The organism is Enterobacter cloacae subsp. cloacae ATCC 13047 (assembly GCF_000025565.1).
GTDB classification, from domain to species: Bacteria; Pseudomonadota; Gammaproteobacteria; order Enterobacterales; family Enterobacteriaceae; genus Enterobacter; species Enterobacter cloacae.
Genome location: NC_014121.1, coordinates 4,136,056 through 4,249,803 on the forward strand (window position 1 = coordinate 4,136,056; position 113,748 = coordinate 4,249,803).

Below are 113,748 nucleotides of genomic sequence, written 5' to 3' on the forward strand. Positions count from 1 at the left end.
CAGAGAAACCTTACCTTCTGCTACCGTCGCCAGTACGATAACCGTCGAACCAAGCTGGTTCTTGAGATCGTCGACCATGGTACGCAGCATCTTAGGCTCTACACCTGCCAGATCGCTGACAAGCAGTTTGACGCCCTTAATGTCTACAGCCTTGCTGGAGAGGTTTGCACTCTCCTGCGCCGCAGCCTGCTCTTTCAGCTGCTGCAGCTCTTTTTCCAGCTGGCGAGTACGATCCAGCGCAACACGCACTTTCTCGCCCAGATTCTGGGTATCGCCTTTCAACAGCTGCGCGATATCGTGCAACTGGTCGCTCTGCGCATGCAGGCTGGCAATCGCGCCTTCACCAGTCACCGCTTCAATACGACGCACACCTGCCGCCGTACCGGATTCAGAAACGATGCGGAACAGACCGATATCACCGGTACGCGATGCGTGTGTGCCACCGCACAGCTCGGTAGAGAAGTCGCCCATGCTCAATACGCGAACACGGTCGTCATATTTCTCACCAAACAGGGCCATCGCACCTTTTTTCTTCGCCGCGTCGAGATCCATAATGTGGGTTTCGATTGGCAGGTTACGACGGATTTGCGCATTCACCAGATCTTCCACCGCACGGATCTCAGACGGTTTCATCGCTTCAAAATGCGAGAAGTCGAAACGCAGCACTTTGTCGTTAACCAGAGAACCTTTCTGTGCAACATGCGTTCCCAGAACCTCACGCAGTGCAGCGTGCATCAGGTGCGTTGCCGAGTGGTTCAGACGGATGCGTGCGCGGCGCGCTTCGTCGACATTAGCCTGAACGCCCTCTCCCACTTTCAGGGAGCCTGAAACCAGTTTACCCAGATGACCAATCGCCTGGCCGTATTTCTGAGTGTCGTTCACACTGAAGCTGAAACCGTTGCCTTGCAGTTCGCCTTTATCGCCAACCTGACCACCGGATTCCGCATAGAACGGGGTTTTATCCAGAATGACAACTGCATCCTGACCTGCGCTGATGCTGTCTACGGCTTTGCCGTCAACAAACAGGGCGGTCACTTTGCCAGTCAGTTCCAGCGCTTCATAACCTTTGAATTCAGACGCGCTGTCCACGCGGATCATCGCGTTGTAGTCTGCGCCAAAACCGCTGGACTCACGCGCACGACGACGCTGCTCTTCCATCGCCGCTTCGAAGCCCGCTTCGTCCACTTTGATGTTGCGCTCACGGCAAACGTCCGCCGTCAGGTCAACCGGGAAGCCGTAAGTGTCGTACAGGCGGAAGGCGGTTTCGCCATCCAGCGTGTCGCCCTTAAGCTTAGCGAGTTCTTCATCCAGCAGCGCCAGACCACGCTCCAGCGTACGTGCAAACTGCTCTTCTTCAGTTTTCAGTACTTGCTCAACCTGCGCCTGCTGGCGTTTCAGCTCGTCACCTGCAGAACCCATTACGCCAATCAGTGGCCCAACGAGCTTATAGAAGAAGGTGTCCTTCGCGCCCAGCATGTTGCCGTGACGGATCGCACGACGAATGATACGACGCAGCACATAGCCACGGTTTTCATTCGACGGAATAACACCATCAGCAATCAGGAACGCACAGGAACGGATATGGTCTGCGATTACGCGCAGTGATTTGTTGTTCAGATCGGTCGCGCCAGTCACTTCTGCAACGGCTTTGATCAGGGTGCTGAACAGATCAATTTCGTAGTTGGAGTTAACGTGCTGCAGAACAGCCGCAATACGCTCCAGGCCCATACCGGTATCAACGGACGGTTTTGGCAGCGGCTCCATGGTGCCGTCGGCCTGACGGTTGAACTGCATGAAGACGATGTTCCAGATCTCAATGTAGCGATCGCCGTCTTCTTCCGGGCTGCCTGGAGGGCCGCCCCAGATGTGGTCGCCGTGATCGTAGAAGATCTCGGTGCACGGACCGCAAGGGCCGGTGTCACCCATCTGCCAGAAGTTGTCAGACGCGTACGGTGCGCCTTTGTTGTCACCGATGCGAATAATACGTTCGCGCGGGATACCGACTTCTTTTTCCCAGATTTCGTAGGCTTCGTCATCGGTTTCATAGACGGTAACCCACAGACGCTCTTTCGGCAGGTTGAACCAGTTTTCACCGGTCAGCAGTTCCCACGCGTATTGAATAGCATCATGTTTGAAATAGTCGCCGAAGCTGAAGTTACCCAGCATTTCGAAGAAGGTATGGTGGCGCGCGGTGTAACCGACGTTTTCCAGGTCGTTGTGTTTACCGCCCGCACGCACGCAACGCTGTGAGGTTGTGGCGCGGGAATAATTACGCTTGTCGAGACCAAGGAACACATCCTTGAACTGGTTCATCCCGGCGTTGGTAAACAGCAGAGTTGGGTCGTTGTTCGGCACCAGGGAGCTGCTGGCAACAACCTGGTGTCCCTTACTATGGAAAAAATCGAGAAACGCCTGACGGATCTCAGCGGTGCTCTTGCTCATAATTATCCTGAAATCAAGCTAACGAAATGTCGTAGCAAGCCGGTATCGGTAAACCCCTGGACAGACCTGCTACTGGAAAAAGTGGGAATAAGATAAGTTTTCTTTAGTGGGAAGTAAAATCCCGCATGCGTTCAATCGGCAAAATTACGCCAGATATCCTGAATATCTTCCATCAGAAAGCCGCGGTAGAGCAAAAAGCGCTGGATTTTGACTTTTTCTGAAAATTCACGCGGCAGCGGTTCACCGTATTTACGAATCGCCTGCTCTTTTGCCAGCGCACACCAGTCGGTGTCACAGTCGCGCATCGCTTTTTCGATGGACTCACGGGCAACGCCCTTCTGGTTCAGCTCCTGACGGATACGCGCCGGACCGTATCCCTTGCGGCCACGGCTGGCCAGGAACCGGGAAGCAAAACGGTCGTCATCCAGGTAGTGATGCTCATAGCACCAGGCAATCACCCGGTCATAATCTTCCGCGGTGGCATCAATCTCTTCCGGCCCATTTTTACTCATCACCGGGGCCGACAGTTTACGCCGCAGCTCTTGTTCACTGTGGTCACGCACGGCAAGGATCCGCACCGCGCGGTCCAGTAATCGCGCATAAGCGGGTCGACGCGTTGTGGATTCGCTCATAAAAAACCTGCTGGTTCAGAAATGCAAAAAGGGCCGCATCAGCAGCCCTTCATTTTTAAACGAAAGCCTTAAAAGTCTTCGTTAGTTTCTTCAGCATCCGCACCATCAACCACGAAATCAGGTTTAGAGTCCTGGTTGTTCAGCAGAAGCTCACGCACTTTCTTCTCGATCTCTTTCGCTGCAGCCGGGTTCTCTTTCAGCCAGGAGATCGCATTCGCTTTACCCTGACCAATTTTATCGCCGTTGTAGCTGTACCATGCGCCCGCTTTTTCGATCAGCTTCTCTTTCACGCCCAGGTCAACCAGTTCGCCGAAGAAGTTGATACCTTCACCGTAGAGGATCTGGAATTCAGCCTGTTTGAACGGCGCGGCGATCTTGTTCTTCACGACCTTCACGCGGGTTTCACTCCCCACTACGTTCTCACCCTCTTTCACCGCGCCGATACGGCGGATATCCAGACGGACAGAAGCATAGAATTTCAGCGCGTTACCACCGGTGGTGGTTTCCGGGTTACCGAACATTACGCCAATTTTCATACGGATCTGGTTGATGAAGATCAGCAGCGTATTGGACTGCTTCAGGTTACCGGCCAGCTTACGCATTGCCTGGCTCATCATACGTGCCGCGAGGCCCATGTGAGAGTCGCCGATTTCGCCTTCGATTTCCGCTTTTGGCGTCAGCGCAGCAACGGAGTCGACCACGATAACGTCAACCGCACCGGAACGCGCCAGCGCGTCACAAATCTCCAGCGCCTGTTCACCCGTGTCTGGCTGAGAACACAGCAGGTTATCGATATCCACGCCCAGCTTACGAGCATAAACAGGGTCCAGCGCGTGCTCGGCATCGATAAAGGCACAGGTTTTACCTTCGCGCTGCGCCGCGGCAATCACCTGCAGCGTCAGGGTGGTTTTACCGGAGGATTCTGGCCCGTAGATCTCTACGATACGGCCCATTGGCAGGCCGCCCGCGCCCAGCGCGATATCCAGAGAAAGCGAACCGGTGGAGATCGTTTCCACATCCATGGTACGGTCTTCACCCAGGCGCATGATGGAGCCTTTACCGAATTGCTTTTCGATCTGGCCCAGTGCTGCCGCCAACGCTTTCTGTTTGTTTTCGTCGATAGCCATTATTACTCCTGTCATGCCGGGAGAAGCGACTGTGCTTCACCGTGGATTTCTGTTCTGTTGGTGCAATTATACTGTATGGTCATACAGTATCAAGTGTTTTGTAGAAATTGTTGCCAGAGCGTTTTTAACGCATAAACGGTGGCCTGACGACGCACGCTTTCACGATCGCCGCTAAAGCACTCGCGACGCGTGATCCCTTCACCTTTAGAGGTGGCAAAACCAAACCAGACGGTGCCGACAGGCTTCACGTCACTGCCGCCGTCCGGGCCGGCGATACCGCTAATAGAGATGGCATAATCTGCACGCGCCGCTTTTAGCGCACCAATTGCCATCTCAATCACCACCGGTTCGCTGACCGCGCCATGCTGTTCAAGCGTGGATTCGTGCACGCCAATCATTTGCGCTTTAGCTTCGTTACTGTAGGTCACAAAGCCGCGTTCAAACCAGGCGGAACTGCCTGCAATATCGGTAATGGCTTTAGCAACCCAGCCGCCGGTACAGGATTCGGCAGTCGTAATAGTCGCGCCACGTTGCTTAAGCGCCAGTCCTACGACTTCGCTAAGCTGCATCAATTCATGGTCAGTCATTCTCGCTCCGGGCATCAGAAAAACGTGCAGCACAAGATAGCACTTTCTCGTCAGATATGGAGATGAGGATCATGTTTTACGAGGGGGCTTCAGAAAAAAGCCGATGCGAAGGCACCGGCTGAGAAAAAGGTTACTTCATGCTCCTGGCGAGGGTATTCACGTTATGGCGAAACGCCTTAACGTAGGTATCCGCCACGCCGCCTTTGGCCGACAGCGCCTCCGGGTAAAGTTCGCCCCCCGGCTGCGCACCGGTGGCCGTGGCAATTTGTTTAACCAGGCGCGGGTCGAGCTGGTTTTCCATAAACCAGGTTTTCACCCCGTCCGCTTTAATCTGATTGATAATCTCAGCCACCTGCGCTGCGCTGGCTTCGCTCTCTGACGACAAGCCCTGCGGCGCAATAAAGGTTACGCCATAGGCGCGGCTGAAGTAGCCGAAGGCGTCATGGCTGGTGAGGACTTTACGTTTTACCTGCGGGATCTGGCTGAACTGCGTTTTGGCCCAGCTGTCCAGTTGCATAAGCTGCGCGATATAGGGTTGACCGGTGGCCTCCAGCGCCGCCTTATCTTCAGGATCGGCTTTTACCAGACCGGCAAGGATATTTTGCGCATACAGTGCCCCGTTCGCAGCGCTGTTCCAGGCATGCGGATCGGTCACGGTTTTCCCGTCCTCTTCAAGCGTGTGGGTTTTCACCCCGGTCGAAGCCACCACCAGCTGGCCCTTAAATCCGGAGGCCTTCACCAGACGGTCGAGCCAGCCCTCCAGCCCCAGACCGTTCACCACCACTACATCGGCCTTGCTGAGCGCCGCACTGTCTTTCGGCGACGGTTCAAAGGTATGCGGATCGCCGTCCGGCCCCACCAGCGTGGTCACATTGACCCGGTCGCCCCCTACCTCACGCGTAATGTCTCCCAGAATGGAAAAACTGGTGACCACATTAAGCGTTTTCGCCATCACGCCCTGTGACAACATCCCGAGCGCGAGCGCCATTATTAATCCTGTACGTTTCATCATTTCCCCTTGCGTTAAAAAAGCGCACGCAGGCTGCCAGCCAGGTGGCTTCGTGTGCCAAATAAAACAGAAATAAAGAACAGCGCGCTGGCGGTCAGCACGATGGACGGCCCGGCGGGTAAACTCACCGCCCAGGAGAGGCTTAACCCCAGCCATGCGCAAAAAACGCCGCTGATGCCCGCCAGGCAGAGCAACCCTGGCAGGGTGCGCACCCAGCAGCGTGCCGCCACCGCCGGCAACATCATCAGCCCGACGGCCATCAGCGTGCCGAGAACCTGAAATCCGGCCACCAGGTTAAGCACCAGTAACGCCAGAAACAGCCCGTGCAACAGGCCTGGCAGCCAGCGGGCGTTAACCTGTAGCCAGGCGGTATCGAACGCCTCGGTCACCAGTCCACGATAGAAAACTGCCAGCGTCACCAGCGTGAAGATGCATACGCCAGCCACAAACAGCGCGGCGTCGTTATCCACCGCCAGAATGGAGCCAAACAGCAGGTGCAGCAGATCGACATTCGAACCACGTAGCGACACCAGCGTCACGCCCAGCGCCAGCGAGCCGAGATAGAACCCGGCAAAACTGGCGTCCTCTTTGAGCGGCGTACGTCGACTGACCAGCCCGGCCACCAGTGCCACGGCGATCCCGGCGATAAACCCGCCGATGCTCATCGCCAGCAGTGACATACCGCTCAGCAGATAGCCCACCGCAACGCCGGGTAAAATGGCGTGTGAAAGGGCATCGCCCATCAGGCTCATCCGGCGCAGTTGAAGGAATACGCCCAGTGCCGTGGTGCTGACGGACAGCGCCAGGCACACCACCAGCGCGCGACGCATAAAGCCGTATTCGATAAAAGGCTGAAAGAAGAGATGCCAGATCATGCCACCCTCACCCGCTCGGTTTTCCAGTGCGGAATAGCCGTATCCAGCCGTAGCGTTTGCGGAAAATGACGCGATACGCGCTCGCTGTCATGCAATACCGCAAGCAGGGTCTGGCCCTGCATGTACATCTCGAGCATCAGGTCCATCAGCACGTTACAGGTAGCTTCATCGACGCCGGTAAAGGGTTCATCCAGCATCACCAACGGCGCCTGTTGCACCAGGATCCGCGCAAACAGCATGCGCTGAAACTGGCCGCCGGAGAGTGCATCGATGGTAGATAACGCCATGGCGTCCAGCCCGACACGCTCCAGCGCGCTGGCAATGCGCGAGCGTGTTTCCCGACGAAAGCCGGAAAAGAGCGAAACACGCGGCCAGCAGCCCATACTCACCACATCCTGCACCGTCAGCGGAAACTGCGCCTCCAGCGCGTGACGCTGTGCCAGCCAGCCAATCACCGGGCGTTTCTCCTGCCAGCGAAAACGGCCGCTCACCGGCGGAATAAACCCGGCGAGCGTTTTGAGCAGCGTGGATTTTCCACATCCGTTGGCCCCGATAATCGCGGTCATACTTCCGCGTTCAATTACGCCCGACAAGGCACGCGTAACGGGCATGCGGTCGTAACCCGCAACCAGTTCATCCATGACAATCATGGCAATGCCACCGCCCAGCGCACGGCCAGCCCGATAAACACGATAATCACCAGCGCCAGCAGAAACCTAACTGCCGCAGACAAAGAGAAAAGGGACGTTGACATGTTGCCACCACATTAAATGTTATAACGTAACAATAATGAAAGGCGTTTGAGATGTAAATGGCGCGTTTGCAAAGGGAGTGTGGCGAAATGTTTCTGCAAAATTCCCCTCTCCCGTGGGAGAGGGAGGAATAAAGCGACTTACTGACTAAACGGCGATGCCGCAGGGATGCGCGCCTGCGATACCGCCAGGCCCAGCTGCCACACGGCCATCGCATAGTGCGTGCTGTGGTTATAGCGGGTGATGGTGTAGAAGTTTGGCATACCGTACCAGTACTGATACCCGGTTCCTACATCCAGACGCAACAGGCTCACCTGATCGACATTACCCAGCGGCTGCGTTGGCGTTAAACCTGCCGCCGTCAGCTGCGCAACGCTGTATTTGGTTTTGAAGCCGTTTTCCAGACCAAACGCTTCGCCGTTAGCCTGCACGGCAACCTGCCCACCCGGCGTCCAGCCGTGTGCCTTGAAGTAGTTCGCCACGCTGCCGATGGCGTCCACCGGATCCCACAGGTTGATGTGACCATCTCCGTTAAAGTCGACGGCATACTGTTTGTAGGAAGAGGGCATAAACTGGCCGTAGCCCATCGCTCCGGCAAACGACCCTTTCAGATCGAGCGGGTCATCCTGTTCGTTACGCGCCATCAGCAGGAAGGTTTCCAGCTCGGAAGAGAAGTACTCGGCACGACGAGGATAGTTAAACGAGAGCGTGGCCAGCGCATCAAGAATGCGTGTTTTGCCCATCACGCGGCCCCAGCGCGTTTCCACGCCAATAATGCCGACGATGATTTCAGGCGGCACGCCGTAGACCTGCCACGCGCGATTGAGGGCATCTTCATACTGATTCCAGAACACCACGCCATTTTGCACGTTGTCCGGGGTAATAAACTGTTTGCGATAGCGCAACCACGCACCGTTTGGCCCGGTTGGCACCTGCGCTGACGGTGCCTGCCTGTCCATCAGGCGCAGCACGTAGTCCAGACGTTTCGCCTGCGACAAGATTTCATGCAGTTGCTGTCTGTCAAAGCCGTGTTTGCTCACCATTTTATCGATGAACTGTTCGGCCGCCGGGTTATTCGCGAAGTCGCCCCCCATCTGCATCATATTGTGCTGCGGCTCCAGCAGGAATCCTCCTGAAGGCGCGCCAGCCGTCTGCACAGCGGCTTCAGTCTTGGGTTTACTACTACATGCGGATAGCAGAATAAGCGCAGGTAACAACGCTGCATAACGACGCTTGAACATGGGACATCCATTTAACGGGTTCGATAAGAACCTAGTATGGTAAAGCATCCGGAACACCTCAAGGAAGCGGTACGCGCCTTACCCACCAAATCTTTACGCTCCTCAACGCAAATCTGCGCTTTTTTCAACCAAAATGCGTCTCCCCCGCCCATTAACTTTCAAAATAATCCATTTTTCTTTCATTGTGAGATCTGATTAACACTTTAAAACCTTTCAAAGTGATTATTATTAGTCCCGGTAATACAAAACAAGAAAAGCCTCACAGGAGAGAAGAATGATAGAAACCATCACCCACGGCGCCGAGTGGTTCATCGGGCTGTTTCAGAAAGGCGGAGAAGTCTTCACCGGCATGGTGACCGGGATCCTGCCCCTGCTGATCAGCCTGCTGGTGATCATGAACGCGCTGATTAATTTTATCGGCCAGCAACGCATTGAACGCTTCGCCCAACGCTGTGCCGGGAACCCGTTATCCCGTTACCTGCTGTTGCCCTGCATTGGAACCTTCGTTTTCTGCAACCCCATGACCTTAAGCCTCGGCCGCTTTATGCCAGAAAAATACAAGCCGAGTTATTACGCCGCCGCCTCATATAGCTGTCACTCCATGAACGGCCTGTTCCCGCATATCAACCCGGGGGAACTGTTTGTTTATCTCGGCATTGCCAGCGGCCTGACCACGCTTGGCCTGCCGCTCGGCCCACTGGCGGTGAGCTATCTGCTGGTCGGCCTGGTCACCAACTTCTTCCGTGGCTGGGTGACCGATCTCACCACCACCATTTTTGAGAAAAAAATGGGCATCCAGCTTGAGCAACGCGTTCATTTGTCAGGAGCCACAGCATGAGCCGGATCCGTATTGAGAAAGGCACGGGTGGCTGGGGCGGCCCGCTGGAGTTCGACGCCACCGAAGGCAAAAAAATCGTCTATATCACCGCAGGCACACGCCCGGCGATTGTCGACAAACTACGCGAGCTGACCGGCTGGGAAGCGGTCGACGGTTTCAAAGAAGGCGAACCACCGGAGGCGGAAATCGGCGTGGCAGTTATCGACTGCGGTGGCACCCTGCGCTGCGGCCTCTATCCGAAGCGTCGCATTCCGACGGTGAATATTCACTCCACCGGAAAATCAGGCCCGCTGGCGCAGTACATCCTCGAAGACATTTATGTCTCAGGCGTGAAGGAGGACAACATCACGCTGGTGAATGGTACGCCCGCGCCGCAAAAAGCCGCACCGCGTGATTACGACACCAGTAAGAAGATCACCGAGCAGAGCGACGGCCTGCTGGCGAAGGTCGGCATGGGAATGGGATCCGCCGTGGCGGTACTGTTCCAGTCCGGGCGCGACACCATCGACACGGTGCTAAAAACCATTCTGCCGTTTATGGCCTTCGTCTCCGCGTTAATCGGCATCATCATGGCCTCCGGTCTGGGAGACTGGATCGCCCACGGCCTCGCCCCGCTTGCCAGCCACCCGCTCGGTCTGGTGACGCTGGCGCTGATCTGCTCCTTCCCGCTGCTGTCGCCGTTCCTCGGCCCGGGGGCGGTGATTGCTCAGGTCATCGGCGTCCTGATTGGCGTGCAGATTGGTCTGGGCAACATTCCTCCGCACCTGGCTCTGCCTGCGCTGTTTGCCATTAACGCTCAGGCGGCCTGCGACTTCATTCCCGTTGGCCTGTCGCTGGCCGAAGCGCGCCAGGACACCGTACGCGTGGGCGTGCCGTCTGTGCTGGTCAGTCGTTTCCTGACGGGCGCACCGACGGTGCTGATTGCCTGGTTCGTTTCCGGCTTTATTTATCAATAAGAGGTTCCTGCGATGACCGTGATTTATCAGACCACCATCACCCGCATCGGCCAGAGCGCGGCCGATGCGCTCAGCGACCAGATGCTGATCACTTTCCGTGAAGGTGCACCGGCAGATATCGAAGAGTTTTGTTTTATCCACTGCCACGGCGAGCTGCACGGAGCGTTAAAGGCAGGAAGCCAGCTGGAGCTGGGTGACACCCGCTATGCCGTCACCGCCGTGGGCGACGTGGCCGAGCAAAACCTGCGCGAGCTGGGCCACATCACCCTGCGGTTCGATGGCCAGCCGCAGGCAGAGTATCCCGGCACGGTTCACGTGGAGGGGCCGGTTCCGCAGGCTGTTACCCCAGGCTGCACATTAAAATTTGTTGCGTAATTAAGGAGAGCGTTATGAGTCAGGTTGCCGTTGTCATTGGTGGAGGACAAACCTTAGGAGAGTTTCTCTGCCGTGGGCTTGCCGCAGAAGGTTACCGCGTGGCGGTAGTGGATATTCAGAGTGAGAAAGCCGCCCGCGTGGCGGATACCATCAACACCGAGTTTGGTGAGGGGATGGCGTACGGGTTTGGTGCCGATGCCACCAGCGAGCAGAGCGTCATGGCGCTGGCTCGCGGGGTAGACGAGATTTTTGGCCGTACCGACCTGCTGGTCTACAGCGCAGGGATCGCGAAAGCGGCGTTTATCAGCGATTTCGAACTGGGGGACTTTGACCGCTCGCTGCAGGTGAATCTGGTGGGTTACTTCCTCTGCGCCCGCGAGTTTTCCCGCCTGATGATCCGCGACGGCATTCAGGGGCGCATCATTCAGATCAACTCCAAATCGGGCAAAGTGGGCAGCAAGCATAACTCCGGCTACAGCGCGGCGAAATTTGGCGGCGTAGGGCTGACCCAGTCTCTGGCGCTGGATCTGGCCGAATACGGGATTACCGTTCACTCGCTGATGCTGGGCAACCTGCTGAAGTCGCCAATGTTCCAGTCGCTGCTACCTCAATATGCCACCAAGCTTGGCATCAAAGAAGACGAAGTGGAGCAGTACTACATCGACAAAGTGCCGCTGAAGCGCGGGTGCGACTATCAGGACGTGCTGAACATGCTGCTGTTTTACGCAAGCCCGAAAGCCTCGTACTGCACCGGCCAGTCGATTAACGTCACCGGTGGGCAGGTGATGTTCTGATCGAGCAGGCTGATGCCCTCACCCTCACCCTCTCCCACCGGGAGAGGGAATATAACAAGGAGCCGATATGGTAACCGCACTCATCACCGTCGCCGCCCTCGCCTGGATCTGCCAGATGGCATTTGGCGGCTGGCAGATCCATCAGTTTAACCGCGCGTTTGACGCCCTGTGCCAGAAGGGCCGCGTGGGCGTCGGGCGCTCCGGGGGGCGCTTTAAACCGCGCGTCGTGGTTGCAATTGCGCTGGATGAACAGAATCGGGTATGCGACTCCCTCATCATGCGCGGAATGACGGTGTTTGCCCGCCCGGTGAAAATTCAGGCAATTAACGGCATATCGTTGCAGGAATTACAGCCTGATGTGATCTTCCCCCACGATCCACTCTGTCAGAATGCACTATCATTAGCGCTTAAATTGAAACATGGATAATTTCGTTGTGAACGCGATAAGCTTGCGAAATTATCATTTCGCAACGTAAGGAACGAAGCGCCTATGAAACCTCGTCAGCGGCAGGCGGCCATTCTTGAGCATCTGCAAAAGCAGGGAAAATGCTCGGTAGAAGAGCTGGCCCACTACTTTGACACCACCGGCACAACGATACGCAAGGACCTGGTATTGCTCGAAAACGCAGGCGCGGTCATTCGAACCTACGGTGGGGTGATGCTCAACAAAGATGAAGCCGACCCACCTATCGATCACAAAACGCTGATCAACACCCACCAGAAAGCGCTGATTGCCGAAGCCGCCGTGAAATTTATCCATGATGGTGACTCCATTATTCTTGATGCGGGCAGCACCGTCCTGCAGATGATCCCGCTGCTCAACCGCTTTAACAACATCACGGTGATGACCAACAGTCTGCACATCGTCAACGCCCTGGCAGAGTTCGACAGCGAACAAACCATTCTGATGCCCGGCGGTACCTTCCGTAAAAAATCGGCGTCCTTTCACGGCCAGCTGGCGGAAAACGCCTTCGAGCACTTCAGCTTTGACAAACTGTTTATGGGCACCGACGGCATCGACCTGAACGCCGGTGTCACCACGTTCAACGAGGTGTTCAGCGTCAGTAAAGCCATGTGCAACGCCGCCCGGGAGGTGATTTTGATGGCGGATTCCTCGAAGTTTGGCCGTAAAAGCCCCAACATTGTCTGCAGCCTTGAAAGCGTCGATACGCTGATTACCGACGCAGGGATCGATCCGGCGTTCAAAAAAGCGCTGGAAGAGAAAGGCATCGATGTGATCGTAACGGGAGAAAAAGATGAGTGATTTTCTGTTAAACGCAGGCCGTCAGACCCTGATGCTGGAGCTACAGGAGGCCAGCCGCCTGCCGGAACGGCTGGGCGACGATTTTGTCCGCGCCGCCAACACCATCATCCAGTGTGAAGGCAAAGTGATTGTCTCCGGGATCGGCAAGTCCGGCCACATCGGCAAAAAAATTGCCGCAACGCTGGCGAGCACCGGGACACCGGCGTTCTTCGTGCACCCGGCTGAAGCCCTGCACGGCGATCTGGGGATGATTGAAAGCCGTGACGTGATGCTGTTTATCTCCTACTCCGGCTCGGCCAAAGAGCTGGACCTCATCATCCCGCGCCTGCAGGAAAAATCGATCGCCCTGCTGGCCATGACCGGTAAATCCCGTTCGCCGCTGGCGCTGGCGGCCAAAGCGGTGCTGGATATTGCCGTGGAGCGCGAAGCCTGCCCGATGCACCTCGCCCCCACCTCCAGCACCGTCAACACCCTGATGATGGGCGACGCGCTGGCAATGGCGGTGATGCAGGCGCGCGGTTTCAATGAAGAAGATTTCGCCCGTTCACACCCTGCCGGGGCGCTCGGCGCACGGCTGCTGAATAATGTTCACCACCTGATGCGCTCTGGCGATGCCATCCCGCAGGTCAAACTCGATACCAGCGTGATGGACGCGATGCTGGAGCTGAGCCGCACCGGGCTGGGGCTGGTCGCCGTCTGCGACGATACGCGCCAGGTTAAAGGCGTCTTTACCGACGGCGACCTGCGCCGCTGGCTGGTGGGCGGCGGTAAGCTGGAGGCACGCGTTTCAGAAGCGATGACCTCTGGCGGGTTAACGCTGAATGCCAACAGCCGCGCCATTGAAGCCAAAGAGGTGCTGATGAAACGTAAAATCACCGCCGCGCCGGTGGTGGATGACGCTGGCCGCCTGTGCGGCGCCATCAACCTGCAGGATTTCTACCAGGCAGGCATTATTTAACCCTTCAGTCCCAGACGCTTCGCCAGCCGGTGCAGGTTGGCGACGTCCATTTCCAGCGCCCGCGCGCACGCCGCCCAACTCCGGTTGTTCTGTTCCAGCGCGCGGGTAATCATCTGACGCTGAAATTCTTCCGTCGCTTCACGCAGATTCTCGTTCACGCTTTCAGGCGCAGCGGGCTTCACGGACGGTATATTTTCATCATGCAGGGCAAAATGGCGCGCATGAATCACGATTTTATCCCCCGAGCGCGTCGCCCGCGCCAGCACCACCGCGCGATGGATGGCGTGCTCCAGCTCGCGTACGTTACCCGGCCAGCCGTAGGTCAGCAGATGGCCTCGCGCCCCCGGGCTTAATACCACGCGCGACAAGCCCATTTTGAGCCGACACTGTTCGCAGAAAAAACCCGCCAGCAGCACCACATCGTCCCCACGCTCGCGCAGCGGCGGCACGGTAAGCGGAAAAACACTCAGACGATGGAACAGATCGGCGCGGAAATTGCCGTTCAGCACCGCTTCGCGCAGGTCGCGGTTGGTTGCCGCCAGCACGCGCACGTTGACCCGTAAGCTGCGGTCGTCTCCCACGCGCTGAATATCACCGTACTGTAATACGCGCAGCAGCTTGGCCTGCAGCGACAGCGAAAGCTCGCCTATTTCATCGAGGAACAGCGTGCCGTTATCGGCCATTTCAAACTTGCCGCTGCGGTTGCTGATGGCCCCGGTAAATGCCCCTTTGACGTGACCAAACAGCTCGCTTTCCGCCACGCTTTCCGGCAGTGCGGCGCAGTTAAGGTAGACCAGCGGGTTGGCCGCACGCGGTGAAGCTTCGTGAATGGATTTCGCCACCAGCTCTTTACCGGTGCCGGTCTCACCGAAGATCAGCACGTTCAAATCGGATGCCGCGACGATCTCAATCTCTTTTTTGAGTTGTACCATGCCTGGCGAGAGGCCAATCATCTCCGTATGCGCGACCTGTTCAAACGCCGCCGGGCTGCCGGGAAGAATATTCTGGCTCTCCAGCTGTTCAATCAGCAGAGCATTGTTCAGCGCCCCGGCCGCCAGGGCCGCAATCAGGCGCAGCTCCTCGTCGCTGAAGGTATCGAACTGGTCCGGCGACATGCCGTCGAGGGTCAGCGCCCCAATCAGGTTTTGTCCGGCAAACAGCGGCAGGCCGATACAGGCGTGCACCTTCAGGCTCTCCTGCCCGGGTATAAGGCCGTCGTACGGGTCGGGCAGATCGCTGTCTGCCGGAAAACGCACCACGTCACCCGCCCGGGCGATGGTCTCCAGCCGCGGGTGGCCTTCCAGCGTAAAGCGTCGCCCGAGCACGTCCTGCGCCAGCCCGTCGATGGCCAGCGGAATAAACTGCCGTCCCTCGTAGCGCAGCAGCGCCGAAGCATCACAGTCCAGCACGTGGCGCAGCGTGGAGATCAGCCGCTGAAAACGATCCTGATGCCCGATGCCGGTTTGCAGTTCAATGGCGATTTTCGCCAGCACGTCTACGGAAAAGCTCATGTCTGCCTCGCTGTCATTTTGACAATACATAGTGTCATATTGACATCTTTAACGATAGTCATAATGACTACCCACTCCAGGGCATAACAAATTTAATCCATAAAAATCAATAAAATAAAAGTTGGCACGCAAGTTGATATAGACAAAACAACTTATTCAACACGCCGTATTATTTGAGGTTGCTATGTCTATTCTGGTTAAAAATAACATTCATTGGGTTGGTCAACGTGACTGGGAAGTGCGTGATTTTCACGGAACGGAATATAAAACGCTGCGCGGCAGCAGCTATAACAGCTATCTCATTCGTGAAGGTAAAAACGTACTGATCGATACCGTCGATCATAAATTCAGCCGCGAGTTCGTGCAGAACCTGCGCAGTGAAATCGATCTGAACGACATCGACTACATCATCATCAACCACGCGGAAGAGGATCACGCCGGGGCGTTGACCGAGTTGATGTCCCACATTCCGGATACCCCGATCTACTGCACCACCAACGCCATCGACTCCATCAACGGTCACCATCACCATCCGGAGTGGAACTTCCACACCGTGAAAACCGGCGACACGCTGGATATTGGTAACGGCAAACAGCTGATCTTCGTGGAAACCCCGATGCTGCACTGGCCGGACAGCATGATGACCTACCTGACCGGCGACGCGGTGCTGTTCAGCAACGACGCCTTTGGTCAGCACTACTGCGACGAGCGCCTGTTTAACGATGAAGTGGATCAGACCGAGCTGTTTGAACAGTGCCAGCGCTACTACGCCAACATCCTGACTCCGTTCAGCCGTCTGGTGACGCCCAAAATCACCGAGATCCTCGGCTTCAACCTGCCGGTGGATATGATTGCCACCTCCCACGGCGTGGTATGGCGTGAAAACCCAACCCAGATCGTTGAGCTGTACCTGAAATGGGCGGCGGATTATCAGGAAGACCGCATCACGATTTTCTACGACACCATGTCCAACAACACCCGCATGATGGCAGACGCCATCGCCCAGGGTATCAACGAGGTGGACCCGAACGTGGCGGTGAAAATCTTCAACGTGGCGCGCAGCGATAAAAACGAGATCCTCACCAACGTCTTCCGCTCTAAGGGCGTGCTGGTGGGCACCTCCACCATGAACAACGTGATGATGCCGAAAATTGCTGGCCTGGTGGAAGAGATGACCGGCCTGCGCTTCCGTAACAAACGTGCCAGCGCCTTTGGCTCCCACGGCTGGAGCGGCGGCGCGGTAGATCGTCTCTCCACCCGCCTGCAGGATGCCGGTTTTGAGATGTCCATGAGCCTGAAGGCCAAATGGCGCCCGGATCTTGACGCGCTGGAAGTCTGTCGTCAGCACGGCCGCGATATTGCTCGTCAGTGGGCGCTTGCACCGCTTCCTGAGGCCGCAGCACTCCCCGCCGAACAGCCGCAAACCTGTGCCGGGGCAGCCAGCGCCGATCTCGGTCCACGCATGCAGTGCAGCGTCTGCCAGTGGATCTACGACCCGGAACTGGGCGAGCCGTTGCAGGACGTGGCTCCAGGTACGCCGTGGAGTGAGGTGCCGGACAACTTCCTCTGCCCGGAATGTTCCCTCGGAAAAGACGTCTTTGACGAACTGGCAACGGAGGCAAAATGAGCAACGGTATCGTCATCATCGGCTCGGGCTTTGCCGCCCGCCAGCTGGTGAAAAATATCCGCAAACAGGACGCTAACGTGCCGCTGACGATGATCGCGGCCGACAGCATGGACGAGTACAACAAGCCCGATTTAAGCCATGTGATTAGCCTGAACCAGCGCGCCGACGATCTCACCCGCCAGACGGCGGGGGAGTTCGCGGAGCAGTTCAACCTGCGTCTGTTTCCGTACACCTGGGTCACCGATATTGACGCCGATGCCCACGTGGTAAAAGCGAAAGATAAAACCTGGCAGTACGACAAGCTGGTGCTGGCGACGGGGGCCTCTGCGTTCGTGCCGCCGGTTACCGGCCGCGAGCTGATGATGACGCTTAACAGCCAGCAGGAGTATCGGGCCAGCGAAACGCAGCTTCGTGATGCAAAACGGGTAATGATTGTTGGCGGCGGTTTGATTGGCACCGAGCTGGCAATGGATTTTTGTCGGGCGGGTAAAGCCGTCACCCTGGTCGACCACGCGGCAAGCATTCTGTCGGCCTTGATGCCTGCAGAAGTAAGCAGTCGCTTACAGCACCGTCTGACCGACATGGGCGTGCATCTGCTGTTGAAATCGCAACTGCAACATCTGAGCGAAACCGAAGGCGGCATTCGCGCGACGCTTGACCGCCATCGCAGCCTGGAAGTCGATGTGGTGGTTGCCGCGACGGGGTTGCGCCCGGAAACGGCGCTGGCGCACCGCGCAGGCGCTGAAACAGGCCGTGGCGTGAAGGTGAATAGCTACCTGCAAACCACGCAACCCGACATTTACGCCCTGGGGGACTGCGCGGAAATCAACGGCCAGGTACTGCCTTTCCTGCAGCCGATCCAACTTAGCGCCATGTATCTGGCAAAAAACCTGCTCGGCAACAGCGCGCCGCTGAAATTACCGGCCATGCTGGTGAAGGTGAAAACGCCAGCGTTGCCGCTGCATCTGGCAGGTGAAACCCAGCGCCAGGACCTGAACTGGCAGATCGCTGTGGAAGCTCAGGGAATGGTCGCGCGCGGCTCTGACGCCGATGGCCAGCTCCGCGCCTTCGTGGTTAGCGAAGATCGGATGAAGGAGGCTTTCGCGCTACTGAAATCGCTGCCCGCTTAACCCTTAACCTTTTACCACGCTTACTTAACCCTGGGATTTTATTATCCGCAGCCCCGATGTCCCGGGGCTTTTTTTTACGTAATCTATTAGCAAGATAAATACAAAAGAGGTAAATCATCGCCATCTGTCCTTAACTTATTATTTTACTGAATATAAAAGAGTTAAAACCTTCATAAACAGCAAGATATGCATTCCATTTTTCCAGCAAAACGGCACCCTGCTTCGCTTTACCGGAACGACATCATGGCGATTTTACCCCTCAAACACAATGGTTTTAGCGCAGCGCTCAGGAATGTATGACCAGCGCGTCGTAGCCGCGCCAGCGATAGTTGATCATGGAGATCAGCCAGCAGGCGACAAACAGCCCAACCACCACAAAACCGGCGTTGCCGAGGTTATCGTTGACGGCACCAATGCGATCCCAGATGCCGCCGCTGAGGGCAAATTTATCCATCAGCAGCCCCAGCGCTTCCAGCCCGCCGATAAACACCGCCACCACCACAGAGGTACCGGTAATGGTCATGTTGTAGTAGAGCTTGCGCTGCGGCTTGTTAAATGCCCAACCGTAAGCCCCCACCATCAACAGGTTGTCGAGGGTATCCACCAGCGCCATGCCGCTGGCGAAAAGCGCCGGGAAGATCATGATTGACCACACCGACATACCGTTTGAGGCGCTGGCGGCAGAGATCCCGAGCACGCCGATTTCAGTGGCGGTATCAAAACCAAGCCCGAACAGAAAACCGACCAGATACATCTGCCAGCTTTTGTTGACCAGGCGGAAAGTCGCGCCAAACAGCCAGTTCATTACTCCGCCCTGCGCCGGGAGCGAGATGTCTCCCTGCACCGCCTGCCCGTTTTTCAGCGCCTGAAAATTGCGCCAGACACCGCGTAAAATCACCATATTGACTAACGCCATCGCCAGCAGGAACGTCGCGGAGACGGCCGTGCCAATCAGGCTGCCGGTTTCATGAAACCAGGCCATATTTTTCTGAAAAGCGGTCGCCGTCGCGGCAATGGCGATGGAGGCCAGCACCACAATGGTGGAGTGCCCCAGTGAGAACCACGCCCCGACACCAGAGGGGCGCTTGCCCTGCTGCATCATCTTGCGTGTCACGGTATCAATGGCCGCGATGTGGTCAGCATCCACCGCGTGACGCAACCCATAGCACCAGGCAAGCAGGCTTGCGGCCATTAACGCAGAACTGCTGCTAAAGGCGTTCCACGCCCAGCCCCACGCCAGAAGATTAGCCATTACCAGCGCCAGCAGCAGGAGCGCGGCGCGAGGTTCATTGCGTAAGCGTCGTAACATTTTACATCCTTTTTGAACATGACCGGGCTGCGGCAACCACCGCCTGCCCGAAGGAGATAGCCCCGTCACCCGCAGGCAGATGATGGGGAAAAAGAAGCGTGAAATCAGAGAGGTGTACCCGCAGACGCGCCCGCAGCAGGCGGTTATGCAACACGCCGCCGCTGAAACAGACGGTAGAGAGCGACAGGCGTCGGGCATGGTGTCGGGCTAACGCCGCCAGCCCTTTTGCCAGCGCGTCGTGAAAGGCCCACGCGCGCTCACAGGGTTGCGCCTGCCAGGCCAGCCACTGCCGCCAGAAGAACGCAAGGTTTTCAACCTGAAGCGTCACCGGGTGCTCAACACCCGGGCACTGCGCGGCCAGCGCCTCCAGCCTGCAGGCGGCTTCGCCTTCATAGCGTTGTGTTTCAATACCCAGAGCACAGGCCACCGCATCAAACAACCGCCCGCAGGACGACGCCAGCGGCGCGTTAAGGCCGCGCTGAACGGCGGTCGCTAAAAGCGGCCAGTTTTGCGAACGTACGGCACGGGTTTCCGGGTAGCGTTGCCAGTCAGGAACAAACGCCAGGCAGTGTGCCAGCAGATTTCGCCAGGGCTGCATGGCCGCGAGATCGCCGCCCGGCATCGCCACGGCGGGCAGGCCGCCCAGATGCTCGCACTCAAGGTAGTTCACCCGCAGACACTCCCCGCCCCACAGCGCGCCGTGCTCGCCCATGCCGATCCCGTCCAGCGTCAGGGCGATGGCGTCGCCACCGTCGAGCGGCCAGCCGTTTTCGGCAAGGCAGGCCGCGGCATGCGCGTGATGATGCAGTACGGTATCGACCGGCAGCGCCTGCTCCTGTGCCCAGTGCCGGGCGTGATAGCCAGGATGGGCATCGCACACCAGCCGCTCTGGCTGAAAGGCGTAGATCTGCTGCATCAACGACAGTGCTGAACGCCACTGGGCCTCGACACCGTCGTCACTGAGATCGCCAAAATGCTGGCTCAGCACCGCCTGGTTACCGCGCACCAGACAGAAGGTATTCTTCATGTCGGCACCGGTCGCCAGAATAGAGGGAACAGGGCTAAAACCGGCGGGTAACGTGATGGCATCCGGCACGAAACCGCGCGCCCGACGCAGCATGGCCCCGTCCTGATCCAGTACGGAATCGTCCATCCGCTGCAGGATGTCGCGGTTATGGAGCAGAAAACCGTCAGCAATCTCTGCGAGCTGTTCCAGTGCCTGTGGATTACTGATGGCAGGCGGTCTGCCGCTGAGGTTGCCGGAGGTCATCACCAGCGGGCGTTGCGTCTCCTGCATCAGCAAATGCTGCAGCGGATTGGCCGGGAGCATCACACCGAGGCTATCCAGGCCCGGCGCGATGTCGTCCGGAAAGGTCGGCAGCCAGGCTTTAGGGATCAGCACGATGGGCGCGGCAGGCGAGCGCAGCCGTGTTTGCACCGGCTGCGGAAGGCCGTCGGCGCTGGGGATCATCACCGCCAGCGGTTTCCCCGGACGCTGTTTACGTGCCCGCAGCGTTGCCACCGCCTGCGGGTTAAGCGCGTCGCAGGCCAGATGAAATCCGCCCAGCCCTTTGATAGCCACAATGCCACCGTTTTTCAGCATCTGCACCGCCGCGTTCAGCGCCAGCTCGCGGGTGACAACCCGATCGGCCGCACGCCACTCAAGCTCAGGGCCGCAGTCCGGGCAAGCCACGGGCTGGGCGTGAAAACGTCGGTCCGCAGGGTTGCGGTATTCCGTTTCGCACGGCGAGCAGAGCGGGAATGGCGCCATGGCCGTGGCCGGGCGGTCATACGGCATGGCGCGGATAATGGTAAAACGCGGGCCGCAGTGGGTGCAGTTAATAAACGGGTAACGATAGCGGCGCTCGTGCGGATCGTTCATCTCCGCAAGGCACGCGACAGGTGGCGGCATCCGGTACAATCTGGGTGTCCATTGCCCCGCCCGCGCTGTGGCGAATGGTGAATGTCTCCGGCAGCGTTGACCAGTGGAACGGCTGCGTGTCGATACTCTCGATGCGCGCCAGCGGCGGGCAGTCCTGGCGCAGCCTCGCGGTGAAATGCCCCCCATTACCCGCGAGGCGCACCAGCACGCCCTCTCCGTCGTTGCAGACATCGCCGGTCAACTGCAGCGCCTGAGCCAGTTGCCAGACGAAGGGCCGAAAGCCCACGCCCTGCACCTTGCCACGCACCCGCAACTGTACGCCGTTACCGCCCATGACGGATCAGAACAGCAGAGATGAGGTGGTATCGAACGCTGCGCGACGGCGCTTTTCGGCGCTCATCTGCTCGAGCTTATCGCGATCCACGCAAACCAGTGCGTGTGTCGGGCAGGCCTCCATACAGGCCGGACCGGCGTCACGGTGATAGCAAAGATCGCATTTGTTGGCTTCGGCTTTTTCCGCCCGCACATTCAGCCCCATGCCGCTGTTGCGGACCACCGGACGAACCACCACCTCCATCGCGCCATACGGGCAGGCGACCACGCAGGTTTTACAGCCGATACAGCGCGCCTGCATCACATGCACAAAGCCTTTTTCACGTTTGATTGCACCGTTAGGGCAGACGTTGGCGCACGGCGCGTCTTCGCACTGACGGCAGATAGCGGCGGTGGAAATATTCACGCCTTTGATGACGTGGATCCGCGGCAAAAAGGTCTCTGGCGTAAGCGAAGCGCAATCCTGCTCCGCCTGATGAGACACCACGCACGCCACTTCACAGGTACGGCAGCCAATGCATTTACTGGCATCAGCCATAATAAAACGGTTCATCTGCTTCTCCAGCATTACAGTCATGCGCGGAGATATTCATAAACCGTGCCAGTTTTTAACTCGTTGATTTATAGTGATTTAGAAAATGTCGCGGGGGCTGTCATCGTCACTTCTGACGATGACAGCTGTCGACATCAGCGGTGCGGGCCGTCGATGACAGAGTCGCGCAGGATAAGCTCACCCGAGAAGGTTTGCTGATATTTAAACTCGCCGCCGTCGAGCATAAAAATCAGGCGGCTGATGGTCTCTTTAATCATCTCCGTAACCGGAATACGCACGCTGGAGAGCGAGGGCACGATGTAGGGCGCAATCGCCACATCGTCGAAGCCTACCACCGACACCGCATCAGGCGTGGCGACGCCGCTGTCGTGAAGCTGTTTCATGGCGCCAATCGCCATATCGTCGTTACTCGCCACCAGCGCGGTAAAGGTTTCGCCGCGCGAGAGCAGCTCAGACACGGCCGCCGCGCCGCTGGCCGGGTTCCATTTGCCGTGGGCGATCAGCGTCGGACGCAGCGGGATCTGGTGTTGCGCCAGGGCGTCTTTGTAGCCAGAAAGACGCTCCACGCCCGTGGGCGAATCCAGCGAGCCGGTGATAAACGCAATGTCACGGTGCCCTTTCTCAATCAGCTGTGACACCGCTTCCTGACAGGAGGCTTTATGATCTGACCAGACGCTGTGGCTGCTGTTTTTACGCAGGCGACGGTTCAGTACCATGATCGGCTGCTCGTATTTCTCGACGATCTCGTCCATCTCTTCCACGCTCAGGAAACGCGGATAGATAATGACCGCGTCACAGCGCATATCAAGCAGGTACTGGATGGCTTCGCGCTCTTCATCGGCGCTGTGCTTGCCGTCCGCCAGGATCAGCTGCCGCCCTTTCTCTTCCGTCATGCGGGCGGCGTGAAACAGCAACTCACTAAAATAGACGCCGTGATACAGGGTGTTGGTCACCACCAGTCCCAGCGTCTGGGTGCGTTTGGTCGCCAGGTTGCGCGCCAGCAAATTGGGGCGATAGCCGCTCTCTTCGATGGCCTGAAACACCCGGTCTTTGGTCTCCTGGCTGACATAGCCATTCCCCGACAGCACCCGGGAAACCGTCGCTTTCGAAACGCCTGCCCGCTTCGCCACTTCAAGCATCGTGGTCATGTTGTTATTCCCTTTCATACTGATGGCACGCAGTGTACTGCACTGCAAAACAATTGTCGCAACGACGCGCTCACGCTTTTTGAACCGTCTGGTGATCGCCATCACGAAATGAAAAAATGGTCAAAATGCGATCTTGTTTCATTCAAAGAAACTCATGATGATTATGTGGAACCGGTTTCCTACATACTCTCACAACGACAACAGGATCACATCCGATGGCCAAAAATTATGCCGCGCTGGCGCAAGACGTTGTCAGCGCGCTTGGCGGCAAAGACAACATCGTCGCCGTCACCCATTGCATGACGCGACTGCGTTTCGTCCTGAAAGACGAAACCGCTACCGATACCGCACGCCTGAAAAATATCAGCGGCGTACTGGGCGTGGTACGTAACGACAACCAGTGCCAGGTGATTATCGGCAATACCGTTTCTCAGGCTTACCGTGAGGTGGTGAGCCTGCTGCCAACCGACCTGCAGCCTGCCGTACCGGAAGGCCCACAGAAATTGACCCTGCGCCGCATCGGTGCCGGGATCCTCGACGCGCTGATTGGCACCATGTCGCCGCTGATCCCGGCGATCATCGGCGGCTCGATGGTCAAGCTGCTGGCGATGATCCTTGAGATGACCGGCGTGCTGGAGAAAGGCGCGCCGACGCTCACCATTTTGACCGTCATCGGCGACGGGGCGTTCTTCTTCCTGCCGCTGATGGTGGCAGCATCTGCCGCCGTGAAATTCAAAACCAACATGTCGCTGGCGATCGCCATTGCAGGCGTGCTGGTGCACCCGAGCTTTATCGAGTTGATGGCGAAAGCCGCGCAGGGTGAGCACGTCGAATTCGCGTTTATCCCGGTGACGGCGGTGAAATACACCTACACCGTGATCCCGGCGCTGGTGATGACCTGGTGCCTGTCGTATATCGAACGCTGGGTGGATCGCATTACGCCTGCGGTGACGAAAAACTTCCTCAAGCCGATGCTGATCGTGCTGATTGCCGCCCCGCTCGCCATCGTGCTGATTGGGCCGCTGGGGATCTGGATCGGCAGCGCCATCTCCGCGCTGGTTTACACCATTCACGGCTATCTGGGCTGGCTCTCCGTGGCGATCATGGGCGCGCTCTGGCCGCTGCTGGTCATGACCGGGATGCACCGCGTCTTTACCCCGACTATCATTCAGACCATTGCCGAAACGGGTAAAGAGGGAATGGTGATGCCGTCGGAAATCGGTGCCAACCTGTCGCTCGGCGGTTCATCCCTGGCGGTGGCATGGAAAACGAAAAACCCGGAGCTGCGCCAGACGGCGCTGGCCGCGGCGGCTTCCGCCATCATGGCGGGCATCTCTGAACCGGCGCTGTATGGCGTGGCGGTTCGCCTGAAACGCCCGCTGATTGCCAGCCTGATTAGCGGCTTTATCTGTGGCGCGGTGGCCGGTATTGCGGGGCTTGCCAGCCACTCAATGGCGGCGCCGGGGCTGTTTACCAGCGTGCAGTTCTTCGATCCGGCCAACCCGATGACCATTGTCTGGGTATTCGGCGTCATGGCGCTGGCGGTCGTGCTCTCCTTCGTGCTGACCCTGATATTAGGCTTTGAAGATATCCCGGTCGAAGACGAGGCTGAAAAAGCCCGCGCCCTGCAGAGCGCGCCGGTGCAGGCCAAAACCGCACAAGTTTAACCGTATAACGAGGTAGAAATGTCTGTTTTTCCACAAGGATTTTTATGGGGCGGCGCGCTTGCCGCCAACCAGAGCGAAGGCGCTTACCGTGAAGGCGGCAAAGGGCTGACCACGGTCGACATGATCCCTCACGGCGCAAACCGCCTGGCGGTGAAGCTTGGTAAGGAAAAGCGTTTTTCGCTGCGTGACGACGAGTTTTACCCAAGCCACGAGGCGATCGATTTTTACCATCGCTACAAAGAGGACATCGCCCTGATGGCGGAGATGGGCTTTACGGTGTTCCGCACCTCGATTGCCTGGGGCCGCCTCTATCCGAACGGCGACGAACCGCTGCCGAATAAAGAGGGCATTGCCTTCTATCGCGCGGTGTTTGAAGAGTGCAAAAAGTACAACATTGAGCCGCTGGTCACCCTGTGCCACTTCGACGTGCCGATGCATCTGGTGACGGAGTATGGCTCCTGGCGCAACCGCAAGATGGTCGATTTCTTTGCCCGCTACGCCCGCACCTGTTTCGAAGAATTTAACGGTCTGGTGAAATACTGGCTCACCTTCAACGAGATCAACATCATGCTGCACAGCCCGTTCTCCGGCGCGGGGCTGGTGTTCGAAGAAGGTGAAAACGAAGATCAGGTGAAATACCAGGCCGCGCACCACGAGCTGGTCGCAAGCGCGCTGGCGACCAAAATCGCCCACGAGGTAAACCCGGAAAACCAGGTTGGCTGCATGCTGGCGGGCGGGAATTTCTACCCTTACTCCTGCAAGCCGGAAGACGTATGGATGGCGCTGGACAAGGACCGCGAGAACCTGTTCTTTATCGACGTGCAGGCGCGCGGCAGCTATCCGGCCTACTCCGCCCGCGTGTTCCGCGAAAAAGGGGTGGTGATTGTGAAAGATCCGGGCGACGACGAAATGCTGAAAAACACCGTCGATTTTGTATCGTTCAGCTATTACGCCTCACGCTGCGCGTCGGCCGATATGAACGCGAACAATACCAATGCGGCGAACATCGTCAAATCCCTGCGCAACCCGCATATTCAGGTGAGCGAATGGGGCTGGGGCATCGATCCGCTCGGCCTGCGCATCACCATGAACATGATGTACGACCGTTATCAGAAACCGCTGTTCCTGGTGGAAAACGGCCTCGGCGCAAAAGATGTCATTGATGAAAACGGCGAAATTAACGATGACTACCGCATCAGCTATCTGCGCGAGCATATCCGCGCGATGGGCGATGCCATTGAGGACGGTGTGCCGCTGATGGGCTATACCACCTGGGGCTGCATTGACCTGGTGGCGGCCTCAACGGGCGAAATGAGCAAGCGCTACGGGTTTGTCTACGTTGACCGCGACGATGCCGGAAACGGCACGCTGGAGCGCAAACGCAAGAAATCGTTCTGGTGGTATAAGAAGGTGATTGCGAGTAACGGGGGGGATCTGGCGTAGCCTGTTGCTTCCCCCTCACCCCGGCCCTCTCCCCACAGGGGAGAGGGTGTATTTTGTCCCCTATCCCCTATGGGGAGAGGGTTAGGGTGAGGGGCTGGAACCCACCCTTTCCAACCCACCCCGCAAGCCGTGAATAGACCACTTCCACCGCGGCTTTCACCGGGGGTGTCATCGGGTAATAAAATCCGACGATGTCCGGCTGAATGCCCAGAAACAGCACCTCGCCCACGTCCTCTTTGATCTGATCCACCAGATAGTTAAGCGGCATATTATGCGTGGTCATCATGAACATGTCGGCAATGTCGTCCGGGTCGATCAGGCGGATGTCCCCCGGGTTCAGCCCCATATCCGTAGCATCGACAATCAACAGCCGATCAGGGTGCAGCTCGCGGATGGCCACCACGTCGTTTTCCGGCGCGCTGCCGCCGTCAATCACCACCCAGTTGCCCTGCGGGTTCGCGGCACACATCTCTGCCAGCAGCGGGCCTGCGCCGTCGTCGCCCATCATGCTGTTGCCGACACACAGTAAAACGTCAGTCACGTAATCTCCTCACCATCAGGTAGATGGCACTTTCCTGATGAATATCATGCAGCATGCTGAGCAGCGTTTTGCTCCACACCTGCTGTTCGGGGGTTTGCCGTTTCAGCGCCGCGTCAAACGCGTTCGCCAGCATCGCAATATGGTTGGCGTCGATAACGATCTCACCGTACTTCGGTACCCCTTCCATTTTGCGCCGCGCCGTACTGCCCTCTTCCAGCGTGGCGATCCACGCCAGATAGTCGGACCACGGGCAGCTCAGCGCCGCCTCCAGGCAGTCGATCACCCCGAGGTGATGCCCAATCGCCAGGCTGTAATAGACCACCTGCTGCGCCGCGTCCGGCGTGGCATCGTTCTCATCAATAAATTTACGGCTCAGCTGACTGAACACCACCGTCTCACTCATCGTATACGCGCCTCATCCACAATGCTGTTCAGGTTCGCCACAATCTCATTAAGACGCGGGTCGTTTTCCGCCTCCAGCCAGCGCGCCACCTGGTGCTCGCCCTGGCTCAGCAGGCGCAGGTAATCGTCGGCAATCTGACGGCCATAGCGATAGCCCGCCAGCCTGCGCGCCGTGCGGTCGACCTTCACCCGCAGCGGCTGCACCATGTCCGGGTGCAGGATCATCGCAGGCTGATTGTCGGGTTCACCCGGTTCACGGGCATGGATTTTCTGCTCCAGCAGGCCGAGCGCCATGGCAAAGCCATACAGCGTGGCGGCAGGCGTCGGCGGACAGCCCGGAATGTAGACGTCCACCGGCACGATTTTGTCGGTGCCGCCCCACACGCAGTAGAGGTCGTGGAAGATGCCGCCGCTGTTACCGCACGCCCCATAGGAGATACAGATTTTCGGATCGGGCGTAGACTGCCAGGCGCGCAGCGCGGGCGAGCGCATGGCGCGGGTGACGGCCCCGGTGAACAGCAGAATGTCGGCATGACGCGGAGACGGCACCACTTTGATGCCGAAGCGTTCGGCGTCAAACAGCGGTGACAGCGTGGCGAAGATCTCAATCTCGCAGCCGTTGCAGCCGCCGCAGTCCACGCGGTAAACGTAGGCCGAGCGTTTGATTTTTTTCAACAGCGACGCCTTCATGCTGGCGATGGACTCCTCCACCGTCATTGGCACCGGAATGCCCCGCTCGTCGCGCGGACCGAGTAAGTTTTCCATCAGCTGGCCTCTCTCATATGACGGGTGATATCGATGCGGTCGGACGGCAGCAGGCATTTCTGCCGTTTGCATTCCGGGCAGGTTTCAAAGCTTTCGCGATGATGCTCCGCGCGGGCATCGCCGTTGTGCTTAAGCAGCGCGATGGCATAGTCGATCTCTTTTTGCACGGCGAACGGACGTTTGCAGACGCGGCAGTTACACAGGGCAAAACGCGACTGCTGCAAAAAGTCCTCTTTCTTCCACACCGCCAGCTCGTACTCCTGAGACAGACGAATGGCGACCGTCGGGCAAACCTCTTCGCAGCGGCCGCAGAAGATGCAGCGACCGAGGTTAAACTGCCAGGCCAGTTCGCCGGTTTTCAGATCCGTTTCCACCGTCAGGGCATTCGACGGACAGGCGTTGACGCAGGCCGCACAGCCGATGCACTGCTGCGGGTTGTGCTCCGGCTTGCCGCGGAAGTTTTTATCCACCGGCATCGGCTCCAGCGGGTAGCGGCTGGTGGGCGTGCCGGTTTTGATCACTTTTTTGATAAAGGTAAACATGACGAGTCCTTATTTCAGCGGCGAGTTCTTACGCTCGATGCTGTAGCGCTCAAGCTCTTTGTACGGCACCACCTGGCTTTTCTTCTTGCGCACGTCCACCACGGTCATGCGGTCGGTGCAGGAGTAGCACGGGTCGAGGCTGCCGATGATCAGCGGCGCGTCGGAGACCGTGTTGCCGCGCAGCATATAGCGCAGGGTTGGCCAGTTGGCGTAGGTGGCCGCACGGCAGCGCCAGCGATAAAGCTTCTGGTTATCGCCGGTCATGCTCCAGTGGATGTCGTCCCCGCGCGGCGCTTCGGCAAAGCCGAGGGCAAAGCGGTTCGGGATGTAGGTGAAGCCCTCCACCATCAGCGGGCCGCCCGGCAGGTTATCGAGCCCAAAGTCGATCATATTCAGCGCGGTGAAGACCTCGTTGATACGGACCTTCAGGCGGGAGATGACGTCGCAGCCCTGTTCGCTGTGTACGGTCATTGGCAGCAGGCCGTAACCAACAAACGGGTGATCGGCGCGGGTGTCGCGGGCGTGGCCGCTGGCGCGCACCATCGGGCCAACGTTGCTGAAGTCGCGGGCGATTTCCGGATCAAGACGGCCGATCCCCACGGTACGCTGCTCGATGTTGGGCGTGCTGAGCAGCATATCCACCAGCTCCTGCACGTCGCGACGCATCTGCTGTGCCAGCTGTCGGGTCTGGATCATGTCGTTTTTAAGCAGGTCACGGCGGATCCCACCGATCAGGTTCAGACCGTAGGTTTTACGCGCCCCGGTGAGGATCTCCGCCATCTTCATCGACGCCTCGCGCACGCGGAAGAACTGCATAAATCCGGAGTCGAAACCGACAAAGTGACAGGCCAGACCGAGATTCAGCAGGTGCGAGTGCAGACGTTCCACTTCCAGCAAAATGGCGCGGATCATCTGCGCGCGCTCCGGCACCACGATCCCCATGCCGTTCTCCACCGAGGTGGTATAGGCGGTGCTGTGGGCGAAGCCGCAGATGCCGCACACGCGGTCCGAGAGGAATGTCACCTCGTTATAGCCCATCCGGGTTTCCGCCAGCTTCTCCATTCCGCGATGGACGTAGAACAGGCGGTAGTCGGCGTCGATAATGTTTTCGCCATCAACAAACAGGCGGAAGTGGCCAGGTTCATCAGAGGTGACGTGCAGCGGGCCAATCGGCACCACATTGTTCTTTTTGTTGCCGAGTTCGTTAATGAACTCGTAGGTTTCGCTGTCAGTGGTCGGGGCCGGACGCTGGCGGTAATCCATGCTGTCCTTGCGCAGCGGATACAGTTCGTCCGGCCAGTCGTCCGGCAGCACCAGGCGGCGTTCATCCGGCAGCCCCACCGGCACCAGGCCATACATGTCACGCACTTCGCGCTCGCCCCAGACGGCGGCAGGCACGCGGGGCGTGACGGACGGGTACTCCGGCTTGTTCGGGTCGACTTCCACGCGTACGGTAAGCCAGCACTTCTCGCCCTTCTCCATCGACATCACGTAGTACACCGCGTAATTGCCGCACAGCTGACGCTCGTCATTGCCGAACAGCACCGACAGCCAGCCACCCTGCTGGTAGTAAAGAAATTCCACCACTTCCGGCAGATAGTTCACCTTAATGGTGACGGTTACCTGGTCTTTGGTCTGCCATCCTTCATCCAGCACAACACCCGGAAAAGCCTGATGCAACGCGGCGAGATACTGCTGACCTTTCTTTTCTTCAGACATAAATACTCTCTTTAATCACGCCACCAGCAAGGAGACGAACGCTAAAAATGCAAAACCAAAACCGGCCCAGGTGATGCGCGAGGTCGCGACAAAGCGCAGACGTGCCATGCTGTTTTCAAACAGGGCAATCACCAGCACGCCGACCAGCAACTTGAGCGCGGCAACCACCACGGCCAATACCAGCCCCCCAGCGGAGAAGTGCGTCATCTGCCCCCACGGGAAGAAGACGCCAACAAACATCTGCAGGACCACCAGCTGCTTAAGGCTGATGCCCCACTTAAGCACCGCAAAGCCGTAGCCGCTGTATTCGGTGAGCGGCCCTTCCTGCAGCTCCTGCTCGGCTTCTGCGAGGTCAAACGGCAATTTGCCCATCTCAATAAAGGTGGCGAACGCGCAGGCGCAAAGGGCCAGCACCAGCGGGAGGGTACGTGACACCGGCCAGTGGTAAACGGTGTGGGTGATAAAGCTGATATGGGTGGAACCCGCGACCTGCGCGGCCACCCACAGCCCCAGCAGCAGGATCGGTTCGACCAGCACGCCCAGCATCGCCTCGCGGCTGGCGCCGATACCGGTAAACGGGCTGCCGGTATCCAGGCCCGCAATAGCAAAGAAGAAGCGGGCAATGGCGAAGAGGTAAATCAGCGTAATCAGATCCCCAAGTGCAGGCAGCGGCGAGCCCACCGTCACCACCGGCAGCGCGGTGGCGATGGTCAGCATCACGCCGACCATCACGAACGGCGTCAGGCGGAAGACCCAGCCTGCGGCATCCGGCGCCACGCTCTGGCGGGAGAGCAGCTTGAAGAGATCGCGGTACTCCTGGAGCACGCCAGGCCCGCGACGGTTGTGCATCCGGGCGCGCGCCACGCGCGTGATGCCCGACAGCAGTGGCGCAACGGCGAACAGCACCAGCGCCTGAAGTATTGCCAGTAACAGACTCATGTCAGGCTCCTCGTGAAATCACAATGACCACCAGCACCGCCAGTTCGATCAGCGCCAGACGGCGGAACAGCGCAGGTACGGCGGCGCTCTGCCAGCCCGGCATCCAGCCCACCGGGTTCAGCCAGTGGCGCAGCTTCAGCACGGCAGCGAAGTTCTCTTTCACCGGCATGGCAAAACCGTGGGCGGTGATGACCATCGATTGTTCGTGTTCGTAGCCGCAGGCCCAGGCCGCCCCGCGCGAGCGGGAGGGGAGTCGGTCGCGCCTGAAGAACAGCATCAGCACAAACGGCAGCAGCGGTGCAGCAATCAGCAACAGCGCCATCATCGGCTGGGAGACGGTGGTATGCGCAAGGGTCAGCGGCAGTGGAATGACGTTACCCAGCAGCGGCAGCAGCCATGGGGCGGCGACCCCGCCCGCGATGCAGCACAGCGCCAGCGCGACCACGCTGGCACACATCAGTATCGGGGCGCAGCAGGCGTTTTCCGCTTCCCGCGTGCGCGGTGCGCCGAGGAAGGTGACGCCGTAGACTTTTGCCATACACATCACCGCCAGCGCCCCGGTTATCGCCAGCCCAACCGCCAGCAGCGGGCCGAGCAGCCGGGCGATAAAGGCGTCGCTCTGACCGAGCGCGAAGAAGGACTGGTAGATCACCCACTCGCCCGCAAAGCCGTTCAGCGGCGGCAACGCGGCCATCGCCATCAGCCCGACCAGCATGGCGAGAGAAATCACCGGCATCTTTTTACCAATGCCGCCGAGTTTTTCGATATCCCGATGACCGGTACGGAACCAGACGCTGCCCGCGCCCAGGAACAGGGTGCTTTTAAACAGGCTGTGGTTAACGAGGTGATACAGCCCCCCGATAAACCCGGCGGCAATCAGCGCCGGTTGATTAAGTGCCAGGCCGGTCACGCCTGCGCCGATGCCGAGCAGGATAATGCCGATATTTTCCAGGGTGTGGTACGCCAGCAGACGCTGAATGTTGTGCTCCATCAGCGCATACAGCCCGCCGACAAAGGCGGTAACCATACCTGCGATAAGCAGCGCGACACCCCACCACAGCGGCGGCTGGCCGCCGGTCAGGGTGATCGTCAGAATGCCGAACAGACCGACTTTCATCACCACGGTGGAAAACAGCGCGGCGGCGGGTGCAGATGCATTCGCGTGCGCCTGCGGCACCCAGCCGTGCAGAGGGATGATCCCGGCCAGCAGGCCAAAGCCCACCACGCCCAGCAGCCAGACGTCATTTCCCAGCGGCTGACCGTTAAGCGCTGCGAAGTCGAGCGTGCCGAAACGTTGCCACACCAGCCAGCAGGCCAGCGCCAGCAGCAGCGTGCCGAGGCGACCGAGCGCAAACCACAGCTTGCCGGAGGCGCTACATCCCGTCAGGAATACGCCGCAGAGCGCCATGATCTCCGCCATCACCACCAGCGCGCCGAGGTTGCTGGCAATGACGGTGCAGACCGCCGACGCCAGCAGCAGGTTAACCAGCAGACCATTCGCGCGGGTGTGCTGATGGCGGTGCCAGTCAATATTGAACAGGCTGATAAACACCCCGCACAGGCCAAAAGTCACCAGCCAGATGGCGTTCAGCGGCGTGAGCTGAACGGTATGACGGACGATCGGAATCATTGCTTCGGCGGTCTGGCCGCTGAGTAACACTGCCGTACCTGCTGCCAGCGTCATCAGGCTGCCCACCGCCCCGCCGATACCGGCGATCCAGCCGCTCAGGGTTTTATGGAATGACAGGAGCCACGCCAGCACAGCAGCGGCGGCAAAGTACGCCACGGCGCTGTTAATCATGAATATCGCGTTCATTTCGCCCCCTCGTTAAGCGCCTGAAGCAGAGAAAGATCGCCGACGTCGGTATTAATGGTCAGCTCGCGCTTGCGTTTGCTGGTGCGGGCAATATCGCGAATGTTGACCAGAATCAGCGCTTTGGTCGGGCAGGTGCGCACGCAGGCCGGGCCCTGCTCATCGAAGCTGCACAGGTCGCACTTCACCGCCACCGCACGCACGCCGGGCACCCAGTCAAGCAGCGTACTGACACGTGCCGGAGCCGGGGGAGCAGGTGGCGCTTTTGGAGTATTGGCATTCGCCGGAATATGCAGCGGACGGCTGCCGGAAAATTCAATCGCACCGAACGGGCAGGCTATGCCGCACAGCTTGCAGCTCACGCACAGGCTTTCGTTCAGCTGTACCGCGCCGTCAACGCGGGTGATGGCATTCACCGGGCAGACACCTGCGCACGGCGCATCTTCACAGTGGTGGCAGAGCTGCGGGGCAGACTCTTTTTCATTACGCATGACGCGCAGGCGCGGCATGGACTGGAGCCCGTGCAGGCGGTGCGTTTCCGAACAGGCCGCCTCACAGGTTCGACAGCCAATACAGACCGTCGAGTCAGCAATTACAAAACGGTTCACCGGGTCATCCTCTGGTGATAGTCATTTTTGACGAAAAACTGTCATGTCGACACTTCTCGACACGTGATGATCAGGCCACGTCCGCTGAGGCGTGTTCATCCATCAGCTGCTTCAGGTTGACCGGGAGATCGTGTTCAACGGCTGTGTACAGACCGTTATAAACCGGCGCGATTTTTTCCAGATAGTGCTCCAGCACCTGCTGGCGATCGCGGTTGCTGACGTGACCGTCAACCATGCCGTCGGCCATCAGTTGCGCCTTCGCAATACACTGTTTTTCACCCTCTTTTGTCTCGACGTAGTACTCAATGGTGTGGCTGTTGAAGGTGTCGGCCAGGGTGACGTAAATCGTGAAATGGCCGAACAAAACAAAGCGCATATCCCCCTGCGCCGCACAGCTCATGGCGTGGTGAAGACGGGCTTTGGAGAGGGTGATCCCCTGGACCAGTGAGTTGCAGTAAAGGTGCCACTGGTCCTGTAACTGCTGGTGACGCTGCGCGATGTAATCCGCTTTTTCGCTAATTTCCCAAATAGTCATAGAAGGTATCCGGTTAATGGAGATAGCGGCTGTTAAGCAGATTCCATGCCAGTTTTTAATGCTTTGATATTTAATGGATTTAATTCAAAACAGGCTGTCAACGTGAGGGTGTCGACGTGTCATTTCGACAGCGTTGACATCGTCACCCCCTAACCAAAACCAGGCTGGCATTGTTATTGCATTAACGGGGCAATTCATTAAGGAGGCGTTATGCACGAAATCACCCTCTGCCAGCGAGCACTGGAACTCATCGAACAGCAGGCGGCGCAAAACCACGCGACGCGCGTGACCGGCGTGTGGCTGAAGATCGGGGCCTTTTCCTGCGTCGAAACCAGCGCCCTCACCTTCTGTTTTGAGCTGGTGTGCCGCGGCACGCTGGCGGAAGGCTGCGAACTTCATATTGAAGAGCAACAGGCGGAGTGCTGGTGCGAGCAGTGTCAGCAGTACGTCACCCTGCTGTCGTCGAAGGTCCAGCGCTGCCCACAGTGTCAGCACACCGGTCTTCGCATCGTGGCGGATGACGGGATGCAGATCCAACGCCTTGAAATCGAGAAGGAGTAAAGTATGTGTAGTACCTGCGGTTGCGCCGAAGGCAACCTGTATATCGAAGGGGATGAACACCGTCCTCACTCCGCGTTTCGCTCCGCCCCTTTTACCCCCGCACCGCGTCCGGCAGCGGCACTCACCGGGATTCGCTTTGCGCCTCAACGCTCCGATATGGGCGATCTTCATTACGGCCACGGCGAGGCGGGTACCCATGCGCCGGGCATGAGCCAGCGCCAGATGCTGAACGTGGAAATCAACGTACTCGATAAAAACAACCAGATCGCCGCCCGCAACCGCGCCCGGTTTGCCGCACGTCAACAGCTGGTGCTCAACCTCGTCTCCAGCCCCGGCTCCGGCAAAACCACGCTGCTGACAGAAACGCTCAAACGCCTGAACGAACGCGTCTCCTGCGCGGTGATCGAAGGCGATCAGCAAACGGTCAACGATGCCGCCCGTATTCGTGAAACCGGCACCCCGGCGATTCAGGTCAATACCGGTAAAGGCTGCCATCTGGATGCGCAGATGATTGCCGATGCCGCGCCGCGTCTGCCACTGGAGGATAACGGCATTCTGTTTATCGAAAACGTCGGCAATCTGGTCTGCCCGGCCAGCTTCGATCTCGGGGAGCGGCATAAAGTGGCGGTCCTCTCGGTGACCGAAGGAGAAGACAAGCCGCTCAAATATCCGCATATGTTTGCCGCCGCGTCGCTGATGCTGCTGAACAAAGTGGACCTGCTGCCGTACCTGAATTTCGACGTGGATAAATGTCTGGCTTATGCCCGTGAAGTTAACCCGGACATTGCGATCCTGCTGGTCTCAGCCACGCGCGGCGACGGCATGGCGCACTGGCTAAACTGGCTGGAGAGTGAACGATGTGCATAGGCGTCCCCGGACAAATCCATTCCATTGACGGAAACCAGGCCAAAGTGGAGGTCTGCGGCATATTGCGTGACGTCGATTTAACGCTGGTGGGCAGCACCGATGAGACGGGCGTCTCGCGCCTTGGTCAGTGGGTGCTGGTACACGTGGGGTTTGCCATGAGCGTGATTAATGAAGCGGAAGCGCGCGACACGCTGGATGCCCTGCAAAACATGTTTGATGTGGAGCCGGACGTCGGCGTGCTGCTGTACGGCGAGGAACGGTAATTATGCGTTACGTTGATGAATACCGCGCACCTGAGCAGGTGATGCAGCTTATCGGTCATCTGAAAACGCGGGCCGCCCTGCTGAAACACACGGCGGAAAAGCCGCTGCGGATCATGGAAGTCTGCGGCGGGCACACCCATGCCATTTTCAAATTTGGCCTCGATCAGCTGCTGCCGGACAACATTGAGTTTATCCACGGCCCGGGCTGCCCGGTTTGCGTGCTGCCCATGGGGCGCATTGACAGCTGTATCGAGATTGCCAGCCAGCCTGACGTCATTTTCTGTACCTTTGGCGACGCGATGCGCGTGCCGGGGAAAAAGGGCTCGCTGCTGCAGGCCAAAGCGTGCGGCGCGGATGTGCGCATCGTGTACTCGCCGATGGATGCCCTGAAGCTTGCAACCGATAACCCTGGCCGAAAGGTGGTATTTTTCGGGCTGGGTTTTGAGACCACCATGCCCGCTACGGCGATCACGCTGCAGCAGGCAAAACGCAGCAACGTCACCAATTTTTTCTTTTTTTGTCAGCACATTACGCTTATCCCGACGCTGCGCAGCCTGCTGGACGCCCCGGACAACGGCATTGACGCGTTCCTTGCACCGGGCCATGTCAGCATGGTGATCGGTACCGGGGCCTACGGCTTTATCGCTGACGATTACCATCGCCCGTTAGTCGTCGCTGGTTTCGAACCTCTTGATCTACTGCAAGGCGTCACCATGCTGGTTGAGCAGAAAATAGCAGCCCTGAGCGCGGTGGAAAATCAGTACCGCCGCGTGGTGCCGGATGCCGGAAATGAACGGGCGCAGCAGGCGATAGCTGACGTGTTTAGCGTTGAGGGCGACAGCGAGTGGCGCGGGCTGGGGTTGATTGCTGAATCCGGCGTGCGCCTGACCCCAGCCTACCGGTCGTTTGATGCAGAAACGCATTTCCGCCCACAGCCACAACAGGTTTGCGACGATCCCCAGGCCCGCTGCGGCGAGGTCCTTACCGGAAGATGTAAACCCCACCACTGCCCGTTATTTGGCAACACCTGTAACCCGCAAACGGCATTTGGCGCGCTGATGGTCTCTTCCGAAGGGGCATGTGCCGCATGGTATCAGTACCGCAACCAGGAGAGTGAAGCATGAACACGGTTGAAATGGCGCACGGCAGCGGCGGTCTGGCGATGCAGCAGCTGATAAACCGGCTGTTTATGGAGGCCTTTGATAACCCCTGGCTCGCCGAGCAGGAAGACCAGGCCCGCATTGACCTCGCTTCCCTCACCGCCCAGGGCGACAGGCTGGCCTTCTCCACTGACAGCTATGTGATTGACCCGCTATTCTTCCCCGGCGGCGATATCGGCAAGCTGGCCGTCTGCGGTACCGCGAACGATGTCGCCATCAGTGGTGCCATTCCGCGCTACCTCTCCTGCGGATTTATCCTTGAAGAAGGTTTGCCGATGGAGACGCTCGCGGCGGTGGTCAGCAGCATGGCGCACACCGCGCGCGAGGCAGGGATTGCTATCGTCACCGGCGATACCAAGGTGGTGCAGCGCGGCGCGGCGGATAAGCTCTTTATCAACACCGCCGGGATGGGGGCGATCCCTGCCGATATTCACTGGGGCGCGCAGCAACTGGCCGTGGGCGACGTGCTGCTGGTCAGCGGCACGCTGGGCTGTCACGGGGCGACCATCCTTAACCTGCGCGAAGGGCTGGGGCTGGACGGGGAACTGCGCAGCGACTGCGCGGTGCTCACCCCGCTTATCCAGACGCTGCGGGCGATCCCCGGCGTGAAAGCCCTGCGGGATGCCACCCGTGGCGGCGTCAATGCCGTGGTGCATGAGTTCGCGGCCTGCTGCGGCTGCGGTATTGAACTTATTGAGCGCAGCCTGCCCGTGAAGCCTGCGGTTCGCGGGCTGTGCGAGCTGCTGGGACTGGATCCGCTCAATTTTGCTAATGAAGGCAAGCTGGTGATAGGCGTTGAGCGCGCCGCGGCCGAAGCCGTACTTGAACAGTTGCGGGCGCATCCGTCAGGAAAAGAGGCCGCGATAATTGGTGAGGTGGTTGAGCGCAAAGGGGTGCGCCTGGCCGGACTGTATGGCGTGAAGCGCACGCTGGATCTGCCGCACGCGGAACCGTTACCCCGCATTTGCTAGAACCGCGTGAAAAGCGGTCGGCACGGAATTTTTTTTGCCCGTTTCTACTGGAAAGCACTATGCCGTATACACCGATGAGCGATCTCGGACAGCAGGGTCTGTTCGACATTACGCGAACACTTTTACAGCAGCCCGACCTGGGTGCGCTGAGCGATGCCCTGACGCTCCTGGTCAGGCAATCTGCACTGGCAGACAGCGCCGCCATTGTGCTCTGGCATAGCGGGAGCCATCGTGCGAGCTACTTCTCCACACGAGAAAACGGAAAAGCGTTTGAATACGAAGACGAAACGTATCTCGCTCACGGGCCGATACGCCGTATTCTTTCCCGGCCGGAAGCGCTGCACTGCAATTTTGAGGAGTTCCGTCAGGCGTGGCCGATGCTGGCCCGGAGCGCCTTATATCAGCCGTTTGGTCATTACAGCCTGCTGCCGCTGGCGGTGGAAGGCCACATTTTTGGTGGCTGCGAGTTTATCCGTAATACCGACCAGCCATGGAGCGAGGCGGAATATGAGCGTCTGCACACCTTCACCCAGATAGTGGCCGTCGTCGCCGAGCAGATCCAAAGCCGCGTCAGCAATAATGTGGATTACGACCTGCTGAGCCGTGAGCGTGACAACTTCCGCATTCTGGTGGCAATCACCAATGCCGTGCTCTCCCGTCTCGACATGGATGAGCTGGTCAGCGAAGTGTCGAAGGAGATCCATCACTACTTCAAAATTGACGCCATCAGCATTGCCTTGCGCGGCCATCGCAAGGGCAAGCTCAACATCTACTCCACGCACTATCTCGACGAAGCGAACCCGGCCCATGAGCAGAGCGAGGTGGATGAAGCGGGAACCCTTTCTGAACGGGTGTTTAAAAGTAAGGAGATCCTGCTGCTCAATCTCAGCGAGCAGGATGTGATGGCGCCTTACGAGCGAATGCTGTTTAACATCTGGGGCAACAAAATCCAGACCCTGTGCCTGCTGCCGTTGATGTCCGGTAACACCATGCTGGGCGTTCTCAAGCTGGCGCAGTGTGAGGAAGGGGTGTTCACCACCGCCAACCTGAAGCTGCTGCGTCAGATTGCCGAGCGTATCTCCATCGCGCTGGATAACGCGCTGGCGTATCAGGAGATCCACCGTCTGAAAGAACGGCTGGTGGATGAAAACCTGGCGCTGACGGAACAGCTTAACAATGTCGACAGCGAGTTTGGCGAAATCATTGGACGCAGCGATGCCATGTACAGCGTGCTCAAACAGGTGGAGATGGTCGCGCAAAGCGACAGTACAGTGCTGATCCTGGGCGAAACCGGTACGGGTAAGGAGCTGATTGCCCGCGCGATCCACAATCTCAGCAACCGCAACAGCCGCCGGATGGTGAAAATGAACTGTGCCGCCATGCCTGCGGGTCTGCTGGAAAGCGATCTCTTTGGCCATGAGCGCGGTGCGTTTACCGGTGCCAGCAGCCAGCGACTGGGCCGTTTTGAACTGGCGGATAAAAGCTCGCTGTTCCTCGACGAAGTGGGCGATATGCCGCTGGAGCTACAGCCTAAACTGCTGCGTGTGCTGCAGGAACAGGAGTTCGAACGTCTTGGCAGCAATAAGCTGATTCAGACCGACGTGCGGCTGATTGCCGCCACCAACCGCGATCTGAAAAAAATGGTCGCCGACCGCGAGTTTCGCAGCGACCTCTACTATCGCCTGAACGTGTTCCCGATTTGCCTGCCGCCCCTGCGCGAGCGCCCGGAAGATATCCCGCTGCTGGTCAAAGCGTTTACCGCCAAAATTGCCCGCCGGATGGGACGCAACATCGACAGCATTCCCGCCGAGACGTTACGCACCCTTTCCTCGATGGAGTGGCCCGGCAACGTGCGCGAGCTGGAAAACGTCATTGAGCGTGCGGTGCTGCTGACGCGCGGTAATGTGCTGCAACTCTCCCTGCCGGAGGTTTCTCTGCCGGACTCTCCCGCGGCCGCGACCGACGTGGCCCAGGACGGGGAAGATGAATATCAATTGATCGTCCGCGTACTGAAAGAGACCAACGGTGTGGTGGCCGGGCCGAAAGGGGCAGCCCAGCGTCTGGGGTTAAAACGCACCACCCTGCTGTCGCGCATGAAGCGCCTTGGAATAGATAAAGAGAGCCTGATTTAAGACGCATTCCGGCGGTGCTTTCTGGCACCGCCTTTTGTCACCCTGCGTTATTGTCCCTCATTGACACACAATATTTTCCTCTGTATAAAATTCCGCCTTAATAATGAGTTTCATTTGCATCAAAAATAACTTTAATGAAGGGTAGCGTTTAATGAAGAAGGTCATCTGCGCGTTAGGCCTGGCGGTTGCGTCGGTCAGTTCTGCTCTGGCAACCACGTATCCTCTGACCATTGAAAACTGCGGTTATAAAGAGACCTTCACCAAAGCGCCGGAACGCGTCGTGGCCCTTGGTCAAAATACCGTTGAGATTTTGCTTCTGCTGGGTCTGGAAGATAAGGTGAAGGCCAGCGCCTTCTGGCCGACCAAAGTGCTGCCGCAGCTGGCGGAACAGAATGCCAAAATTAAAACGCTCACCGTCGAAATTCCTACGCTGGAATCTATCCTTGCGCAAAACCCCGATTTTGTTCCTGCACAATTGCCGCTGCTGCTCGGGCCAGAAAGTAAGGTCGCAAAACGTGAGGATCTGGCTACCGTCGGCGTGAACAGTTATTTATCACCGGGCATGTGCGCCACTAAAAAAGCCTCGGGCGATATGTACGGCAGCCGCCAGAAGCTGTGGGACATGACATACCTTTATAAAGAGATTGAAGATTTCGCCAAAATTTTCAACGTTGAAGACCGTGGCCAGGCCGTTATCGCCAGCTTCAAAAAACGTGAGGCAGACCTGCGCAAAGAATTTGGCAAAAGCAAAAAAGACCTCTCCTTTGTGTTCTGGTTCTCAAGCGCCTCTCCTTCTGCTGATGCCTACGTGGGCGGTAAAAACAGCGCCTCAGGCTTTATCGCTGACGTACTGGGTGGCCATAACGCCATCACCGCCGAGGCCGAATGGCCAACCGTGGGCTGGGAAAGCATCATTGCCGCTAACCCGGACGTGATTGTGGTCTCAAGCCTTGACCGTAACCGCTGGGCGCTGGATAACGCGGAAGAGAAAATCAAATTCCTGAAAAGCGATCCGGCCGTCAGCCAGCTTGATGCCGTCAAAAAAGGCCATATCGTGGTGATGGACGGCCAGGCAATGAACCCGACGATCCGTACCATTTATGGCGCTGAACAGGTGGGCGAACAGCTCAGAAAACTGGGGCTGAACTGATGACGGCAGCCGTACTTCAGGCCCGACAGGGCCTGTTCCTGACCACTTCCGCCCTGCTGGCTATTGTCCTGCTGTTTCTGGTGATAGCCCTAGGCGTAAGCGTCGGAGAGTTGTCGATTCCGCTGTCCAATGTCTTTTATGCTATCGGTAATAAGCTGGGGCTGACCGCGGTTCCGCTCAACCGCATCTATGAGAGCGTGATCTGGGACTTTCGCCTGAGCCGCGCGCTGGTGGCGGCCTGCTGCGGCGCGGGGCTGGCTATCTGCGGCGCGGTTTTGCAGAGCCTGCTGAAAAACGCGCTGGCTGAACCTTACGTGCTCGGCGTCTCTGCGGGGGCGTCCACCGGCGCGGTTTCCGTCGTGGTGCTGGGGATGGGGACCGGCGCGGTGTCGCTCTCTGCGGGCGCGTTTGCTGGCGCATTCGCCGCCTTTGCGTTTGTCGCCTTTCTGACCAACGGCGCGCGCGGCGGCAACGAGCGCACCATTCTGGCGGGCGTAGCCGCCTCTCAGCTCTTCAACGCCATCACCGCCTATACCATCAGCACCTCTGCCAGCGCGCAGCAGGCGCGTGATGTGATGTTCTGGCTGCTGGGCAGCTTTAGCGGTGTACGCTGGCCTGAATTCCAGCTGGCACTGGTTGTGGTGCTGATTGGGTTAGCCATTTGCCTCTACTATTCCCGGGCGCTGGATGCCTTTACCTTTGGTGACGACGCCGCGGCCTCGCTGGGGATTGCCGTCCCCTGGGTGCGCCTGGCGCTCTTTACCACCACCGCATTGATCACCGCAACCATCGTCAGCATGGCGGGCTCAATCGGCTTTGTCGGGCTGGTGGTTCCGCACGTCATGCGTTTCTTGTTCGGTCCTCTGCATCGAACCCTGCTGATTGCCAGCGCACTGGCGGGGGCGATCCTGATGGTGCTGGCAGATATCGCCTCGCGCATGCTGATTGCCCCGCAAAGTCTGCCCGTCGGGGTGGTAACCGCCCTGGTTGGCGTGCCGTTCTTTGCCGTGATCATCTACCGCTCAAGGAATAAGTGATGAGTATCTGCGCTGAAAATATTACCTGGAAGGTAGGCAAAAAGGTCATCGTCAATAACGTGTCGCTCAAGGTGGCGCGCGGTGAAACGGTAGGTCTGCTTGGCCCTAATGGTTGCGGTAAATCATCGCTTTTGCGCATTCTGGCTGGCCTGCGCCGCCCGGATGCGGGCTGTGTGACGCTGGACGGTCAGGACATTTCCCGCATCGCCAAAAAGCAGCTTGCGCGCCGGGTGGCCTTCGTTGAACAGCACGGTATGACCGATGCCAATATGCGCGTTCGCGATGTCGTCAAACTCGGTCGTATCCCGCATCACTCCCCGTTCTCGAACTGGAGCAAGCAGGATGACGAGACCGTTACCGCCGCCCTGCAGCGGGTGGATATGCTGGAAAAAAGCGATCAGGGCTGGCTGAGCCTCTCCGGCGGGGAGCGCCAGCGCGTGCATATCGCCAGGGCGCTGGCGCAGACGCCTACAGAAATTTTGCTGGATGAACCGACCAACCACCTGGACATTCACCATCAGATGCAGCTGATGCACCTGATAAGCGACCTGCCGGTGACCAGCATTGTGGCTATTCACGATCTCAACCATGCATCGATGTTCTGCGATTCGCTGATTGTGATGCAGCAGGGGCAAATCGTGGCCACCGGAACGCCGCAGGAGATCCTCTCTGAGGCGTTGCTCTGGGACGTTTTTCGGGTCAAAACCAAAATCGAGATCTCGCCGTTCCATGGCAAAAAGCACATTCACTTTATCGTTTAAGCGCCCGTAACATGATGCCCCTGCGCCCTGCCACAACGCTCTGGCCGCCCGTCTTACTGGGCAGCCAGTTTGTGTTTAACATCGGTTTTTACGCGGTCGTCCCCTTCCTGGCGATCTTTTTGCGCGATGACATGCTGCTTTCCGGCGGCCTTATCGGGCTGATTCTGGGGCTGCGTACCTTTTCGCAGCAGGGGATGTTCATCGTCGGCGGTGCGCTCTCAGACCGCTTTGGTGCCAAAATCATTATCCTCTGCGGCTGCGTCATTCGCGTTGCGGGGTATCTGCTGCTGGCATTTGGACACGCGCTCTGGCCCATCATCCTTGGCGCCTGTCTGACCGGCATTGGCGGCGCGTTGTTCTCTCCCTCCATCGAAGCGCTGCTGGCCAGGGCGGGTACGCATAGCGAGACTAAAGGTCAACGCAGCCGTGCAGAGTGGTTTGCGCTGTTTGCCGTCTGCGGTGAACTCGGCGCGGTGCTGGGCCCGGTTGTCGGGGCGTTGCTCACGGGGCTGGGGTTTCGCCAGGTGGCGCTGGCGGGGGCGGGGGTCTTCGTCGTCGCGCTGATTGTGCTCTACTTCTGCCTTCCGGCTGCGCAACACAGCAAGCAGGCACTCAATATTGTTCCCTGGTGGTCAACCTTCCGTCAGCCGCGCTTTGTCGCCTTTATCATCGCCTACAGCTCGTGGCTGTTGAGCTACAACCAGCTCTATCTGGCGCTGCCCGTAGAGATCCAGCGTGCCGGTGGTAACGAGAAAGATCTCGGCCCCCTGTTTATGCTGGCCTCTGTGCTGATCATCACCTTGCAGCTTCCGCTGGCCCGCTTTGCACGACGCGTGGGCGCGGTGAGAATTTTGCCGGTGGGCTTTTTACTGCTCTCGGCATCTTTTGCGAGCGTGGCGGTGTTCGCCCCGACGGTGCCGCCGGAAGGCTGGCTGCGCTTGCTGCCGTCGGTATGTTTTGTTGCGCTATTAACGCTTGGGCAAATGCTGCTGGTGCCCTCGGCGAAAGATCTGGTTCCACGCTTTGCGGAGGAATCGACGCTTGGCGCGCACTACGGCGCACTCGCCACCGCAGGCGGTGTTGCGGTGCTGCTGGGGAATTTGCTGTTTGGCAGTCTGCTGGATCGTGCGCTTGTCCCTTCGCCGCAGGCGATGTCCCCCTGGCTGCTGCTGGCCCTGTTCCCGCTATGCAGCGCGATCGCCATGAAGATCATTTGTCGCCCTTTCACACGCTGAGACGGTTACTTTTTCGGGCGATACTTTTCCGGTAATTCCGGTACCGGACGACGATCGTCCAGCAGATGGCGTACCGTCAGGATGGGGTGACGCCACAGCATGCGGGGCCCCGCCCAGCGCATAATCTGCTTCATCTCTTCACGCCTGGCGGGCTGGTAGCAGTGTACCGGACACTGTTTACAGGCCGGTTTTTCTTCACCAAAGACGCACTTATCCAGACGCTTATCCGCATAGGCATTCAGCACCTGATAATGTCCCTCTTCCTGAGAAGCCTGCGGGCACTGTTTTTCATACAGAGCGATCATTCTGGCGATCGTCTTTTTTTCCCGTGAAATACGTTTACCAGACATAGCGGCTCACCGACTAAAAACATGCATTAATAATACTCCTTTATCTGCCACTTTTCAGTCGTTGCATTTCGTTTTCTGAAGCCGCCTTCCACTATTAAGCCCACCCCCACCCTTTTTTACTGGTATTTTATACAGGCATTAACAACACGCGTCGCTCATCGTTACGGAGGCTATATGCAAGAGATCGCCACGACCAAACACTATCGCCACTTAAAAGTCGGTTATTTCAGAAAGCGTCACGAAGACCGGAAGACCAAAATCCCGCGACGTTACAGCGTACATGCGGCGTTGAGCTTAAAAGGCGACTGGCTGGAGCAGGCAGGGTTTACTACCCACTCTCAGGTCAGGGTGGGGGTTGAACAGGGGAAAATTGTCATCGAACTACTGAAAGAAGATCTCAGCGAGAGCAGAAGAAAATAGGACGCTTACCGACGGTAAATAGAAACCCTCTGGGCCCTTGTTTAAGAATGGTATAGTTCAATTTATGGTTCGGATAAATAAAGAAATCAGGCAACACGTCGCCGAGCACATTATCCGGCAGGGAGTCTTCATTAACCTCATGGATCTTCACGGAGGTAAACTGGAAAGAGTCTTTGTTTTCGGTCCAGATATAAGACACATCCCGGCGGATAGAGGCTATCGCCTTGTCGTTTTTAAAATATGTCCCGCTTAGCGCGATGACCCCGGTCTGCTTTTGCATGGTGTACATAAAATCCAGCGTCAGGTTTGCGCGGGCATCTTCATGGTAAACAACAACAGAAACTGAACAGGCTTCCGTATTTTGTTTTTTTTCTAAGTGATAATGATAAAGCCAGGACGTCAGCGCCCCAACGGCAAACAGGACGAGACACAGGATGGCAGTAGACTTTTTAGTCACTGATTGTACCCCCTAAAATAAAGCGTAACGCATCCTGCATCTTCTTCTTGCTCATACGGTTTTCTGCAAATGAGTACAGAAAGTGCCGGAGCCGTGCTGGATGAAGAGAAGTAGGCCCAGGGGTATTTTTTACAATCGAGCCCTGTTCGCATGATAATTTGCTTATAACGCGTGAAGTTACCCCTGCTTTTAATATCATCGTTTCGTGAGAAAAAATGGCAGCCATTTTCCGTACTGCTTATGGTGTAGTCTTTAAAAAAGTCTTTTCTGGAATAGTCATGGACGGCCAGATGAAGAATAAAATAGCCCAGCCCAAAAGAGAGGGCCATAAAAAGCAGTGGAAGATAGCGACGATAGTGATGACGCGGGGTCTTATCTTTCACCTGAACGGCAGCAGTTTCCGCAATCACCTCTTTCGAGCCGGTGACAGGCTGGGCTTCTGCTATCGCGCTTTCTGATTCTGTTACGTCGTTTTCAATTCGGCTGACCTTAACTTCTTTTTTAATCTGGAACCCTTTTCTGGGTACCGTGGCAACCAGCGTGTCGTCAGTCTCTCCCGTCGTGCGCAGCCCACGCCGGATAATGGAGATATTCTGATAAAGGGTATTGGCCGGAACTAACATTCCGTCTTCACCCCAAACTTTAGTGAAGAAATCCCTTTGATTAACCACTTCCGGGGCGGACTCAAGCAGAAGTACCAGACAGCGACTGGCTGGCGTCGTCAGAATGACGCTCAACTCCGGTCGGGTCATAGAGACAAGTAAGTTTTTCTCTGGACAAAATTTAATATTATCGTTAATTATCCAGAACATATGAGACTCACTATGCAATAAACAGAATCAGAAAACTGTTGCCAGAGTTAGCAAGTATACTCTGCGAATATTCCTTGTCAAAGCAGTAAGTTATGGTGTTTGTTCAGCAGTAACACCGAAATAAAATAATGTGAGCATAATAGAATATTATCCCCACATCGAAGACAAATACGTTTCTGAAACAGAAAAAAGGATGACGTTATATTCTGACGCCTTTATTCCCGTTTACGTTTAATACGCAAGGAATATCGCGCGGTGTTCCTTTAGCGTTACCGGACCAGCGTGCCTGTCGCAATTGCGGCAAGACAGGCCCACGTCTCAGCATCGCTGGAATCAGGTACGCATTTTAGTCGAAAGAGCCCGCACGTCTGTTTTCCTGTCCAGCAGAGTCCGTTATCATGGTCCGTGAACGATTCATGATAAGAAACGCAGGCTGTCATGCGTTCCAATGAGAGAGTAAGAAACCTGACAATAAAAAAGACAACTCATTGAAATTGAAAAAAATGGACACGGTAACCTAATGAGTACACTTGAAAATTTTGACGCCCATACCCCAATGATGCAGCAGTACCTGAAGCTGAAAGCGCAGCATCCGGAAATTCTGCTGTTTTACCGCATGGGCGATTTTTACGAGCTGTTTTATGACGATGCTAAACGGGCATCGCAGCTGCTCGACATCTCTCTGACCAAACGTGGCGCATCGGCAGGTGAACCCATCCCGATGGCAGGCATTCCGCATCATGCGGTAGAAAACTACCTGGCCAAGCTGGTGAATCAGGGCGAGTCGGTTGCCATCTGTGAGCAGATCGGCGATCCGGCCACCTCAAAAGGCCCGGTTGAACGCAAGGTCGTGCGTATCGTCACGCCAGGCACCATTAGCGACGAAGCCCTGCTCCAGGAGCGTCAGGATAACCTGCTGGCGGCCCTGTGGCAGGACGGCAAAGGGTTTGGTTACGCCACGCTGGATATCAGCTCCGGGCGTTTTCGTCTGAGCGAGCCGGCTGACCGGGAAACCATGGCAGCCGAGCTGCAGCGCACCAACCCGGCGGAACTGCTGTATGCCGAAGATTTTGCCGAAATGGCGTTGATCGAAGGTCGTCGCGGCCTGCGCCGCCGTCCGCTGTGGGAATTTGAAATTGATACCGCTCGCCAGCAGCTCAACCTGCAGTTTGGCACCCGCGATCTGATTGGCTTTGGGGTGGAAAACGCCCCGCGCGGATTGTGCGCCGCGGGCTGCCTTTTGCAGTATGTGAAAGATACCCAGCGCACCGCCCTGCCGCATATCCGCTCTATCACCATGGAGCGCCAGCAGGACAGCATCATTATGGATGCGGCCACGCGTCGGAATCTGGAGATCACCCAGAACCTGGCGGGTGGCGTTGAGAACACGCTGGCATCCGTCCTCGATAACACCGTGACGCCGATGGGCAGCCGCATGCTGAAGCGCTGGCTGCATATGCCCGTCCGCGATACGGATACGCTCGTTTGTCGTCAGCAGACCATTGCCGCGCTGCAGGATCGCTACACCGAACTGCAGCCTGTGCTGCGTCAGGTGGGCGATCTGGAGCGTATTCTGGCTCGCCTGGCACTGCGCACGGCGCGGCCTCGCGACCTTGCACGAATGCGTCATGCCTTCCAGCAGTTGCCGGAACTGCGTGCTCAACTGAGCGACGTTGACAGCGCACCGGTTCAGAAACTGCGCGAAACCATGGGCGAGTTTGCTGAACTCCGCGAGCTGCTGGAGCGCGCTATCATAGATGCGCCGCCGGTTCTGGTGCGCGACGGTGGCGTAATTGCCCCTGGCTACAACGAAGAGCTGGATGAATGGCGCGCGCTGGCTGACGGCGCAACGGATTACCTCGACAAGCTGGAGATCCGCGAGCGCGAACGTCTCGGGCTCGATACCCTGAAAGTCGGCTATAACGCAGTCCACGGTTACTATATTCAGATCAGCCGCGGGCAGAGCCATCTGGCGCCGATTCACTATGTGCGTCGCCAGACGTTGAAAAACGCTGAGCGCTACATCATTCCTGAGCTGAAAGAGTATGAGGACAAAGTTCTCACCTCGAAAGGCAAAGCGCTGGCCCTGGAAAAGCAGCTTTACGACGAGCTGTTCGACATGCTGATGCCACACCTCGCGGACCTGCAGTTAAGCGCTGGCGCGCTGGCGGAGCTGGATGTGCTGGTGAATCTGGCTGAGCGCGCTGAAACGCTGAACTATACCTGCCCGACCTTTACCGACAAGCCCGGCATTCGCATTACCGAAGGCCGCCACCCGGTGGTGGAGCAGGTACTGAACGAGCCGTTCATCGCTAACCCGCTGAGCCTGTCGCCGCAGCGAAGAATGCTGATCATTACCGGTCCGAACATGGGCGGTAAAAGTACCTATATGCGCCAGACGGCGCTTATCGCCCTGCTCGCCTACATCGGCAGCTACGTTCCGGCGCAGAAAGTGGAGATTGGCCCCATCGATCGTATCTTCACCCGCGTGGGTGCGGCGGACGATCTGGCCAGCGGCCGTTCCACCTTTATGGTCGAAATGACGGAAACCGCCAATATCCTGCACAACGCGACAGAACACAGCCTGGTGCTGATGGACGAAGTCGGACGCGGCACCTCAACCTACGACGGACTGTCGCTGGCATGGGCGTGTGCGGAAAATCTAGCGAATAAAATCAAGGCCATGACGCTGTTCGCGACGCACTACTTTGAACTGACGCAGTTGCCGGAGAAAATGGAGGGCGTGGCAAACGTCCACCTGGATGCGCTTGAGCATGGCGATACCATCGCCTTTATGCACACGGTGCAGGAGGGGGCTGCGAGCAAGAGCTATGGCCTGGCCGTCGCGGCACTGGCGGGTGTGCCTAAAGAGGTAATTAAACGCGCGCGTCAGAAACTGCGCGAGCTGGAAAGCCTGTCACCGAATGCGGCGGCCACCCAGATTGACGGTACACAGATGTCGCTGCTGGCACCTGCGGAAGAGACGTCACCCGCCGTTGAAGCGCTGGAGAATCTCGACCCGGATTCACTGACGCCACGTCAGGCGCTGGAGTGGATTTATCGGCTGAAAAGTCTGGTTTAGTTTTCTGCGGTCTGTTTTGTCGGGTGGCGGCTTCGCCTTACCCGACCTACAAAACCCGTAGGCCCGGTAAGCGTAGCGCCACCGGGCTTTTTTTTACAGCAATGGCGGAATGGTCGGTACCTGCGGCGCCTCATCAATATCCTTCTGCGTCATGCGGAACGCTTCAGGGTAATGTTCGCGGCTGGTACGACGCAGCGGCTCAGTATCGCGCCAGGTATACAGGCAATGCTGGCACTGATAAACCGTCCAGATCCCTTTCACCGGTGATGTGGCCATCACCTCAATTTGCTCATCGGCACAACGTGGACAAATCATCTTTTCCTCCTTATTGGCGTGCTGCCAGCATCGCAGTCAGCTTTTCAGCCCAGGCTTTGGTTTCAGGTAAATCCTGCACCGGCTGGCTGTAGTGACCGCGGTTATCCGGCGCAACAGGCGTGGTGGCATCAATAATCAGCTTGTCGGTGATGCCTGCCGGGCTGGACCCAGGATCAAGCTCAAGAACCGACATGTTCGGCAGCTGCACCAGATCCCCTGCCGGGTTCACTTTTGATGACAGCGCCCACATCACCTGCGGCAGGTTGAACGGATCGACATCTTCATCCACCATAATCACCATCTTCACATAGCCCAGGCCATGCGGCGTGGTCATGGCGCGTAAACCGACCGCGCGGGCAAAACCACCGTAGCGTTTTTTGGTGGAGATGATCGCCAGCAGACCGTGGGTATACATCGCGTTCACCGCCTGCACTTCAGGGAACTCCGCTTTCAGTTGCTGGTAAAGCGGCACACAGGTGGCTGGCCCCATCAGGTAGTCGATCTCGGTCCAGGGCATCCCGAGATAGAGGGATTCGAAAATCGGTTTGGTGCGGTACGAGACTTTATCAATACGGACCACCGTCATATTGCGTCCGCCCGAATAGTGCCCGGTAAACTCACCGAACGGCCCTTCAATTTCACGTTTACGGCCTTCAATCACCCCTTCCAGGATCACTTCAGACCCCCACGGCACATCGAAGCCGGTCAACGGCGCGGTCGCAATCGGGTACGGGCTTTCACGCAGCGCCCCGGCCATTTCATACTCGGACTGATCGTATTTCAGCGGCGTTGCGCCCATCAGGGTGATGATCGGATCGTTGCCCAACGTAATCGCAATCGGCAGGTCTTCACCACGCTCTTCGGCTTTATGCAGATGCAGGGCGATATCATGCATCGGCACCGGCTGCAGGCCGAGCTTACGTTTGCCCTTCACTTCCATGCGGTAAATACCGACGTTCTGCTTGCCGAAATGGTCCGGGTCGAGCGGATCGCGCGAGACAACGCACGCTTTGTCGAGATAAAAACCGCCGTCCCCGTCGTTCAGGCGAAACAGCGGCAGGATGTCGAACAGGTTAATCTCCTCACCGTCCACCGTATTCTGCGCCCATGCGGGGTTGGCCCGGCGCTCCGGTGCGACCGGGAATTTATCCCAGCGGCGAATAAACTCATCGATCTGCTTTTTGACCGGGGTATTCGCCGGCAGCCCCATCGAAATGGCGTGGTTCTGCCAGGAGCCGATGGTGTTCATCACCACCCTGGCATCGGTAAACCCGCGAATGTTATCGAACCACAGCGCAGGCGCACCATCACCGATACGTCCCGTCGCGTTAGCGGCCGCCGCCAGATCCGGCTCCGCATTGACCTCTTCTTCAATTTTCAGCAGTTGCCCTTGCTCATCTAGCGCCTGCAGGAAGCTTCTCAAATCATCAAATGCCATCGTTATTCTCCTGTGAAAAATGTTTCGCCGCCTGCAGGCCGTTCCAGCGACGCGCCTTTTTGTGCTCCAGACCAAACTGGTCGAGTACGCGGGTCACGATATGCTGGGTGATATCATCGGCGGTTTGCGGGTGGTTGTAATACGCAGGCATGGGCGGCACCATCGCCACCCCCATGCGGGAAAGCGCGAGCATGTTCTCCAGATGAATGGTGCTGAGCGGCGTTTCACGCGGGACCAGCACCAGCTTGCGCCCCTCTTTCAGCACCACGTCTGCCGCACGGCCCACCAGCCCTTCGGCATAGCCCGCGCGGATACCCGCCAGCGTTTTCATGCTGCAGGGAATGACGATCATGCCGTCGGTACGAAACGAGCCGGAGGAGATGGTGGCAGCCTGATCGGCAGGACTGTGAACGACATCTGCCAGGGCGGCGACATCCTGCGCGGTATAAGGCGTTTCCAGCTCAATGGTGGTTTTCGCCCATTTCGACATCACCAGATGGGTTTCAACCTCTGGCATGTCACGTAACGCCTGCAGTAAAGCCACACCCAGCGGAGCACCTGTTGCTCCCGTCATTCCCACGATCAATCTCATTCAGCACCTCAATTAATTCGTTCGCATACGAACATAATAACTACGTTACTCCCCGTGAGCTGACCTGACAATATTGTTCGTACACGATCACACGTAATGCTAAAAACTGCTGCGTTAAAATCGCAGGCAATAGCGGCTATCATAGGGGGAGATTTTTTTCGTCGGAGTGTTCATGGAGCTGAGACAAGAAGCGTTCCACCTGCTACGGCAGCTTTTTCAACAGCATACTGCCCACTGGCAACATGCTTTACCGGCGCTGACCAAGCCGCAATATGCGGTGATGCGATCTGTTTCTGAAAATCCGGGGATCGAGCAGGTCGCCCTGACGGAAGTTGCCGTGAGCACAAAAGCGACGCTGGCCGAAATGCTGAGCCGCATGGAATCGCGCGGGCTGGTGAAACGCGAACACGATCCTGCGGATAAGCGCCGCCGGTTTGTCTTCCTCACGCCTGAAGGGGAAGCCCTGCTTGCAAGCTGTAAACCGGTCGGCAATGAGGTGGATGAGGCGTTTTTAGGACGTCTCAGCCAGGACGAGCGGGAACAATTTACGGCGCTGATCAAAAAGATGATGCGCGACTAGTTCACCCGGGCACGCATAAAATCAATAAATGTCCGAACCTTAGCGGGCACATGCTGGGCATCTGGATAAACGGCATAGATGCCCTGCTGAGCAAACGTGTATCCCGGTAAAAGCGATACCAGCCCCCCCGAATTCAGTGCGTTTCGCACCAGCCACTCCGGCAGCAGCGCCACACCACATCCCGCATGCGCGAAAGCCATCAGCGCCTGGGCGCTATCTGCGTACAGGCGCGGGGCTTTTTTAATCTCAAAGGCAACCAGATTGCCATCTGCATCTTTCACCTGCCAGTGCAGCGGCGAAGGTAAACGCTCGTGAACGATCCATCCGGCCTGCGCCAGGTGTTCGAGAGATTCAACGGGATGGTTAGCCAGCCATCCGGGGGCGGCAACCGGCAGGATAGTAAAGTTTGAAATCAAGGCGGCGTGGTAGCGCGAATCAGCGAGTGTTCCCAGCCGGATGGCGACATCAAAGCGCTCCGAGATGAGATCGGCATGCTGAGACGACGAAACATGACGAACGCGAAGCTCCGGATGCTGCTGGCTAAATTCGGCCAGCAAAGGCACAACCACCTGCGAACCGTATTCGGGCGTGGTGGTGATCCGCAATTCGCCGGTCAGGCCGGCATGGTTAGCGCGAACGTCATCCTGCAGGCGTTCAGCCTCCTGTAAAAGCCTGACGCTTCGCTGATAAAAAAGCGCGCCCGCCTCGGTTAACGTCAGGCGACGGGTGGATCGCAACAGCAGAGTGACTCCCAGCTCATCTTCCAGCTGGCGAATATTGAAGCTGACCACGGCCTTTGTCAGCCCCATCGACTCTGCGGCGGCAGTAAAACTGCCCGCATCCGCTACCGCCACAAACATCGCCGTTCGCTGGAGATTCAGCATCCTTAACCTTAATAATTGTCAAAATAGTTTTGACAGTATATCGCGAATTGTTGCGTTTATCGGCACCGGACAAGCCGATACGATACGCCCCCTCACCGGAGGATCCACCATGACGTATCGCAGCAAAGTCGCCGTAGTCTATCTGCTGGGCTTTTTTCTTGATTTGATCAACATGTTTATCGCCAGCGTCGCCTTTCCGGCAATGGCGCAGACCTATCACGCCACGCCCTCTGCACTCGCCTGGGTCAGTAACGGGTATATTGCCGGCCTGACGCTGGTGATCCCGTTCAGCAGTGCCCTGACGCGCCGCATCGGGGCAAAGCACGTCATTCTTCTCTCGCTGGTTCTCTTTAGCGTAGCCTCCACCGCGGCAGGCTTGTCTGCCACACTTGAAAGTCTGATTGCCTGGCGGGTGCTGCAGGGCGTGGGCGGTGGCTTATTGATCCCCGTAGGGCAGGCGCTGACCTGGCAACAGTTTAAAGCGCATGAACGCGCCAGGCTCTCTTCCACCGTCATGCTGGTTGCACTGCTTGCCCCCGCATGCTCACCTGCGTTAGGGGGCGTACTGGTTCAGGCGTTAAGCTGGCGGTGGGTATTTTTTGCTACCCTCCCGGTTGCTCTCCTGACCTTTGCGTTGGCCTGTCTGTGGCTTAAGCATGAAATGCCCGCGATGAAAGCAAACCGACTGCTGAACCTGAGTTTGATCGCCGATCCGCTTCTGCGCGTTTCCATGATGGTTTATGTATGTGTCCCCGGCATGTTTATCGGAATAAACGTCACCGGCATGTTTTATTTGCAGAGCGTGGCCAACATGACGCCAGCCGCGACGGGCATGCTGATGCTGCCGTGGTCTCTGGCATCGTTTATGGCCATCACCGCAACGGGCCGTTACTTTAACCGTGTCGGCCCCCGACCTCTGTTGATCGCGGGTTGCCTGCTTCAGGCGTCAGGTATTCTGCTTTTGCTCAGCGTCAGTGCGACCACGGGCACGCTGCCAGCGATCGTTGCGTTTGCATTAATGGGCGCAGGAGGCAGTCTTTGCAGCAGTACGGCGCAGAGCAGCGCATTTCTGACAACGCGTCGGGAAGAGATGGCTGATGCCAGCGCGCTGTGGAATCTTAATCGTCAGCTGAGTTTTTTTGCGGGTGCCTTTCTGCTGGCACAGGTGCTGGATCTGGCCCAGAGGTATTTGCCCCCCGTCGCCGCGTGGCACGGGATGTTTCTGGTTGCTTCGGCCATCACCCTGATGCCCGTCATCTCTGTATTTCGTCTTAACAACCCGCAGGTGCTTGCACAACTGCAACAGGAGAAACCATGACGCCTTTCGAACACGACATCATTGATATTCATATCGCACTGGAAAAGTGGCTGGGTGCCGGTGAAGGTAATATTGATGCCCTGCTCGCCCGTTTCCAGCCAAACTTTCTGATGGTTCCCCCGAGTGGAGCGCATTTAAACCATGACGCCCTTGTCCGTTTTCTGCACGCCCAGCGTGGAAGCCGACCCGGCCTTAAAATCATCATTGATGAGCTAGCCACGATTCAGTCATGGGATAACGGTGCGGTGCTTCATTACCGGGAGACGCAGACCCGCCCGGACCAGCCCGTCAACGTACGCTGGTCAACCGCGGTGCTCAATCGGGATGGCGAGAAGATCAGCTGGCGTCTGCTGCACGAAACGGCGCAGCCGTAAGAGATAAAAAAGGCCCGTCTCACGACGGGCCTTTTTTTGACGAAAGGTTGCTTATTCGCGGAACAGCGCTTCGATATTCAGACCTTGCCCCTGCAGAATTTCACGCAGGCGGCGCAGACCTTCAACCTGAATCTGACGAACACGTTCACGGGTCAGGCCAATTTCACGGCCGACGTCTTCCAGTGTCGCAGCTTCATACCCCAGTAAACCGAAACGACGTGCCAGCACTTCACGCTGTTTGGCGTTCAGTTCGAACAGCCATTTGACGATGCTCTGTTTCATGTCATCGTCCTGCGTGGTGTCTTCCGGGCCGTTGTCTTTTTCATCGGCCAGGATATCCAGCAGCGCTTTTTCGGAGTCGCCACCCAGCGGGGTGTCAACCGAGGTAATGCGCTCGTTGAGACGCAGCATGCGGCTTACGTCATCAACCGGTTTGTCGAGTTGCTCAGCAATCTCTTCTGCGCTTGGCTCGTGGTCCAGTTTATGGGACAACTCGCGCGCGGTACGCAGATAGACGTTCAACTCTTTGACGATGTGAATCGGCAGGCGAATCGTACGGGTTTGGTTCATAATGGCCCGTTCGATGGTCTGACGAATCCACCAGGTCGCGTAGGTGGAGAAGCGGAACCCACGTTCAGGGTCAAACTTCTCTACTGCGCGGATGAGACCTAAGTTGCCCTCTTCAATCAGATCCAGCAGAGCCAGACCACGATTGCCGTAACGACGGGCAATTTTCACGACCAGACGCAAGTTACTTTCAATCATGCGACGGCGCGAGGCAACATCACCACGCAAAGCACGACGTGCGAAATAGACTTCTTCTTCGGCCGTTAACAGTGGGGAGTAACCAATCTCCCCAAGGTAAAGCTGAGTCGCGTCCAGTACACGCTGTGTGGCACCCTGCGATAACAGCTCTTCTTCAGCCAAATCGTTATCACTGGGTTCCTCTTCTACTAAGGCTTTTTCGTCAAAAGCCTCTGCTCCGTTCTCATCAAATTCCGCATCTTCATTTAAATCATGAACTTTCAGCGTATTCTGACTCATAAGGTGGCTCCTACCCGTGATCCCTGAACGAGACACCCTGGCTGGCATGCCCCGTCAATTTATCGCTGCGGCAAATACTGCAGCGGGTTTACGGATTTCCCCTTGTAACGAATTTCAAAATGCAAGCGTGTAGAACTGGTTCCGGTGCTACCCATGGTAGCGATTTTTTGCCCCGCCTTAACTTCTTGTTGTTCCCGGACCAGCATTGTGTCGTTATGGGCGTAGGCACTCAGGTAATCATCGTTGTGTTTGATGATAATAAGATTACCGTAACCGCGCAGAGCGTTACCGGCATACACAACGCGTCCGTCTGCGGTCGCGATGATAGCCTGTCCCTTACTTCCTGCGATATCGATCCCTTTGTTCCCTCCTTCGGAGGAAGAGAAGTTCTCGATAACCTTACCGTCAGTTGGCCAGCGCCAGGTTGAGATTGGCGAACTGGAACTCATACTGCTGGCAGTCGGTTCAGTAGAGCTAACCACAGGTGCCGTAGCCGGTGCTGTGACAACAGTCGCAGTCCCTTTATTATTCGGCAACATTTTGTTAGCAGTCTGATCACCTGAATCTTCAGAATACGTAATTACAGGTTGTGAAGCAACCACCGTGGTGGATTTTTGTGCAGGCTTAACGCTGTTATTTTGCGCGGTCACGTCGGCTGCAGAAACGGTATTGCCAGGCGTAAGCGGCGTACCCGTCGCGTTGCCCACCTGGAGCGTCTGCCCGACTTCCAGCGCATACGGTGCCTGGACGTTGTTGCGCTGCGCGAGGTCACGGAAATCGTTCCCGGTGATCCACGCGATATAGAACAGCGTATCGCCACGTTTCACGGTATAGGTGCTGCCGCCGGTATAGCTGCCTTTCGGAATGTTCCCATACTGACGGTTATACACAATGCGGCCATTTTGGGTCTGAACAGGTTGTTCGACTGGCTGAATCTGTGTTGGCTGTGTAACAGGATGTTGCACAGGCTGAATTTGTGGTGTTTGCTGCGGCGCAGCAGTGCCCATTTTAGGTGGCGGCGTGATCAACATTCCGCTGGACGTGTTACCGGAGCCGCTGTTTCCGCCAACAGAACTGACAGGCGCAGGTGCATTGTTAGAACTCGAACAGCCTGCCAGCCAGAGCGAAACCAGTGATAATGCCGCAACACGGCTGATGGTGAATTTAGGGCTTCCCGCGCTCATTTATCCCCCAGGAATGTGTTAACTACCAGTGACTTAAAATTAACCGTGATGGCACGACTCTTTCGCGCCACACCATACGCTGAATTTGCCTTAATAACCCTGGATAATTCCGAGTCTTAGGCCAGTTCCCCCTTTACCAGAGGCACAAAGCGCACGGCTTCTACGGTATCGATAATAAACTCGTCGCCACGTCGACGAACGCGCTTTAACAGCTGCTGCTCATCGCCAACAGGCAATACAAGAATGCCCCCCTCATCCAGCTGCGACAACAGGGCCGCAGGGATCTCCGGTGGAGCCGCCGTCACGATGATAGCGTCAAACGGGGCGCGAGCCTGCCAACCCTGCCATCCATCACCGTGTCGTGTCGAAACATTGTGTAAATCAAGTTGTTTCAGGCGACGACGCGCCTGCCACTGTAAACCTTTGATCCGCTCAACCGAGCACACATGATGCACCAGATGCGCCAGAATCGCAGTCTGATACCCGGACCCGGTGCCAATCTCCAGCACGCGGGAGTCGGGGGTGAGCTCCAGCAGCTCCGTCATGCGCGCCACCATGTAGGGCTGCGAAATCGTCTGGCCCTGCCCGATGGGCAAGGCCACGTTTTCCCACGCTTTGTGTTCAAACGCCTCATCTACAAATTTCTCACGCGGAACCTGGGCGAGCGCGTCAAGCACATGCTCGTCGCGGATCCCCTGTGCGCGAAGTTGTTCCAGAAGAGTTTGTACACGTTTGCTTACCATTGCGCGATCACTCCTGCGCGATCAAGCCAGCCCGACACCACATCATGCGCGCTATACGCGGTTAAATCTACGTGCAGCGGCGTTACCGAGACATAGCCTTCATCCACAGCGGCAAAGTCAGTATCCGGCCCCGCATCGCACTTATCGCCAGGAGGGCCAATCCAGTAGAGCGTGTTGCCGCGCGGATCCTGCTGCGGGATGACCTGATCGGCCGGATGACGGCTTCCGCAACGCGTGACGCGAATGCCCTTGATTTCATTCAGCGGGAGATCCGGCACGTTGATGTTGAGGATGCGTCCGGTACGCAGCGGTTCACGGCTAAGTGCCCGCAGGATAGAACAGGTTACCGCTGCCGCCGTGTCGTAATGAGTGTGACCATTTAACGATACCGCCAGCGCCGGAAAGCCAAGATGACGGCCTTCCATTGCGGCCGCCACGGTACCAGAGTAGATAACGTCATCACCCAGATTCGGCCCGGCGTTAATCCCGGAAACGACGATATCCGGGCGCGGGCGCATCAGCGCATTCACCCCCAGAAAAACGCAGTCCGTTGGCGTGCCCATCTGCACGGCAATATCGCCATTTTCAAAAGCAAAGGTGCGAAGCGACGACTCCAGCGTCAATGAGTTAGACGCTCCACTGCGGTTACGATCGGGAGCCACGACCTGCACATCCGCAAATTCGCGAAGGTGTTTCGCCAGCGTCTGAATGCCTGGCGCATGGATCCCGTCATCGTTACTCAGCAATATTCGCATAATCACCCGACGTGTTGATAAGTTCCCTGACAACACTGGTGGCAAAGCTACCTGCCGGCAGCCAGAAACGTAACTCAACGGTTACGTCATCCCACCAGTTCCAGCTTAGCTGCTGCGGGTAGAGCAACATCGCCCGGCGTGCTGCTTCGACTTTTTCCCGCACCAGCAATGATTGTAATTCTTGCGCTTCGGCCACGGCTGCCTGCTCCGCGGCCAGCGCGTCACCCTGCGTTCCCCAGTCGCCCGTGCCGGGCAAGGCTGCGGTGATCATCAGCGTTTTAGCGTCCACGCGCGACTGTACATCGGCCATTTCTTCGGCCGTTGCCACAAACCAGCTACCGCGTCCCGCTAATTGTAGCGCATCGCCGACAACAACTTGATTCGCGTCCGGTTTTTTCAGCCGTTCGCTTACGATCTGATTAAACAACGCACTGCGGGCCGCCGACAACCAAAAACTGCGTTTATTCCTGTCACGCACCGGCGCATCGCTCTGCGCCCAGCGCAGTGCGCCCTGCAGGTTACTGCCGCCGATGCCAAAACGCTGTGCGCCAAAATAGTTAGGCACACCGCGTTCATTGATGGCCTGCAAGCGCTTTTCCACGTCGTCACGGTCGGTCACTTCACGCAGTACGAGGGTAAAGTGGTTACCTTTCAACGCCCCCAGACGCAGTTTGCGCTTGTGACGGGCGTACTCCAGCACCTTACAGCCCTCAAGCTCAAATTTGCTTAAATCAGGCATCGCATTGCCGGGAACGCGCGCGCAAAGCCACTGTTCGGTGACCGCGTGTTTGTCTTTCTGCCCGGCGAAGCTCACTTCGCGGGCATGGATTTTCAGAAATTTAGCCAGCGCATCGGCCACAAAGCGGGTATTGCAGCCATTTTTGAGGATGCGCACCAGGATATGCTCGCCTTCGCCGTCCGGCTCAAAGCCCAAATCTTCCACGACCACGAAATCTTCGGGGCTGGCTTTCAGCAGACCACTCCCCAGCGGTTTACCGTGCAGGTAGGTCAGGTTGTCAAAATCGGTCATTTGCTCGCCTTCACCAGCAGCGCCACGGCTTCGCAGGCGATGCCTTCGCCGCGACCGGTAAAGCCCAGTTTCTCCGTGGTGGTCGCTTTGACGTTGACGTCATCCATATGGCAGCCCAGATCTTCAGCGATAAATACGCGCATCTGAGGAATATGCGGCAGCATTTTAGGGGCCTGAGCGATGATCGTCACATCGACGTTACCCAGGGTGTAGCCCTTCGCCTGAATACGGCGCCAGGCTTCACGCAACAGCGCACGGCTGTCTGCGCCTTTAAACGCCGGATCGGTGTCCGGGAACAGCTTGCCGATATCGCCCAGCGCCGCCGCGCCCAGTAAGGCGTCGGTTAAGGCGTGTAGTGCCACGTCGCCATCAGAATGCGCCAGCAGCCCTTTTTCATAAGGAATGCGCACGCCGCCAATGATAATTGGGCCAACGCCTCCAAAGGCGTGTACATCAAAACCGTGTCCAATTCGCATTATGCCTTCTCCTGATGGGTCGAACGGGTAAGATAAAATTCCGCGAGCTGTAAATCTTCCGGACGCGTCACTTTTATATTATCAGCGCGCCCTTCAACAAGCGTTGGGTGGAAACCGCAATACTCCAGCGCAGAGGCTTCGTCGGTGATGGTCGCACCTTCTTTAAGCGCGCGCGTTAAGCAGTCGTGGAGTAATTCGCGGGGGAAAAATTGTGGCGTCAGCGCGTGCCAGAGATCGACGCGCTCAACGGTATGCGCGATAGCCTGTTTGCCAGGCTCGGCACGCTTCATGGTATCGCGTACCGGCGCGGCCAGAATGCCACCGACTTTACTGGTTTCACTCAGCGCCAGCAGGCGCGCAAGATCGTCCTGATGCAGGCACGGGCGCGCAGCGTCGTGGACCAGTACCCACTGGGCATCGCCAGCGGCCTGGATGCCCGCCAGCACGGAATCGGCGCGCTCGGCACCGCCATCAACGACGGTGATCTGCGGATGAGCGGCCAGCGGTAACTGTGCGAACCGGGCATCGCCCGGACTGATGGCGATGATGACACGCGTCACTCGGGGGTGCGCCAGCAGCGCCGCCACGGCATGTTCGAGGATCGTTTTATCGCCAATAGAGAGGTATTGCTTGGGACATTCTGTCTGCATGCGCCGGCCAAAACCCGCGGCCGGCACCACGGCGCATACGTCCGAAAAAGTCACTGCCATGTCGTAATCCTGGGCCTGATTATCGATTGTTTTGTGCTGAGCCCTGATTGCGTTTAGACGCATCCGGAACCAGACGATAAAAGGTTTCGCCCGGTTTAGTCATACTGAGTTCATTGCGTGCGCGTTCCTCAATCGCCTCCTGCCCGCCATTGAGGTCATCAATTTCAGCAAAGAGTTGATCGTTTCGCGCCTTAAGTTTGGCGTTAGTTGCCTGCTGAGCCGCGACGTCATCGCTTACCCGGCTATAGTCGTGCAGTCCGTTTTTACCGAACCACAGCGAATATTGCAGCCAGACCAGCAGAGCCAGCAACAGCAGCGTTAGTTTACCCATCCTGCCCCCTGAAAAACGGCATCTTCATCCCACAACGCCCCCGGCGCTCTATGCCGGAGTAACAGAGATGCCGCAACATCGCGGGCAAATGTACCACATTTTTTCCGCAGAATCGCCCTGCTCAATATCGTCACACAGTTGGTTACGGTTTGAATTATGGCTGAAGTTAGCCCATGAGCCACAAAAATAACAGACCAAACATCAGGACCACCGTCACAATCGTGACAACGGTACTGTACAGGAGTTTGCCGTTAAGCAGTGAATGCAGGGCGATGCCGACGACAACCGCCACGGGCATCAGCGCCAGGAAGAAGGGCCAGGTGTAGAGAAAGAAGAACAGCGTGTTACCGCCGTAGATGAGAAACGGGATGCCCAGCGCCAGCAACCACGAGACGAAGCCGACGAAGGCCCCGGGAAAGGACCAGGTCGTCTCGTCGTCGGTCGCTATCGGATCCGACCCGGTGGTAATCATGTAGTTTTCACTGTTGCGCATAGCTAATCCTGTGACCGTGACTCATCGTTCGGGAAGACAGCTCCCGAACGATACCGTCTCAGGATCTGATAATATCGTCCCGTCTGAGCAGGTCTAATAATTGGCTTACTAAATTTGTTACCAATTGTTGACCTTCCAGGTGAATCTCAGGGGATTCAGGCGCTTCGTAGACCGAATCGATGCCGGTGAAGTTTCGCAGCTCGCCTGCGCGGGCTTTTTTGTACAGCCCTTTCGGATCGCGCGCTTCGCAGATTTCCAGCGGCGTATCGACAAACACCTCGATAAATCGATCCTGACCGACGCGCTCGCGTACCATCTGCCGCTCGGCGCGATGAGGCGAGATAAACGCGGTCAGCACCACCAGCCCGGCATCCGCCATCAGGCTGGCCACTTCCCCAACCCGACGGATATTCTCCTTGCGGTCTTCATCGCTAAACCCTAAATCACTGCACAGGCCGTGACGCACGTTGTCGCCATCCAGCAGGTAGGTGCTCACCCCCTGCTGATGCAGCGCCTCTTCCAGCGCGCCCGCGACCGTCGATTTACCGGAGCCGGACAGCCCGGTAAACCACAGCACAACCCCACGGTGGCCGTGGAGTTGTTCCCGCTGAGCGACGGTGACCGGATGAGGATGCCAGACGACGTTCTCATCATGGGCGGCCATTACTTGCCTCCCAGCAGATCGCGTGCGCCCCAGTGCGGGAAGTGCTTACGCACCAGCGCATTCAGCTCAAGCTCAAAGGCGCTGAATTCAGACACCGCTGCCGCCTGTTGATTAGGCTCGCGGACCATACCTGCACCAACCGTAACGTTGGTCAGGCGATCGATAAAGATAAGTCCACCCGTTACCGGATTTTGCTGATATTTGTCCAGCACCAGCGGCTCGTCAAAGGTGAGATCTACCAGGCCAATACCGTTCAGCGGCAGTTCGCTCACTTCACGCTGGGTCAGATTGTTGATGTCCACCTGGAAGTGGATACCGTCCACGCGGGCGCGGGTTTTCTTACCGGCAATTTTGATGTCGTAGCTTTGGCCTGCGGTCAGCGGCTGTTCAGCCATCCACACCACATCCACGGCAGCACCCTGCACCGCCGCCAGCGTTTCCTGCGCATCCACCAGCAGATCGCCGCGGCTGATATCAATCTCATCTTTCAGCACCAGCGTCACCGCTTCACCGGCACCCGCTTCCTGCAGATCGCCATCAAAGGTGACGATACGGGCAATGGACGACTCCACACCCGACGGCAGCACTTTGACGCGCTGCCCCACCGTGACGGTGCCCGAGGCGAGGGTGCCGGAGAAGCCGCGAAAATCGAGGTTCGGGCGGTTCACGTACTGCACCGGGAAGCGCATTGGCTGGGTATCTACCACGCGCTGAATTTCAACCGTCTCCAGCACTTCCAGCAGCATCGGGCCGCTGTACCACGGCATGTTGGCGCTCTGGGAGGCAACGTTATCCCCTTCCAGCGCCGAGAGCGGCACAAAGCGAATATCAAGGTTACCCGGCAACTGTTCAGCAAAGGTCAGGTAGCTCTGGCGGATCTCCTCGAAGGTCTCTTCGCTGAAGTTCACCAGATCCATTTTATTCACCGCCACCACCAGGTGTTTGATCCCCAGCAGCGTGGAGATGAAGCTGTGACGACGGGTTTGATCCAGCACGCCTTTACGGGCGTCGATCAGCAGGATCGCCAGCTCACAGGTTGATGCACCGGTGGCCATGTTGCGGGTGTACTGCTCATGCCCCGGCGTGTCGGCAATAATAAATTTGCGTTTTTCGGTGGAGAAATAGCGGTACGCAACATCAATGGTGATGCCCTGCTCGCGCTCCGCCTGCAGGCCGTCCACCAAAAGCGCCAGGTCGAGCTTTTCGCCCTGAGTACCATGACGTTTGCTGTCGTTATGCAGGGAAGAGAGCTGGTCTTCATAGATCTGACGCGTGTCGTGCAGCAGGCGACCAATCAGCGTGCTTTTACCGTCATCAACGCTACCGCAGGTCAGAAAGCGCAGCAGGCTCTTGTGTTGTTGCGCGTGCAGGTATGCTTCTACGCCGCCTTCGTTGGCAATTTGTTGGGCAATCGTGGTGTTCATGGCGGCTCCTTAGAAATAACCCTGACGTTTCTTCAGCTCCATCGAGCCTGCCTGGTCGCGGTCAATGACGCGCCCCTGTCGCTCGCTGGTGGTCGATACCAGCATCTCTTCGATGATCTCTGGCAGCGTTTGCGCGTTGGACTCCACCGCGCCGGTCAGCGGCCAGCAACCAAGAGTACGGAAACGCACCATCTGTTTTTTGATCACTTCGCCCGGCTGTAAATCAATGCGATCGTCGTCGATCATCATCAGCATGCCGTCACGCTCCAGCACCGGGCGCTCAGCCGCCAGGTAAAGCGGAACGATCTCGATATTTTCCAGATAGATGTACTGCCAGATATCCAGCTCGGTCCAGTTGGAGAGCGGGAAGACGCGAATGCTTTCGCCTTTGTTGATCTGGCCGTTGTAGTTGTGCCACAGCTCAGGACGCTGGTTTTTCGGATCCCAGCGGTGGAAGCGGTCGCGGAAGGAGTAAATACGCTCTTTGGCGCGGGATTTCTCCTCGTCACGGCGCGCACCGCCGAAAGCGGCGTCAAAACCGTACTTGTTCAGCGCCTGCTTCAGCCCTTCGGTTTTCATGATGTCGGTGTGTTTGGCGCTGCCGTGAACAAACGGGTTAATGCCCATCGCCACCCCTTCCGGGTTTTTATGCACCAGCAGCTCACAGCCATAGGCTTTGGCAGTACGGTCGCGGAACTCATACATCTCACGGAATTTCCAGCCGGTATCCACGTGCAGCAGCGGGAACGGCAGCGTACCCGGATAAAACGCTTTACGCGCCAGATGCAGCATCACGCTGGAATCTTTACCGATGGAGTACATCATCACCGGGTTAGAGAACTCGGCGGCCACTTCGCGGATAATATGGATACTTTCCGCTTCAAGCTGTCGCAGGTGAGTAAGTCGTTTTTGGTCCATAACCGTTCCTTAAGCCAGATTCACCACAGAGGAGCCAAACCCCTCTGAGTCTGTTGTATGTTGAAACCAGGCGAGCGTGCTGTGCAGCTGTACCACTTCGCCCACCACGATAAGCGCGGGCATTGGGGCGTCTTTCGCCAGGACTGCAAGGTCTTGTAGCGTACCGGTCACCACACGCTGATCGACGCGGGTACCGCGAGAAATCACGGCCACCGGCGTTGTCGCCTCGCGACCGTGCTGAATAAGTTGTTCACTGATGTCCGCCGCCTTCATGGTGCCCATATAGATGGCCAGCGTCTGTCGGCTCTGGGCGAGATGCGACCAGTCAAACGGCGTACTGTCGGCCTTATAATGACCAGTCACAAAGGTCACGCTCTGGGCGTAATCGCGGTGCGTAAGCGGAATACCTGCGTAGGCCGTTACCGCGGAGGCCGCCGTAATCCCCGGCACCACCTGGAACGGCACGCCCGCTTCGGCTGCCGCCTGCAGTTCTTCGCCACCGCGACCAAAGATGAACGGATCGCCCCCTTTAAGGCGCACCACGGTTTTGCCTGCTTTCGCTGCGGCAACCAGCATCTGATTGGTGTCGTGCTGCGGTACCGAGTGCTCGCCTGCGCGTTTACCCACGCAGATTTGCTCGGCATCGCGACGAATTAGCTCGCGCACACCGTCGGTGACCAGATGGTCATAGAACACCACGTCCGCGTCCTGCAGCACCTGCAGTCCGCGTAAGGTCAGTAACCCGGCATCACCCGGACCAGCACCTACCAGAATGATCTCGCCGCCCGTGCTGCCGGGGTTATCCAGCTCGTCTTCGAGGATTTTTTGCGCTGCCGTCTCATTACCGGCGTGCATCAGGCTGGCAAAGCGGCCACGGAATACCCGCTCCCAGAAGCGACGGCGTTCCGTTACGCTGGTCAGGCGGGTTTTCAGATGGTTGCGCCAGTAGCTCGCTTTCTCTGCCATACGTCCGAGACTGGTTGGTAACAGCGCTTCAATCTTTTCCCGCAGCACGCGCGCCAGCACCGGTGCGGTACCGCCGGAGGAGATCGCCACCAGCAGCGGCGAGCGGTCGACAATCGACGGGAAGATAAACGAGCACAAAGGCTGGTCGTCGACCACGTTCACCAGGCGGTAACGCGCCTGAGCGGCCTCGGAAACGCGTCGGTTGAGTTCGCGATCCTCCGTCGCTGCAATCACCAGCACCACGCTGTCGATTTGTGACTCGTCGAACTCCGTTTCTGCGACAACCCGCACCTGCGCGCCCGCGCGCTGCAGAAACGCGATTTTGCGATCGGCAATTTCACCCGTACCCACAACCAGTACCGGTTTTTCTTTAATCGCAGCAAAAAGGGGCAGATAGTCCACAAGCAACAACTCACTAACAACGAGGAATAGAGGGACTATAGGGGGCGGCTTAGACCGAATGAAATTACGAATTGGAATGAGTAGTTACTCAATGGAATAACGCGATGAAAAAGCAAATATCAAAAAGTGCTTAACACGCGAAATTTCGGGCATTTAAGAGCAATTCAAATTGTGTATGGCCGATCACAGTTTCATACTAAGCGGGTTATAATTTTGCTCTGTTTTTAAGGACTCACTATGTTTTCCGCAATGCGCCACCGATACGTTGCCCTGGCGCTCGGCGTTTGCTTTATCCTTCCGGCTCAGGCAAAAAATCAACCGTATGGTGAAATCGCCAATATGCAGGCGCGGCATATTGCCACCGTTTTTCCCGGACGCATGACCGGCTCCCCTGCGGAAATGCTTTCCGCTGACTATCTTCGCCAGCAGTTTGCCGATATGGGCTACCAGAGCGATATCCGGTCGTTTCACAGCCGCTATATCTACACCTCACGAAATAAAACAAAAAACTGGCATAACGTGACCGGCAGTACCGTTATTGCGGCACATGAAGGTAGCGCGGCTGAGCAGATCATTATTATGGCGCACCTGGACACTTACGCGCCCATGAGCGACGCCGATACCGATAACAATCTGGGCGGGCTGACGCTGCAGGGGCTGGACGATAACGCGGCGGGTCTGGGCGTGATGCTTGAACTGGCCGAGCGAATGAAAAACATTCCGACAAAATACGGTATTCGCTTTGTGGCAACCAGCGGCGAAGAGGAAGGCAAACTCGGCGCGGAGAATTTCCTTAAGCGCATGAGCGCTGAGGAGAAGAAAAATACGCTGCTGGTGATTAACCTCGATAATTTAATCGTTGGCGATAAGCTCTATTTTAATAGCGGACAGAGTACGCCGGGTACCGTGCGTAAACTGACCCGTGACCGGGCGCTGGCGATTGCGCGCAGCCATGGCGTGTATGCCACGACCAATCCTGGCGGCAATCCGGCTTATCCGCGCGGAACGGGCTGCTGTAACGACGGTGAAGTGTTCGATAAAGCGGGCATCCCGGTGCTGTACGTCGAAGCCACCAACTGGGCGTTAGGCAAGAAAGATGGCTATCAGCAGCGGGCTAAAACGAAAGCCTTTCCGGACGGGACGAGCTGGCATAACGTGATGCTGGATAATCAGCAGCATATTGATAGCGCACTGCCGCAGCGCATTGAGCACCGCAGCCGCGATGTGGTGAAAGTGATGCTGCCGCTGGTGAAGGAGCTGGCGAAAGCGGGGAAAGCCTGAGGTCGTGCGGCCTGATGCCCTCACCCCAACCCTCTCCCACCGGGAGAGGGAGGAAAAATCATTACCCTTCGTGTAACCCGCACTCGCGCTTCAGCCCAAAGAATCGCGTCTCTTCTTCCGCCATTCCCGGTTCCCATTTGCGCGTGGTGTGGGTATCCCCCACGGACAGGTAGCCCTGATCCCACAGCGGATGGTATTTCAGCCCGTGCTTTTGCAGATACTGGTACACCGTACGGTTATCCCAGTCGATGATCGGCAGCACTTTAAACACGCCGCGCTGCACCGCCAGCACCGGCAGCGTGGCCCGGCTGCCGGACTGCTCGCGGCGAAGACCGGCAAACCAGGTCCGCGCGTTCAGCTCTTTCAGCGCACGGTTCATCGGCTCGACCTTGTTGATCTCATTGTATTTCTCAATGCCCTCAACGCCCTGCTCCCAGAGTTTGCCGTAGCGCGCCTCCTGCCAGGCCGCGCTCTGCTCCGCGCGGTACACTTTCAGGTTCAGCTTAAGCTTGTCCGTCAGCTCATCGATAAACTGGTAGGTTTCCGGGAACAGATAGCCGGTATCGGTGAGGATCACCGGAATATCCGGGCGGATCTGATTCACCAGATGCAAACTGACCGCCGCCTGAATGCCAAAGCTCGACGACAGCACGTAGTCACCCGGCAGGTTTTCCAGCGCCCACGCCACGCGCCCTTCGGCGTCCAGCTTTTCCAGTTGGGCGTTGGTTTCTGCGAGTGCCAGAATGCGTTCGACTTTTGGCAATGCGTTAAGCGCGTTTAGATCGAGTACGGACATAATTACCTCTCGTGGTTACTCCCAGAAATCCCTTGCGGGATCGAGCACCGGGCGAATAATGCCCGCACGCACCGTAAAGTCGCCGAAGCCTTCACCCGCTTCGCGCTCTTTCGCCCAGCGCCCGACAAGCTCGTCGATGGAATCGAGAATTTCTGGCTCAGTGATATTCTCGCGGAACATACGCGGAATACGCGTGCCGATACGGTTACCGCCCAAGTGCAGGTTATAGCGACCCGGCGCTTTCCCCACCAGCCCAAGCTCGGCCAGCATCGCGCGGCCACAGCCGTTCGGACAGCCGGTTACGCGCATAACAATATGCTCGTCCGGAATACCGTGTTTTTCCAGAATCGCTTCCACTTTGTCCGTAAATGACGGCAGGAAACGTTCCGCTTCCGCCATCGCCAGCGGACAGGTCGGGAACGACACGCAGGCCATCGAGTTTTCGCGCTGCGGTTTGACCGCATTCATCAACCCATGGTCACGCGCCAGCGCCTCAATTTTCGCCTTTTCACTTTCCGGCACACCAGCAATAATCAGATTCTGGTTGGCGGTAATGCGGAACTCACCTTTGTGGATCTTCGCGATTTCCAGCAGGCCGGTTTTCAGCGGACGGCCCGGGTAATCCAGAATACGGCCGTTTTCGATAAACAGCGTCAGGTGCCATTTATTGTCGATGCCTTTTACCCAGCCGATGCGATCGCCGCGACCGGTGAATTCGTAAGGGCGGATCGGCTCAAATTTGATCCCCGCGCGACGCTCCACTTCCTCTTTGAACGTCTCAACGCCCACGCGCTCCAGGGTGTATTTGGTTTTCGCGTTTTTACGGTCGGTACGGTTACCCCAGTCGCGCTGGGTGGTGACCACCGCTTCCGCCACGGCCAGCGTATGCTCCAGCGGCAGGAAGCCGAACTCGCTCGCGGTGCGGGCATAGGTTTTCTTGTTACCGTGTTCAATGGACAGACCGCCGCCCACCAGCAGGTTAAAGCCCACCAGCTTGCCGTTTTCGGCAATTGCCACAAAGTTCATGTCGTTGGCGTGCAGATCGATGTCGTTCTGCGGCGGGATCACCACCGTGGTTTTGAACTTACGCGGCAGATAGGTCTGACCGAGGATCGGTTCTTCATCGGTGGTCGCAACTTTTTCCTGATCGAGCCAGATCTCCGCATAGGCGCGGGTGCGCGGCAGCAGGTGCTCGGAGATCTTCTTCGCCCACTCATAGGCTTCAGCGTGCAGCTCGGACTCATACGGGTTCGAGGTGCAGAGCACGTTACGGTTCATGTCGTTGGCCGTCGCCAGCGCGTCCAGTCCGACGGAGTGCAGCATCTGGTGTACCGGCTTCACGTTCTTCTTCAGAATGCCGTGGAACTGGAAGGTCTGACGGTTGGTCAGACGAATGCTGCCATAAATGGTGTTTTCACCGGCGAATTTATCAATCGCCTGCCACTGTGTCGTGGTGATCACTCCGCCCGGCAGACGGCAGCGCAACAGCATCGCGTGACGCGGCTCCAGCTTCTGTTCAGCACGCTCGGCGCGAATGTCGCGGTCATCCTGTTGATACATGCCGTGGAAACGGATCAGCAGGAAGTTGTCGCCTTTGAAACCGCCGGTGAGACCGTCATTCAGATCTTCAGCAATGGTGCCGCGCAGATAGTTGCTTTCCAGCTTCATGCGCTCGGCGTCTGACAGTTTACCTTCGACCACCAGGGGTCCTGGATGTTTTTCGCTCATTAGTAGACATCTCGCTGATAACGGCGCTCAACGCGCAGCTCACTTAAAAATTCATCCGCCGCTTCGGCATCCATACCACCGAATTCGGCAATCACTTCCAGCAGTGCCTGCTCAACGTCTTTCGCCATGCGATTGGCGTCACCGCAGACATAAATGTGGGCACCGTCATTGATCCAGCGCCACAGCTCTGCGCCCTGTTCGCGCAGTTTGTCTTGTACGTATACTTTTTCTTTCTGATCGCGCGACCAGGCCAGATCGATACGGGTCAGCACCCCTTCTTTCACGTAGCGCTGCCACTCAACCTGATAGAGGAAATCTTCGGTAAAGTGCGGGTTACCGAAGAACAGCCAGTTTTTACCCGGTGCCTCGTCCGCCGCACGCTGCTGCATAAAGGCACGGAACGGCGCAATGCCGGTACCCGGGCCAATCATGATTACCGGCGTTTCCGGGTTCGCCGGCAGACGGAAGTTGTCGTTGTGCTCGATAAAGACGCGCACTTCGCCCTCTTCCTCCACGCGATCGGCCAGGAAGCTGGAGGCACCGCCCGCGCGGGCACGGCCTTCGATGTCGTACCGCACCACGCCCACGGTGATGTGCACTTCGCTCTCGACTTCAGCCTGCGATGAGGCAATGGAGTACAGACGCGGCGTAAGCGGACGCAGCAGGCCGATCAGCGCGTCGGCATCCAGTTGTGCCGGAGAGAAACGCACCATATCGACAATCGGTGTGGTCGCCGCGTAATGCTGCAGCTTTGCCTTATCGCCCACTAACGGCAGCAGCGATTCGCTGCGCGTTAAGGTGGCATAGTTCTCAACGATATTGGCGGTATTTACCGTCAGCTCGAAGTGCCACTGCAGCGCTTCAGAGAGCGGCTGCGTTTTGCCTTCGACGGTGACAGGCTCGTCGCCTTTCAGCCACAGCAGTTCGACCAGCTCCTTGACCAGCGCCGGATCGTTTTGATACCAGACCCCCAGCGCATCGCCAGGCTGATAACGCAGACCCGAGTCGCCCAGATCGATTTCGATATGGCGCACATCTTTTTCAGAGTCGCGACCGGTAATTTTTTGATTAACCGACAGGCTTGCCGACAGCGGCGCCTCTTTGGTGTACGGGCTGGTGTGAATGTCGTTGACCACGCCGGTCGCGGTGATCGCTGCCTGGGCTGGTGTCTCTTTCGGTACGCGTGCTTTCAGCACGTCAACAATGCGCGCACGCCACTCTGCAGCGGCAGCCTGGTATTCCACATCTGCATCAACGCGGTCCAGCAGGCGCTCTGCGCCCAGCTCCGCCAGCTTGCTGTCGAAATCTTTACCGGACTGGCAGAAGAATTCATAAGAGGTATCGCCCAGGCCGAACACGGCAAACGCAGTGCCATCGAGTCTGGGCGCTTTTTTCGAGAACAAGAATTTATGCAGCGCGACCGCCTCTTCAGCGGGTTCACCCTCGCCCTGCGTTGAGGCCACAACCACCAGCAGTTTTTCTGACGCGATCTGTTTGAATTTATAATCCCCGGCGTTTACCAGGTTCACGTTCAGTTTGGCGGCCAGCAGGTCGTCACGCAGCGCTTCTGCCACGCGGCGGGCATTGCCCGTCTGCGAAGCGGAGATAAGCGTAATGGCAGGAATTTCTACCGCCGTTGCCGGAGCCGCAGCCACAGCGCCAGGCTGCTGGTTGAGCATTCCCCAGAAATAGCCGGAGACCCAGGCAAGCTGGGTGGGAGAAAAATCAGAGGTGGCAGCCTGAAGGCGCGCCAGTTGCTCCGGGTTCAGGGGAAGCAAATTTGAAGGTGGGGCCTGTGTTGTCATGCGTCGTTATGTTCCAGTAGCCAAGCGGACTTTAAGCGAATAAATCCAAACTGAAGATAAGGTTAACGGCGAGGATAATAACAATTAAAGAAGGGATGGAAATAATAAATAACCAAATGGACTAACCTGTTTTAGTTATCGTTCTTAACGGTAAAAGCGATAAACTAACCGACTGTAAAATAAGGATATAAATCACAAAGCGACGGCTTTTTTGCTGCAATGAAGGTAAAGGCCGTTTTAGTTAATGCTAAAAATTGTGCTTTCCGGTACTATGCGGCGGTTTTTTCCGCATTACTGAGAGCGATCATGTCCACCACACTGTTTAAAGATTTCACCTTCGAAGCCGCCCACCACCTTCCGCATGTTCCTGAAGGACATAAATGCGGCCGTCTGCACGGGCATTCGTTTATGGTGCGTCTTGAGATCACCGGTGAAGTTGATCCGCATACCGGTTGGATCATGGACTTTGCTGAGCTGAAGGCGGCATTTAAGCCGACTTACGATCGTCTGGATCACTATTACCTGAACGATATCCCGGGCCTTGAAAACCCGACCAGCGAAGTGCTGGCAAAATGGATTTGGGATCAGATGAAACCGCTGGTACCGCTGCTGAGCGCAGTGATGATCAAAGAGACCTGTACGGCAGGCTGCGTGTATCGCGGCGAGTGATGCTTGCCGGGGATCGGCTTCGCCTTACCCGGCCAACAAAAGCCTGGAAACGTAGGCCCGGTAAGCGCTAGCGCCACCGGGCTTTTTTTAGGCAATATTCAGGTATTTGTGCGTCTGCATCGACAGGCGCCAGTTACGCGCGATACAGGTTTCAATGCACAGGCGCGTGGCGTCTTCTTTCTGGCTGATAGGCTGCAGCGCAATCACGCGCTGTTTTTCGTCCGTCAGCGTCGCCAGCAGTTCATCCAGCGCTTCGATATCACGTACTCGCCCTACCGGGTGTTTAATCTCATCAGCACGTTCCAGCGCCTGAGACAGTACGTCGTAGCCGCCGCGCATGTTTACTTTAGGCGATACCGTTACCCATGTGGTGTGGGAGCAGCGCACTTCATGCGTGCCGCTGGTTTCAATCTGGCAACTGTAACCGTTCTTTTCGAGCAGTTCGGTCAGCGGCGTCAGATCGTGGATGCAGGGTTCGCCCCCGGTAATGACCACATGGCGCGCCGTCCAGCCCTGACGACCAATAATGGCCAGCAGATCTTCCGCGCTGCCAGCCCCCCACTTATCGCTCTCTTTGGTTTTCGCCAGAACGCTAAACAGCGACACTTCCCGATCTGCGAGTTTATCCCACGTATGTTTGGTATCACACCAGGCACAGCCAACCGGGCATCCCTGTAAACGAATAAAAATTGCGGGAACGCCGGTAAAGTAACCCTCGCCTTGCAGGGTCTGGAACATCTCGTTAATCGGGTACTGCATAGTCATCTCAGTTAAGGGGATAAACGATAAGTATCGCAGATCCCCGTGAGATGGTCATGCTCGATCGGTGCTTTGCGCGTCAATTGCCGCCATAAAGCGTTCCGTAATCTGCTGCGGGCGGGTGATTGCCCCGCCCACCACCACCATATGCGCCCCCAACGCCAGACATCTGGCGGCGCGTTCCGGGGTGTCCACGTTACCTTCGGCCACCACCGGTACCGTGACGGCTGCCAGTACCGCTTTCAGAAACTGACAGTCATCATCGGGTAAGGCGTGGCCGACGGTCTGCGCGGTGTAGCCGTAAAGCGTGGTCCCGACACAATCAAACCCCAGCGCCTGCGCCGTGACGGCCTCATCAACAGTGGCTATATCAGCCATAAGCAGCACCGAGGGATAACGGGTACGAATGCGCGTAACCAGCATTGCCAGAGATTCCCCGCCAGGCCGCGCCCTGTCGGTCGCATCAAGCGCAATGATCGCCGGGGAGACGGTCATCAGTTCATCCACCTCTTTCATCGTTGCGGTGATAAACACCTCGCTGTCGGGGTACTCCCGCTTGATGATGCCAATAACCGGCAGCGTAACCTGCTCTTTGATCGCCTCAATATCCACCACGCTGTTGGCACGGATGGCCGCAGCCCCTCCCTGACGCGCCGCCAGCGCCATCCGCGACATAATAAACGGGCTATGCAACGGTTCGTTCTCAAGCGCCTGACAGGAGACGACCAGTCTTCCCTTCAGGGTATCCAGTACAGTTTTCATTACGATAAGATCTCTTCCACTTCGTTTTTGATAATCGTGACATGCGGACCATAAATGACCTGAACGCCATTCCCGCGCACAATCACGCCGCGCGCACCGGTGGCTTTCAGCGCCGCGTCATTCACTTTGCTACCGTCTTTAACCGTGACGCGAAGACGCGTGGCGCAGCAGTCCACCTCTTCCAGATTGTCTTTTCCGCCCAGTCCGGCGATCACCGCACTTGCGCGTTCGCTCTGGACTAAAGTCACGTCATTGGCCACCGCCTCCTTTTCCCGACCCGGCGTGGCAAAATCAAAGCGATTAATCAGATAGCGGAACGTGAAGTAGTAGAGGAAGAACCACGGTACGCCCACCAGCGGCACTAACATCCAGTGGGTTTTGGCCTCCCCCTGCAAAATGCCGAACAGCACAAAGTCGATAAAACCGCCGGAGAAGGTCTGCCCAATGGTGATATGTAAAATATGCGCGAGCATAAACGCCAGCCCGTCAAAAAATGCGTGAATGACGTACAGCACCGGCGCGATAAACAGGAAGGAGAACTCGATGGGCTCGGTGATCCCCGTAAGGAAGGAGGTTAATGCCGCTGAAAGCAACAACCCCGCGACGCGTTTTTTGTTCTCCGGTTTAGCCGTGTGATACATCGCAAGGCAGGCCCCGAGCAAACCAAACATCATCGTGATAAAGCGCCCGGACATGAAGCGCGACGTTCCTTCATAAAACTGGCGCGTCGTGGGATCGGCCAGCTGAGCGAAGAAGATCCGCTGCGTACCTTCAACCAGTTGCCCGTTGACAATCTCGCTGCCGCCAAGCGCGGTGGTCCAGAACGGAAGGTAGAAGATGTGGTGTAAACCGAACGGGCCCAGCATGCGCAAAATGAAGCCGTACAGCAGTGTTCCCAGATAACCGGTCGCATCCACCAGCCCGCCCAGACCAAAGATCAGCTTCTGGAAATGTGGCCAGACTACGGTCATTAAGGCTCCGACCAGGATCGCAGCCAGTGAGCTGATAATCGGCACAAAGCGTGACCCGCCAAAGAATCCCAGAAATTGTGGCAGCGCGATCTTATTAAACCGATGATGCAGCGCGCAGGTCACAAGACCAATGACCACCCCACCAAATACGCCGGTCTCCAGCGTCTGGATCCCCAGCGTCATGCCTTGCCCGACCGCCCCCGGATTCTCGTGCGCCAGTTTTCCGGTGAGGATCAGCAGTGCGTTAATGGTGGCATTCATGACCAGAAACGCGAGTAACGCCGCCAGCCCTGCCGTACCTTTATCATTTTTTGCCAGCCCGACGGCAACCCCAACGGCAAACAGCACCGACAGATTCGCGAACACAATCGAACCGGCGCTGCTCATGATGGTGAAAATAGCCTGTAACCAGTCCACATCTAAAAACGGATATGCCGTAAGCGTATTGGGATTCGATAACGCGCCGCCTATCCCCAGCAGCAGACCCGCCGCAGGCAGTACGGCGATGGGCAACATAAAGGATTTGCCAAAGCGCTGCGCTTTTTCAAACCATCCGCCGGACGAAGCACCACTGAACATTTGCATCATTTTTTCATCCCCTTAGTTAACGATGAAAATTTTTACCATAATTATATTTAATAGTGAAAATTACCATCAGAAACCAGGACGACGATCATACTTTTTCGAAATGACTGGCATCCCTGCCCCGCTTTCCGCCACACTAGGACGCAGAGAAACGCATTAAGGATCTAGCATGTCAGACCATGAAAACCTGCTGCTGAAGCTGCGCCAGGAGGCTTCCGGGTACAGCCCCACGCAAAAAAAACTGGGAGAGTTTGTTCTCAACGATCCGGCCCGGGTGCTCTACCTGACGATCACCGAACTGGCACGGGAGAGCCACACCAGTGAAGCCAGCGTGACGCGTCTTTGCCGGACGCTCGGCTGCAAAGGCTATAACGAATTCAAGATGGCACTGGCGCTGGATATTCAGCAGGGTCAGCCCGCACGCGTGGCCGGGGACGAAATTGATAACGTCGTCGATGAGTCTGTTCAGGCGCTGCAGGATACCGCCAGACTGCTCGACAGAGCACTGCTGGAAAAGGCCGCTCAGGCGCTGCATCAGGCGCAAGCCGTACAAATATATGGGGTGGCCGCCAGCGCGATCCTCGGTGAGTATTTACATTACAAACTGTTGCGACTCGGCAAACCTGCACAGCTTTTTAGCGATATGCATCGTGCGGCCATGAATGCAGCAACGCTTTCAGAAGGGACGCTGGTGGTGGCCATTTCCAGTTCCGGTTCAACGCGGGATTTGCTCCATGTCGTAAAACTTGCACGCAAACGCGGCGTTAAGGTGTTATCCCTTAGCAATACGCCCCGCAGCCCGCTGGCTTCGCTTAGCGATATGCAGCTGGTCGCCGCAAAACCGGAAGGGCCACTCAGCGCAGGCGCGCTCAATGCTAAAGTGGGCGTAATGTTACTGGTTGAGTTACTTACAACTTCCCTGATTGCGATTGATAGCCATTACGGTGAGGTTAGCCAGCAAACCGCGAGTGCAACGCTGCCTTTATTACTCTAAAACCCTTTGCAGGCTAAATAAAATAGCCTGCATGGCGTGATGTCGATTCCATTTAAGTGCTGATACGGTTATTTCGTGCGCGGCATAATGGTGTAACAAATTATTTTATTTATTACATATTCAATGAGTGTTAAAAGCAATAAAATCGCACAAATAACAAAATAAAATCAGTTAGTTAAAATTATTTGATTTATAAATTGAATTTTTCTCACTCCGCTAGTGTCCAATATTTCCACCTGAATTCCTTACCTTAAAATAAGCTTAAGACGCCGTCAGCTTTGCTATTTTTCTATTTAAATGCCGTTTACTTTTGCCTGCCTACAATCCGCCTCATCAATCATTATGAGACGGTATAGATTAATATGTTATTTATTACAGGCGTGACTGGTTTTCTGGGCGGTGCAGTACTTGAAAAAATACTGACCAGCAATAGTTCAGTAAAATTACTGCTGCTTGCGCGCGCCAGTGACCCGCAACAAGGGCTGGAACGCGTGCGGGACAACATGCGTAAATTCAAGGTTTCAGAGGAGACGCTGGCCGCGTTGAGTGAGGAGAATATCCTTATCGGCGATCTCAGCCAGCCGGAGGGATTCCTGAACGACCCGCGTCTGGAACAAGTGACGCATGTTCTTAACTGCGCGGCCGTCGCGTCATTTGGTAACAATCCGCTGATCTGGAAAGTGAATGTGGAAGGGACGCTGGCGCTCGCCAGACGCATGAACCAGGTTGCCGGTTTACAGCGCTTTCTGCATGTGGGAACAGCCATGTCGTGCACGCCGGAGCAGGATTCGCTGGTCGCCGAAAGCGCGGAGTTCAGAGAAAACGCCGAGCATCTGGTGGAATATACGTATTCGAAATCCACCATTGAACAACTGATGCGCCAGCACTGTCCCAACCTGCCGCTGCTCATCGCCCGTCCGTCCATCGTGGTCGGCCATACCCGTCATGGCTGTACGCCGTCGAGCAGTATTTTCTGGGTCTTCAGCATGGGGCTAATGCTGCAAAAATTCATGTGCTCAATGGAAGACAAAATAGATGTCGTCCCGGTGGATTACTGCGCCGATGCGCTGCTGATGTTGCTTAACAGCACTGCGCAGCCGGGAGAAGTGGTACATATTTCTGCCGGAGAAGAGAACAGCGTACGCTTTGCGGATATTGATAATGCGATGGCACAGGCGCTGGAGAAAGCCCCGGTCGGTGATAAGTATGCCCAGGTAAGTTACGAAACGCTGGTCAGAATGCGCCGTGAGCTGAAGGATATTTTTGGCCCCTGCAACGAACGGCTGATGCTGAGAGCAATGCGCTTGTACGGGGCCTTTGCCACACTGAATGTACGTTTCAGCAACGACAAGCTGCTCAGTATGGGCATGCCTAAACCGCCGCGTTTTACGGACTATATTGCCCGCTGCGTACAAACTACCCGGGGGTTGAGCATCCCGGAGCAAATGGCGGTTGATTTCAAATAACCAAAAAAAATGCCAGTCTTTCGACTGGCATTTTCATTTTAAGGCTTAAGCAATTATGCCTGGCCTTTGATCTCTTTACGACCGTTGTATGGTGCTTTTTCGCCCAGAGCTTCTTCGATACGAATCAGCTGGTTGTATTTAGCAACACGGTCAGAACGGCTCATAGAACCGGTTTTGATCTGGCCAGCAGCGGTACCAACAGCCAGGTCAGCGATGGTAGCGTCTTCAGTTTCGCCAGAACGGTGAGAGATAACAGCGGTGTAGCCAGCGTCTTTCGCCATTTTGATCGCAGCCAGAGTTTCGGTCAGAGAACCGATCTGGTTGAATTTGATCAGGATGGAGTTAACGATGCCTTTCTCGATGCCTTCTTTCAGGATCTTGGTGTTGGTTACGAACAGATCGTCACCAACCAGCTGGATTTTGTCGCCCAGTACTTTAGTCTGGTATGCGAAACCATCCCAGTCAGACTCGTCCAGACCGTCTTCGATAGAAACGATTGGGTACTGTTTGGTCAGGTCTTCCAGGAAGTGAGTGAACTCTTCAGAGGTGAACGCTTTGTTGCCTTCGCCAGCCAGAACGTATTTACCGTCTTTGTAGAATTCAGATGCTGCGCAGTCCATCGCCAGAGTGATGTCTTTGCCCAGCTCATAGCCAGCGGCTTTTACTGCTTCAGCGATAACAGCCAGTGCTTCTGCGTTAGAACCCAGGTTTGGCGCGTAGCCACCTTCGTCACCCACAGCCGTGTTCATACCTTTAGCTTTCAGAACTTTAGCCAGGTTGTGGAACACTTCAGAACCCATACGTACTGCTTCTTTCAGGGTTTTCGCGCCAACTGGCTGAATCATGAATTCCTGAATATCAACGTTGTTGTCTGCGTGCTCACCACCGTTGATGATGTTCATCATTGGTACAGGCATGGAGTATTTGCCTGGGGTGCCGTTCAGTTCAGCGATGTGCTCGAACAGTGGCATACCTTTCGCTGCCGCAGCGGCTTTGGCGTTCGCCAGGGAAACCGCCAGGATTGCGTTCGCACCGAAGTTAGATTTGTTTTCAGTACCGTCCAGATCGATCATGATCTTGTCGATGCCAGCCTGGTCTTTAGCGTCTTTGCCAATGATTGCCTGAGCAATAGGACCGTTTACAGCGCCAACAGCTTTCAGTACGCCTTTGCCCATGAAACGGGATTTGTCGCCATCGCGCAGTTCCAGCGCTTCGCGGGAACCAGTAGAAGCACCTGATGGAGCAGCTGCCATACCGACGAAACCACCTTCCAGATGAACTTCGGCTTCAACGGTCGGGTTACCACGGGAGTCGATGATTTCACGACCGATGACTTTAACGATTTTGGACATTAGATTTTCCTCAGTACAAGTTAAACTAAAACTCCAGACAAACAACGCGTACCGGAGGTACGCGTTGCCGTTCTAACTTTTTTACTTCGCCTGACGCTTCTGATACTCGCTGGCGGCTTTCACGAAACCTGCAAACAGCGGATGCCCGTCACGTGGCGTTGAAGTAAATTCCGGGTGGAATTGGCAGGCGACAAACCACGGGTGGTTTGGCACTTCGATGATCTCGACTAACTGATCATCCCCGGAGCGGCCCGCAACACGCAGACCCGCAGCTTCAATTTGTTTCAACAACATGTTGTTGACTTCATAGCGGTGACGATGACGCTCAGTGATGACCGGTTCGCCATACAGCTTACGAACCACGCTATCGTCAGACAACTGGCAGGCCTGTGCGCCAAGACGCATAGTGCCACCCAGATCGCTCTTCTCGGTACGGACTTCGACGTTACCGTCTTCGTCGCGCCATTCAGTGATAAGCGCCACTACAGGGTACTTACAGTCTGGCACAAATTCCGTAGAGTTCGCGTTTTCCATTCCCGCTACGTTGCGCGCAAATTCGATCAGCGCAACCTGCATACCCAGGCAGATGCCGAGGTATGGAATATTGTTTTCACGCGCATAGCGTGCAGTGGCGATCTTGCCTTCTACACCACGGTAGCCGAAGCCGCCAGGGATGAGAATCGCATCCAGATCTTTCAGAATTTCGACGCCACGTGTTTCAACATCCTGCGAATCAATCAGCTTGATGTTCACGGAGACGCGGTTCTTCAGACCACCGTGTTTCAGCGCTTCGATAACGGACTTATAGGCATCCGGCAGTTCGATGTACTTGCCGACCATACCGATAGTCACTTCACCAGCCGGATTGGCTTCTTCATAAATAACCTGTTCCCATTCAGACAGGTTAGCTTCCGGACAGTTCAAGCTGAATCGTTTACAAATATAATCGTCCAGGCCCTGTGATTTCAACAGGCCCGGGATTTTATAAATGGAATCGACATCTTTCATTGAAATAACGGCTTTTTCAGGCACGTTACAGAACAATGCAATTTTCGCACGTTCGTTCGCCGGAACCGCGCGATCGGAGCGGCAAACCAGAATGTCAGGCTGAATACCAATGGAGAGCAGCTCTTTCACGGAGTGCTGAGTCGGTTTGGTTTTCACTTCACCTGCGGCTGCCATGTAAGGCACCAGCGTCAGGTGCATGAACAGCGCGTGTTCACGACCGATATCAACCGCCAGCTGGCGAATCGCTTCCAGGAACGGCAGGGATTCGATATCACCCACGGTACCGCCGATTTCAACCAGCACCACGTCGTGGCCTTCGCCACCCGCAATGATACGTTCTTTGATAGCGTTAGTGATGTGCGGGATAACCTGTACGGTTGCACCCAGATAATCACCACGGCGTTCTTTACGCAGAACGTCGGAGTAGATACGGCCAGTCGTGAAGTTATTACGACGGGTCATTTTGGTGCGAATGAAACGCTCGTAGTGGCCAAGATCCAGATCGGTTTCAGCGCCGTCTTCAGTAACGAACACTTCCCCGTGTTGGATTGGGCTCATGGTGCCAGGATCGACGTTGATGTACGGATCCAGTTTCATCATGGTCACATTGAGGCCACGGGCTTCAAGAATGGCTGCGAGGGAGGCTGCGGCAATGCCTTTACCCAGAGAGGATACGACCCCGCCGGTCACAAAAATATAGTTCGTTGTCATGCTGAACCTGAGAAGTTAGGGTGAAACGATGGAATAACCAGGACGGGAAAGTAGTATACCCGAACACGGCGAGCGCCACAAACTTTCATTCTCCGTCTCCATTCCAGGCCATGACAAACATAAGGAGTGAGAAAATAGCCCCTTTTGGGTAAATGTTTTTGACGCAAATCAAGCGCTTGTCATTTAAAAAATCACACAAATTGCGCTTGATCGCAAAATTCCGTTAGAGATCAGATTCCTGGCGTTTTACTTCCTGCCAGACTTCTTCCATCACATCGAGGTCAATTCCGGTCATTTCCAGGCCGCGCGAGGCCACAATGCGCTCGACTTCGCGAAAGCGTCGTTCGAACTTAAGGTTGGCTTTTTGCAGGGCCGTTTCCGCTTTTACACCCAGGTGGCGCGAAAGGTTGACGGTGGCAAACAGCAAATCGCCCATCTCTTCTTCAAGCTTTGCTTCATCCACCACGGCCTGCTGCGCTTCGTGCATCACTTCGTCGATTTCTTCATGGACTTTGTCCAGTACCGGGCCAAGCGAGTGCCAGTCAAACCCTACTGCCGAGCAGCGTTTTTGGATCTTATGGGCACGCATCAGGGCGGGCAGACCCAGCGGGATGTCATCCAGCGCGGAGTGTTGGGATTTTTCAGCCCGCTCGGCGCTTTTAATCTGCTCCCAGCGCGCCAGCACTTCCGCGCTGTTGCCCGCCGTGGCATCGCCAAAGATATGCGGATGGCGGCGCTCAAGCTTGTCGCTAATGGCGGCGCAGATATCGTTAAAATTAAAACGTCCCTCTTCCTGCGCCATCTGCGCATAGAACACCACCTGGAACAGCAGGTCACCGAGTTCGCCGCGCAGGTCGTCAAAGTCCTCACGTGAAATGGCGTCCAGTACTTCATAGGTCTCTTCGAGGGTGTACGGGGCGATAGTCGCGAAAGTCTGCTCTTTATCCCACGGGCAGCCGTTTTCCGGGTCGCGCAGGCGTTTCATGATGCCGAGCAGGCGGTCGATTTGAGTCATAGTTCTGTCCTGATGAAAAAATGCCGGGTGGCAGCGTTGCCTTACCCGGCTTACAGAAGAGGATGTTTAACCGCCGTGGAGACGACGCGCGTCAATCACATCCGGGACCTGGTTCAGTTTGCCAAGCACGCGGCCCAGCACCTGCAGGTTGTAGATTTCGATTGTCATATCGATGGTGGCAAGCTGCTCGCGGGTATCGCTGCGGCTGGCAACGCCCAGCACGTTGACCTTCTCATTGGCAAGAATGGTCGTAATGTCGCGCAGCAGACCGCTGCGGTCGTTGGCGGTGACGCGCACCACCAGCGAGTAGCCGGCAGAGTAGCTTTCACCCCAGACGGCTTCAACGATGCGTTCCGGCGCATGCGACTGCAGCTCAGCAAGCTGGTCACAGTCTGAGCGGTGAATCGAAATCCCGCGCCCCTGGGTGATAAAGCCGACGATGTCGTCCCCCGGGATAGGCTGGCAGCAGCGGGCGATATGGTGCATCAGATTGCCGACGCCTTCCACCACCACGCGGCCATTGTCTTTGCTGCGCTGCTGCGGGGCGTAGGTTTTCTGCTGCAGCTGTTTCAGCGCCGCCGCATCCTGCTCTGCCGCACTTGGCTTGTTGAACTGCGCCTGCAGGAAATTCACCATCTGGTTGAGACGAATATCGCCGCCGCCAATGGCCGCTAACAGCTCATCGAGCTCATTAAAGTTGTAACGCGGCAGCAGGAACTTCTCCGCCTCTTTCAGGCTGATGCCTATATGCTCCAGCTCGTCATCCAGGATCTGGCGACCGGCAAGGATGTTCTTGTCACGATCCTGTTTACGGAACCAGGCGTGAATTTTGGAGCGTCCGCGGCTGGTGGTGACATACCCCAGGTTCGGGTTCAGCCAGTCACGGCTCGGGTTTGGCTGCTTCTGGGTGATGATTTCAATCTGATCGCCCATCTGCAGCTGGTAGGTGAACGGCACAATGCGCCCGCCGATTTTCGCGCCAATGCAGCGGTGCCCGACATCGCTGTGGATGTGATAGGCAAAGTCGAGCGGCGTTGACCCGGCAGGCAGGTCGACAACGTCCCCTTTCGGCGTAAAGACGTACACCCGGTCGTCGAAGACCTGGCTGCGCACTTCGTCGAGCATCTCGCCGGAGTCGGCCATCTCTTCTTGCCACGCAATCAGCTTACGCAGCCAGGCAATGCGGTCTTCGTGACCGGTGCGCGCTCCGCCCGAGGTGCCCTCTTTGTATTTCCAGTGCGCGGCGACACCCAGCTCGGCGTCTTCATGCATCTGTTTGGTACGGATCTGAATTTCAACCGTTTTACCGCCGGGGCCCAGCACCACGGTATGAATAGACTGGTAGCCGTTAGGTTTCGGGTTGGCGACATAGTCATCGAACTCATCCGGCAGATGGCGGAAGTGCGTGTGCACGATCCCCAGTGCGGCGTAGCAGTCCTGCAGACGCTCCGCCACAATACGCACGGCACGCACGTCGAACAGCTCGTCAAAGGCGAGGTGTTTCTTCTGCATTTTGCGCCAGATGCTGTAGATATGCTTTGGCCGACCGTACACTTCGGCACGGACGTTCTCTTCCTTCATCGACTGGCGCAACCCGCTGACAAATTCTTCAATATAGTGTTCGCGGTCGATACGGCGCTCATGCAGCAGTTTCGCTATGCGCTTATATTCCGCCGGGTGCAGATAACGGAAGCAGTAGTCTTCCAGCTCCCATTTGAGCTGACCAATGCCTAAGCGGTTCGCCAGCGGCGCATAAATGTTTGTACACTCTTTGGCGGCGAGTACGCGCTCATCTTCCGGCGCGTCCTTCACTTCACGCAGGTGGGCGATACGCTCGGCAAGCTTGATCACCACGCAGCGGAAATCATCCACCATGGCCAGCAGCATCCGGCGAACGTTATCGACCTGTTCAGAGGAGACGGAATCGGTGTGCGCGGCTTTGAGCTGACGAATGGCCGCCATATCGCGGACACCGTGGATCAGCGCCACGACCGATTTTCCGACGCTTTCACGCAGCACGTCTTCCGTGACGACGTCCGCATCGGCAAGCGGGAACAGAAGCGCGGCCTGCAGCGTTTCGATATCCATATTGAGCATGGATAAGATTTCGACCATCTCCACGCCGCGCCACAGCAGCAGCTCGGCGTCCGGATGCCCCAGCGTGGTGCGCTGACAATAGGCCCAGGTTTCGGTTAAGCGTTCACACGACTGCTGGCTGGAAATTCCCAGACTTGCGATCCATTTTTGAGGGTCAAACTCACCAGCTTTATTAAGATGTGCACTTCTTACCGCAACCATCGTCCTCTCCTTTAGGGACCAGGGCCTGTCGAAGTCGACAAGCCAAACTAATTAGATGTGCTCGAACAACACCATTGATTCCAGATGCCCAGTGTGCGGGAACATGTCCAGCATTGCCAGACGCTGAATCTGGTAACCCGCGCTGAGTAATGCCTCGCTATCCCGGGCAAGCGTTGCCGGGTTACAGGAAACGTAGACCACGCGTTTCGGGGCGAGTTTAATTATATGCTGCATCACGCCCGGTGCGCCTGCCCGTGCCGGGTCGAGCAGGATTTTGTCAAAGCCCTGTTTTGCCCAGGGCTGCTGCGTGACATCTTCCTCCAGATTTTGATGAAAGAATGTCACATTTTGCAAGCCGTTCTGTTGCGCATTCTCCTGGCCTTTCGCCACCAGCGCGTCGACGCCTTCTACCCCCACAACACTCGCCGCTTTACGGGCCAGCGGCAGCGTGAAATTGCCCATGCCGCAGAAGAGATCAAGCACGCGGTCGGTCGGCTGGACATCCAGCCACGTCAGCGCGGTTTCGATCATCTGCTGATTGACGCCGTCATTAACCTGGATGAAATCCCGCGGACTGAACGTTAAGCGTAGTCCGTTTGACGCATACCAGGGCGCGTCACCTGTAACCTGCTCCAGTATCTCGCTTTGTGGGGCGAGAAAAAGCGCCAGCTCGTGGGAATGCGAAAAGCGTTCCAGTTTTTCGCGGTCTTTTTTGGACAGCGGCGCGGTATGGCGCAGCACCATCAGCGGACCATTGTTTGCCAGGACCAGTTCCACATGCCCGAGGTGGCGAACACTGTCTAGCCCGGACAGGCATGCGTGCACGTCCGGGAGCAATGCCTCAAGACGGGGCACCAAAATGGGGCACTGCCTGATATCGACGATATCGCTGGAGCCCGCTTTGCGAAACCCCATCTCCAGCCGCTCGTTTTTGGGCTGATAGCTTAGGCTCAGCCGCGCGCGACGACGATAGCCCCAGGGTTGGTCGGCAATGATGTCGTCAACGTCATGCCTGAGCAGGCGTGCCAGGGCATTACTCTTACTTTTTTGCTGTAAAACTACGCTGGCATGTTGTTGCTGGCAGCCTCCGCAGACGCCAAAATGCGGGCAGCGTGGCTCTGTGCGCTCCGGGCTGGTGGTCAGACGGCGCTTCACCTTCCCGCGTGCGTACTGGCGTTTATCTTCCGTCAGCGTAATTTCTGCTCGTTCTGTGGGCAGCAAACCTGTTATAAACAGTGTCTTACCATTGTGATGCGCGACGCCCTGACCAAAAGGGTCAAGGTCCGTGGCTTCGACAGTGATGATCTGACGCGTCGTCACGCGTCGCTTTGCAGAGTAGAATTGCGCCATCGCCGGGAATTTTCTCAAATATACATAATTATCTTAATTGTCCCATAACGGAACGCCATGACCAACTACAGCCTGCGCGCGCGCATGATGATTTTGATCCTCGCCCCCACCGTTCTCATCGGTTTGCTGCTGAGCATCTTCTTCGTTGTGCACCGCTATAACGACCTGCAGCGACAGCTGGAAGATGCCGGAGCCAGCATCATCGAACCCCTGGCCGTGTCCAGCGAATACGGGATGAACCTGCAAAACCGCGAATCGATTGGTCAGTTAATCAGTGTGTTGCATCGCCGCCACTCGGATATTGTGCGTGCGATCTCCGTCTATGACGAGCATAACCGGCTGTTCGTCACCTCTAATTTTCATCTTGATCCGGCAGCGTTAAAAATTCCTGACGGTTCGCCGTTCCCGCGCCATCTCACGGTGATGCGACGGGGCGATATTATGATCCTGCGCACGCCAATTATTTCGGAAAGTTATTCGCCGGATGAGTCCGCGCAATCCGACGCCAAGTCCAGCAGCAATATGCTCGGATATGTGGCGCTGGAGCTGGACCTCAAGTCGGTGCGACTGCAGCAGTACAAAGAGATTTTTATCTCCGGCGTGATGATGCTGTTCTGTATCGGCATTGCGCTTATCTTCGGCTGGCGACTGATGCGCGATGTGACCGGGCCCATCCGCAATATGGTCAACACCGTTGACCGCATTCGCCGTGGCCAGCTCGATAGCCGCGTGGAAGGGTTTATGCTGGGCGAACTGGACATGCTGAAAAACGGCATCAACTCGATGGCGATGTCGCTGGCGGCCTATCACGAAGAGATGCAGCATAACGTGGATCAGGCCACTTCGGATCTGCGCGAAACGCTGGAGCAGATGGAGATCCAGAACGTCGAGCTGGATCTGGCGAAAAAGCGTGCCCAGGAGGCTGCCCGCATTAAATCGGAGTTCCTTGCCAATATGTCACACGAGCTGCGTACGCCGCTCAATGGCGTGATTGGCTTTACCCGCCTGACCCTGAAGAGCGAGCTCAACCCCACCCAGCGCGATCACCTGCACACCATTGAACGTTCGGCCAACAATCTGCTGGCAATCATCAATGACGTGCTGGACTTCTCCAAGCTGGAAGCGGGCAAGCTGATTCTGGAGAGCATTCCGTTCCCGCTGCGCAGTACGCTTGATGAGGTGGTTACGCTGCTGGCGCATTCGTCGCACGACAAAGGGCTTGAGCTGACGCTGAACATTAAAAACGACGTGCCGGATAACGTCATCGGCGATCCGCTGCGCCTGCAGCAGGTCATTACCAATCTTGTCGGTAATGCCATCAAATTTACCGAAAGCGGCAACATCGACATTCTGGTGGAAAAACGTGCCATTAGTAATAACAAAGTACAGATTGAAGTTCAGATCCGCGATACCGGCATTGGCATTCCCGAACGGGATCAATCCCGTCTGTTCCAGGCGTTTCGTCAGGCGGATGCGAGTATTTCACGGCGTCACGGTGGTACGGGCCTGGGGCTGGTTATCACGCAAAAACTGGTTAAAGAGATGGGTGGCGATATCTCTTTCCACAGCCAGCCAAACCGGGGGTCGACGTTCTGGTTCCATATCAACCTGGATCTCAACCCGAACGTGCTGACGGACGGCCCGGTGACGGATTGCCTGAAAGGCAAGCGCCTCGCTTACGTGGAGCCGAACGCCGCCGCGGCCCAGTGCACGCTGGACATCTTAAGCACCACGCCGCTGGAGGTGGTCTACAGCCCGACCTTCTCTGCGCTTACCGTTGAGCATTACGACATCCTGCTGATGGGGATCCCGGTCACCTTTACCGGGGAGCTCACCATGCAGCAGGAACGGCTGGCGAAAGCCGCGTCGATGACCGACTACCTGCTGCTGGCGCTGCCGTGCCATGCGCAAATCAATGCCGAAGAGTTGAAAAACGACGGGGCGGCCGCCTGTCTGCTTAAACCGCTCACCGCCACACGCTTGTTGCCTGCTCTGACGGCCTACTGCCGCCTGAATGAGCATGCCGTGGCACTGATTAATGACGAGCAGAGGCTGCCGATGAGCGTGATGGCGGTGGATGATAATCCAGCAAACCTGAAGCTGATTGGCGTGCTGCTTGAGGATCAGGTTCAGCATGTCGAGCTCTGCACCAGCGGTGCTGAGGCGGTTGAACTGGCCAAACAGATGCAGTTCGATTTGATTCTGATGGATATTCAAATGCCGGGTATGGATGGCATTCGCGCCTGCGAGCTCATCCGCCAGCTACCTCATCAACAGCAAACGCCGGTCATTGCCGTGACCGCACATGCGATGGCCGGACAGAAAGAGAAGCTGCTCGGCGCCGGAATGAACGATTATCTGGCGAAGCCTATCGACGAAGAGAAACTGCATAACCTGCTGCTGCGCTATAAGCCGGGGCATATCGGCGGTACGTATACCTTATCAGCAGAACCAGTTGAGATTAGCGTGAATCAGAACGCCACCTTTGACTGGCAGCTTGCGTTACGCCAGGCGGCGGGGAAACCCGATTTAGCCCGCGAGATGCTACAGATGCTGGTCGCGTTTCTGCCGGAAATTCGCAATAAGGTAGAAGAACAGCTGGTGGGCGAAAACCCGGAGGAGCTGTTGCAGGCTATCCACAAGCTGCACGGTAGCTGTGGTTACAGCGGCGTGCCCCGCCTGAAAAACCTCTGCCAGCTGCTGGAGCAGCAGCTACGCGCAGGGACACCAGAATCTGAACTGGAACCGGAGTTCCTTGAGCTGCTGGATGAGATGGATAACGTGACGCGGGAAGCGATGAAGGTGTTAGGAAACTGAGGTAAATGCCCGGTGGCGCGACGCTTACCGGGCCTACACCCTCACCCCTCTCCCACTGGGTAAGGGAGAACTACATCCCCTGCCCGAGTTTCAGTACCGCCGCGATATTTCTTGCGGCCATCCTGACGTTCTCGCTGGCATTTTCCAGCGCATCTTCCAGCGAGCAGATGGTGTAAATCACGCTAAACACCGCATCGATGCCGTGATCGTGCACGACGCCAACGTCCGCCGTCAGACTGCCTGCAATCCCGATAACCGGCTTGTTGAAGCGTTTGGCTACCTTCGCCACCCCAACCGGCACTTTGCCGTGGATCGTCTGGCTGTCGATGCGACCTTCACCCGTTATCACCAAATCCGCATCGGCAATCTGGTCAGCCAGATGTAGCGCATCGGTGACGATCTCAATGCCCTGGCGCAGCTGCGCACCGCAGAAGGCGTACAGCGCTGCCCCCATTCCACCTGCCGCGCCGCCGCCCGCCAGGTTGAGCACATCCATATCAAGATCCCGGGCAATGACCCGCGCATAGTGCGCAAGCGCGTTGTCCAGAGTGATGATCATCTCGGGTGTGGCCCCCTTTTGCGGGCCAAAAACCGCTGATGCGCCCAGCTTACCGGTAAGCGGATTCGTCACATCGCAGGCCACTTCTATGCGGCACTCGGCCAGACGCTTGTCCAGCCCGCTCAGGTCGATACGGGCAAGTTTGCCCAGCTCGCCTCCGCCCTGCCCCAGCGGCTGTTCACGGTCGTCCAGCAGCCTGGCCCCCAGCGCCTGCACCATTCCTGCACCGCCATCATTAGTGGCGCTGCCACCGATGCCGATGATGATATGCTTAACGCCCGCATCCAGCGCGTGACGGATAAGTTCACCCGTGCCCCAGGAGGTCGTTTTCAGAGGATCGCGCTGCGAAGGTGCAACCAGCTCAAGACCACTGGCCGCCGCCATTTCGATAAAGGCGCTCTTCTCGTCGCCGGATATCCCGTAAAACCCTTCCACGCGATGGCCCAGGGGGCCGGTCACCGGAACATGCACAATGCGTCCCTGCGTTGCCGCGATCATCGCTTCGACGGTGCCTTCACCGCCGTCCGCGACCGGCAGTTTGACGTAAACCGCCTCAGGAAAGATCTCGCGAAACCCCTGCTCTATCGCTGTCGCAACCTCAAGCGCACTCAAACTTTCCTTATACGAGTCCGGTGCGATAACAATTTTCATAAGCCATCCTTACGTATAGTCGTTACGTTAAGCATACACCACGTAAAGAACCGCCCATGGGAGCGGTCCCAATGCGTTTATCGTACCATGCACGGACGTTTATTGTCGAATGTCCACTCTGGGATCAGATACTGCATCGCCATCGCGTCATCGCGCGCACCCAGCCCATGTTTCTGATACAGCTCGTGGGCTTTCATCACCTGATCCATATCCAGCTCCACGCCCAGACCCGGTGTGGACGGGACCTGCACCATCCCCCCTTTGATTTCAAACGGCGCTTTCGTCAGGCGCTGATTGCCTTCCTGCCAGATCCAGTGGGTGTCGATCGCGGTGATCGTGCCCGGCGCGGCAGCGGCCACGTGGGTGAACATCGCCAGCGAGATATCAAAGTGGTTATTGGAGTGCGAGCCCCAGGTCAGACCGAACTCATGGCACATCTGCGCCACGCGTACCGAGCCCTGCATCGTCCAGAAATGCGGGTCAGCCAGCGGAATATCGACAGACTGCAGGGACAAAGTGTGCCCCATCTGACGCCAGTCGGTGGCGATCATGTTGGTCGCGGTAGGTAAACCGGTGGCGCGGCGGAACTCCGCCATCACTTCACGGCCAGAGAAACCTTGTTCTGCCCCGCACGGATCCTCCGCGTAGGCCAGCACGCCTTTCAGCTGCTTGCCGATGGCGATCGCTTCATCAAGCGACCAGGCCCCGTTCGGATCCAGCGTGACGCGCGCCTGCGGGAATCGTTTAGCCAGGGCTGAGATAGCTTCGGCCTCTTGTTCCCCGGCCAGCACGCCGCCCTTCAGTTTGAAATCATTAAAACCATATTTTTCGTACGCGGCCTCCGCCAGGCGCACCACCGCATCCGGCGTCATCGCTTCATCGTGGCGGAGTCGGTACCAGTCACATCGCTCGTCCGGCTGGCTCTGGTATGGCAACGGCGTCAGGTTGCGGTCGCCAACAAAGAACAGATAGCCCAGCATCTCCACTTCACTGCGTTGCTGCCCCTCACCCAGCAGGGAAGCAACGTTAACCCCCAGGTGTTGACCTAACAGATCCAGCATGGCGGCTTCGATACCGGTCACCACGTGGATGGTGGTGCGCAGATCAAACGTTTGCAGCCCACGGCCACCCGCATCGCGATCGGCAAAGGTATTCCGCACGGTATTTAAGACGTTTTTATATTCGCCCAGCGTTTTTCCCACCACCAGCGGGATGGCGTCTTCAAGCGTTTTGCGGATCTTCTCACCGCCCGGGATTTCCCCCACGCCGGTATGCCCGGCGTTATCTTTAATAATGACAATATTGCGGGTGAAAAACGGCGCATGTGCGCCGCTCAGGTTCATCAGCATGCTGTCATGGCCGGCAACCGGAATGATCTGCATGGAAGTAACAACAGGGGTGGTAAAAGTGCTCATGGTGCAATCCTTTTATCAGTGACGTCCAAAAACAGGGCGCTTACGGTCAAATGTCCAGCCAGGGATCAGGTACTGCATCGGCCCGACGTCATTACGCGCGCCGCCCGGCAGTTTTTTATACGCTTCATGCGCCTTGTGGACCTGATCCCAGTCAAGCTCCACGCCCAATCCCGGCGCATCCGGTACCGCGATGGTGCCGTTTTTAATTTCCAGCGGATTTTTCGTCAGGCGGGCCTCACCCTCCTGCCAAATCCAGTGTGTGTCGATAGCGGTTGGGTGACCCGGTGCCGCCGCGCCAACGTGGGTAAACATCGCCAGCGAAATATCGAAATGGTTATTGGAGTGACAACCCCAGGTGAGCCCCCAGTCATCACACAGCTGCGCCACACGCACGGCGCCTGAAAGCGTCCAGAAGTGCGGGTCCGCCAGCGGAATATCGACCGCATTCAGCATGACCGCATGGCCCATTTCACGCCAGTTGGTGGCGATCATGTTCGTAGCGACCGGTAGCCCGGTGGCACGTCGGAATTCCGCCATCACCTCGCGACCCGAGAAGCCTTGTTCAGCCCCAACCGGATCTTCCGCGTAGGTCAGGACATCGCCCAGCCCTTTGCACAGGGCGATAGCCTCATCCAGCAGCCAGGCTCCGTTAGGGTCAACGGTAATGCGGGCATCCGGAAAACGTTTCTTGAGCGCACGCGCGGTTTCAATCTCCTGCTCGCCGGGTAATACCCCGCCTTTGAGTTTGAAGTCTTTAAAACCGTAGCGGTCCTGTGCCGCCTCGGCCAGCCGAACCACCGCGTCACTGGAGAGCGCCTCCTGGTGACGCAGGTGATACCACTCATGGTGGCCCGGCGAGTGCGCCAGATAAGGCAGATCGGTTTTTTGCCGATCGCCAACATAAAACAGGTAGCCGAGTACCGTCACCGCGTCACGCTGTTTGCCCGGCCCCAGCAGTTCACAGACTGGAACGTTCAGCGCCTTACCGAGCAAATCGAGCAGGGCGGCCTCCAGCGCGGCGACGGCATTGACGCGCAGCTCAAACGTCCATGCGCCTTTGCCGAAGGTGTCAAAGTCCGCCGACTGGTTGCCTTTGTGAACACGCTGGACCACTTTATTCAGACGGGCGACCTCCTGGCCGACCACCTGCGGAATGGCGTCTGACAGCGTCTGGAAAATTACCTCACCGCCCGGCGCTTCCCCAACGCCGGTGTTCCCTGCGCTGTCGGTCAGCACCACGATATTGCGGGTAAACCAGGCGTTATGCGCGCCGCCAATATTAAGCAGCATGCTGTCCTGGCCGGCCACCGGGATGACCTTCATGTCGGTAATAACCGGGCTCGATTGTGTTGTCATCAGCCACGCTCCGCTACAGGTTTGAGTTCAATGCGTTTGATATCACCCACCAGCACCAGATAGCTCAGGACCGCCACCAGGGCGTGCACACCCACATAAATCAGCGCACCGTTGAATGAGCCCGTGGTCCCGACGATGTAGCCAATGGCAATCGGGGTGACAATCCCGGAGATGTTGCCGAACATGTTAAACAGACCGCCGCTCAGGCCGCTGATCTCTTTTGGCGCGGTATCCGCCATCACTGCCCAGCCCAGCGCACCAATCCCTTTCCCGAAGAAAGCCATCGCCATAAAGCCGATGATCATCCACTCCGCGCTGACGTAGTTACAGAACACCATGGTCATTGAAAGCAACATGCCGAGCACAATTGGCGTTTTACGGGCGATGTTCAGCGAACCGGTACGACGCATCAGCCAGTCGGAAATCACCCCACCCAGTACGCCCCCCACAAAGCCACAGATAGCCGGTACGGAGGCGACAAAGCCTGCTTTCAGAATCGACATACCGCGTGCCTGCACCAGATAGACCGGGAACCAGGTGATAAAGAAGTAGGTTAAGGCGTTAATGCAATACTGCCCCAGGTAGATGCCAATCATCATGCGCGAACCGACAAGCTGCTTGATCTGCGCCCATTTCTGGCTCAACGGGACTTTTGCTTTTTGGCTTTTCTGATCCATGTTGATCAGCGCCCCGCCTTCCGCAATGTACTCCAGCTCTTTCTTGTTCACGCCCGGATGTTGGTTCGGCTCGTGGATCACTTTCAGCCAGATAAAGCTGATGACGATCCCCAATCCGCCCATGAAGAAGAAGACGTGTGACCAGCCCACTTCATGCGTCAGCCAGCCCATGATTGGCGCAAAGATCACCGTCGCGAAATACTGGGCAGAGTTAAAAATCGCCACCGCCGTTCCCCTCTCCTGCGCCGGGAACCAGGCGGCCACGATGCGGCTATTACCCGGGAAGGATGGCGCTTCTGCTAACCCCACCAGGAAGCGGAGAGTAAAGAGCGCGACGATAATACCGAAGCCGCTGAAGATATCGACGAAGCCCTGCAACAAGGTAAACATCGACCAGATAAAGATGGACCAGAAGTAGACTCGCTTGGATCCAAAACGATCGAGCAGCCAGCCACCCGGGATCTGTCCAATAACATAGGCCCATGAAAATGCGGAGAAAACATACCCCATGCCAACCGGATCAAGCCCAATGTCTTTTGCCATTTCAGAGCCGGCAATCGACAGCGTGGCGCGGTCACCATAGTTAAAGGACGTGACGATAAACAGCATCACCACTATCCAGTAGCGAGCGTTAGTGCGCTTCTCCGCACTGCTCGCCGCGTGGCTTAATGTACTCATTGTTGCACTCCTGAAACATAGCTTTCGCCTGGTTCACTCTGTACAGCACCGGTAGGGTAATCAGAATGAGATTTGTGTTTGTCGTTTTGGTACGGCCTGAAGCCGTTTTATTGTGACCGGGAAAGTATATGAAGGAGTGACACGTTCTCTCACCGTGCAAAAACACAACATTAAGGGGCATGAGAAAGGTTGTTTGTGGCAAAAGCCTAAAAGAATGGAAGATGGTTCACGGAATTGGCGTTTGGTGCGGAAGTTATCGCCGGGTGGCGGCAACGCCTGACCCGGCCTGGATAACCCGCAGGCCCGCGCAAGCGAAGCGCCGCCGGGCAGGATGTTATTTAAGCAGTGTGGCCCAGTTCTCAACCCACGGGTTTGATTCGCTTTCGGGTTCCGGGTGTTCACCGGCGTCAATCAGCAGCATGTCGCCCACGCGCTGGGCGCTCTGTTCCTGCAGGAGTGCGTCGAACTGCTTGCCGCCGCCGCAGAAATTGGCGTAAGAGCTGTCGCCCAGGGCGATGATGCCGTAGTGAACGTCCGGCTGGTAGCCAATATCTTTAATGCCCTGGAAAAGCGGCACGATGCTGTCCGGCAGATCGCCCTGCCCGGTGGTGGAGGTGACCACCAGAATGTATTTATCTTTATACTTTTCCCAGTCTGCTAGTTCCGGGTCTTCATAAACCGTGGCTTTATGACCCTGGCTTGTGAGTATCGCTTCCGCCTCTTCCGCAACCAGCAGCGAGTTGCCGTACATTGTGCCGACAAAAATGCCTACTTCAGCCATGATATGTTCCCTAAATTATTGCGCTTGCCGTTCATCCTGAACGTTGCCCGGTACAAACTCAACCCTTTCATTTTTGGGGAGTTGCCCCAGCCAGCCAAACTGTGACAGCGCCTGCATCCAGACATCATCCAGCCCCGCATGGATCGTCAGAGGTTTGCCGGTAAACGGATGCGTCAGGCTCAGTTCGCTTGCGTGCAGCATCAGACGATCGCAACCAAAATGTTCAGCCGCACTGCGGTTCTGGCGCAGATCGCCATGCTTGCTGTCACCGATAATCGGATGTCGCAAATGCTTCAGGTGTCGGCGGAGCTGGTGTTTACGCCCGGTTTTGGGCAAAAGCTCAACCAGGCTGTAGCGAGTGGTGGGAAATTTGCTGGTTGCCACCGGCATTTCAGTCGTCGCCATACCGCGATACTCGGTTACCGCAGGTTGCGGACCTTTGTCATCACGGGCAAATTTATCGGCGATTTTGTCCAGCTCTTCCACCAGAGGATAGTCAAGCGTCGCGGCTTCTGTCAGCCAGCCACGCACGATCGCGTGGTAGCGTTTCTGGATCTGATGCTGCTCAAACTGCTGCGCCAGCAGACGACCCGCTTCGCTGGACAGTCCCATTAGCAATACACCGGAGGTGGGTCTGTCCAGGCGATGGGCGGTAAACACATGCTGACCAATCTGGTCGCGCACGGTCTGCATCACAACCACCTTCTCGTCACGATCCAGCCAACTGCGGTGCACCAGCCATCCCGACGGTTTGTTCACTGCCACCAGCCACTCATCCTGATAGAGGATCTCAAGCGTCATGCGTCATCACCAGCAAACAGCGCATCCAGCTTTTCCAGCTCAGCCAGCATGACAGCACGCGCCGGGTGGGTGGCCTCCAGCGCCATTTCATAGTAAGGCGAGACCGCAAACGCCTGCGGCAGCGGATGACCACCCTCCAGCAGCGCATGCATACGGGGAATTAACACCCACTGGAGCCACTCAAACGGTGCCAGCGTATCCAGGCAGAACGGCTGGGTACTTGCGAACGCCTCTGGCTGCGGCGCGGTCTCCTGCCACAGCTGATGTTGGCGCAAAAGAGCTTCAATGGCGTGCAACCGGGCACGAACGCTATCGTGTTGCGTCATAGTAACCTCAACTGAAAAAATGAACGGCGCGCAGCATAGCATTGCAGGCAGCAGAAATAAAAAAAGGGAGCACTGTAAAAACAGTGCTCCCGGTTCGTTTCGCAGCATTCCAGCTACAATTTATGCTCCCTGCTCTTCCGTGACAACTTTTCCTGAAGCCCGAAGGCCTGTTCATCCGTAAACTGTTTGCATCCTGCACACATCGTCCTGATGTGTCTGTTTCATCCTGAAACGTCCTGGCCATCCTGACCCACCGATCATCCTGAGCGGCTCTCGTTCTCCTTCCTGGAGGTGTCCCTTACGCGTCCTGCGTGATCCTTTGCTTCATCCTGAAGCCTTCCTGCAGCGCCATCCTGACGTGTCCTGTGTGAGAAGCGCCATCATCCTGATGTTCGTTTCTCGTGTCGGCGTCCTGTCGACAGAGATAGAATCCGCTATTCCGCTTCGTCTTACAACCCACCCTGTAAGCGTTGTCAGCCTCTGAAAAGCGGGTTTGCTGCGTCAGAATTTTATTAATTCCTTGATAATTATCATAATATTTTTCTTAATTACGTAAGGTAATACTGATCGTTGCGGCGATCTCTCACAAACCGTGTAAGAGATCTCTCACACGCGCTGTAGCATGATGGATTACAGAAGCGGCTCAAGTCGGGTAAGGAAATCCGCAAGTGAGGGGGCGAGGGTCTCGCGATTGCGGGTGCCGATTGTCTCTTTGATCACTTCACCAGACAGGTTGCAGACGGAAATAACATCCAGTTCACTGTCCAGCGTGGCAATAAAGAGTGTCGGAGAAAGCTTAAGGCGTTTTTGCGTGACCAGATGACCAATCAGGTTTTCCTGAACACGCTGCAGATCGTCTTCGCTCCAGGTCTGCAACAGCGTCAGCGTTACCTCACCAAAGCGGGCAGGCATATCCCCTGCAAACTGCGTGGTGTAGAACGCGTGAACCGCTGGTTGTACCACAATGTCCATTGCCCGTTCAACCGCATTTACATTCTCCTCGACAGACCAGGGCTGCGGCTGCCAGATAACGTAGTCGTCCACCGAAGAGATAATGCAGGGCGAAGGCACACCATAGAGATCAGCACTTTGCGGCCAGGTGCCCCGGGTGTCATGCCATGCGTCGCAGTAACGGGTCGTGAAGGTCTTAAGGGCATTTGCAGTTTCGATATCCACCGATTTCTCTCTTCTGGTAAGACAGGATAAACTCAGCCCTAAGTGTACCTGTAAAGTGACTATGAAACATGTCTTACGAAAATCATCAGGCGTTAAGTGGCTTAACGCTGGGTAAATCGACCGATTACCGCGACACCTACGATGCCAGCCTGCTGCAGGGCGTTCCGCGCAGCCTTAACCGCGATCCTTTAGGGCTGCGTGCAGACGCGCTGCCGTTTGTCGGCGGTGATATCTGGACGCTGTATGAGCTCTCCTGGCTGAATGCTCGCGGTCTGCCGCAGGTGGCGGTAGGCCAGGTTGAGCTGGATCATGCCAGCCTTAACCTGGTGGAATCCAAAAGCTTCAAGCTGTATCTCAACAGTTTTAATCAGACCAAATTCACCAGCCTGGAAGAGGTTCAGCACACGCTGGAGCGTGATTTACGCGCCTGCGCCCAGGGCAACGTGACCGTTGCGCTGTATCGCCTGAATGAACTGGAAGGGCAACCTGTCGCCCATTTTAACGGCACCTGCATCGACGATCAGGATATCGAGGTGGATAACTACGAGTTCAGCGCCGGGTACCTGGAAAATGCGGCAAGCGGGAAGATTGTGGAAGAGACGCTGGTCAGCCATCTGCTGAAGTCCAACTGCCTGATCACCCACCAGCCGGACTGGGGTTCTGTGCAAATCCAGTATCGCGGCCCCAAAATTGACCGGGAAAAGCTGCTGCGCTATCTGGTGTCGTTCCGCCATCACAACGAATTCCACGAGCAGTGCGTGGAGCGCATCTTCAGCGATATTCAGCGCTTCTGCCAGCCAGAAACGCTGAGCGTGTACGCGCGCTACACCCGTCGTGGCGGGCTGGATATTAACCCGTGGCGCACCAATACCGATTTTGTGCCTGCGACGGGCCGACTCGTGCGTCAGTAATATAAATATTTTCACAATATGCGCGGGTAATGCAGCGCTTTAGGTTGTGAAACGTCACGCGGCAGGGCTATTGTAATCAGCAGGGAATGACGATAATCGTCCCATAAGGAGCTCACTTGATTACACATATTAGCCCGCTTGGCTCAATGGATATGTTGTCGCAGCTGGAAGTGGACATGCTTAAACGCACGGCCAGCAGCGATCTTTATCAACTGTTTCGTAACTGTTCACTTGCCGTACTGAACTCCGGAAGCCTGACAGACAACAGTAAAGAACTGTTATCCCGCTTCGAAAGCTTTGATATCAACGTGCTGCGCCGCGAGCGCGGCGTAAAACTTGAAGTGATCAACCCGCCGGAAGAGGCCTTCGTCGACGGGCGGATTATTCGTTCCCTGCAGGCCAACCTGTTTGCCGTGCTGCGTGACATCCTGTTTGTTAACGGGCAGATCCACAACGCGGGCCGCTTCCAGCATCTTGACCTGGAAAGCTCGGTTCATATCACCAACCTGGTGTTTTCTATTCTGCGTAACGCCCGTGCCCTGCACGTTGGCGAAGCACCTAATATGGTCGTCTGCTGGGGCGGTCACTCCATTAACGAAACCGAATACCTGTACGCCCGTCGGGTGGGTACCCAGCTCGGTCTGCGTGAGCTGAATATCTGCACCGGCTGTGGCCCAGGCGCGATGGAAGCGCCAATGAAAGGTGCCGCCGTGGGTCATGCCCAGCAGCGTTATAAAGAGGGGCGCTTTATCGGCATGACCGAGCCATCGATCATCGCCGCTGAGCCACCTAACCCGCTGGTCAACGAGCTGATTATCATGCCGGATATCGAAAAGCGCCTGGAAGCGTTTGTCCGTATCGCTCACGGCATCATCATCTTCCCGGGCGGCGTGGGTACGGCAGAGGAGCTGCTCTATCTGCTGGGGATCCTGATGAACCCGGCCAACAAAGATCAGGTTCTGCCGCTGATCCTGACCGGGCCGAAAGAGAGTGCCGACTACTTCCGCGTGCTGGACGAGTTTATCGTGCATACGCTGGGTGAAGCCGCGCGTCGTCACTATCGCATTATCATTGACGATGCGGCAGAAGTGGCGCGTCAGATGAAAAAAGCGATGCCGCTGGTGAAAGAGAACCGTCGTGATACCGGTGATGCCTACAGCTTTAACTGGTCAATCCGTATTGCGCCGGATCTGCAGATCCCGTTCGAGCCTTCGCATGAGAATATGGCGAACCTGAAACTCTATCCTGACCAGCCGGTAGAAGTGCTGGCCGCCGACCTGCGACGCGCCTTCTCGGGCATTGTGGCGGGTAACGTGAAAGAGGTGGGGATCCGCGCCATTGAGCAGTTTGGCCCGTATAAGATCCACGGTGACCCGGAGATGATGCGCCGCATGGACGACATGCTGCAGGGCTTTGTCGCCCAACACCGTATGAAGCTGCCGGGCTCGGCGTATATTCCTTGCTACGAAATCTGCACATAACACATTAATCGTTCTTCTGAGGGCCGGGGCGCGTTCTGCCGTTACCCGGCCTTTTTTTCGCATCAATTCATAGTCATTGCTTATAGAATTTATAAACTGCGTGCATACGCAAACGATTACCTGAATTTTAAAACCATAAATTATCAGCTTTAAAGCAAATTACTCATCAGAAAATCCTAAAACCCACCATCTTTACAGCGCAAGACACCTATCTTCGGGGCCGCTCTTTCCGGACATATGTTGTTAATGGTAGCCTTCGCGCCCGTAAATTCTCTTTGATGTTTTTTTAACAGAGAAATGGTCTAAATATACCCACATCATGAGTGGATTATTGCATTTGGGATCGCGATCACTGATACATTCATAAGTAGAATGTATCTTTCCGCCCGCCAATAGTTACGGGTGAAAATTATTAAAAAACCGTCACTGAACGAATTTCATATTACCGTCAGGCATTTTTTCATCGGATTTGACTACAAACCTGACAATTTGCTTCCTCCAGGAGATACAGATGGAAACCACTCAAACCAGCACCGTTGCTTCGATTGAATCCCGAAGTGGTTGGCGCAAAACGGATACCATGTGGATGCTTGGCCTTTACGGCACAGCAATCGGCGCTGGTGTACTGTTCCTTCCTATCAACGCAGGCGTCGGCGGTCTGATCCCGCTGATCATTATGGCCATCATCGCGTTCCCGATGACCTTCTTCGCACACCGCGGTCTGACCCGCTTCGTGCTGTCCGGTAAAAACCCGGGCGAAGACATCACTGAAGTGGTTGAAGAGCATTTCGGCGTTGGCGCAGGGAAACTGATTACCCTGCTCTACTTCTTCGCCATTTACCCGATTCTGCTGGTTTACAGCGTGGCGATCACCAACACCGTTGAAAGCTTCATGACGCACCAGCTGCAGATGACGCCGCCACCGCGTGCCATTCTGTCCCTGATCCTGATCGTCGGTATGATGACCATCGTGCGCTTCGGCGAGCAGATGATCGTTAAAGCGATGAGCGTTCTGGTGTTCCCGTTTGTTGCCGCACTGATGGTGCTGGCCTGCTACCTGATCCCACAGTGGAACGGTGCTGCGCTGGAAACCCTCTCCCTGAGCAGCGCATCTGCAACCGGTAACGGCCTGATGATGACCCTGTGGCTGGCGATTCCGGTAATGGTCTTCTCCTTTAACCACTCCCCAATCATCTCTTCCTTCGCCGTGGCGAAGCGTGAAGAGTACGGCGCAGGCGCAGAGAAGAAGTGCTCCAGCATCCTGGCACGTGCACACATCATGATGGTGCTGACCGTAATGTTCTTCGTCTTCAGCTGCGTACTGAGCCTCTCCCCGGCGGACCTGGCAGCAGCGAAAGAGCAGAACATCTCCATTCTGTCTTACCTGGCGAACCACTTTAACGCACCGATTATTGCGTGGATGGCACCGATCATCGCCATTATCGCCATCACCAAATCCTTCCTCGGCCACTACCTGGGCGCACGTGAAGGTTTTAACGGTATGGTGATCAAATCTCTGCGCGGTAAAGGCAAGAGCATTGAAATCAGCAAGCTGAACAAAATCACTGCACTGTTCATGCTGCTTACCACCTGGGCCGTTGCTACGCTGAACCCAAGCATTCTGGGCATGATTGAAACCCTGGGCGGTCCGGTTATCGCGATGATTCTGTTCCTGATGCCGATGTACGCAATTCAGAAAGTCCCTGCTATGCGTAAGTACAGCGGTCATGTGAGCAACATCTTTGTGGTTATCATGGGGCTTATCGCTATCTCTGCGATCTTCTACTCCCTGTACACCATGTTCTGATTATCACCCGCGCCGTCCCCGGACGGCGCACTCCTTCCTCTCTGACTGAAAGCAATGGACGCATCATGATTAGCGTATTCGATATCTTCAAAATCGGTATTGGTCCTTCCAGCTCTCACACTGTCGGACCAATGAAAGCCGGTAAGCAGTTCACGGATGACTTGATTGCACGCGGCATCTTGCACGACATCACCCGCGTGGTTGTCGATGTGTACGGCTCGCTTTCCCTGACCGGAAAAGGCCACCATACCGATATCGCCATTATCATGGGCCTGGCGGGAAACCTGCCGGATACCGTTGATATTGATGCGATCCCTGGCTTCATCCAGGACGTAAACACCCACGGTCGCCTGCTGCTGGCAAACGGCGAACACGAAGTGGAATTCCCGGTTGACCATTGCATGAATTTCCATGCGGACAACCTGTCGCTGCACGAAAACGGCATGCGCATTACCGCGCTGGCCGGCGACACTGCGGTTTACAGCCAGACCTATTACTCCATCGGCGGCGGGTTTATCATCGACGAAGACCACTTTGGTCAAACCAGCACCTCATCTGTCGACGTGCCGTATCCGTACAAAACTGCGGCCGATCTCCAGCGTCACTGTCAGGAGACGGGGCTTTCCCTCTCCGGTCTGATGATGAAAAACGAGCTGGCCCTGCACAGCAAAGCGGAGCTGGAACAGCACTTTGCTAACGTCTGGGAGGTGATGCGCGGCGGGATTGAACGCGGGATCACCACCGAAGGCGTTCTGCCCGGTAAGCTTCGCGTACCGCGTCGTGCGGCCGCGCTGCGCCGTATGCTGGTGAGCACCGACAAAACGACCACCGACCCAATGGCCGTCGTAGACTGGATCAACATGTTCGCCCTGGCGGTGAACGAAGAGAACGCCGCAGGGGGCCGCGTGGTCACGGCGCCAACCAACGGTGCCTGCGGTATCGTTCCGGCCGTGCTGGCGTACTACGACAAGTTTATCCGTGAAGTGAACGCCAACTCGCTGGCGCGCTACCTGCTGGTCGCCAGTGCGATTGGTTCTCTGTATAAGATGAACGCCTCCATTTCCGGTGCGGAAGTGGGTTGTCAGGGTGAAGTGGGCGTGGCCTGTTCCATGGCCGCTGCGGGTCTGGCAGAGCTGTTAGGCGCAAGCCCGGCGCAGGTCTGCATTGCCGCCGAAATCGGCATGGAGCATAACCTGGGGCTGACCTGTGACCCGGTTGCCGGACAGGTTCAGGTGCCGTGTATCGAACGTAACGCGATCGCCTCCGTGAAGGCAGTGAACGCCGCACGTATGGCGCTGCGCCGCACCAGCGAGCCACGCGTCTGCCTCGATAAGGTTATCGAAACCATGTACGAAACCGGTAAAGATATGAACGCCAAATACCGTGAAACCTCTCGCGGTGGTCTGGCAATGAAGATCGTGACCTGCGATTAAGCCTCTCAGGAAGCCTCGTTTTGCGAGGCTTCTTCCTGTTTTCCCCGCCGCACATAGTTTCATACCGCTGACAGTGTTACCCTTCCTTCATGAGACAGAAGGGAGATTATCTGTGGCTGTTCATTTGCTTATCGTCGACGCGCTCAACCTGATTCGCCGGATCCATGCAGTGCAAGGCACGCCCTGTAAGGACACCTGTTTGCACGCGCTGGAGCAACTTATTCGCCACAGCGAACCGACGCATGTCGTGGCCGTATTTGATGACGAGGCGCGTAATTCCGGCTGGCGACATCAGCGTTTGCCAGACTATAAAGCCGGACGGGCCCCCATGCCGGACGATTTGCATTCAGAAATGCCGATGATTCGCTCGGCATTCGAAAAGCGCGGCGTGCCCTGCTGGGGCGCCCAGGGCAATGAAGCGGACGATCTCGCGGCGACGCTTGCGGTCAAAGTGGCCAGCGCCGGACATCAGGCAACCATTGTGTCGACGGATAAAGGCTACTGCCAGCTGCTCTCACCCACTATCCGCATTCGTGATTACTTCCAGAAACGCTGGCTCGACGCCCCGTTTATTGCCAGTGAATTTGGCGTCTCGCCTGAGCAACTTCCTGACTACTGGGGGCTGGCGGGGATCAGCAGCTCTAAGGTGCCGGGCGTTGCCGGTATTGGGCCTAAAAGCGCCGCACAGTTGCTGACGGATTTTCAGAACCTGGAAGGGATCTACGCCCGGCTCGACGAAGTTCCGGAAAAATGGCGTAAGAAGCTGGAGGCCCATAAAGAAATGGCCTTTATCTGCCGGGATGTGGCGACGTTACAGACGGACTTACAGCTGGACGGGAATTTGCAGCAGTTGAGATTAGAGCGTTAAGCGTCCCCTCTCCCCGTTGAGGAGAGGGTTAGGGTGAGGGGCCTATCGCTCGTCGCGACGCCCGCCCACGGCCGCCCACCAGCGACGAATATGCACCGTCACCTCTTCGCGATCGTGATACAGCTGACGCGCCTGGATCTCCACGTTAATGCCGTGTTCATCCAGTTGCTGCTGAATATAGGCCAGGTTCTGAGAGACCTCCTCATAGCGCTTTTTCATTGGCAGCTTGAGGTTAAAAATTGTCTCACGGCACCAGCCGTTCACCAGCCAGGAGGCCATCAGTGCCGCCACTTTCGCTGGTTTTTCCACCATATCGCATACCATCCAGGAGATGTTATTGCGGGTTGGACGATAGCGGAAACCGTCTTCACGCAGCCAGGTGACCTGCCCGGTGTCCATCAGGCTTTGCGCCATCGGGCCGTTATCAACAGACGACACCCACATGTTGCGTTTCACCAGCTGATAGGTCCAGCCACCGGGACACGCACCGAGATCGACCGCGTACATGCCGTTGGCCAGACGCTCATCCCACTCATCCGCCGGAATAAAGACGTGAAACGCCTCTTCCAGCTTCAGGGTTGAACGGCTCGGCGCATCAGCCGGGAACTTCAGGCGTGGGATCCCCATAAAGAACGGAGAGTTGTTGTTGGTATAAGAGTAACCGGCGTAGCAGCAGCCCGGGGCAATAAAGAAGATATGCACGACCGGACGTTTTGGCGTTTCGTAGTTTGTCAGCACGCCGGCATCACGCAGCGCCGCGCGCAGCGGTACGGTGAACTTACGGCAGAACTTCATCAGCTCTTTGCTTTCGTTGGTGTCGGCCACTTCAACGCGCAAATCGCCCCCCTTCTCGACCACGCCCTGCAGCATGCCCACAATCGGGGTGATGCGATCTTCTGGCGGGAGATCTTTCAGCAACTCACCCGCGACAAACATCTGGCGCGCAAAGATCAGTGAACTGAACGGCAGCTCGCGTGCCAGCTTATCCGCATCGTCAGGCTGGTAGCATTCGAACACCACATAGCCCGCATTATCCTTAACGCGCGCGAAACCGAAGACTTCTCGCTTCGCCGCTTTATCCGTAATTTCCGCGGCGCACTCTTTCTCAAACCCCGGGCGACAATATAAAACAACCTTATTCATGAACAACGCCCTTGCGTTTCAGACGGATAGCTCCGATAAACATTAATACCCACCCTGCCAGGAAGCTGACGCCGCCGACAGGTGTAACAAACGCCCACAGGCGCAAATGCGAGAGCGCAAGGCAGTAAAGGCTGCCGCTGAACAGCACCGTACCCAGCGCCAGGAAAACGCTGCTCCAGTAAAACCAGATGCTGATGCGGCGCTGCATCGCTACCGCCAGCCCAAAAATAGCCAGCGTATGGAACGCCTGGTATTCAAGGCCGGTCTGGATCCAGCCCATCTCCACCACACCCAAAGACTTGCTTAAGACATGTGCGCCAAACGCGCCCAGTGCAACAAAAATAAAGCCACTCACCGCGGCAAAAATCAGCATGAATCGGCTGGTCATGTTTCAGTCCTAAAGTAATGCGTGCCCGGCACACAAAAGTTATTGTTCATACCTGAAGCGGAATTTTTCTTGCTCGCTCGCCGCTTTCGCCAGTATCCACTGCCGGAAAGCGGCTATTTTACCCAGTTCTGCCTGACTGTCATGACAAACCAGATAAAACGCATTCTTGCTGACCAGTACATCATTAAAAGGGCAAACCAGACGGCCGGCCTCAATTTCGGACTGCGCCATGACGTTGTTCGCCAACGCAATGCCCTGTCCGTGAATGGCAGCCTGTAGCACCATCGCACTGTGGCTAAAGATGGGGCCCTGCTGCACGTTTATATGATTAAGACCTAATTGACGGGTATAAGTTTGCCAGTCGCGGCGAGAAGCATCGTGTAACAGCGTATGTTGTGCCAGATCGGCGGGCGTTTTTAACGCTTTATCGCCTGTCAAAAGCAGCGGTGAACAGACTGGCAGCAGATATTCTGCGTATAATTTCTCGACACGCAAGCCCGGCCAGTTACCACGCCCATAAAAAATGGCAACGTCCACATCGTCCGCCAGTTTGTCTTCCTGACGATCCACCGCCTGGATCCTGACATCAATTCCCGGATAAGCTGAGTTAAAGCTTGAGAGTCTGGGCACCAGCCACTGAATGGCAAAACTGGGCAATAAACTGACCGTCAGTGCGCCTTTTGCACTCCTGGCCTGCAGCTTGCGCGTGGCTTCCGTGAGCTGGGAAAAAATCTCTTTAATATCCTGAAAATAGCTCTGCCCCTCTTCCGTCAGCAACAGCGAACGGTTGCGTCGGCGAAACAGCTTGAGGCCCAGAAAATCCTCCAGGGACTTGATTTGGTGACTTACTGCGGCCTGTGTCACAAAAAGCTCATCTGCTGCGCGGGTGAAGCTTAGATGACGTGCTGCTGCATCAAAAACACGTAATGCATTTAGGGGTGGCAATCGCTTGGACATGGTTATCTGGCTTAGATGTTAACGAGATTTAACAAACAGGAAACAACGTTTAACCTATTAGTTTTTTTATCTGAGCCATTATAATTTGTCCGTTGAGGAACTACCAGCAAATACCTATAGTGGCGGCACTTCCTGAGCCGGAACGAGAAGCTTTTTTTGGAATGCGTGTTCTGAAGAGCTTTTGGCTTACGGTTGTGATGTTGTGTTGTTGTGTTTGCAATTGGTCTGCGATTCAGACCACGGTAGCAACGCTACCAATTTTTCACTTCCTGTACATTTACCCTGTCTGTCCATAGTGATTAATGTAGCACCGCCAATTTGCGGTGCTTTTTTTTGCTTAGCGATCTGTTAATGCTCGATCTCTTTCATCTCTTTCACGTCCGTGCGGTTGATCTGCTGCTTGTTCCCGTTAGCATCTTTGTATGAAATCATCCCGGTATCGTTATCGGTTGTCGGTTTCCCTTCCGAAACAATGGAACGACCATCGTTAGTGTGCATGACGTAGTTGTTACCAGAACAGGCGCTCAGGGCAAAAGTAAACGCACAGGCAGAAATGATTGCAGCTGTCTTATTCATGATTCTTCTCCTTTAGCAATTAATGCTATTCAAACCTCGATTTATAACAGGCTAAAACATCCGCCTAACACTATTTAGCATAACCTGCTTTTTCAGGGGCGTTGGGATAAGCAGACAATTCTGATAGATATCAACCTCCTTGCCCTGCCGCTGAAATTGCGCGACGATCTCAGTAATGCAATGAGGAATTCCATGAACGCTTTCAGCCCTGCGCAGTTTCGCGCACAGTTTCCGGCGCTGGCCGATGCCGGTATTTATCTCGATAGCGCTGCCACAGCCTTAAAGCCGCAGGCGGTTATTGAGGCAACGCAGCAGTTTTACAGCCTGAGCGCAGGCAATGTGCATCGTAGCCAGTTTGCCGAGGCCCAGCGCTTAACCGCACGCTACGAAGCGGCACGCGATCAGGTTGCTCGTCTGATCAATGCCGAAAGCGGGAAAAATATCGTCTGGACGCGGGGTACCACCGAAGCCATAAACATGGTGGCCCAGTGTTATGCCCGCCCACTGCTTCAGCCCGGAGACGAGATCATCGTCAGTGAAGCGGAACATCACGCCAACCTGGTCCCATGGCTGATGGTGGCAGAGCAAACAGGGGCACGGGTGGTGAAGCTCCCGCTGGGGACAGATTACCTGCCGGACGTAGCACAGTTACCGGAGGTGATTACACCGCGCAGCCGCATTCTGGCGCTTGGACAGATGTCGAACGTCACCGGTGGCTGCCCGGATTTGGCGCAGGCTATCCGCATCGCGCATGCCAACGGCATCATAGTGATGGTTGACGGCGCGCAGGGCGTGGTCCATTTCCCGGCCGATGTGCAAAAACTGGATATCGATTTTTATGCCTTCTCAGGGCATAAGCTCTACGGACCAACCGGTATCGGGGCGCTGTACGGTAAGCCTGAGCTGCTGGCAAAAATGACGCCGTGGCTCGGTGGCGGCAAGATGATCGCGGAAGTCTCTTTCGAGGGCTTTAAAACCCAGGACGTCCCTTACCGGCTGGAAGCGGGTACGCCAAACGTGGCGGGCGTCATTGGCCTGAGCGCCGCGCTCGAATGGCTCGCCGAAACGGACATTGTCCAGGCGGAGAGCTGGAGCCGCGGTCTGGCGACGCTGGCTGAAGAGGAGCTTAAAAAACGCCCTGGCTTCCGTTCGTTCCGCGTGCAGGATTCAAGCCTGTTAGCCTTTGATTTTGCGGGCGTACACCATAGCGACATGGTGACCCTGCTGGCAGGATATGGCATTGCGCTGCGTGCCGGGCAGCACTGTGCCCAGCCGCTGCTGGCAGCGCTTGGCGTGAGTGGTACACTGCGCGCCTCGTTTGCGCCTTACAATACCCAAAGCGATGTCGACGCACTGATTTCCGCGGTTGACCGCGCCCTTGAACTCCTGGTGGATTAATGACTAGCTCAGCTTTAGCCGGACATCCGTTTGGCACAGTGATCACCGAAGAAACGTTAAAACAGACCTTCGCGCCGCTCACACAATGGGAAGATAAATATCGTCAACTGATCCTGCTGGGTAAGCAGCTTCCGGCCCTTTCTGACGATCTCAAAGCGCAGGCAAAAGAGATCGCGGGCTGTGAAAACCGCGTCTGGCTTGGGTTCAGCGTATCCGGTGAGAAACTGCATTTCTTTGGCGACAGCGAAGGACGTATCGTGCGCGGTCTGCTGGCGGTGCTGTTAACCGCCATCGAAGGGAAAAGCGCGGCGACGCTACTGGCGCACTCGCCGCTGGCTCTGTTCGATGAGTTAGGGCTGCGCGCGCAGCTGAGCGCCTCACGCGGTCAGGGCCTGGTCGCCCTTAGCGAAGCGGTGCAGGACGCCGCCCGTCAGGCTCAGGCCTGACGTTCCGCCTTCGCTATCATCTTTTTCAGTGCGTGAGACACCGCCACAAAGCCAAAAGAGGCGGTCACCATAGTGGCCGCGCCAAATCCTGAGGCGCAATCCATCCTTTTTGGCCCTTCCGCCGTGCTTTTCATTGCACACACCGAGCCGTCCGCCTGCGGATACACCAGCGCTTCGGTCGAGAAAACACAGTCGACGCCCAGCTTGCCCTTGCTGTTTTTCACCACGTTAAAATCGCTTTTCAGACGTTCACGCAGCTTGGCCGCCAGCGGATCCTGAATGGTTTTGGCCAGATCGGCCACCTGAATCTGTGTGGGATCGATTTGTCCGCCTGCGCCACCGGTGGTCACCAGTGGCACCTTGTAACGACGACAGTACGCAATAAGCGCCGCTTTTGGACGCACGCTATCGATCGCGTCAATCACGTAGCTGTAGCCTTTACTCATATAGTCTGCGACATTATCCGCCGTCACAAAATCATCAATCACCGTGACCCGACATTCCGGGTTGATCAGGCGGATACGCTCTGCCATGACCTCAGATTTTGCCAGGCCGACGTTGTCACGCAGGGCATGGATTTGACGATTGGTATTGGTGACGCACACGTCATCCATATCAATCAGCGTGATTGCGCCAATACCGGTTCTCGCCAGCGCTTCTGCCGCCCACGAGCCCACACCACCAATGCCCACGACGCAGACATGCGCATCCGCAAACAGCTGCAGGGCTTTTTCACCATAGAGACGTGCCGTACCGCCAAAACGCTGGCGCCAGGCGTCGCTGATTACCACAGACATAAAACCTCAGATGTAAAAAGGGTGAGGTTTTTCCTCACCCTGAACAGTAATCCGTATTCCGCTCAGAATACCACAATCAGCCGCTGAATACGTTTCCGGCGCCAGGCGCTGTCTTCAGCACCCATACGCGGCCATAGTGGTTATACCAGCCCGCCCGGTGTCCGGCATCCGGACCAATTCCCTGATAAATATCGAAGTGCTGGCCTTTAATCGCGCCACCAACGTCCAGTGCCACCATCAGACGTAGCTCGTACTGGCCGTTAAATTTACCGTTATTATCCAGCAGCGGCACTTCTGCCAGCAGCGTGGTCCCCGCAGGAATGATGGAACGATCCGATGCTACCGACGCACGGCCAATCAGCGGCACGGCGCTCGCCCCTTTCACCGGCGCAAAGTTTTGCGGTTTGAAGAAGACGAACGACGGGTTCTGCTCCAGCAGCTCGCGTACCTCGGCTTCACTGTGTTTTTCGCCCCACTCGCGGATCGCCTGCATCGACATATCTTCTTTTTTCACTTCGCCACGGTCGATCAGCACTTTACCAATGCTGCGATAGGCATGGCCGTTTTTACCGGCGTAGCTAAAGAAGTTCAGCGGAGAACCGTCACCAAAATCGATGTAGCCGCTGCCCTGAACGTCCATGATGAAGTTATCCATCAGGGAGTTGCTGTAAGCCAGGACGTAGTTTTCGCTAAGCGCACCGGCGTAGATCTCTGCGCGGGACGGCAGGCGACCACGTTTTGGCGGCATACGATAAATAGGATACTGGAATTCGCCCTGACGCGTATGTCGCGCCTGGATAACCGGGGTGTAATAGCCGGTAAACTGCACGTTGCCGTAGTTGTCCGCCCCTTCCATCTGCCAGGCGTCGATACCAAACTGGCGCATATTGCGCGTATCGCCGCCCGCGCGCAGCCAGTCCTGCACCGCGTTATAGACGCTACTCTGTGCACCATACAGGCGCGGCGACGCATTGCGGATCTGGTAAACCTGCTCGGAGAAATCACCGGCGTTGATCGGTGCGCCGACAGCATCCGGCTGGTTAACTAAAGAGAAAGGCTGGGATAACTTCCCGTCTTTATACTGTTGACCGCGATCGGTCGGTTTAGAAGAACAGGCCGCAAGAATGGCTACCATTGCGCCCGTGATCAGATACTTTGCCCAACGTCCTTTCATTATATCTCGTCTTTAAGTTGCCCATTTCCGCGTGATGAAGATAACAAACCCACTGTTCTAATGAAACGGAATCACATGCCCTTTGGCAAATTCTGAGCAAAAAATAGTCCAAAGGTTTCAATGTCGTTCAATTTACATACAAAATTAATGAATTATGTGAAAAAGGGGTTGCATCACAAACCTAACCGAGTATAGTGCGCTTCCACGGACGCGGGGTGGAGCAGCCTGGTAGCTCGTCGGGCTCATAACCCGAAGGTCGTCGGTTCAAATCCGGCCCCCGCAACCAATTAAAATTTGATGAAGTATAAGCAGTACGGTGACGCGGGGTGGAGCAGCCTGGTAGCTCGTCGGGCTCATAACCCGAAGGTCGTCGGTTCAAATCCGGCCCCCGCAACCAATCAAATTTGATGAAGTAAAAGCAGTACGGTGCCGCGGGGTGGAGCAGCCTGGTAGCTCGTCGGGCTCATAACCCGAAGGTCGTCGGTTCAAATCCGGCCCCCGCAACCAATACTTCTAAAAACAATAAACACCCTTAAGGGTGTTTTTTTGTATCTGTCGTTTGTGAATTTGCCGGGGGTTAACCCGGCGTTCAGCATTATCCACGTCGTGCCAGCGTCGCCCCGTCAGAGAAATACGCCCGGATCCCTGCCAGAATCGACTCAGCCACTTCCTGCTGGAATTTGGCCGTCTTGAGCTTACGCTCCTCTTCCACGTTACTGATAAACGCCGTTTCAACCAGGATAGACGGAATATCCGGTGCCTTCAGCACCGCAAACCCGGCCTGCTCGACGCTGTTTTTGTGCAGCTTATTGACCCGCCCCAGCTTGCCCAGTACCGCTTTACCAAACTTCAGGCTGTCGGTAATGGTCAGCGATTGCACCATGTCGAACATGGTGTGATCGACGTAGCGGTCGCCGCTTTTGCTCACACCACCGATGAGATCCGAGGCGTTCTGCGTGTCCGCGAGGTAACGCGCCGCGGTACTGGTTGCCCCTTTGGTTGAGAGCGCAAATACTGACGATCCACTCGGCTGACGGCTGGTAAAAGCATCAGCATGGATAGAGACGAAGAGATCCGCCCGCTGCTTCTGGGCTTTTGCCACGCGGACTTTCAACGGAATAAAGACGTCTTCATTACGCGTCATGTAGGCGCGCATGTTGCCCTCTCTATCGATTAACGCCTTCAGACGGCGGGCAATCTGCAACACCACATCTTTTTCCCGCGTCCGGTATTTGCCTACCGCACCCGAGTCTTCTCCGCCGTGGCCAGGATCGAGCATGATCACAATCGGGCGATCGCGCCCTGCTTTTCCGGGCTGCGGACCACTCTGCGCAGGCGGAACCTGTTTCTCCAGATTGCCCTGGTTGTAGTCTTCCAGTAACGCCAGGAGCGGATCCTGAATGTCCGTTGCATTCGCCGGATAGAGATCCATCACCAGACGCTCTTTGAACGATGCCACAGGCGCAAGGGCGAACAGCTGCGGTTTCACGTTCTGCTTGAGTTCAAACACCATGCGCACGGTTTGCGGATCAAACTGCCCAACGCGCGCCGATTTGATAAACGGATCATCACCGCGGATCTGCGCCGCCATTCCCTTCAGAACGGAGTTCAGGTTAACGCCTTCGAGATCCACCACCACACGCTCAGGGTTGCTCAGGGCAAATTGCTTATATTTCAGCACCCGATTGGATTCCACCGTCACGCGCGTATAGGTTGACGACGGCCAGACGCGCACCGCCACCACCTGACTTGTGGCGGCAAGACCCACCTGGCTGACGCTGAGCAGCCACATCGCCCCTGCCCCTTTTAACAAACGGCGGCGGCTTATTGCTGAATTGGATCCCGACATGCTTCTCCCGAGCAAGAAATCTGATTGACAGACAAAACATCAAAATTGACCGAAAACTTTAACGAATGACGCATAAACTGTCATCTATAAAAGGGTAAACAATCATACGTTAACGCACGGATTACTTATTATTTTCTGTGGGTCGCAGAAAATTTAGGCTTGCACATGCGGCCACAATCGAATAAAAATACAGAAATTACGAATAAACATTCATTAAGGGTTGTGCCATGGTGAAGGAACGTAGAACCGAACTGGTCCAGGGATTCCGCCATTCTGTTCCCTATATCAACGCCCATCGGGGAAAAACGTTTGTCATCATGCTCGGCGGCGAAGCCATTGAGCATGAAAACTTTTCCAGCATCGTCAATGACATTGGCCTGCTGCACAGCCTCGGCATCCGCCTGGTGGTGGTGTATGGTGCGCGTCCGCAGATCGATGCGAACCTGGCCGCACACCATCACGAGCCGATTTATCACAAACATACCCGCGTTACGGATGCCAAAACCCTTGAGCTGGTGAAACAGGCAGCGGGTCTACTGCAGCTTGATATCACCGCGCGTCTGTCCATGAGCCTGAACAACACGCCGCTTCAGGGGGCGCATATCAACGTCGTCAGCGGTAACTTCATCATCGCTCAGCCTCTTGGCGTGGACGACGGGGTGGACTATTGCCACAGCGGACGCATTCGTCGTATTGATGAGGAAGCCATTCATCGTCAGCTGGACAGCGGTGCCATTGTATTGATGGGGCCGGTGGCCGTTTCCGTAACCGGCGAGAGCTTTAACCTCACTTCAGAAGAGATTGCCACCCAGCTGGCAATCAAACTGAAGGCGGAGAAAATGATTGGGTTTTGCTCCTCTCAGGGCGTCGTGAACGAAGAAGGGGTGATCGTGCCAGAGCTCTTCCCGAATGAGGCCCAGGCCCGCGTGGAAGCGCTGGAAGCCGAGGGAGATTACTACTCTGGTACCGTCCGTTTCCTGCGCGGTGCTGTGAAAGCCTGCCGCAGCGGCGTGCGTCGCAGCCACCTGATCAGCTATCAGGAAGACGGTGCCCTTCTGCAGGAGCTGTTCTCCCGCGACGGTATCGGCACCCAGATTGTAATGGAGAGCGCGGAGCAGATCCGCCGCGCCACCATTAACGATATCGGCGGTATTCTGGAGTTAATTCGCCCGCTGGAGCAGCAAGGGATCCTGGTACGCCGTTCCCGCGAACAGCTGGAAATGGAGATCGACAAATTTACGATTATCCAGCGCGATAATCTGACCATCGCCTGCGCCGCGCTCTATCCGTTCCCGGAGGAGAAGATCGGCGAAATGGCCTGCGTTGCCGTCCATCCAGACTACCGCAGCTCTTCACGCGGCGAGATGCTGCTTGAGCGCGTGGCGGCTCAGGCGCGCCAGATGGGCCTGAGCAAGCTGTTCGTCCTGACCACGCGCAGCATTCACTGGTTCCAGGAGCGCGGATTTACGCCTGTGGATATTGATTTGCTGCCTGAAAGTAAAAAAGAGATGTACAAC

106 protein-coding genes, 3 tRNA genes and 1 pseudogene (2 of these 110 cut by a window edge) are annotated in these 113,748 nt (G+C 56.6%); 42 read left to right on the plus strand and 68 right to left on the minus strand.

Features of this window, described 5'->3' with window-relative positions; translation table 11 throughout:
* The 8 genes from alaS to mltB all read right to left on the minus strand — a co-directional run.
* Positions 1-2,442: the 5' portion of an alanine--tRNA ligase gene (alaS, locus tag ECL_RS20125; protein WP_013098436.1), read on the minus strand. Its footprint begins 186 nt before the window's first position; 2,442 of the gene's 2,628 nt are visible here — the first part of the coding sequence; the start codon lies at positions 2,440-2,442; its stop codon lies off the left edge, out of view.
* A gap of 131 nt (positions 2,443-2,573) precedes the next feature.
* Entirely contained in the window at positions 2,574-3,074 is a 501-nt protein-coding gene (recX, locus tag ECL_RS20130; RefSeq protein ID WP_013098437.1) for a recombination regulator RecX, read from the minus strand.
* 68 nt (positions 3,075-3,142) lie between these two features.
* Entirely contained in the window at positions 3,143-4,201 is a 1,059-nt protein-coding gene (recA, locus tag ECL_RS20135) for a recombinase RecA (RefSeq protein ID WP_013098438.1), read from the minus strand.
* 89 nt (positions 4,202-4,290) lie between these two features.
* On the minus strand, positions 4,291-4,788 hold the full coding sequence (gene pncC / locus ECL_RS20140) for a nicotinamide-nucleotide amidase (protein ID WP_013098439.1): 498 nt from the start codon (positions 4,786-4,788) through the stop codon (positions 4,291-4,293).
* Between the two features lie 130 nt (positions 4,789-4,918).
* A complete protein-coding gene (locus ECL_RS20145) occupies positions 4,919-5,797 on the minus strand; it encodes a metal ABC transporter substrate-binding protein (RefSeq protein ID WP_029883886.1) in 879 nt (292 codons plus the stop codon).
* Between the two features lie 14 nt (positions 5,798-5,811).
* A complete protein-coding gene (locus tag ECL_RS20150) occupies positions 5,812-6,672 on the minus strand; it encodes a metal ABC transporter permease (protein WP_013098441.1) in 861 nt (286 codons plus the stop codon).
* Positions 6,669-7,322 (minus strand): metal ABC transporter ATP-binding protein, encoded by a 654-nt coding sequence (locus ECL_RS20155; protein WP_013098442.1) that lies wholly within the window; start codon positions 7,320-7,322, stop codon positions 6,669-6,671. The genes ECL_RS20150 and ECL_RS20155 overlap by 4 nt, the downstream gene beginning before the upstream one ends.
* A 242-nt stretch (positions 7,323-7,564) precedes the next feature.
* The gene (mltB, locus tag ECL_RS20160) at positions 7,565-8,665 is read right to left on the minus strand and encodes a lytic murein transglycosylase B (protein WP_169746046.1); all 1,101 of its coding nucleotides are present in this window, start codon (positions 8,663-8,665) and stop codon (positions 7,565-7,567) included.
* Between the two features lie 274 nt (positions 8,666-8,939).
* On the opposite strand from mltB, the gene srlA reads away from it, so the two are divergent.
* The 7 genes from srlA (at position 8,940) to gutQ (ending at position 13,850) form a co-directional block, all read left to right on the plus strand.
* Entirely contained in the window at positions 8,940-9,503 is a 564-nt protein-coding gene (gene srlA / locus ECL_RS20165) for a PTS glucitol/sorbitol transporter subunit IIC (protein ID WP_013098444.1), read from the plus strand.
* Positions 9,500-10,459 carry a PTS glucitol/sorbitol transporter subunit IIB gene (srlE, locus tag ECL_RS20170; RefSeq protein ID WP_013098445.1) on the plus strand — a complete coding sequence of 320 codons (960 nt, stop codon included), beginning with the start codon at positions 9,500-9,502 and terminating at the stop codon, positions 10,457-10,459. Before srlA ends, srlE begins: the two co-directional genes overlap by 4 nt.
* A gap of 12 nt (positions 10,460-10,471) precedes the next feature.
* The gene (gene srlB, locus ECL_RS20175) at positions 10,472-10,834 is read left to right on the plus strand and encodes a PTS glucitol/sorbitol transporter subunit IIA (protein WP_013098446.1); all 363 of its coding nucleotides are present in this window, start codon (positions 10,472-10,474) and stop codon (positions 10,832-10,834) included.
* 14 nt (positions 10,835-10,848) lie between these two features.
* On the plus strand, positions 10,849-11,628 hold the full coding sequence (srlD, locus tag ECL_RS20180) for a sorbitol-6-phosphate dehydrogenase (protein ID WP_013098447.1): 780 nt from the start codon (positions 10,849-10,851) through the stop codon (positions 11,626-11,628).
* A gap of 67 nt (positions 11,629-11,695) precedes the next feature.
* On the plus strand, positions 11,696-12,055 hold the full coding sequence (gene gutM / locus ECL_RS20185; RefSeq protein WP_013098448.1) for a transcriptional regulator GutM: 360 nt from the start codon (positions 11,696-11,698) through the stop codon (positions 12,053-12,055).
* 63 nt (positions 12,056-12,118) lie between these two features.
* Positions 12,119-12,892: a glucitol operon DNA-binding transcriptional repressor SrlR gene (srlR, locus tag ECL_RS20190; RefSeq protein ID WP_013098449.1), complete on the plus strand. Its 774-nt coding sequence runs from the start codon at positions 12,119-12,121 to the stop codon at positions 12,890-12,892.
* The gene (gutQ, locus tag ECL_RS20195) at positions 12,885-13,850 is read left to right on the plus strand and encodes an arabinose-5-phosphate isomerase GutQ (RefSeq protein WP_013098450.1); all 966 of its coding nucleotides are present in this window, start codon (positions 12,885-12,887) and stop codon (positions 13,848-13,850) included. The genes srlR and gutQ overlap by 8 nt, the downstream gene beginning before the upstream one ends.
* Here gutQ and norR read toward each other — a convergent pair.
* Complete coding sequence (norR, locus tag ECL_RS20200; protein WP_013098451.1) at positions 13,847-15,361, minus strand: nitric oxide reductase transcriptional regulator NorR; 1,515 nt, start codon at positions 15,359-15,361, stop codon at positions 13,847-13,849. The two genes, gutQ and norR, sit on opposite strands and share 4 nt — an antisense overlap.
* Positions 15,362-15,545: 184 nt before the next feature.
* Here norR and norV point away from each other — a divergent pair, with 184 nt between their 5' ends.
* Together norV and norW are read left to right on the plus strand one after the other, a co-directional pair.
* The gene (gene norV / locus ECL_RS20205; RefSeq protein WP_013098452.1) at positions 15,546-16,988 is read left to right on the plus strand and encodes an anaerobic nitric oxide reductase flavorubredoxin; all 1,443 of its coding nucleotides are present in this window, start codon (positions 15,546-15,548) and stop codon (positions 16,986-16,988) included.
* Complete coding sequence (gene norW, locus ECL_RS20210) at positions 16,985-18,118, plus strand: NADH:flavorubredoxin reductase NorW (protein ID WP_013098453.1); 1,134 nt, start codon at positions 16,985-16,987, stop codon at positions 18,116-18,118. Before norV ends, norW begins: the two co-directional genes overlap by 4 nt.
* Before the next feature lie 286 nt (positions 18,119-18,404).
* Here norW and ECL_RS20215 read toward each other — a convergent pair whose 3' ends face one another.
* The 4 genes and pseudogenes from ECL_RS20215 to ECL_RS20230 form a co-directional block, all read right to left on the minus strand.
* The gene (locus ECL_RS20215; RefSeq protein ID WP_013098454.1) at positions 18,405-19,427 is read right to left on the minus strand and encodes a HoxN/HupN/NixA family nickel/cobalt transporter; all 1,023 of its coding nucleotides are present in this window, start codon (positions 19,425-19,427) and stop codon (positions 18,405-18,407) included.
* Position 19,428: 1 nt separating this feature from the next.
* A pseudogene (gene hypF, locus ECL_RS20220) lies at positions 19,429-21,643 on the minus strand (carbamoyltransferase HypF).
* Between the two features lie 6 nt (positions 21,644-21,649).
* Entirely contained in the window at positions 21,650-22,195 is a 546-nt protein-coding gene (gene hydN, locus ECL_RS20225; RefSeq protein WP_014833044.1) for an electron transport protein HydN, read from the minus strand.
* Between the two features lie 134 nt (positions 22,196-22,329).
* Complete coding sequence (locus ECL_RS20230) at positions 22,330-23,343, minus strand: LacI family DNA-binding transcriptional regulator (protein WP_029883949.1); 1,014 nt, start codon at positions 23,341-23,343, stop codon at positions 22,330-22,332.
* A 215-nt stretch (positions 23,344-23,558) separates the two neighbouring features.
* Between ECL_RS20230 and ascF the strand changes: the two genes are divergently transcribed.
* Together ascF and ECL_RS20240 are read left to right on the plus strand one after the other, a co-directional pair.
* Entirely contained in the window at positions 23,559-25,010 is a 1,452-nt protein-coding gene (ascF, locus tag ECL_RS20235) for a PTS cellobiose/arbutin/salicin transporter subunit IIBC (RefSeq protein ID WP_013098459.1), read from the plus strand.
* Between the two features lie 18 nt (positions 25,011-25,028).
* The gene (locus ECL_RS20240; RefSeq protein WP_013098460.1) at positions 25,029-26,453 is read left to right on the plus strand and encodes a 6-phospho-beta-glucosidase; all 1,425 of its coding nucleotides are present in this window, start codon (positions 25,029-25,031) and stop codon (positions 26,451-26,453) included.
* Positions 26,454-26,520: 67 nt separating this feature from the next.
* Here ECL_RS20240 and hycI read toward each other — a convergent pair whose 3' ends face one another.
* The 9 genes from hycI to hycA form a co-directional block, all read right to left on the minus strand.
* A complete protein-coding gene (hycI, locus tag ECL_RS20245; RefSeq protein WP_013098461.1) occupies positions 26,521-26,994 on the minus strand; it encodes a hydrogenase maturation peptidase HycI in 474 nt (157 codons plus the stop codon).
* Positions 26,987-27,397 carry a formate hydrogenlyase maturation HycH family protein gene (locus tag ECL_RS20250; protein WP_013098462.1) on the minus strand — a complete coding sequence of 137 codons (411 nt, stop codon included), beginning with the start codon at positions 27,395-27,397 and terminating at the stop codon, positions 26,987-26,989. Before ECL_RS20250 ends, hycI begins: the two co-directional genes overlap by 8 nt.
* Positions 27,394-28,161 carry an NADH-quinone oxidoreductase subunit B family protein gene (locus ECL_RS20255; protein WP_013098463.1) on the minus strand — a complete coding sequence of 256 codons (768 nt, stop codon included), beginning with the start codon at positions 28,159-28,161 and terminating at the stop codon, positions 27,394-27,396. The genes ECL_RS20250 and ECL_RS20255 overlap by 4 nt, the downstream gene beginning before the upstream one ends.
* Positions 28,161-28,703, minus strand: a complete 543-nt coding sequence (locus tag ECL_RS20260; protein WP_013098464.1) for a formate hydrogenlyase complex iron-sulfur subunit — start codon at positions 28,701-28,703, stop codon at positions 28,161-28,163. The genes ECL_RS20255 and ECL_RS20260 overlap by 1 nt, the downstream gene beginning before the upstream one ends.
* A 9-nt stretch (positions 28,704-28,712) precedes the next feature.
* Positions 28,713-30,422 carry a formate hydrogenlyase subunit HycE gene (gene hycE, locus ECL_RS20265; protein ID WP_013098465.1) on the minus strand — a complete coding sequence of 570 codons (1,710 nt, stop codon included), beginning with the start codon at positions 30,420-30,422 and terminating at the stop codon, positions 28,713-28,715.
* A gap of 15 nt (positions 30,423-30,437) precedes the next feature.
* A complete protein-coding gene (locus tag ECL_RS20270; protein WP_013098466.1) occupies positions 30,438-31,361 on the minus strand; it encodes a respiratory chain complex I subunit 1 family protein in 924 nt (307 codons plus the stop codon).
* Between the two features lies 1 nt (position 31,362).
* Positions 31,363-33,177, minus strand: a complete 1,815-nt coding sequence (gene hycC, locus ECL_RS20275) for a formate hydrogenlyase subunit 3 (RefSeq protein WP_013098467.1) — start codon at positions 33,175-33,177, stop codon at positions 31,363-31,365.
* Positions 33,174-33,782 carry a 4Fe-4S dicluster domain-containing protein gene (locus ECL_RS20280; RefSeq protein ID WP_013098468.1) on the minus strand — a complete coding sequence of 203 codons (609 nt, stop codon included), beginning with the start codon at positions 33,780-33,782 and terminating at the stop codon, positions 33,174-33,176. The genes hycC and ECL_RS20280 overlap by 4 nt, the downstream gene beginning before the upstream one ends.
* A 70-nt stretch (positions 33,783-33,852) precedes the next feature.
* Positions 33,853-34,317: a formate hydrogenlyase regulator HycA gene (gene hycA / locus ECL_RS20285; protein WP_013098469.1), complete on the minus strand. Its 465-nt coding sequence runs from the start codon at positions 34,315-34,317 to the stop codon at positions 33,853-33,855.
* Between the two features lie 210 nt (positions 34,318-34,527).
* On the opposite strand from hycA, the gene hypA reads away from it, so the two are divergent.
* The 10 genes from hypA (at position 34,528) to ECL_RS20335 (ending at position 44,454) form a co-directional block, all read left to right on the plus strand.
* Positions 34,528-34,878: a hydrogenase maturation nickel metallochaperone HypA gene (hypA, locus tag ECL_RS20290; RefSeq protein WP_013098471.1), complete on the plus strand. Its 351-nt coding sequence runs from the start codon at positions 34,528-34,530 to the stop codon at positions 34,876-34,878.
* Positions 34,879-34,881: 3 nt separating this feature from the next.
* Positions 34,882-35,745, plus strand: coding sequence for a hydrogenase nickel incorporation protein HypB (gene hypB, locus ECL_RS20295; protein WP_013098472.1), 864 nt, complete (start codon positions 34,882-34,884; stop codon positions 35,743-35,745).
* A complete protein-coding gene (locus ECL_RS20300; RefSeq protein ID WP_013098473.1) occupies positions 35,736-36,008 on the plus strand; it encodes a HypC/HybG/HupF family hydrogenase formation chaperone in 273 nt (90 codons plus the stop codon). The genes hypB and ECL_RS20300 overlap by 10 nt, the downstream gene beginning before the upstream one ends.
* A 2-nt stretch (positions 36,009-36,010) precedes the next feature.
* Complete coding sequence (gene hypD, locus ECL_RS20305) at positions 36,011-37,132, plus strand: hydrogenase formation protein HypD (RefSeq protein WP_013098474.1); 1,122 nt, start codon at positions 36,011-36,013, stop codon at positions 37,130-37,132.
* Positions 37,129-38,139 carry a hydrogenase expression/formation protein HypE gene (gene hypE, locus ECL_RS20310; protein ID WP_013098475.1) on the plus strand — a complete coding sequence of 337 codons (1,011 nt, stop codon included), beginning with the start codon at positions 37,129-37,131 and terminating at the stop codon, positions 38,137-38,139. Before hypD ends, hypE begins: the two co-directional genes overlap by 4 nt.
* Before the next feature lie 59 nt (positions 38,140-38,198).
* Entirely contained in the window at positions 38,199-40,271 is a 2,073-nt protein-coding gene (flhA, locus tag ECL_RS20315) for a formate hydrogenlyase transcriptional activator FlhA (protein ID WP_013098476.1), read from the plus strand.
* 151 nt (positions 40,272-40,422) lie between these two features.
* On the plus strand, positions 40,423-41,421 hold the full coding sequence (eitA, locus tag ECL_RS20320) for a siderophore ABC transporter substrate-binding protein EitA (protein WP_013098477.1): 999 nt from the start codon (positions 40,423-40,425) through the stop codon (positions 41,419-41,421).
* Positions 41,421-42,458: a FecCD family ABC transporter permease gene (locus ECL_RS20325; RefSeq protein ID WP_013098478.1), complete on the plus strand. Its 1,038-nt coding sequence runs from the start codon at positions 41,421-41,423 to the stop codon at positions 42,456-42,458. The genes eitA and ECL_RS20325 overlap by 1 nt, the downstream gene beginning before the upstream one ends.
* On the plus strand, positions 42,458-43,219 hold the full coding sequence (eitC, locus tag ECL_RS20330; RefSeq protein ID WP_013098479.1) for a siderophore ABC transporter ATP-binding protein EitC: 762 nt from the start codon (positions 42,458-42,460) through the stop codon (positions 43,217-43,219). The genes ECL_RS20325 and eitC overlap by 1 nt, the downstream gene beginning before the upstream one ends.
* A gap of 14 nt (positions 43,220-43,233) precedes the next feature.
* The gene (locus ECL_RS20335) at positions 43,234-44,454 is read left to right on the plus strand and encodes an MDR family MFS transporter (RefSeq protein WP_044159203.1); all 1,221 of its coding nucleotides are present in this window, start codon (positions 43,234-43,236) and stop codon (positions 44,452-44,454) included.
* Positions 44,455-44,459: 5 nt separating this feature from the next.
* On the opposite strand, the gene ECL_RS20340 is transcribed toward ECL_RS20335, so the two are convergent.
* Positions 44,460-44,804, minus strand: a complete 345-nt coding sequence (locus tag ECL_RS20340; protein ID WP_013098481.1) for a nitrous oxide-stimulated promoter family protein — start codon at positions 44,802-44,804, stop codon at positions 44,460-44,462.
* Positions 44,805-44,978: 174 nt separating this feature from the next.
* Here ECL_RS20340 and ECL_RS20345 point away from each other — a divergent pair, with 174 nt between their 5' ends.
* Positions 44,979-45,224, plus strand: coding sequence for a SymE family type I addiction module toxin (locus ECL_RS20345; RefSeq protein WP_013098482.1), 246 nt, complete (start codon positions 44,979-44,981; stop codon positions 45,222-45,224).
* On the opposite strand, the gene ECL_RS20350 is transcribed toward ECL_RS20345, so the two are convergent.
* On the minus strand, positions 45,202-45,681 hold the full coding sequence (locus ECL_RS20350; protein WP_013098483.1) for a membrane protein: 480 nt from the start codon (positions 45,679-45,681) through the stop codon (positions 45,202-45,204). The two genes, ECL_RS20345 and ECL_RS20350, sit on opposite strands and share 23 nt — an antisense overlap.
* Positions 45,678-46,493 carry a winged helix-turn-helix domain-containing protein gene (locus ECL_RS20355; protein WP_013098484.1) on the minus strand — a complete coding sequence of 272 codons (816 nt, stop codon included), beginning with the start codon at positions 46,491-46,493 and terminating at the stop codon, positions 45,678-45,680. Before ECL_RS20355 ends, ECL_RS20350 begins: the two co-directional genes overlap by 4 nt.
* 520 nt (positions 46,494-47,013) lie before the next feature.
* Here ECL_RS20355 and mutS point away from each other — a divergent pair.
* Complete coding sequence (mutS, locus tag ECL_RS20360) at positions 47,014-49,575, plus strand: DNA mismatch repair protein MutS (protein WP_013098485.1); 2,562 nt, start codon at positions 47,014-47,016, stop codon at positions 49,573-49,575.
* Between the two features lie 93 nt (positions 49,576-49,668).
* Here the strand turns inward: mutS and ECL_RS20365 are convergent, their stop codons facing one another.
* From ECL_RS20365 to ECL_RS20375, 3 genes are read right to left on the minus strand one after another with little or no spacing between them, the layout of a single operon-like run.
* Positions 49,669-49,890, minus strand: coding sequence for a non-oxidative hydroxyarylic acid decarboxylases subunit D (locus ECL_RS20365; RefSeq protein ID WP_013098486.1), 222 nt, complete (start codon positions 49,888-49,890; stop codon positions 49,669-49,671).
* 10 nt (positions 49,891-49,900) lie between these two features.
* Positions 49,901-51,328, minus strand: coding sequence for a non-oxidative hydroxyarylic acid decarboxylases subunit C (locus ECL_RS20370; protein ID WP_013098487.1), 1,428 nt, complete (start codon positions 51,326-51,328; stop codon positions 49,901-49,903).
* Positions 51,318-51,920, minus strand: coding sequence for a non-oxidative hydroxyarylic acid decarboxylases subunit B (locus ECL_RS20375; protein WP_013098488.1), 603 nt, complete (start codon positions 51,918-51,920; stop codon positions 51,318-51,320). The genes ECL_RS20370 and ECL_RS20375 overlap by 11 nt, the downstream gene beginning before the upstream one ends.
* A gap of 172 nt (positions 51,921-52,092) precedes the next feature.
* On the opposite strand from ECL_RS20375, the gene ECL_RS20380 reads away from it, so the two are divergent.
* Positions 52,093-52,500: a MarR family winged helix-turn-helix transcriptional regulator gene (locus ECL_RS20380; RefSeq protein WP_013098489.1), complete on the plus strand. Its 408-nt coding sequence runs from the start codon at positions 52,093-52,095 to the stop codon at positions 52,498-52,500.
* Here ECL_RS20380 and ECL_RS20385 read toward each other — a convergent pair.
* On the minus strand, positions 52,497-53,384 hold the full coding sequence (locus tag ECL_RS20385; protein ID WP_013098490.1) for a LysR family transcriptional regulator: 888 nt from the start codon (positions 53,382-53,384) through the stop codon (positions 52,497-52,499). The genes ECL_RS20380 and ECL_RS20385 overlap by 4 nt on opposite strands.
* Before the next feature lie 109 nt (positions 53,385-53,493).
* On the opposite strand from ECL_RS20385, the gene ECL_RS20390 reads away from it, so the two are divergent.
* Positions 53,494-54,702 carry an MFS transporter gene (locus ECL_RS20390; RefSeq protein WP_013098491.1) on the plus strand — a complete coding sequence of 403 codons (1,209 nt, stop codon included), beginning with the start codon at positions 53,494-53,496 and terminating at the stop codon, positions 54,700-54,702.
* Positions 54,699-55,076 (plus strand): DUF4440 domain-containing protein, encoded by a 378-nt coding sequence (locus ECL_RS20395; protein ID WP_013098492.1) that lies wholly within the window; start codon positions 54,699-54,701, stop codon positions 55,074-55,076. The genes ECL_RS20390 and ECL_RS20395 overlap by 4 nt, the downstream gene beginning before the upstream one ends.
* Before the next feature lie 51 nt (positions 55,077-55,127).
* Here ECL_RS20395 and rpoS read toward each other — a convergent pair whose 3' ends face one another.
* The 13 genes from rpoS to cysG form a co-directional block, all read right to left on the minus strand.
* Entirely contained in the window at positions 55,128-56,120 is a 993-nt protein-coding gene (gene rpoS, locus ECL_RS20400; protein ID WP_013098493.1) for an RNA polymerase sigma factor RpoS, read from the minus strand.
* Between the two features lie 59 nt (positions 56,121-56,179).
* Complete coding sequence (gene nlpD / locus ECL_RS20405) at positions 56,180-57,304, minus strand: murein hydrolase activator NlpD (protein WP_023620533.1); 1,125 nt, start codon at positions 57,302-57,304, stop codon at positions 56,180-56,182.
* A gap of 116 nt (positions 57,305-57,420) precedes the next feature.
* Complete coding sequence (locus tag ECL_RS20410) at positions 57,421-58,047, minus strand: protein-L-isoaspartate(D-aspartate) O-methyltransferase (protein ID WP_013098496.1); 627 nt, start codon at positions 58,045-58,047, stop codon at positions 57,421-57,423.
* On the minus strand, positions 58,041-58,802 hold the full coding sequence (gene surE, locus ECL_RS20415) for a 5'/3'-nucleotidase SurE (protein ID WP_044157517.1): 762 nt from the start codon (positions 58,800-58,802) through the stop codon (positions 58,041-58,043). The genes ECL_RS20410 and surE overlap by 7 nt, the downstream gene beginning before the upstream one ends.
* Positions 58,783-59,832, minus strand: a complete 1,050-nt coding sequence (truD, locus tag ECL_RS20420; RefSeq protein ID WP_013098498.1) for a tRNA pseudouridine(13) synthase TruD — start codon at positions 59,830-59,832, stop codon at positions 58,783-58,785. Before truD ends, surE begins: the two co-directional genes overlap by 20 nt.
* The gene (gene ispF / locus ECL_RS20425; RefSeq protein WP_013098499.1) at positions 59,829-60,308 is read right to left on the minus strand and encodes a 2-C-methyl-D-erythritol 2,4-cyclodiphosphate synthase; all 480 of its coding nucleotides are present in this window, start codon (positions 60,306-60,308) and stop codon (positions 59,829-59,831) included. Before ispF ends, truD begins: the two co-directional genes overlap by 4 nt.
* Positions 60,308-61,018: a 2-C-methyl-D-erythritol 4-phosphate cytidylyltransferase gene (gene ispD / locus ECL_RS20430; RefSeq protein WP_013098500.1), complete on the minus strand. Its 711-nt coding sequence runs from the start codon at positions 61,016-61,018 to the stop codon at positions 60,308-60,310. Before ispD ends, ispF begins: the two co-directional genes overlap by 1 nt.
* Positions 61,019-61,037: 19 nt before the next feature.
* Positions 61,038-61,349, minus strand: coding sequence for a cell division protein FtsB (gene ftsB, locus ECL_RS20435; protein WP_003862095.1), 312 nt, complete (start codon positions 61,347-61,349; stop codon positions 61,038-61,040).
* Positions 61,350-61,515: 166 nt separating this feature from the next.
* On the minus strand, positions 61,516-61,842 hold the full coding sequence (locus ECL_RS20440; RefSeq protein WP_013098502.1) for a DUF3561 family protein: 327 nt from the start codon (positions 61,840-61,842) through the stop codon (positions 61,516-61,518).
* 58 nt (positions 61,843-61,900) lie between these two features.
* Positions 61,901-62,506, minus strand: a complete 606-nt coding sequence (gene cysC, locus ECL_RS20445; protein WP_013098503.1) for an adenylyl-sulfate kinase — start codon at positions 62,504-62,506, stop codon at positions 61,901-61,903.
* Positions 62,506-63,930, minus strand: a complete 1,425-nt coding sequence (gene cysN / locus ECL_RS20450; RefSeq protein ID WP_013098504.1) for a sulfate adenylyltransferase subunit CysN — start codon at positions 63,928-63,930, stop codon at positions 62,506-62,508. Before cysN ends, cysC begins: the two co-directional genes overlap by 1 nt.
* A gap of 9 nt (positions 63,931-63,939) precedes the next feature.
* Complete coding sequence (gene cysD, locus ECL_RS20455) at positions 63,940-64,848, minus strand: sulfate adenylyltransferase subunit CysD (RefSeq protein WP_008499613.1); 909 nt, start codon at positions 64,846-64,848, stop codon at positions 63,940-63,942.
* Between the two features lie 9 nt (positions 64,849-64,857).
* On the minus strand, positions 64,858-66,207 hold the full coding sequence (gene cysG, locus ECL_RS20460) for a siroheme synthase CysG (RefSeq protein WP_164928069.1): 1,350 nt from the start codon (positions 66,205-66,207) through the stop codon (positions 64,858-64,860).
* A gap of 246 nt (positions 66,208-66,453) precedes the next feature.
* Between cysG and ECL_RS20465 the strand changes: the two genes are divergently transcribed.
* Positions 66,454-67,497 (plus strand): aminopeptidase, encoded by a 1,044-nt coding sequence (locus ECL_RS20465; RefSeq protein ID WP_013098506.1) that lies wholly within the window; start codon positions 66,454-66,456, stop codon positions 67,495-67,497.
* 61 nt (positions 67,498-67,558) lie between these two features.
* Here ECL_RS20465 and cysH read toward each other — a convergent pair whose 3' ends face one another.
* Genes cysH through cysJ form a run of 3 tightly spaced genes read right to left on the minus strand, consistent with a single transcriptional unit; the run spans position 67,559 to position 71,826 of the window.
* Positions 67,559-68,293, minus strand: coding sequence for a phosphoadenosine phosphosulfate reductase (gene cysH, locus ECL_RS20470; RefSeq protein ID WP_013098507.1), 735 nt, complete (start codon positions 68,291-68,293; stop codon positions 67,559-67,561).
* A gap of 15 nt (positions 68,294-68,308) precedes the next feature.
* Positions 68,309-70,021: an assimilatory sulfite reductase (NADPH) hemoprotein subunit gene (cysI, locus tag ECL_RS20475; RefSeq protein ID WP_020689304.1), complete on the minus strand. Its 1,713-nt coding sequence runs from the start codon at positions 70,019-70,021 to the stop codon at positions 68,309-68,311.
* On the minus strand, positions 70,021-71,826 hold the full coding sequence (cysJ, locus tag ECL_RS20480; RefSeq protein ID WP_013098509.1) for an NADPH-dependent assimilatory sulfite reductase flavoprotein subunit: 1,806 nt from the start codon (positions 71,824-71,826) through the stop codon (positions 70,021-70,023). The genes cysI and cysJ overlap by 1 nt, the downstream gene beginning before the upstream one ends.
* 306 nt (positions 71,827-72,132) lie before the next feature.
* Here cysJ and queD point away from each other — a divergent pair, with 306 nt between their 5' ends.
* On the plus strand, positions 72,133-72,495 hold the full coding sequence (gene queD / locus ECL_RS20485) for a 6-carboxytetrahydropterin synthase QueD (RefSeq protein WP_010434567.1): 363 nt from the start codon (positions 72,133-72,135) through the stop codon (positions 72,493-72,495).
* 87 nt (positions 72,496-72,582) lie between these two features.
* On the opposite strand, the gene queE is transcribed toward queD, so the two are convergent.
* Genes queE through ECL_RS20500 form a run of 3 tightly spaced genes read right to left on the minus strand, consistent with a single transcriptional unit; the run spans position 72,583 to position 75,575 of the window.
* On the minus strand, positions 72,583-73,254 hold the full coding sequence (gene queE, locus ECL_RS20490; protein WP_013098510.1) for a 7-carboxy-7-deazaguanine synthase QueE: 672 nt from the start codon (positions 73,252-73,254) through the stop codon (positions 72,583-72,585).
* Positions 73,255-73,308: 54 nt separating this feature from the next.
* Entirely contained in the window at positions 73,309-74,016 is a 708-nt protein-coding gene (locus ECL_RS20495) for an N-acetylmannosamine-6-phosphate 2-epimerase (RefSeq protein ID WP_013098511.1), read from the minus strand.
* Positions 74,016-75,575, minus strand: a complete 1,560-nt coding sequence (locus ECL_RS20500) for a maltose/glucose-specific PTS transporter subunit IIC (protein WP_013098512.1) — start codon at positions 75,573-75,575, stop codon at positions 74,016-74,018. The genes ECL_RS20495 and ECL_RS20500 overlap by 1 nt, the downstream gene beginning before the upstream one ends.
* Positions 75,576-75,741: 166 nt before the next feature.
* Here ECL_RS20500 and ECL_RS20505 point away from each other — a divergent pair, with 166 nt between their 5' ends.
* Positions 75,742-76,566, plus strand: coding sequence for a MurR/RpiR family transcriptional regulator (locus ECL_RS20505; RefSeq protein ID WP_013098513.1), 825 nt, complete (start codon positions 75,742-75,744; stop codon positions 76,564-76,566).
* Positions 76,567-76,922: 356 nt separating this feature from the next.
* Positions 76,923-78,032 (plus strand): SDR family oxidoreductase, encoded by a 1,110-nt coding sequence (locus ECL_RS20510; RefSeq protein WP_028027975.1) that lies wholly within the window; start codon positions 76,923-76,925, stop codon positions 78,030-78,032.
* 53 nt (positions 78,033-78,085) lie between these two features.
* Here ECL_RS20510 and eno read toward each other — a convergent pair whose 3' ends face one another.
* The 5 genes from eno to rlmD all read right to left on the minus strand — a co-directional run bounded on the left by eno (position 78,086) and on the right by rlmD (position 85,766).
* The gene (gene eno, locus ECL_RS20515; protein WP_013098515.1) at positions 78,086-79,384 is read right to left on the minus strand and encodes a phosphopyruvate hydratase; all 1,299 of its coding nucleotides are present in this window, start codon (positions 79,382-79,384) and stop codon (positions 78,086-78,088) included.
* 81 nt (positions 79,385-79,465) lie between these two features.
* Positions 79,466-81,103 carry a glutamine hydrolyzing CTP synthase gene (pyrG, locus tag ECL_RS20520; protein WP_013098516.1) on the minus strand — a complete coding sequence of 546 codons (1,638 nt, stop codon included), beginning with the start codon at positions 81,101-81,103 and terminating at the stop codon, positions 79,466-79,468.
* Positions 81,104-81,326: 223 nt separating this feature from the next.
* Positions 81,327-82,118, minus strand: coding sequence for a nucleoside triphosphate pyrophosphohydrolase (gene mazG / locus ECL_RS20525; protein ID WP_013098517.1), 792 nt, complete (start codon positions 82,116-82,118; stop codon positions 81,327-81,329).
* Between the two features lie 66 nt (positions 82,119-82,184).
* Entirely contained in the window at positions 82,185-84,416 is a 2,232-nt protein-coding gene (gene relA, locus ECL_RS20530) for a GTP diphosphokinase (protein ID WP_013098518.1), read from the minus strand.
* A gap of 51 nt (positions 84,417-84,467) precedes the next feature.
* Positions 84,468-85,766, minus strand: coding sequence for a 23S rRNA (uracil(1939)-C(5))-methyltransferase RlmD (gene rlmD / locus ECL_RS20535; RefSeq protein WP_013098519.1), 1,299 nt, complete (start codon positions 85,764-85,766; stop codon positions 84,468-84,470).
* A gap of 57 nt (positions 85,767-85,823) precedes the next feature.
* On the opposite strand from rlmD, the gene barA reads away from it, so the two are divergent.
* A complete protein-coding gene (gene barA / locus ECL_RS20540; RefSeq protein ID WP_013098520.1) occupies positions 85,824-88,583 on the plus strand; it encodes a two-component sensor histidine kinase BarA in 2,760 nt (919 codons plus the stop codon).
* A 70-nt stretch (positions 88,584-88,653) separates the two neighbouring features.
* Here barA and ECL_RS20545 read toward each other — a convergent pair whose 3' ends face one another.
* The 8 genes from ECL_RS20545 to syd all read right to left on the minus strand — a co-directional run bounded on the left by ECL_RS20545 (position 88,654) and on the right by syd (position 97,003).
* Complete coding sequence (locus tag ECL_RS20545) at positions 88,654-89,793, minus strand: glycerate kinase (protein WP_013098521.1); 1,140 nt, start codon at positions 89,791-89,793, stop codon at positions 88,654-88,656.
* Between the two features lie 77 nt (positions 89,794-89,870).
* On the minus strand, positions 89,871-91,208 hold the full coding sequence (gudD, locus tag ECL_RS20550) for a glucarate dehydratase (RefSeq protein ID WP_013098522.1): 1,338 nt from the start codon (positions 91,206-91,208) through the stop codon (positions 89,871-89,873).
* A gap of 15 nt (positions 91,209-91,223) precedes the next feature.
* Positions 91,224-92,564: an enolase C-terminal domain-like protein gene (locus ECL_RS20555; RefSeq protein WP_013098523.1), complete on the minus strand. Its 1,341-nt coding sequence runs from the start codon at positions 92,562-92,564 to the stop codon at positions 91,224-91,226.
* Positions 92,564-93,919 carry a galactarate/glucarate/glycerate transporter GudP gene (gene gudP, locus ECL_RS20560; RefSeq protein WP_013098524.1) on the minus strand — a complete coding sequence of 452 codons (1,356 nt, stop codon included), beginning with the start codon at positions 93,917-93,919 and terminating at the stop codon, positions 92,564-92,566. The genes ECL_RS20555 and gudP overlap by 1 nt, the downstream gene beginning before the upstream one ends.
* A 334-nt stretch (positions 93,920-94,253) precedes the next feature.
* The gene (locus ECL_RS20565) at positions 94,254-94,700 is read right to left on the minus strand and encodes a flavodoxin (protein WP_013098525.1); all 447 of its coding nucleotides are present in this window, start codon (positions 94,698-94,700) and stop codon (positions 94,254-94,256) included.
* 15 nt (positions 94,701-94,715) lie between these two features.
* On the minus strand, positions 94,716-95,501 hold the full coding sequence (gene truC / locus ECL_RS20570; protein ID WP_013098526.1) for a tRNA pseudouridine(65) synthase TruC: 786 nt from the start codon (positions 95,499-95,501) through the stop codon (positions 94,716-94,718).
* On the minus strand, positions 95,498-95,827 hold the full coding sequence (locus ECL_RS20575) for a YqcC family protein (RefSeq protein ID WP_013098527.1): 330 nt from the start codon (positions 95,825-95,827) through the stop codon (positions 95,498-95,500). The genes truC and ECL_RS20575 overlap by 4 nt, the downstream gene beginning before the upstream one ends.
* Before the next feature lie 630 nt (positions 95,828-96,457).
* A complete protein-coding gene (gene syd / locus ECL_RS20580; protein ID WP_013098528.1) occupies positions 96,458-97,003 on the minus strand; it encodes a SecY-interacting protein in 546 nt (181 codons plus the stop codon).
* Positions 97,004-97,071: 68 nt separating this feature from the next.
* On the opposite strand from syd, the gene queF reads away from it, so the two are divergent.
* The 5 genes from queF to xni all read left to right on the plus strand — a co-directional run bounded on the left by queF (position 97,072) and on the right by xni (position 103,503).
* Positions 97,072-97,914: an NADPH-dependent 7-cyano-7-deazaguanine reductase QueF gene (gene queF / locus ECL_RS20585; RefSeq protein ID WP_013098529.1), complete on the plus strand. Its 843-nt coding sequence runs from the start codon at positions 97,072-97,074 to the stop codon at positions 97,912-97,914.
* 116 nt (positions 97,915-98,030) lie between these two features.
* On the plus strand, positions 98,031-99,395 hold the full coding sequence (gene ppnN / locus ECL_RS20590) for a nucleotide 5'-monophosphate nucleosidase PpnN (protein ID WP_013098530.1): 1,365 nt from the start codon (positions 98,031-98,033) through the stop codon (positions 99,393-99,395).
* Between the two features lie 511 nt (positions 99,396-99,906).
* Positions 99,907-101,202 carry an HAAAP family serine/threonine permease gene (locus tag ECL_RS20595; protein ID WP_013098531.1) on the plus strand — a complete coding sequence of 432 codons (1,296 nt, stop codon included), beginning with the start codon at positions 99,907-99,909 and terminating at the stop codon, positions 101,200-101,202.
* 65 nt (positions 101,203-101,267) lie between these two features.
* Entirely contained in the window at positions 101,268-102,635 is a 1,368-nt protein-coding gene (locus ECL_RS20600; protein WP_013098532.1) for an L-serine ammonia-lyase, read from the plus strand.
* A 112-nt stretch (positions 102,636-102,747) separates the two neighbouring features.
* Positions 102,748-103,503 carry a flap endonuclease Xni gene (gene xni, locus ECL_RS20605; protein ID WP_044157526.1) on the plus strand — a complete coding sequence of 252 codons (756 nt, stop codon included), beginning with the start codon at positions 102,748-102,750 and terminating at the stop codon, positions 103,501-103,503.
* Between the two features lie 42 nt (positions 103,504-103,545).
* On the opposite strand, the gene rlmM is transcribed toward xni, so the two are convergent.
* From rlmM to ECL_RS20625, 4 genes are all read right to left on the minus strand, one after another.
* On the minus strand, positions 103,546-104,646 hold the full coding sequence (gene rlmM / locus ECL_RS20610) for a 23S rRNA (cytidine(2498)-2'-O)-methyltransferase RlmM (protein ID WP_013098534.1): 1,101 nt from the start codon (positions 104,644-104,646) through the stop codon (positions 103,546-103,548).
* Positions 104,639-105,034: a DUF423 domain-containing protein gene (locus ECL_RS20615; protein WP_003862756.1), complete on the minus strand. Its 396-nt coding sequence runs from the start codon at positions 105,032-105,034 to the stop codon at positions 104,639-104,641. The genes rlmM and ECL_RS20615 overlap by 8 nt, the downstream gene beginning before the upstream one ends.
* A gap of 39 nt (positions 105,035-105,073) precedes the next feature.
* Positions 105,074-105,991, minus strand: coding sequence for a glycine cleavage system transcriptional regulator GcvA (gene gcvA, locus ECL_RS20620; RefSeq protein WP_023622031.1), 918 nt, complete (start codon positions 105,989-105,991; stop codon positions 105,074-105,076).
* A gap of 348 nt (positions 105,992-106,339) precedes the next feature.
* Positions 106,340-106,567 (minus strand): YgdI/YgdR family lipoprotein, encoded by a 228-nt coding sequence (locus ECL_RS20625; RefSeq protein WP_008499648.1) that lies wholly within the window; start codon positions 106,565-106,567, stop codon positions 106,340-106,342.
* 192 nt (positions 106,568-106,759) lie between these two features.
* On the opposite strand from ECL_RS20625, the gene csdA reads away from it, so the two are divergent.
* On the plus strand, positions 106,760-107,965 hold the full coding sequence (csdA, locus tag ECL_RS20630) for a cysteine desulfurase CsdA (protein ID WP_013098537.1): 1,206 nt from the start codon (positions 106,760-106,762) through the stop codon (positions 107,963-107,965).
* On the plus strand, positions 107,965-108,411 hold the full coding sequence (gene csdE, locus ECL_RS20635) for a cysteine desulfurase sulfur acceptor subunit CsdE (RefSeq protein ID WP_023622033.1): 447 nt from the start codon (positions 107,965-107,967) through the stop codon (positions 108,409-108,411). Before csdA ends, csdE begins: the two co-directional genes overlap by 1 nt.
* On the opposite strand, the gene tcdA is transcribed toward csdE, so the two are convergent.
* Both tcdA and mltA read right to left on the minus strand, forming a co-directional pair.
* Positions 108,402-109,208, minus strand: coding sequence for a tRNA cyclic N6-threonylcarbamoyladenosine(37) synthase TcdA (gene tcdA, locus ECL_RS20640; RefSeq protein WP_013098539.1), 807 nt, complete (start codon positions 109,206-109,208; stop codon positions 108,402-108,404). The two genes, csdE and tcdA, sit on opposite strands and share 10 nt — an antisense overlap.
* A 76-nt stretch (positions 109,209-109,284) precedes the next feature.
* Complete coding sequence (gene mltA, locus ECL_RS20645; protein WP_013098540.1) at positions 109,285-110,382, minus strand: murein transglycosylase A; 1,098 nt, start codon at positions 110,380-110,382, stop codon at positions 109,285-109,287.
* Between the two features lie 209 nt (positions 110,383-110,591).
* Here mltA and ECL_RS20650 point away from each other — a divergent pair.
* The 3 genes from ECL_RS20650 to ECL_RS20660 all read left to right on the plus strand — a co-directional run bounded on the left by ECL_RS20650 (position 110,592) and on the right by ECL_RS20660 (position 110,889).
* A tRNA-Met gene (locus ECL_RS20650) sits at positions 110,592-110,668 on the plus strand.
* A 34-nt stretch (positions 110,669-110,702) separates the two neighbouring features.
* A tRNA-Met gene (locus ECL_RS20655) sits at positions 110,703-110,779 on the plus strand.
* Positions 110,780-110,812: 33 nt separating this feature from the next.
* Positions 110,813-110,889, plus strand: a tRNA-Met gene (locus ECL_RS20660).
* Positions 110,890-110,977: 88 nt separating this feature from the next.
* Here the strand turns inward: ECL_RS20660 and amiC are convergent.
* Positions 110,978-112,231: an N-acetylmuramoyl-L-alanine amidase AmiC gene (gene amiC / locus ECL_RS20665; protein ID WP_013098541.1), complete on the minus strand. Its 1,254-nt coding sequence runs from the start codon at positions 112,229-112,231 to the stop codon at positions 110,978-110,980.
* Between the two features lie 227 nt (positions 112,232-112,458).
* On the opposite strand from amiC, the gene argA reads away from it, so the two are divergent.
* Positions 112,459-113,748, plus strand: partial view of an amino-acid N-acetyltransferase gene (argA, locus tag ECL_RS20670; protein WP_013098542.1) — the 5' portion only. It continues 42 nt past the right edge of the window; 1,290 of the gene's 1,332 nt are visible here — the first part of the coding sequence; the start codon lies at positions 112,459-112,461; the stop codon falls past the right edge of the window.

Excerpts from the sequence above, each read along its gene's own strand:
- recX (WP_013098437.1), bottom strand. The coding sequence starts at position 3,074 with ATGAGCGAATCCACAACGCGTCGACCCGCTTATGCGCGATTACTGGAC.
- recA (WP_013098438.1), bottom strand. The coding sequence starts at position 4,201 with ATGGCTATCGACGAAAACAAACAGAAAGCGTTGGCGGCAGCACTGGGC.
- pncC (WP_013098439.1), bottom strand. The coding sequence starts at position 4,788 with ATGACTGACCATGAATTGATGCAGCTTAGCGAAGTCGTAGGACTGGCG.
- ECL_RS20145 (WP_029883886.1), bottom strand. The coding sequence starts at position 5,797 with ATGAAACGTACAGGATTAATAATGGCGCTCGCGCTCGGGATGTTGTCA.
- ECL_RS20150 (WP_013098441.1), bottom strand. The coding sequence starts at position 6,672 with ATGATCTGGCATCTCTTCTTTCAGCCTTTTATCGAATACGGCTTTATG.
- ECL_RS20155 (WP_013098442.1), bottom strand. The coding sequence starts at position 7,322 with ATGATTGTCATGGATGAACTGGTTGCGGGTTACGACCGCATGCCCGTT.
- mltB (WP_169746046.1), bottom strand. The coding sequence starts at position 8,665 with ATGTTCAAGCGTCGTTATGCAGCGTTGTTACCTGCGCTTATTCTGCTA.
- srlA (WP_013098444.1), top strand. The coding sequence starts at position 8,940 with ATGATAGAAACCATCACCCACGGCGCCGAGTGGTTCATCGGGCTGTTT.
- srlE (WP_013098445.1), top strand. The coding sequence starts at position 9,500 with ATGAGCCGGATCCGTATTGAGAAAGGCACGGGTGGCTGGGGCGGCCCG.
- srlB (WP_013098446.1), top strand. The coding sequence starts at position 10,472 with ATGACCGTGATTTATCAGACCACCATCACCCGCATCGGCCAGAGCGCG.
- srlD (WP_013098447.1), top strand. The coding sequence starts at position 10,849 with ATGAGTCAGGTTGCCGTTGTCATTGGTGGAGGACAAACCTTAGGAGAG.
- gutM (WP_013098448.1), top strand. The coding sequence starts at position 11,696 with ATGGTAACCGCACTCATCACCGTCGCCGCCCTCGCCTGGATCTGCCAG.
- srlR (WP_013098449.1), top strand. The coding sequence starts at position 12,119 with ATGAAACCTCGTCAGCGGCAGGCGGCCATTCTTGAGCATCTGCAAAAG.
- gutQ (WP_013098450.1), top strand. The coding sequence starts at position 12,885 with ATGAGTGATTTTCTGTTAAACGCAGGCCGTCAGACCCTGATGCTGGAG.
- norR (WP_013098451.1), bottom strand. The coding sequence starts at position 15,361 with ATGAGCTTTTCCGTAGACGTGCTGGCGAAAATCGCCATTGAACTGCAA.
- norV (WP_013098452.1), top strand. The coding sequence starts at position 15,546 with ATGTCTATTCTGGTTAAAAATAACATTCATTGGGTTGGTCAACGTGAC.
- norW (WP_013098453.1), top strand. The coding sequence starts at position 16,985 with ATGAGCAACGGTATCGTCATCATCGGCTCGGGCTTTGCCGCCCGCCAG.
- ECL_RS20215 (WP_013098454.1), bottom strand. The coding sequence starts at position 19,427 with ATGTTACGACGCTTACGCAATGAACCTCGCGCCGCGCTCCTGCTGCTG.
- hydN (WP_014833044.1), bottom strand. The coding sequence starts at position 22,195 with ATGAACCGTTTTATTATGGCTGATGCCAGTAAATGCATTGGCTGCCGT.
- ECL_RS20230 (WP_029883949.1), bottom strand. The coding sequence starts at position 23,343 with ATGACCACGATGCTTGAAGTGGCGAAGCGGGCAGGCGTTTCGAAAGCG.
- ascF (WP_013098459.1), top strand. The coding sequence starts at position 23,559 with ATGGCCAAAAATTATGCCGCGCTGGCGCAAGACGTTGTCAGCGCGCTT.
- ECL_RS20240 (WP_013098460.1), top strand. The coding sequence starts at position 25,029 with ATGTCTGTTTTTCCACAAGGATTTTTATGGGGCGGCGCGCTTGCCGCC.
- ECL_RS20250 (WP_013098462.1), bottom strand. The coding sequence starts at position 27,397 with ATGAGTGAGACGGTGGTGTTCAGTCAGCTGAGCCGTAAATTTATTGAT.
- ECL_RS20255 (WP_013098463.1), bottom strand. The coding sequence starts at position 28,161 with ATGGAAAACTTACTCGGTCCGCGCGACGAGCGGGGCATTCCGGTGCCA.
- ECL_RS20260 (WP_013098464.1), bottom strand. The coding sequence starts at position 28,703 with ATGTTTACCTTTATCAAAAAAGTGATCAAAACCGGCACGCCCACCAGC.
- hycE (WP_013098465.1), bottom strand. The coding sequence starts at position 30,422 with ATGTCTGAAGAAAAGAAAGGTCAGCAGTATCTCGCCGCGTTGCATCAG.
- ECL_RS20270 (WP_013098466.1), bottom strand. The coding sequence starts at position 31,361 with ATGAGTCTGTTACTGGCAATACTTCAGGCGCTGGTGCTGTTCGCCGTT.
- hycC (WP_013098467.1), bottom strand. The coding sequence starts at position 33,177 with ATGAACGCGATATTCATGATTAACAGCGCCGTGGCGTACTTTGCCGCC.
- hycA (WP_013098469.1), bottom strand. The coding sequence starts at position 34,317 with ATGACTATTTGGGAAATTAGCGAAAAAGCGGATTACATCGCGCAGCGT.
- hypA (WP_013098471.1), top strand. The coding sequence starts at position 34,528 with ATGCACGAAATCACCCTCTGCCAGCGAGCACTGGAACTCATCGAACAG.
- hypB (WP_013098472.1), top strand. The coding sequence starts at position 34,882 with ATGTGTAGTACCTGCGGTTGCGCCGAAGGCAACCTGTATATCGAAGGG.
- ECL_RS20300 (WP_013098473.1), top strand. The coding sequence starts at position 35,736 with ATGTGCATAGGCGTCCCCGGACAAATCCATTCCATTGACGGAAACCAG.
- hypD (WP_013098474.1), top strand. The coding sequence starts at position 36,011 with ATGCGTTACGTTGATGAATACCGCGCACCTGAGCAGGTGATGCAGCTT.
- hypE (WP_013098475.1), top strand. The coding sequence starts at position 37,129 with ATGAACACGGTTGAAATGGCGCACGGCAGCGGCGGTCTGGCGATGCAG.
- flhA (WP_013098476.1), top strand. The coding sequence starts at position 38,199 with ATGCCGTATACACCGATGAGCGATCTCGGACAGCAGGGTCTGTTCGAC.
- eitA (WP_013098477.1), top strand. The coding sequence starts at position 40,423 with ATGAAGAAGGTCATCTGCGCGTTAGGCCTGGCGGTTGCGTCGGTCAGT.
- ECL_RS20325 (WP_013098478.1), top strand. The coding sequence starts at position 41,421 with ATGACGGCAGCCGTACTTCAGGCCCGACAGGGCCTGTTCCTGACCACT.
- eitC (WP_013098479.1), top strand. The coding sequence starts at position 42,458 with ATGAGTATCTGCGCTGAAAATATTACCTGGAAGGTAGGCAAAAAGGTC.
- ECL_RS20335 (WP_044159203.1), top strand. The coding sequence starts at position 43,234 with ATGCCCCTGCGCCCTGCCACAACGCTCTGGCCGCCCGTCTTACTGGGC.
- ECL_RS20340 (WP_013098481.1), bottom strand. The coding sequence starts at position 44,804 with ATGTCTGGTAAACGTATTTCACGGGAAAAAAAGACGATCGCCAGAATG.
- ECL_RS20345 (WP_013098482.1), top strand. The coding sequence starts at position 44,979 with ATGCAAGAGATCGCCACGACCAAACACTATCGCCACTTAAAAGTCGGT.
- ECL_RS20355 (WP_013098484.1), bottom strand. The coding sequence starts at position 46,493 with ATGTTCTGGATAATTAACGATAATATTAAATTTTGTCCAGAGAAAAAC.
- mutS (WP_013098485.1), top strand. The coding sequence starts at position 47,014 with ATGAGTACACTTGAAAATTTTGACGCCCATACCCCAATGATGCAGCAG.
- ECL_RS20365 (WP_013098486.1), bottom strand. The coding sequence starts at position 49,890 with ATGATTTGTCCACGTTGTGCCGATGAGCAAATTGAGGTGATGGCCACA.
- ECL_RS20370 (WP_013098487.1), bottom strand. The coding sequence starts at position 51,328 with ATGGCATTTGATGATTTGAGAAGCTTCCTGCAGGCGCTAGATGAGCAA.
- ECL_RS20375 (WP_013098488.1), bottom strand. The coding sequence starts at position 51,920 with ATGAGATTGATCGTGGGAATGACGGGAGCAACAGGTGCTCCGCTGGGT.
- ECL_RS20380 (WP_013098489.1), top strand. The coding sequence starts at position 52,093 with ATGGAGCTGAGACAAGAAGCGTTCCACCTGCTACGGCAGCTTTTTCAA.
- ECL_RS20385 (WP_013098490.1), bottom strand. The coding sequence starts at position 53,384 with ATGCTGAATCTCCAGCGAACGGCGATGTTTGTGGCGGTAGCGGATGCG.
- ECL_RS20390 (WP_013098491.1), top strand. The coding sequence starts at position 53,494 with ATGACGTATCGCAGCAAAGTCGCCGTAGTCTATCTGCTGGGCTTTTTT.
- ECL_RS20395 (WP_013098492.1), top strand. The coding sequence starts at position 54,699 with ATGACGCCTTTCGAACACGACATCATTGATATTCATATCGCACTGGAA.
- rpoS (WP_013098493.1), bottom strand. The coding sequence starts at position 56,120 with ATGAGTCAGAATACGCTGAAAGTTCATGATTTAAATGAAGATGCGGAA.
- nlpD (WP_023620533.1), bottom strand. The coding sequence starts at position 57,304 with ATGAGCGCGGGAAGCCCTAAATTCACCATCAGCCGTGTTGCGGCATTA.
- ECL_RS20410 (WP_013098496.1), bottom strand. The coding sequence starts at position 58,047 with ATGGTAAGCAAACGTGTACAAACTCTTCTGGAACAACTTCGCGCACAG.
- surE (WP_044157517.1), bottom strand. The coding sequence starts at position 58,802 with ATGCGAATATTGCTGAGTAACGATGACGGGATCCATGCGCCAGGCATT.
- truD (WP_013098498.1), bottom strand. The coding sequence starts at position 59,832 with ATGACCGATTTTGACAACCTGACCTACCTGCACGGTAAACCGCTGGGG.
- ispF (WP_013098499.1), bottom strand. The coding sequence starts at position 60,308 with ATGCGAATTGGACACGGTTTTGATGTACACGCCTTTGGAGGCGTTGGC.
- ispD (WP_013098500.1), bottom strand. The coding sequence starts at position 61,018 with ATGGCAGTGACTTTTTCGGACGTATGCGCCGTGGTGCCGGCCGCGGGT.
- ftsB (WP_003862095.1), bottom strand. The coding sequence starts at position 61,349 with ATGGGTAAACTAACGCTGCTGTTGCTGGCTCTGCTGGTCTGGCTGCAA.
- ECL_RS20440 (WP_013098502.1), bottom strand. The coding sequence starts at position 61,842 with ATGCGCAACAGTGAAAACTACATGATTACCACCGGGTCGGATCCGATA.
- cysC (WP_013098503.1), bottom strand. The coding sequence starts at position 62,506 with ATGGCCGCCCATGATGAGAACGTCGTCTGGCATCCTCATCCGGTCACC.
- cysN (WP_013098504.1), bottom strand. The coding sequence starts at position 63,930 with ATGAACACCACGATTGCCCAACAAATTGCCAACGAAGGCGGCGTAGAA.
- cysD (WP_008499613.1), bottom strand. The coding sequence starts at position 64,848 with ATGGACCAAAAACGACTTACTCACCTGCGACAGCTTGAAGCGGAAAGT.
- ECL_RS20465 (WP_013098506.1), top strand. The coding sequence starts at position 66,454 with ATGTTTTCCGCAATGCGCCACCGATACGTTGCCCTGGCGCTCGGCGTT.
- cysH (WP_013098507.1), bottom strand. The coding sequence starts at position 68,293 with ATGTCCGTACTCGATCTAAACGCGCTTAACGCATTGCCAAAAGTCGAA.
- cysI (WP_020689304.1), bottom strand. The coding sequence starts at position 70,021 with ATGAGCGAAAAACATCCAGGACCCCTGGTGGTCGAAGGTAAACTGTCA.
- cysJ (WP_013098509.1), bottom strand. The coding sequence starts at position 71,826 with ATGACAACACAGGCCCCACCTTCAAATTTGCTTCCCCTGAACCCGGAG.
- queD (WP_010434567.1), top strand. The coding sequence starts at position 72,133 with ATGTCCACCACACTGTTTAAAGATTTCACCTTCGAAGCCGCCCACCAC.
- queE (WP_013098510.1), bottom strand. The coding sequence starts at position 73,254 with ATGCAGTACCCGATTAACGAGATGTTCCAGACCCTGCAAGGCGAGGGT.
- ECL_RS20495 (WP_013098511.1), bottom strand. The coding sequence starts at position 74,016 with ATGAAAACTGTACTGGATACCCTGAAGGGAAGACTGGTCGTCTCCTGT.
- ECL_RS20500 (WP_013098512.1), bottom strand. The coding sequence starts at position 75,575 with ATGATGCAAATGTTCAGTGGTGCTTCGTCCGGCGGATGGTTTGAAAAA.
- ECL_RS20505 (WP_013098513.1), top strand. The coding sequence starts at position 75,742 with ATGTCAGACCATGAAAACCTGCTGCTGAAGCTGCGCCAGGAGGCTTCC.
- eno (WP_013098515.1), bottom strand. The coding sequence starts at position 79,384 with ATGTCCAAAATCGTTAAAGTCATCGGTCGTGAAATCATCGACTCCCGT.
- pyrG (WP_013098516.1), bottom strand. The coding sequence starts at position 81,103 with ATGACAACGAACTATATTTTTGTGACCGGCGGGGTCGTATCCTCTCTG.
- mazG (WP_013098517.1), bottom strand. The coding sequence starts at position 82,118 with ATGACTCAAATCGACCGCCTGCTCGGCATCATGAAACGCCTGCGCGAC.
- relA (WP_013098518.1), bottom strand. The coding sequence starts at position 84,416 with ATGGTTGCGGTAAGAAGTGCACATCTTAATAAAGCTGGTGAGTTTGAC.
- rlmD (WP_013098519.1), bottom strand. The coding sequence starts at position 85,766 with ATGGCGCAATTCTACTCTGCAAAGCGACGCGTGACGACGCGTCAGATC.
- barA (WP_013098520.1), top strand. The coding sequence starts at position 85,824 with ATGACCAACTACAGCCTGCGCGCGCGCATGATGATTTTGATCCTCGCC.
- ECL_RS20545 (WP_013098521.1), bottom strand. The coding sequence starts at position 89,793 with ATGAAAATTGTTATCGCACCGGACTCGTATAAGGAAAGTTTGAGTGCG.
- gudD (WP_013098522.1), bottom strand. The coding sequence starts at position 91,208 with ATGAGCACTTTTACCACCCCTGTTGTTACTTCCATGCAGATCATTCCG.
- ECL_RS20555 (WP_013098523.1), bottom strand. The coding sequence starts at position 92,564 with ATGACAACACAATCGAGCCCGGTTATTACCGACATGAAGGTCATCCCG.
- gudP (WP_013098524.1), bottom strand. The coding sequence starts at position 93,919 with ATGAGTACATTAAGCCACGCGGCGAGCAGTGCGGAGAAGCGCACTAAC.
- ECL_RS20565 (WP_013098525.1), bottom strand. The coding sequence starts at position 94,700 with ATGGCTGAAGTAGGCATTTTTGTCGGCACAATGTACGGCAACTCGCTG.
- truC (WP_013098526.1), bottom strand. The coding sequence starts at position 95,501 with ATGACGCTTGAGATCCTCTATCAGGATGAGTGGCTGGTGGCAGTGAAC.
- ECL_RS20575 (WP_013098527.1), bottom strand. The coding sequence starts at position 95,827 with ATGACGCAACACGATAGCGTTCGTGCCCGGTTGCACGCCATTGAAGCT.
- queF (WP_013098529.1), top strand. The coding sequence starts at position 97,072 with ATGTCTTACGAAAATCATCAGGCGTTAAGTGGCTTAACGCTGGGTAAA.
- ECL_RS20595 (WP_013098531.1), top strand. The coding sequence starts at position 99,907 with ATGGAAACCACTCAAACCAGCACCGTTGCTTCGATTGAATCCCGAAGT.
- ECL_RS20600 (WP_013098532.1), top strand. The coding sequence starts at position 101,268 with ATGATTAGCGTATTCGATATCTTCAAAATCGGTATTGGTCCTTCCAGC.
- rlmM (WP_013098534.1), bottom strand. The coding sequence starts at position 104,646 with ATGAATAAGGTTGTTTTATATTGTCGCCCGGGGTTTGAGAAAGAGTGC.
- ECL_RS20615 (WP_003862756.1), bottom strand. The coding sequence starts at position 105,034 with ATGACCAGCCGATTCATGCTGATTTTTGCCGCGGTGAGTGGCTTTATT.
- gcvA (WP_023622031.1), bottom strand. The coding sequence starts at position 105,991 with ATGTCCAAGCGATTGCCACCCCTAAATGCATTACGTGTTTTTGATGCA.
- ECL_RS20625 (WP_008499648.1), bottom strand. The coding sequence starts at position 106,567 with ATGAATAAGACAGCTGCAATCATTTCTGCCTGTGCGTTTACTTTTGCC.
- csdA (WP_013098537.1), top strand. The coding sequence starts at position 106,760 with ATGAACGCTTTCAGCCCTGCGCAGTTTCGCGCACAGTTTCCGGCGCTG.
- csdE (WP_023622033.1), top strand. The coding sequence starts at position 107,965 with ATGACTAGCTCAGCTTTAGCCGGACATCCGTTTGGCACAGTGATCACC.
- tcdA (WP_013098539.1), bottom strand. The coding sequence starts at position 109,208 with ATGTCTGTGGTAATCAGCGACGCCTGGCGCCAGCGTTTTGGCGGTACG.
- mltA (WP_013098540.1), bottom strand. The coding sequence starts at position 110,382 with ATGAAAGGACGTTGGGCAAAGTATCTGATCACGGGCGCAATGGTAGCC.
- amiC (WP_013098541.1), bottom strand. The coding sequence starts at position 112,231 with ATGTCGGGATCCAATTCAGCAATAAGCCGCCGCCGTTTGTTAAAAGGG.